General features: G+C 62.5%; 96 protein-coding genes, 2 tRNA genes and 1 riboswitch (2 of these 99 cut by a window edge). Of the genes, 64 read left to right on the top strand and 34 right to left on the bottom strand.

The window, feature by feature from the left end; genetic code table 11:
• Positions 1 to 2443, bottom strand: the 5' portion of a protein-coding gene (locus AC0VX3_RS21370; RefSeq protein ID WP_475522208.1) for a PAS domain-containing hybrid sensor histidine kinase/response regulator. 1079 nt of this gene lie to the left of the window's left edge; the window shows 2443 of its 3522 coding nt (coding positions 1–2443); its start codon is at positions 2441 to 2443; its stop codon lies off the left edge, out of view.
• 212 nt (positions 2444 to 2655) lie between these two features.
• Here AC0VX3_RS21370 and AC0VX3_RS21365 point away from each other — a divergent pair, with 212 nt between their 5' ends.
• The 5 genes from AC0VX3_RS21365 to AC0VX3_RS21345 all read left to right on the top strand — a co-directional run bounded on the left by AC0VX3_RS21365 (position 2656) and on the right by AC0VX3_RS21345 (position 7290).
• Positions 2656 to 3861 (top strand): pyridoxal phosphate-dependent aminotransferase, encoded by a 1206-nt coding sequence (locus AC0VX3_RS21365; protein WP_475522207.1) that lies wholly within the window; start codon positions 2656 to 2658, stop codon positions 3859 to 3861.
• A gap of 75 nt (positions 3862 to 3936) precedes the next feature.
• Positions 3937 to 5142 (top strand): two-component system sensor histidine kinase NtrB, encoded by a 1206-nt coding sequence (locus AC0VX3_RS21360; RefSeq protein ID WP_475522206.1) that lies wholly within the window; start codon positions 3937 to 3939, stop codon positions 5140 to 5142.
• Complete coding sequence (locus tag AC0VX3_RS21355) at positions 5139 to 5750, top strand: response regulator transcription factor (RefSeq protein WP_475522205.1); 612 nt, start codon at positions 5139 to 5141, stop codon at positions 5748 to 5750. Before AC0VX3_RS21360 ends, AC0VX3_RS21355 begins: the two co-directional genes overlap by 4 nt.
• A gap of 141 nt (positions 5751 to 5891) precedes the next feature.
• Positions 5892 to 6233, top strand: a complete 342-nt coding sequence (locus AC0VX3_RS21350; protein ID WP_475522204.1) for a response regulator — start codon at positions 5892 to 5894, stop codon at positions 6231 to 6233.
• A gap of 343 nt (positions 6234 to 6576) precedes the next feature.
• A complete protein-coding gene (locus AC0VX3_RS21345; RefSeq protein WP_348054407.1) occupies positions 6577 to 7290 on the top strand; it encodes a Crp/Fnr family transcriptional regulator in 714 nt (237 codons plus the stop codon).
• A gap of 88 nt (positions 7291 to 7378) precedes the next feature.
• Here AC0VX3_RS21345 and hemN read toward each other — a convergent pair whose 3' ends face one another.
• Positions 7379 to 8743 (bottom strand): oxygen-independent coproporphyrinogen III oxidase, encoded by a 1365-nt coding sequence (gene hemN / locus AC0VX3_RS21340; RefSeq protein WP_475522203.1) that lies wholly within the window; start codon positions 8741 to 8743, stop codon positions 7379 to 7381.
• A gap of 168 nt (positions 8744 to 8911) precedes the next feature.
• On the opposite strand from hemN, the gene AC0VX3_RS21335 reads away from it, so the two are divergent.
• On the top strand, positions 8912 to 9979 hold the full coding sequence (locus AC0VX3_RS21335; protein ID WP_475522202.1) for an AbrB family transcriptional regulator: 1068 nt from the start codon (positions 8912 to 8914) through the stop codon (positions 9977 to 9979).
• Here AC0VX3_RS21335 and AC0VX3_RS21330 read toward each other — a convergent pair.
• Positions 9964 to 11286 carry an aminotransferase class I/II-fold pyridoxal phosphate-dependent enzyme gene (locus AC0VX3_RS21330; RefSeq protein ID WP_475522201.1) on the bottom strand — a complete coding sequence of 441 codons (1323 nt, stop codon included), beginning with the start codon at positions 11284 to 11286 and terminating at the stop codon, positions 9964 to 9966. The two genes, AC0VX3_RS21335 and AC0VX3_RS21330, sit on opposite strands and share 16 nt — an antisense overlap.
• A gap of 112 nt (positions 11287 to 11398) precedes the next feature.
• Between AC0VX3_RS21330 and AC0VX3_RS21325 the strand changes: the two genes are divergently transcribed.
• Both AC0VX3_RS21325 and AC0VX3_RS21320 read left to right on the top strand, forming a co-directional pair.
• Positions 11399 to 12292, top strand: coding sequence for a LysR substrate-binding domain-containing protein (locus AC0VX3_RS21325; RefSeq protein ID WP_475522200.1), 894 nt, complete (start codon positions 11399 to 11401; stop codon positions 12290 to 12292).
• Positions 12293 to 12791: 499 nt separating this feature from the next.
• Entirely contained in the window at positions 12792 to 13931 is a 1140-nt protein-coding gene (locus AC0VX3_RS21320; protein WP_475522199.1) for a serine hydrolase domain-containing protein, read from the top strand.
• A gap of 33 nt (positions 13932 to 13964) precedes the next feature.
• On the opposite strand, the gene AC0VX3_RS21315 is transcribed toward AC0VX3_RS21320, so the two are convergent.
• Positions 13965 to 14867, bottom strand: coding sequence for a DMT family transporter (locus AC0VX3_RS21315; RefSeq protein WP_475522198.1), 903 nt, complete (start codon positions 14865 to 14867; stop codon positions 13965 to 13967).
• Positions 14868 to 15129: 262 nt separating this feature from the next.
• On the opposite strand from AC0VX3_RS21315, the gene ccoN reads away from it, so the two are divergent.
• The 9 genes from ccoN to AC0VX3_RS21270 all read left to right on the top strand — a co-directional run bounded on the left by ccoN (position 15130) and on the right by AC0VX3_RS21270 (position 23904).
• The gene (ccoN, locus tag AC0VX3_RS21310) at positions 15130 to 16785 is read left to right on the top strand and encodes a cytochrome-c oxidase, cbb3-type subunit I (RefSeq protein ID WP_348183795.1); all 1656 of its coding nucleotides are present in this window, start codon (positions 15130 to 15132) and stop codon (positions 16783 to 16785) included.
• Positions 16786 to 16798: 13 nt separating this feature from the next.
• A complete protein-coding gene (gene ccoO / locus AC0VX3_RS21305; protein ID WP_342894531.1) occupies positions 16799 to 17533 on the top strand; it encodes a cytochrome-c oxidase, cbb3-type subunit II in 735 nt (244 codons plus the stop codon).
• 5 nt (positions 17534 to 17538) lie between these two features.
• Positions 17539 to 17694: a cbb3-type cytochrome c oxidase subunit 3 gene (locus AC0VX3_RS21300; protein ID WP_342894532.1), complete on the top strand. Its 156-nt coding sequence runs from the start codon at positions 17539 to 17541 to the stop codon at positions 17692 to 17694.
• A gap of 3 nt (positions 17695 to 17697) precedes the next feature.
• Positions 17698 to 18576, top strand: coding sequence for a cytochrome-c oxidase, cbb3-type subunit III (gene ccoP / locus AC0VX3_RS21295; protein ID WP_475522197.1), 879 nt, complete (start codon positions 17698 to 17700; stop codon positions 18574 to 18576).
• Between the two features lie 171 nt (positions 18577 to 18747).
• Positions 18748 to 20211 carry a cytochrome c oxidase accessory protein CcoG gene (gene ccoG, locus AC0VX3_RS21290; protein ID WP_475522196.1) on the top strand — a complete coding sequence of 488 codons (1464 nt, stop codon included), beginning with the start codon at positions 18748 to 18750 and terminating at the stop codon, positions 20209 to 20211.
• 10 nt (positions 20212 to 20221) lie between these two features.
• A complete protein-coding gene (locus tag AC0VX3_RS21285; RefSeq protein WP_342894535.1) occupies positions 20222 to 20734 on the top strand; it encodes a FixH family protein in 513 nt (170 codons plus the stop codon).
• Positions 20735 to 20744: 10 nt separating this feature from the next.
• Positions 20745 to 22994, top strand: a complete 2250-nt coding sequence (locus tag AC0VX3_RS21280) for a heavy metal translocating P-type ATPase (RefSeq protein WP_475522195.1) — start codon at positions 20745 to 20747, stop codon at positions 22992 to 22994.
• A 7-nt stretch (positions 22995 to 23001) separates the two neighbouring features.
• Positions 23002 to 23151 (top strand): cbb3-type cytochrome oxidase assembly protein CcoS, encoded by a 150-nt coding sequence (gene ccoS, locus AC0VX3_RS21275; protein ID WP_342894537.1) that lies wholly within the window; start codon positions 23002 to 23004, stop codon positions 23149 to 23151.
• Between the two features lie 81 nt (positions 23152 to 23232).
• A complete protein-coding gene (locus tag AC0VX3_RS21270; protein WP_475522194.1) occupies positions 23233 to 23904 on the top strand; it encodes a class I SAM-dependent methyltransferase in 672 nt (223 codons plus the stop codon).
• A gap of 53 nt (positions 23905 to 23957) precedes the next feature.
• On the opposite strand, the gene AC0VX3_RS21265 is transcribed toward AC0VX3_RS21270, so the two are convergent.
• Complete coding sequence (locus tag AC0VX3_RS21265; RefSeq protein ID WP_475522193.1) at positions 23958 to 24125, bottom strand: hypothetical protein; 168 nt, start codon at positions 24123 to 24125, stop codon at positions 23958 to 23960.
• Between the two features lie 333 nt (positions 24126 to 24458).
• On the opposite strand from AC0VX3_RS21265, the gene AC0VX3_RS21260 reads away from it, so the two are divergent.
• Positions 24459 to 24938, top strand: coding sequence for a response regulator (locus tag AC0VX3_RS21260; protein WP_475525224.1), 480 nt, complete (start codon positions 24459 to 24461; stop codon positions 24936 to 24938).
• Between the two features lie 210 nt (positions 24939 to 25148).
• Here the strand turns inward: AC0VX3_RS21260 and AC0VX3_RS21255 are convergent, their stop codons facing one another.
• A complete protein-coding gene (locus AC0VX3_RS21255) occupies positions 25149 to 25511 on the bottom strand; it encodes a hypothetical protein (RefSeq protein WP_475522192.1) in 363 nt (120 codons plus the stop codon).
• Positions 25512 to 25570: 59 nt separating this feature from the next.
• Between AC0VX3_RS21255 and aroQ the strand changes: the two genes are divergently transcribed.
• Complete coding sequence (gene aroQ / locus AC0VX3_RS21250; RefSeq protein WP_475525223.1) at positions 25571 to 26014, top strand: type II 3-dehydroquinate dehydratase; 444 nt, start codon at positions 25571 to 25573, stop codon at positions 26012 to 26014.
• A gap of 100 nt (positions 26015 to 26114) precedes the next feature.
• Here the strand turns inward: aroQ and AC0VX3_RS21245 are convergent, their stop codons facing one another.
• From AC0VX3_RS21245 to urtA (AC0VX3_RS21210), 8 genes are all read right to left on the bottom strand, one after another.
• Positions 26115 to 26858 carry a sugar transferase gene (locus tag AC0VX3_RS21245; protein WP_475522191.1) on the bottom strand — a complete coding sequence of 248 codons (744 nt, stop codon included), beginning with the start codon at positions 26856 to 26858 and terminating at the stop codon, positions 26115 to 26117.
• Positions 26859 to 27135: 277 nt separating this feature from the next.
• Positions 27136 to 28443: a UDP-glucose dehydrogenase family protein gene (locus AC0VX3_RS21240; RefSeq protein WP_475522190.1), complete on the bottom strand. Its 1308-nt coding sequence runs from the start codon at positions 28441 to 28443 to the stop codon at positions 27136 to 27138.
• A gap of 267 nt (positions 28444 to 28710) precedes the next feature.
• Complete coding sequence (locus AC0VX3_RS21235) at positions 28711 to 30000, bottom strand: ArgE/DapE family deacylase (RefSeq protein ID WP_475522189.1); 1290 nt, start codon at positions 29998 to 30000, stop codon at positions 28711 to 28713.
• 119 nt (positions 30001 to 30119) lie between these two features.
• Positions 30120 to 30815: an urea ABC transporter ATP-binding subunit UrtE gene (urtE, locus tag AC0VX3_RS21230; RefSeq protein WP_475522188.1), complete on the bottom strand. Its 696-nt coding sequence runs from the start codon at positions 30813 to 30815 to the stop codon at positions 30120 to 30122.
• Between the two features lie 100 nt (positions 30816 to 30915).
• Positions 30916 to 31662, bottom strand: coding sequence for an urea ABC transporter ATP-binding protein UrtD (urtD, locus tag AC0VX3_RS21225; RefSeq protein WP_342894547.1), 747 nt, complete (start codon positions 31660 to 31662; stop codon positions 30916 to 30918).
• Between the two features lie 4 nt (positions 31663 to 31666).
• A complete protein-coding gene (gene urtC, locus AC0VX3_RS21220; RefSeq protein WP_475522187.1) occupies positions 31667 to 32905 on the bottom strand; it encodes an urea ABC transporter permease subunit UrtC in 1239 nt (412 codons plus the stop codon).
• On the bottom strand, positions 32902 to 34524 hold the full coding sequence (urtB, locus tag AC0VX3_RS21215; protein WP_475525222.1) for an urea ABC transporter permease subunit UrtB: 1623 nt from the start codon (positions 34522 to 34524) through the stop codon (positions 32902 to 32904). Before urtB (AC0VX3_RS21215) ends, urtC (AC0VX3_RS21220) begins: the two co-directional genes overlap by 4 nt.
• 273 nt (positions 34525 to 34797) lie before the next feature.
• Positions 34798 to 36084 (bottom strand): urea ABC transporter substrate-binding protein, encoded by a 1287-nt coding sequence (urtA, locus tag AC0VX3_RS21210; protein ID WP_475522186.1) that lies wholly within the window; start codon positions 36082 to 36084, stop codon positions 34798 to 34800.
• Positions 36085 to 36475: 391 nt separating this feature from the next.
• Between urtA (AC0VX3_RS21210) and AC0VX3_RS21205 the strand changes: the two genes are divergently transcribed.
• The 18 genes from AC0VX3_RS21205 (at position 36476) to AC0VX3_RS21120 (ending at position 62023) form a co-directional block, all read left to right on the top strand.
• Positions 36476 to 37639, top strand: coding sequence for an efflux RND transporter periplasmic adaptor subunit (locus AC0VX3_RS21205; protein WP_475522185.1), 1164 nt, complete (start codon positions 36476 to 36478; stop codon positions 37637 to 37639).
• 2 nt (positions 37640 to 37641) lie between these two features.
• Positions 37642 to 39588, top strand: a complete 1947-nt coding sequence (locus AC0VX3_RS21200) for a MacB family efflux pump subunit (RefSeq protein ID WP_475522184.1) — start codon at positions 37642 to 37644, stop codon at positions 39586 to 39588.
• A 202-nt stretch (positions 39589 to 39790) separates the two neighbouring features.
• The gene (locus AC0VX3_RS21195; RefSeq protein WP_475522183.1) at positions 39791 to 43180 is read left to right on the top strand and encodes a hybrid sensor histidine kinase/response regulator; all 3390 of its coding nucleotides are present in this window, start codon (positions 39791 to 39793) and stop codon (positions 43178 to 43180) included.
• Complete coding sequence (locus AC0VX3_RS21190; RefSeq protein WP_475522182.1) at positions 43170 to 44084, top strand: response regulator; 915 nt, start codon at positions 43170 to 43172, stop codon at positions 44082 to 44084. Before AC0VX3_RS21195 ends, AC0VX3_RS21190 begins: the two co-directional genes overlap by 11 nt.
• A gap of 154 nt (positions 44085 to 44238) precedes the next feature.
• Positions 44239 to 44826: an ANTAR domain-containing response regulator gene (locus AC0VX3_RS21185; protein ID WP_348183800.1), complete on the top strand. Its 588-nt coding sequence runs from the start codon at positions 44239 to 44241 to the stop codon at positions 44824 to 44826.
• Between the two features lie 57 nt (positions 44827 to 44883).
• Positions 44884 to 46002 carry a CmpA/NrtA family ABC transporter substrate-binding protein gene (locus tag AC0VX3_RS21180; protein ID WP_475522181.1) on the top strand — a complete coding sequence of 373 codons (1119 nt, stop codon included), beginning with the start codon at positions 44884 to 44886 and terminating at the stop codon, positions 46000 to 46002.
• 413 nt (positions 46003 to 46415) lie between these two features.
• Positions 46416 to 47768 (top strand): CmpA/NrtA family ABC transporter substrate-binding protein, encoded by a 1353-nt coding sequence (locus AC0VX3_RS21175; RefSeq protein WP_475525221.1) that lies wholly within the window; start codon positions 46416 to 46418, stop codon positions 47766 to 47768.
• A 91-nt stretch (positions 47769 to 47859) separates the two neighbouring features.
• Positions 47860 to 48942: an ABC transporter permease gene (locus AC0VX3_RS21170; protein ID WP_475522180.1), complete on the top strand. Its 1083-nt coding sequence runs from the start codon at positions 47860 to 47862 to the stop codon at positions 48940 to 48942.
• A gap of 11 nt (positions 48943 to 48953) precedes the next feature.
• Positions 48954 to 50714: an ABC transporter ATP-binding protein gene (locus AC0VX3_RS21165; protein WP_475522179.1), complete on the top strand. Its 1761-nt coding sequence runs from the start codon at positions 48954 to 48956 to the stop codon at positions 50712 to 50714.
• Between the two features lie 17 nt (positions 50715 to 50731).
• The gene (locus AC0VX3_RS21160; protein WP_342894557.1) at positions 50732 to 51157 is read left to right on the top strand and encodes a globin family protein; all 426 of its coding nucleotides are present in this window, start codon (positions 50732 to 50734) and stop codon (positions 51155 to 51157) included.
• Positions 51158 to 51161: 4 nt separating this feature from the next.
• Positions 51162 to 53615 carry a nitrite reductase large subunit NirB gene (nirB, locus tag AC0VX3_RS21155; RefSeq protein WP_475522178.1) on the top strand — a complete coding sequence of 818 codons (2454 nt, stop codon included), beginning with the start codon at positions 51162 to 51164 and terminating at the stop codon, positions 53613 to 53615.
• Positions 53612 to 53953: a nitrite reductase small subunit NirD gene (gene nirD, locus AC0VX3_RS21150; RefSeq protein WP_475522177.1), complete on the top strand. Its 342-nt coding sequence runs from the start codon at positions 53612 to 53614 to the stop codon at positions 53951 to 53953. The genes nirB and nirD overlap by 4 nt, the downstream gene beginning before the upstream one ends.
• Before the next feature lie 30 nt (positions 53954 to 53983).
• Positions 53984 to 54829 (top strand): formate/nitrite transporter family protein, encoded by an 846-nt coding sequence (locus AC0VX3_RS21145; RefSeq protein ID WP_475522176.1) that lies wholly within the window; start codon positions 53984 to 53986, stop codon positions 54827 to 54829.
• A gap of 75 nt (positions 54830 to 54904) precedes the next feature.
• Entirely contained in the window at positions 54905 to 56650 is a 1746-nt protein-coding gene (locus AC0VX3_RS21140; RefSeq protein WP_475525220.1) for a bifunctional protein-serine/threonine kinase/phosphatase, read from the top strand.
• Between the two features lie 14 nt (positions 56651 to 56664).
• Positions 56665 to 57114, top strand: a complete 450-nt coding sequence (gene cynS / locus AC0VX3_RS21135) for a cyanase (protein WP_475522175.1) — start codon at positions 56665 to 56667, stop codon at positions 57112 to 57114.
• A gap of 22 nt (positions 57115 to 57136) precedes the next feature.
• On the top strand, positions 57137 to 59818 hold the full coding sequence (locus AC0VX3_RS21130; RefSeq protein ID WP_475522174.1) for a nitrate reductase: 2682 nt from the start codon (positions 57137 to 57139) through the stop codon (positions 59816 to 59818).
• A complete protein-coding gene (gene cysG / locus AC0VX3_RS21125; RefSeq protein ID WP_475522173.1) occupies positions 59793 to 61292 on the top strand; it encodes a siroheme synthase CysG in 1500 nt (499 codons plus the stop codon). Before AC0VX3_RS21130 ends, cysG begins: the two co-directional genes overlap by 26 nt.
• A gap of 39 nt (positions 61293 to 61331) precedes the next feature.
• Positions 61332 to 61487: riboswitch (FMN riboswitch) on the top strand.
• A 65-nt stretch (positions 61488 to 61552) separates the two neighbouring features.
• Complete coding sequence (locus AC0VX3_RS21120) at positions 61553 to 62023, top strand: 6,7-dimethyl-8-ribityllumazine synthase (protein WP_475522172.1); 471 nt, start codon at positions 61553 to 61555, stop codon at positions 62021 to 62023.
• A gap of 64 nt (positions 62024 to 62087) precedes the next feature.
• Here AC0VX3_RS21120 and AC0VX3_RS21115 read toward each other — a convergent pair whose 3' ends face one another.
• Positions 62088 to 62249 (bottom strand): dimethylsulfonioproprionate lyase family protein, encoded by a 162-nt coding sequence (locus AC0VX3_RS21115; RefSeq protein ID WP_475525219.1) that lies wholly within the window; start codon positions 62247 to 62249, stop codon positions 62088 to 62090.
• A 173-nt stretch (positions 62250 to 62422) separates the two neighbouring features.
• Positions 62423 to 63172, bottom strand: a complete 750-nt coding sequence (locus AC0VX3_RS21110) for an SDR family NAD(P)-dependent oxidoreductase (protein WP_475522171.1) — start codon at positions 63170 to 63172, stop codon at positions 62423 to 62425.
• A gap of 188 nt (positions 63173 to 63360) precedes the next feature.
• Between AC0VX3_RS21110 and aptA the strand changes: the two genes are divergently transcribed.
• Positions 63361 to 64677 carry an omega-aminotransferase AptA gene (aptA, locus tag AC0VX3_RS21105; protein WP_475522170.1) on the top strand — a complete coding sequence of 439 codons (1317 nt, stop codon included), beginning with the start codon at positions 63361 to 63363 and terminating at the stop codon, positions 64675 to 64677.
• Positions 64678 to 64808: 131 nt separating this feature from the next.
• Here aptA and AC0VX3_RS21100 read toward each other — a convergent pair whose 3' ends face one another.
• Positions 64809 to 66296 (bottom strand): aminotransferase-like domain-containing protein, encoded by a 1488-nt coding sequence (locus AC0VX3_RS21100; RefSeq protein WP_475522169.1) that lies wholly within the window; start codon positions 66294 to 66296, stop codon positions 64809 to 64811.
• A gap of 277 nt (positions 66297 to 66573) precedes the next feature.
• On the opposite strand from AC0VX3_RS21100, the gene AC0VX3_RS21095 reads away from it, so the two are divergent.
• The 5 genes from AC0VX3_RS21095 to AC0VX3_RS21075 all read left to right on the top strand — a co-directional run bounded on the left by AC0VX3_RS21095 (position 66574) and on the right by AC0VX3_RS21075 (position 72698).
• Positions 66574 to 67710 (top strand): extracellular solute-binding protein, encoded by a 1137-nt coding sequence (locus AC0VX3_RS21095; RefSeq protein WP_475522168.1) that lies wholly within the window; start codon positions 66574 to 66576, stop codon positions 67708 to 67710.
• A 111-nt stretch (positions 67711 to 67821) separates the two neighbouring features.
• On the top strand, positions 67822 to 68910 hold the full coding sequence (locus AC0VX3_RS21090) for an ABC transporter ATP-binding protein (RefSeq protein ID WP_475522167.1): 1089 nt from the start codon (positions 67822 to 67824) through the stop codon (positions 68908 to 68910).
• A 2-nt stretch (positions 68911 to 68912) separates the two neighbouring features.
• Positions 68913 to 69836, top strand: a complete 924-nt coding sequence (locus tag AC0VX3_RS21085; RefSeq protein WP_342894571.1) for an ABC transporter permease — start codon at positions 68913 to 68915, stop codon at positions 69834 to 69836.
• The gene (locus AC0VX3_RS21080; protein ID WP_475522166.1) at positions 69833 to 71068 is read left to right on the top strand and encodes an ABC transporter permease; all 1236 of its coding nucleotides are present in this window, start codon (positions 69833 to 69835) and stop codon (positions 71066 to 71068) included. The genes AC0VX3_RS21085 and AC0VX3_RS21080 overlap by 4 nt, the downstream gene beginning before the upstream one ends.
• Before the next feature lie 256 nt (positions 71069 to 71324).
• Entirely contained in the window at positions 71325 to 72698 is a 1374-nt protein-coding gene (locus tag AC0VX3_RS21075) for a peptidoglycan-binding domain-containing protein (RefSeq protein WP_475522165.1), read from the top strand.
• A gap of 39 nt (positions 72699 to 72737) precedes the next feature.
• On the opposite strand, the gene AC0VX3_RS21070 is transcribed toward AC0VX3_RS21075, so the two are convergent.
• The 7 genes from AC0VX3_RS21070 to urtA (AC0VX3_RS21040) form a co-directional block, all read right to left on the bottom strand.
• Complete coding sequence (locus tag AC0VX3_RS21070) at positions 72738 to 73112, bottom strand: FmdB family zinc ribbon protein (RefSeq protein ID WP_475522164.1); 375 nt, start codon at positions 73110 to 73112, stop codon at positions 72738 to 72740.
• A 9-nt stretch (positions 73113 to 73121) separates the two neighbouring features.
• Positions 73122 to 74351, bottom strand: a complete 1230-nt coding sequence (gene fmdA, locus AC0VX3_RS21065) for a formamidase (RefSeq protein ID WP_475522163.1) — start codon at positions 74349 to 74351, stop codon at positions 73122 to 73124.
• Between the two features lie 63 nt (positions 74352 to 74414).
• The gene (gene urtE / locus AC0VX3_RS21060) at positions 74415 to 75104 is read right to left on the bottom strand and encodes an urea ABC transporter ATP-binding subunit UrtE (RefSeq protein WP_342894576.1); all 690 of its coding nucleotides are present in this window, start codon (positions 75102 to 75104) and stop codon (positions 74415 to 74417) included.
• 9 nt (positions 75105 to 75113) lie between these two features.
• Entirely contained in the window at positions 75114 to 75869 is a 756-nt protein-coding gene (gene urtD / locus AC0VX3_RS21055; protein ID WP_475522162.1) for an urea ABC transporter ATP-binding protein UrtD, read from the bottom strand.
• Between the two features lie 9 nt (positions 75870 to 75878).
• Positions 75879 to 77048 (bottom strand): urea ABC transporter permease subunit UrtC, encoded by a 1170-nt coding sequence (urtC, locus tag AC0VX3_RS21050; RefSeq protein ID WP_475522161.1) that lies wholly within the window; start codon positions 77046 to 77048, stop codon positions 75879 to 75881.
• 10 nt (positions 77049 to 77058) lie between these two features.
• On the bottom strand, positions 77059 to 77985 hold the full coding sequence (urtB, locus tag AC0VX3_RS21045) for an urea ABC transporter permease subunit UrtB (protein ID WP_342894579.1): 927 nt from the start codon (positions 77983 to 77985) through the stop codon (positions 77059 to 77061).
• Positions 77986 to 78172: 187 nt separating this feature from the next.
• Positions 78173 to 79351: an urea ABC transporter substrate-binding protein gene (gene urtA, locus AC0VX3_RS21040; protein WP_475525218.1), complete on the bottom strand. Its 1179-nt coding sequence runs from the start codon at positions 79349 to 79351 to the stop codon at positions 78173 to 78175.
• A 526-nt stretch (positions 79352 to 79877) separates the two neighbouring features.
• Between urtA (AC0VX3_RS21040) and AC0VX3_RS21035 the strand changes: the two genes are divergently transcribed.
• On the top strand, positions 79878 to 83318 hold the full coding sequence (locus AC0VX3_RS21035) for a hybrid sensor histidine kinase/response regulator (RefSeq protein WP_475522160.1): 3441 nt from the start codon (positions 79878 to 79880) through the stop codon (positions 83316 to 83318).
• Positions 83305 to 84228: a response regulator transcription factor gene (locus tag AC0VX3_RS21030; RefSeq protein ID WP_342894581.1), complete on the top strand. Its 924-nt coding sequence runs from the start codon at positions 83305 to 83307 to the stop codon at positions 84226 to 84228. The genes AC0VX3_RS21035 and AC0VX3_RS21030 overlap by 14 nt, the downstream gene beginning before the upstream one ends.
• On the opposite strand, the gene AC0VX3_RS21025 is transcribed toward AC0VX3_RS21030, so the two are convergent.
• A complete protein-coding gene (locus AC0VX3_RS21025; protein ID WP_475522159.1) occupies positions 84202 to 86988 on the bottom strand; it encodes an AAA family ATPase in 2787 nt (928 codons plus the stop codon). The genes AC0VX3_RS21030 and AC0VX3_RS21025 overlap by 27 nt on opposite strands.
• A gap of 453 nt (positions 86989 to 87441) precedes the next feature.
• Here AC0VX3_RS21025 and AC0VX3_RS21020 point away from each other — a divergent pair, with 453 nt between their 5' ends.
• Positions 87442 to 89097: a ShlB/FhaC/HecB family hemolysin secretion/activation protein gene (locus AC0VX3_RS21020; protein ID WP_475522158.1), complete on the top strand. Its 1656-nt coding sequence runs from the start codon at positions 87442 to 87444 to the stop codon at positions 89095 to 89097.
• 313 nt (positions 89098 to 89410) lie between these two features.
• Here the strand turns inward: AC0VX3_RS21020 and AC0VX3_RS21015 are convergent, their stop codons facing one another.
• Complete coding sequence (locus AC0VX3_RS21015) at positions 89411 to 90082, bottom strand: hypothetical protein (protein ID WP_475522157.1); 672 nt, start codon at positions 90080 to 90082, stop codon at positions 89411 to 89413.
• A gap of 457 nt (positions 90083 to 90539) precedes the next feature.
• Positions 90540 to 90614, bottom strand: a tRNA-Thr gene (locus AC0VX3_RS21010).
• Between the two features lie 833 nt (positions 90615 to 91447).
• On the opposite strand from AC0VX3_RS21010, the gene AC0VX3_RS21005 reads away from it, so the two are divergent.
• The 13 genes from AC0VX3_RS21005 to AC0VX3_RS20945 all read left to right on the top strand — a co-directional run bounded on the left by AC0VX3_RS21005 (position 91448) and on the right by AC0VX3_RS20945 (position 100904).
• Positions 91448 to 91645, top strand: coding sequence for a hypothetical protein (locus AC0VX3_RS21005; protein ID WP_475522156.1), 198 nt, complete (start codon positions 91448 to 91450; stop codon positions 91643 to 91645).
• Between the two features lie 180 nt (positions 91646 to 91825).
• Entirely contained in the window at positions 91826 to 93115 is a 1290-nt protein-coding gene (murA, locus tag AC0VX3_RS21000) for a UDP-N-acetylglucosamine 1-carboxyvinyltransferase (RefSeq protein ID WP_475522155.1), read from the top strand.
• A 79-nt stretch (positions 93116 to 93194) separates the two neighbouring features.
• The gene (locus AC0VX3_RS20995; RefSeq protein WP_342894586.1) at positions 93195 to 93440 is read left to right on the top strand and encodes a hypothetical protein; all 246 of its coding nucleotides are present in this window, start codon (positions 93195 to 93197) and stop codon (positions 93438 to 93440) included.
• Positions 93441 to 93580: 140 nt separating this feature from the next.
• Entirely contained in the window at positions 93581 to 94018 is a 438-nt protein-coding gene (locus tag AC0VX3_RS20990; RefSeq protein WP_475522154.1) for a DUF2948 family protein, read from the top strand.
• A 58-nt stretch (positions 94019 to 94076) separates the two neighbouring features.
• Positions 94077 to 95384 carry a histidinol dehydrogenase gene (gene hisD / locus AC0VX3_RS20985; protein ID WP_475522153.1) on the top strand — a complete coding sequence of 436 codons (1308 nt, stop codon included), beginning with the start codon at positions 94077 to 94079 and terminating at the stop codon, positions 95382 to 95384.
• A 27-nt stretch (positions 95385 to 95411) separates the two neighbouring features.
• On the top strand, positions 95412 to 95909 hold the full coding sequence (locus AC0VX3_RS20980) for a UPF0262 family protein (protein ID WP_475522152.1): 498 nt from the start codon (positions 95412 to 95414) through the stop codon (positions 95907 to 95909).
• A complete protein-coding gene (locus tag AC0VX3_RS20975) occupies positions 95909 to 96367 on the top strand; it encodes an arsenate-mycothiol transferase ArsC (protein WP_475522151.1) in 459 nt (152 codons plus the stop codon). The genes AC0VX3_RS20980 and AC0VX3_RS20975 overlap by 1 nt, the downstream gene beginning before the upstream one ends.
• Positions 96368 to 96382: 15 nt before the next feature.
• Entirely contained in the window at positions 96383 to 96952 is a 570-nt protein-coding gene (locus AC0VX3_RS20970) for a GNAT family N-acetyltransferase (RefSeq protein WP_475522150.1), read from the top strand.
• A 163-nt stretch (positions 96953 to 97115) separates the two neighbouring features.
• Positions 97116 to 97334, top strand: coding sequence for a translation initiation factor IF-1 (infA, locus tag AC0VX3_RS20965; protein WP_006939340.1), 219 nt, complete (start codon positions 97116 to 97118; stop codon positions 97332 to 97334).
• Positions 97335 to 97372: 38 nt separating this feature from the next.
• Positions 97373 to 97999, top strand: a complete 627-nt coding sequence (locus tag AC0VX3_RS20960) for a Maf family nucleotide pyrophosphatase (RefSeq protein WP_475522149.1) — start codon at positions 97373 to 97375, stop codon at positions 97997 to 97999.
• Positions 98000 to 98073: 74 nt separating this feature from the next.
• Positions 98074 to 98268: a DNA gyrase inhibitor YacG gene (gene yacG / locus AC0VX3_RS20955; protein WP_475522148.1), complete on the top strand. Its 195-nt coding sequence runs from the start codon at positions 98074 to 98076 to the stop codon at positions 98266 to 98268.
• Between the two features lie 477 nt (positions 98269 to 98745).
• Positions 98746 to 100353, top strand: a complete 1608-nt coding sequence (locus AC0VX3_RS20950) for a bifunctional metallophosphatase/5'-nucleotidase (protein ID WP_475522147.1) — start codon at positions 98746 to 98748, stop codon at positions 100351 to 100353.
• A gap of 475 nt (positions 100354 to 100828) precedes the next feature.
• Positions 100829 to 100904 (top strand) — tRNA-Phe (locus AC0VX3_RS20945).
• 279 nt (positions 100905 to 101183) lie between these two features.
• On the opposite strand, the gene AC0VX3_RS20940 is transcribed toward AC0VX3_RS20945, so the two are convergent.
• The 5 genes from AC0VX3_RS20940 to AC0VX3_RS20920 all read right to left on the bottom strand — a co-directional run bounded on the left by AC0VX3_RS20940 (position 101184) and on the right by AC0VX3_RS20920 (position 106659).
• Positions 101184 to 101960, bottom strand: coding sequence for an ABC transporter ATP-binding protein (locus tag AC0VX3_RS20940; protein WP_475522146.1), 777 nt, complete (start codon positions 101958 to 101960; stop codon positions 101184 to 101186).
• Positions 101957 to 102868: an ABC transporter ATP-binding protein gene (locus AC0VX3_RS20935; RefSeq protein ID WP_475522145.1), complete on the bottom strand. Its 912-nt coding sequence runs from the start codon at positions 102866 to 102868 to the stop codon at positions 101957 to 101959. The genes AC0VX3_RS20940 and AC0VX3_RS20935 overlap by 4 nt, the downstream gene beginning before the upstream one ends.
• A 2-nt stretch (positions 102869 to 102870) precedes the next feature.
• Positions 102871 to 103797 (bottom strand): ABC transporter permease, encoded by a 927-nt coding sequence (locus tag AC0VX3_RS20930; protein WP_475522144.1) that lies wholly within the window; start codon positions 103795 to 103797, stop codon positions 102871 to 102873.
• Entirely contained in the window at positions 103797 to 104858 is a 1062-nt protein-coding gene (locus tag AC0VX3_RS20925) for an ABC transporter permease (RefSeq protein WP_475522143.1), read from the bottom strand. The genes AC0VX3_RS20930 and AC0VX3_RS20925 overlap by 1 nt, the downstream gene beginning before the upstream one ends.
• A gap of 202 nt (positions 104859 to 105060) precedes the next feature.
• Positions 105061 to 106659 carry an ABC transporter substrate-binding protein gene (locus AC0VX3_RS20920; protein WP_342894597.1) on the bottom strand — a complete coding sequence of 533 codons (1599 nt, stop codon included), beginning with the start codon at positions 106657 to 106659 and terminating at the stop codon, positions 105061 to 105063.
• 214 nt (positions 106660 to 106873) lie between these two features.
• Between AC0VX3_RS20920 and AC0VX3_RS20915 the strand changes: the two genes are divergently transcribed.
• Positions 106874 to 107812, top strand: a complete 939-nt coding sequence (locus AC0VX3_RS20915; protein ID WP_475522142.1) for a LysR family transcriptional regulator — start codon at positions 106874 to 106876, stop codon at positions 107810 to 107812.
• Between the two features lie 59 nt (positions 107813 to 107871).
• Here the strand turns inward: AC0VX3_RS20915 and AC0VX3_RS20910 are convergent, their stop codons facing one another.
• A complete protein-coding gene (locus AC0VX3_RS20910; RefSeq protein WP_475522141.1) occupies positions 107872 to 109356 on the bottom strand; it encodes an SLC13 family permease in 1485 nt (494 codons plus the stop codon).
• A gap of 165 nt (positions 109357 to 109521) precedes the next feature.
• Positions 109522 to 110475, bottom strand: a complete 954-nt coding sequence (locus AC0VX3_RS20905) for a LysR substrate-binding domain-containing protein (protein ID WP_475522140.1) — start codon at positions 110473 to 110475, stop codon at positions 109522 to 109524.
• Positions 110476 to 110639: 164 nt separating this feature from the next.
• Between AC0VX3_RS20905 and chvE the strand changes: the two genes are divergently transcribed.
• The 4 genes from chvE to araD1 all read left to right on the top strand — a co-directional run.
• Positions 110640 to 111719, top strand: coding sequence for a multiple monosaccharide ABC transporter substrate-binding protein (gene chvE / locus AC0VX3_RS20900; protein ID WP_475522139.1), 1080 nt, complete (start codon positions 110640 to 110642; stop codon positions 111717 to 111719).
• Between the two features lie 132 nt (positions 111720 to 111851).
• Positions 111852 to 113366: a multiple monosaccharide ABC transporter ATP-binding protein gene (gene mmsA, locus AC0VX3_RS20895; RefSeq protein WP_475522138.1), complete on the top strand. Its 1515-nt coding sequence runs from the start codon at positions 111852 to 111854 to the stop codon at positions 113364 to 113366.
• A gap of 13 nt (positions 113367 to 113379) precedes the next feature.
• Positions 113380 to 114624 (top strand): multiple monosaccharide ABC transporter permease, encoded by a 1245-nt coding sequence (gene mmsB / locus AC0VX3_RS20890; RefSeq protein WP_475522137.1) that lies wholly within the window; start codon positions 113380 to 113382, stop codon positions 114622 to 114624.
• Between the two features lie 4 nt (positions 114625 to 114628).
• Positions 114629 to 115343, top strand: partial view of an AraD1 family protein gene (gene araD1, locus AC0VX3_RS20885; RefSeq protein ID WP_475522136.1) — the 5' portion only. Its footprint extends 296 nt past the window's final position; the window shows 715 of its 1011 coding nt (coding positions 1–715); it begins with the start codon at positions 114629 to 114631; its stop codon lies off the right edge, out of view.

Here is a 115343-nt window from a genome sequence, read left to right as displayed (position 1 = left end):
GGAAACGCGTCTTGCCGATATTGGCATCCTCCGCCTCCCGCGTTGCCACCACCAGTCTTTCATTTACATGGGTGAGCTCTTCCGTTCTCTCCCGCACCCGGCGCTCCAGGGTCTCGTTGGCCCGTGCCAGGGCTTCCTCGGCCAGAACCCGTTCGGTGATGTCGGTATAGGTGGTCACGATACCGCCGTCGGGCATCGGGCTGACCCGGACTTCGAAAACCGTGCCGCTCAGTTCCAGTTTTTCCTGGAAGGTCTCCTGAATGAGCACCAGCTTTTCGATCCGGTTGGCGATGATCGTCTCCACGGGCCCCGGGCCGTGTTCGCCGCGCTCCACATTGTAGCGCAGGATGGTATCGAGGGTGGTGCCGACCTGGCCGAATTCCGCGGGCAGACCCAGCATCTCCCGGAACTGGCGATTCCAGCAGATCAGCCCGAGATCGCGGTCGAAAACGCCGATGCCCTGGCGGACCTGATCGAGGGCGGTCTGCAGCAGGTCGCGATTGTACTGGATGGCGATCGACGCGTCGTCGAGCAGCTTGACCGCCCCCTTGGTGGACGGGTCGTGCCGCTTGAGCATCAGCGTCAGCACCAGGCGGGAGGAGGCCGCACCGATCGCGCTGGCCAGAAGCTGTTCGGAAAACCGGAGCAGGTTGGCGTCCGCCAGCATCTTCGGGTTCAGCTTCTTGCCGCGCTCGCTGGCGAACCTGCGGAAGGACCGCTCGGTGCGTTCTTCTCCAAGATAGCGCGCAACGGTCGCCTGCAGGTCTCCGGCGGTCACCGATGTGCGCCAGTAGCGCAAGCTCGGGGAGGGGGCGAACTCGTTCGGAACGAAGACGTTGGCCTGAAGCGTTTCCGCGGGCAGCGGCTTTCTCAGGAAGGACGCACCGACGAACAGGCAGATATTGACGCCGAGGCTCCAGAGCGTGCCGTGAATGAAGGGGTCGATGTCGATGCCGAGCAGGGCCTGGGGCTTCAGGAAGCCGATGCCGAACGGGCCGGTGTCGAGGAAACCGTCGAAGATCAGTCCCGTCTTGGCGAAGGTCGGCAGCAGCAGCGTATAGGCCCAGAGCACGAAGCCGCCGCTGAGACCCGCAATTGCTCCAGGTGACGTGGCACGACGCCAGAACAGGGCGCCGAAAAAGGAGGGCGCGAACTGTGCGATCGCGGCGAAGGACAGCAGACCGATCGACACCAGCGCGGCGGTGTTGCCGGCTGCCTTGTAATAGGCATAGGCGAGCAGCAGGATGCCGAAAATCGCCAGCCGCCGGATGGTGAGCAGGCGGTTGCTCATGTCCTCGCCGGTCGCGTTGACGATCTCGTCCTCGCTGTGCCGCCGGAGCAGAAGCGGCACCACGATGTCGTTGGAAATCATGATGGCAAGAGCGACCGTGGCCACGATCACCATGGCGGTGGCCGCCGACAGGCCGCCGATGAACGCGAACAGGGCCAGCCAGCCCTGGCCGGCGTCGATGGGCAGGGCCAGGACGAATGTGTCCGGATTGATGTCCTGGCCGAAACGCAGCAGGCCGGCTGCGGCGATCGGGATCACGAAGAGATTGATCAGGATCAGATAGACGGGGAACATCCAGGTGGCCCGCCGCAACTCCGCGTCGGAATTGTTTTCCGTCACCGTGACATGGAACTGGCGCGGCAGCATGAGCACCGCGAACGCGGACAGGCAGGACATGACCAGCCAGTTGCCCATGTCGAGCGGCCTTTCGAAGACCTGTGCCACCTCGGGCGCTTCCGTGATCGCCCGGAAAAGGTCGAACGGGCCGTCGAACAGGAAGTAGGTCACCCAGATGCCGACCGCCAGGAAGGCCAGCAGCTTGACGACCGCCTCCGCGGCGATCGCCAGCATGAGGCCTTCCTGATGCTCTGTCGCGTCGATGTGCCGTGTGCCAAACGCCCAGCTGAAGATGGCCATGCCGAGTGCGATCAGCAGGGTGATGTCGTCGAACACGGGTGTGAAGACATCGCCCGGCAACGTCATCGGACCGATCATCGTGGTGATCGACAGGGACACCGCCTTGAGCTGAAGCGCGATATAGGGCACCACGCCGATGACAGCGATCAGGGTGGCCAGCGCGGCAACGGACTGGCTCTTGCCGTAGCGGGCACCGATGAAGTCGGCGATCGAGGTGATGCTTTCCGTCTTCGAGATACGGATGATCCGCTGCAGCAGCGGATAGCCGAGCGCGAAGACCAGCAGCGGGCCGATGTAGATGGTCAGAAATTCGATGCCGGTCCGGCTGGCGTTGCCGACGGAGCCGAAAAAGGTCCAGGACGTGCAATACACGGACAGCGACAGCGCATAGATGAACGGACGCCCGCCGGATCGCAGCGACTTCCGCCGTGTCATGCGGTCGCCATAGCTTGCGATCGCGAACAAGCACAGGATGTAGGCCGTAGCGGCCAGTATCACGAGCCATCCATGCAGCATGGTCTGGGTTACCGTCCTCCCGTCCGGTTAGGCGGCTTGGCGCGCCTTTGTCCGGCTTGATCGGACCACAGCTAAGTCGTTCTGTCTATTCGTCTTGCGAACGAGACCATTCTGCCGAATGTAGCATGCCGGCGGCCGGGCGGAAATCGATCACAACTGGTGAAGTGAGGTTCAATTCCTTTCATGAAACATTCGCGGACAAACCCGTTAAGATGGCCGAAGCACCGAGGAAAGGGATCCGCACTTTGTCCAGTCTGATCGACCGGTTGAGCCCGCAGGCGCGCAATGCGCCGGAAAGCGGTATCGTGGAAATATTCAATGCGGGGTGGGGCCGGGACGACCTGATTCCTCTCTGGGCGGGAGAAGGAGACCTGCCGACCCCGGACTTCATCGTCGAAGCCGCCAAGGCGTCGCTCGACAGGGGCGAGACTTTCTACACCTACCAGCGCGGCATTCCGCCTCTGCGCGAGGCCCTGGCAGTCTATCATGAAGGTCTCTACGGCAAGCCGTTCTCGCCGGAACGGTTCCTGGTGACGGGGTCCGGCATGCAGGCGATCCAGCTGGCCGTCCAGGCGGTCTGCAGCAGCGGCGGCGAAATGATCGTGCCGACACCGGCCTGGCCCAACATCACCGCCGCCATCGAAATCCACGGCGCTCGTGCCGTGTCCGTGCCCATGCGCGAAACAGAAGACGGATGGCAGCTCGACCTGGAAGACGTGGAAGCGGCGATCACGCCCCGGACCAGGGCGCTCTTTCTGAATTCGCCCTGCAATCCGACGGGATGGGTTGCCGACAAGGCTCTGCTGACGGCGTTTCTCGATCTGGCCCGCAGGCACGGGCTCTGGATCGTGGCCGATGAGATATACGCCTTGTTCCACTATGGTGAAGGCGACCGGGCTCCGTCCTTCTATGACATTGCCGACGAAGACGACCAGATCGTCTTCGTCAATTCCATGTCCAAGAACTGGGCGATGACCGGATGGCGCGTGGGCTGGATTTCCGCGCCCGCCGCGCTCGGCCAGGTGTTTGAAAACCTGATCCAGTACTCGACCTCTGGCGTGCCGTCCTTCTCGCAGTGGGGCGCGGTTGCCGCGCTGACCTCGGGCGAGACATTCCTGAAAGACCAAGTGGCGCGTGCGCGGGGCGGCCGGGACTGCGTGGTCAACGGCTTACGCGCAATCGACCGCGTCAGGGTGCTGCCGCCGCAAGGCGCCTTCTACCTGTTCTTCTCGGTTGACGGGGTGAGTGACACGCGCCGGTTCGCACTGGATCTCGTCAACCAGACCGGCGTCGGCCTGGCGCCCGGAACAGCGTTCGGAGCTGGAGGAGAACAGTATCTGAGGCTTTGTTTCGCTCGGAACCATGCCCATCTCGAAGAAGCCATGCGTCGAATTAACGCTTGGTTACCAGAGATTTAGAGCCGCAATGGGTTGCTGGTGTAAGGGAAAACCCTTAAAACCCTGAATGGACGCAATTTCCATTTGGGCACCGGCATGACACGTGACGGCAGTTTTGATCAGGGCGAAGACACGGCCGCGGTGACGGAAGCACGGCTCGCGAGCGTTTTCGACACGGCCGCCGACGGCATGATCGTCATCAACGACCGGGCTCAGGTTCTGGCATTCAACAAGGCGAGTGAACGTCTTTTCGGATACGAGGCATGGGAACTTCTCGGCCGAAACGTCAGCCGGATCATGCCGCAGAAATACGCCAGTGCGCACGATGAATACCTGCGGAACTATCTCGACACGGGCAAGAAGCAGATCATCGGCATCGGCCGTGAGGTTCAAGCCCGACACAAGGACGGAACCGTGTTTCCGATCGAGCTTTCGGTCGGCGAAGCGGCCACGCCCGGCGGGCGGCAGTTCATCGGCATTCTCAGGGATCTGCGGTCGCGCAAGCAGATCGAGGACCGGCTGGCCAGGACGCAGGCCCAGCTCGTGCACATGACGCGGATCAGCGCCCTTGATGAAATGGGCGCGGCGATTGCCCACGAACTCAATCAGCCCTTGACTGCGGTCCTGCTCTACCTTCAAACGGTCTCGCGCAAGGCGAAGGCGGAAGAGTCGCTGGAACCGCTGATTCTGGAAGTGATCGACAAGGCTGTCCGCGAGGCCGAGCGGGCCGGCGAGATCATTCAGCGCATGCGCCAGCTCGTGGAGAAAAAAGCGCCGGCACGTGAGGCCATCGAAGTTGAGGACCTGGTCCGGACCTGCATTGAAATGGCCGAACTCGGCAGCGTTGAAGGCGGCACCTTCATACATGCGGAAGTCGAGGCCGATCTGCCGCCCCTGAAGGCGGATCCCATTCAGATCCGCCAGATCCTGATCAACCTGCTGCGCAACGCGCGCGAGGCGGTTGCCGGCCGGGCGGACCCTCAGGTCGCCCTGTCTGTCTGCCGCGGTGACAGCGGGATGGAGTTCCGGGTCACGGACAACGGCCCGGGAGTTCCCGAGGAACTGGTCGAAGGCCTGTTCCGTGCCTTTATCGGTGCCAAACACAAGGGCGTCGGTCTGGGATTGGCGATTTCCCGTTCGATAGCGCAGAACCACGGTGGTGATCTGCGGCTTGAGAGAATACCGGAAAAGACGGGGGCTTCCTTCCTCCTCACGCTGCCGCTCGACCTGCCCGAAACCGCTGCGGGCGATGAGCCGGTGAACGCCATGATTGATGACAAGCTGGGGAAACCAAGTAAATGAAAGCTGACGCAGAGGCCATTTACATCGTCGACGATGACCCTGCGGTGCGCGACGCGCTGTCGGTGCTGTTCAGTCTGGAAGGGTACATTGTCGAAACCTTCTCTGACGGAGACGAGTTCGTGAATTCGGCTCTCAAGGCGGTGCCTGCCTGTGTCATGCTGGACGTGCATATGCCGGGCCGGTCCGGAATCGAGATTCTCAAAGCCCTGAACGCGGATGATTATCCCGCGCCGATCTTCATCATATCGGGTCAGGGCGATATCCCCATGGCCGTGGAGGCCATTCGCAACGGGGCGTTCGATTTCATCGAAAAGCCGTTTTCCGCCGAGACGGTTCTGGAACGGGTGAAAGAGAGCATCTCCGTTGTCCGGCAGAGGCATGACAACAGTTCGAAACCGTCTTTCCAGGGCGCGGACCTGTTGACCCGCCGCGAACTGGAGGTCCTGAAGGAAATAACCGACGGGGCCTCCAACAAGGAAGCAGGCAGGACGCTGGGAATCAGCCCGCGAACCGTCGAGGTGCATCGGGCGCGTATCATGGAAAAACTCGGCGCCCGCAACGCCGCCGACCTGGTGCGTATCGTGCTCGGTCATCCAACGGCCGGATAGAGGGCAGGGACCTGAAGGCGGAGGCTTGCAGCGGCGGTGTATTTCACGGCCCTCGTATTTCTGCGTACATCTTTCCATGTAGTTTTCGCGTATGTCTGCCCGAGGTGCGACAATTTAGTCAGGCCTTGAGGATCTGTTCCCGTGATCGTGCATATAGTCGAAGACGATGAAGCGGTTGCCGATGCGCTGGCGATAGCGCTGGAAGATCTTGACCGGCGTGCCGTAACCTACAGGGATGGCGAGACTTTTCTCGCTCAGGCCGCCCCCTTGGCGGATGACTGGGTGATCGTCGATATCGGCCTGCCGGGCAAGAGCGGAGCCGAAATTGTCCAGGAACTGATGACCCTGACCGATCCGCCGAGCGTTGTTGCCATATCGGGCAAATCCAGGGCGGGCCTGATGGCCCAGCTTCAGAAATTTCCGGACCTGACGGTTCTGCGCAAGCCACTTTCGCTTCAGATGCTGACGGCCGCTTTCGCCTGAAACGCGTCACGGCCGCAATGCCGTCCGCGCGCGGAGCAGGGTCGCTGGCCCGCGCATTTCTTCACGGACAAGATGCTCCTCCAGACCGGAGCTTCGAACCGGATGCCGGCAGCTCCCGGGCCGGGAAACCGTGCGGCAGATTACCTCATATGTAGTTCCTCTTACGCAGTCGACCGAATTTTATCGGCTCTTGTCGATGGATAGAGTTCGAACTGCAAGCTGCAGTGCGCCGGACGGGGCGCCTGTGAGCAGGCAAGGTTTCCCGGCCGGGACGAGCGGCGGGGGAACGCGTTGCGGCCCCGCCGCAAGCAAACGCCGTGCAGATCGCACGTAGGAGGGAACTATGGCATATATCGACGCGGGTACCGCGGGACAGGACACGGGTGCAAGGCATCAGGGAGTGCCGATGCGCGCGCCCGAAAAGACGTCCTTCTCGGAATTCGGCGGCAAGGCTGCCCACTACCTCACGCACGCCGTAATCTATTATGAGGGCGATCCGGCCAGGCGGCTCTACGAGTTGGTCAAAGGCTCCGTGATGCTCTACAAGCTCCTGCCGGACGGGCGCCGCCAGGTCGTGGAGGTTCTGCGTCCCGGAGACATTTTCGGTCTTGCGGGTGGCGAGGAGAACGACTGCACGGCTGAAACGCTGACGGATGCCGAGGTGCAGGAAATCGACCTCAGGAAGGTCGAGCGTTCCGACGAATTGCAGCGCAGGCTCACCCGATGCCTGACCAAACAGATGCGCGTCCTGCACGAGCATGCCGTCCTTCTCGGCCGCAAGTCCGCCGTGGAACGGGTTGCCAGTTTTTTCATGTACCTGGTTCCGGACCGGGGCGGTCCCGATTGTATCGGTGCGCGCAATGCGCTGGATGACGGATTTGATCTGAAGCTGAACATGACGCGTCAGGAAATTGCCGATTATCTGGGGCTGACCATCGAGACCGTCAGCCGCGTGGTGTCGGATCTGAAACGCAAGGGTGTCATTCGTGTCGAGAAAGCCGACAGGATCCACCTCAACAAGGTCTGCGGTCTCTGCCAGATGACCGGCATGCATTGACCGGTCGCCGGGACCGCAAACACTCTTTTTGAATTATCCTGAGGCCGCGGATCCCGCGGCCTCTCTTTATTCATGCTTGTAGCGCCGATCATACCGCCGCCGAGTGTCGTGCCTTGCTGCCGGGCAGATAGGCGTCGAAGGCCGCAGCCGCCAGGCGGACGAACGGCCGGCCGGCCTCTGTAACCTCGATCCTCGCATTGTCGTTGGCGCCGATCTCGACTCGGACCAGACCGTCCGCTGCGAGGTCTTTCAGGGTCGCGAGGGCATCGGCGAGATGACCGGTGGACAGGCCGTGGGATGTGCACAGCGGTTTGAGATCGCAGGCGTAACTGGTCATGAGTTCTTCGATGATCCGTGCGCGCAGCCGGTCATCCGTGCTGAGTGCAAGACCCTTGGCGACCGGCAGACAGCCGGCTTCCACGCTGCGGCGCCAATTGCCGACGTCCGGCTGGTTCTGGACGTATCCGGAGGACAATCTTCCGATCGAGGAGACGCCGAGGCCGATCAGCTGATCGCCCTGATCCGTCGTATAGCCCTGGAAATTGCGTTTCAGGGACCCGTCCGCCAATGCGATCGCCATGCTGTCGTCCGGCCGGGCGAAGTGATCGAGCCCGACGGCGACATATCCCGCTCTTGTGAGCTCCGCGCGGGCAAGGTCGGCAAGTTCGAGCCGTTCCGCAGCCGAAGGCAGGGCGCTTTCATCGATCAGACGCTGGTGTTTGCGCATCCATGGAACATGCGCATAACCGAACAGGGCGATTCGGCCGGGGGCCAGGGACAGCGTTTTTTCAATCGTGTCCAGGATGGTCGCCGATGTCTGACCCGGCAGGCCGTACATCAGGTCGAAGTTCAACCGGGTCACGCCGGCCCGTCTCAGAAACTCCGACGCCTGCCGCACGGTCTCATACGGCTGCACCCGTCCGATAGCCTTCTGGACCCCGAGGTCGAAGTCCTGCACGCCGAGGCTTGCCCGGTTGACCCCGATCAGGGCGAGTGTCTCGGCCAGTTCGGCGCTGACCAGGCGCGGGTCAAGCTCGATGGCATGTTCCAGATCCCGGGCCAGGTTGAAACGGACCCGCAGCAGCCCCGCCAGCTCGATCAGGCCCTGCAAGGGCAGAAGGCTTGGCGTGCCGCCGCCCCAGTGAATGTGCCTGACCGGTCCGGAGTGTTTCAGGTGCTCGCCGACGAGGCCGATTTCCTGGCCCAGGGTCGCAGAATACGCCTTGAGCGGTGCTTCCTGGCGCGTGGCCTTGGTGTGGCAGCCGCAATAGTGGCAGAGTTCTCGGCAATAGGGCACATGCAGGTAGAGCGACAACGTTTCGTCGGGAGAAACCCCGTCGAGCCAGCCGGCATAGGTGGCCGCCGTCACTCCGTCATGGAAATGCGGCGCCGTGGGATAGCTGGTGTAGCGCGGCACGGAGCGCATGGCATGGGAGAGTGGATCCTTCATCATCCTGCCATGTAACCGGCCGCCGGCAGCCGCCGCCTTGATTTTGCTCAAGCCGGCACGGGCAAACCGGATCTGTTGATCAATGCAATCAATCTATGGCACCCGGGAACCGCTGCGCTATAGCCCGGACGGTTTGTTGATGATATCCGGTGATCCATGATGCTTTCTCCCATGCAATCAGGCGCGGCCCGCCTGGGCATGACCCTGCTGGTCGCTGCCTGCGGAGGCGGGATCTTTCACCTTCTGGGTCTGCCCGCCGCCCCGCTGTCAGGTGCCATGGTGTTCGTGGCCGTGACGACACTGGCCGGTGCACCGACACTTTTGCCCGACCGGCTGCGCGATGCGCTGTTCATCGCGATCGGCATCTCCATGGGCGCGGGCGTGCAGCCTGACCTGATCGAGCGGGCAGGGGACTGGCCGGTGTCCATGGCGTTGCTGGTGGTGGTGGTGATCTGTGTGACGCTCGCGGGCTACGCCGTGCTTCATCTGGGTGCGAAGTGGTCGAAGGAAACCGCTTATTTCGGCGCAATTCCGGGGGCTCTGTCCTATGTGATCGCGCTGGCGAGCGAACGTGGCGCGGATCTGCCGCGCATCGCTTCGAGCCAGTCGTTGCGCCTGTTCGTGCTGGTCGCGATCCTGCCGTTCGCCGTGATGTCCTGGAGCGAGGTCGGCGCCGGCGCCGCCCAGAGCGTGGCGGCGTCCAGCCCGCTGGAGATCCTCGTCGGCGTGGCGCTCTGTCTTGCCGCAAGCTGGCTTGCGGTCCGGGTGCGGGTGCCGGGCGGCTGGATGACCGGCGCCTTCTTCATGAGCGCGGCCCTCAACGCCACCGGCATACTGACCCTGGCCCTGCCGCAATTTGTGCTGGTGCTCTGTTTCGTCATGTTAGGTGCCATGATCGGCACGCGTTTCGCCAGCATGACCTTTCGCCAGTTCGTCAGCGTGCTCGGCGCGTCTCTGGTGGCCTTTTGCGCGGCATTCCTGACTTCGATTGCCGGGGCGCTGCTGGTGTCGGCCCTGGTGGACATACCCTTCGGCCAGGCCCTGCTGGCCTATGCGCCGGGCGGTCTCGAAGTCATGACGCTGCTGGCCTTCATGCTCGATCTGGACCCGGCCTTTGTCGCCGCGCACCAGATCGCCCGGTTCACCGGCATGGTCCTGCTGCTGCCTTTCGTGACCGGTCTGGTGCTGGGCCGGCCTCCGGAAAGCGGCGCGGGCAAGGGGCCTCAGCCCAGAACGTAGTGAAGCGTGTCGAACGTCTGCCGCCAGGCGGCGACCCGTCCGGCCATGGCATCGGGATCATTGGACCGCAGCGCCTCCGCGATCAGTTTCGCCAGTTCGGGCATGTCCGCCGGTGTCATGCCCCAGCGGACCAGTTCGGGCGTTCCGAACCGGAGACCGTTCATGTCTCCGCCGACCGGTGCGATCGGCAGGCCGATGCCGCAAGCCAGGAAACCCGCCTGGCGCAGCTTCCGCGACGCGGCTTGTCCGCCGCCAAAGGCCGCCGCCTCCAGTGCGAACTGGTGCGAGGCGGTGATGCCCTTCGCAGTGGCAAAGACCGGCAGGCCGTCGGCCGCCAGCGCATCGGCGAGTGCGGCGGCCGTTGCCGCCATCTCGGCCGCATAGGCCTGTCCGTATTCTCTCCAGTCCAGAAGCGTGATTGCGAGCGCCGCGGATTTCGCAACATCGAAATTGGCGGTCAGGCCGGGAAAGGCGATCGCGTCCAGCTTCTTGCAGAGATCCCGGTCGTTGGTGACGACAAGGCCGCCTGCCGGTCCGCCCAGGCTCTTGTAGGTGCTCATGGTCATCATATGCGCGCCTTCGGCAAGCGGGTCGTCGAAGAGGCCGCCGGCGATCATGCCGCACTGATGAGCGGCATCGAACAGCACGAAGGCGCCGACCTCGTCTGCGATCGCCCGGATTTCCCTGACAGGATGCGGAAAGAGGTTGAGGCTCATGCCGATGGTGATCAGTTTCGGGCGAACCTTCAGCGCCAACGTGCGCAAGCCTTCGAGATCGACGGTGTAGCCGTCCGCATCGACAGGCGCCTCGTGAATGTCCAGGCCGTAGAGGCCGGCGCAGCCTGGCGCATGATGGGTCACATGCCCGCCGACGGAGGCGGGCGGGGCGATGATAGCATCGCCGGGCTTCGTGGTTGCCATGAAGGCGTAGAGATTGGCCAGAGCTCCCGAGGCGACCCGGATTTCGGCATGGTCCGAATTGAAGATTTCACAGGCGAGACCGGCGGCGATCACCTCGATTTCCTCGATGGCTTCCAGGCCCATCTCGTATTTGTCGCCCGGGTAACCGAGCGAGGGGCGGGACCCGAGGCCGCTGGCCAGCAAAGCCTCGGCGCGCGGGTTCATCACATTGGTCGCCGGATTGAGATTGAAACAGTCCCGCTCGTGGATCTGCCTGTTTTCAGATGCGAGCGCTTCGAGACGGGCGGCAAGATCCGCGGTCGTCATGGCCTCCGTTCGCCCGGTGATGTCGTCGATGCGGGCAGTGGCCGCCGCAGGCAGCCAGGGACGTGATTTCGTTGCGCTCATGCTCAAATCTCCGGGGAGTTTATATGTGACCTGCCGGCAGTGTCGTATTCCGCTTGCCGGCGCGCAAATCAGATTTTAGAAATTTAAGGGCTAGAAAAAATAAGGCTCAAGAATGCCCGTCTCACCCCCGGTTCCCGGACTGCCCTCCCTGAACGCCTTGCGCGCCTTCGAGGCGTCGGCACGCCTGGGCGGTTTCGCCCAGGCGGCGGAAGAATTGCAGGTGACACCGGGCGCGGTGGCCGCCCAGATCAAGGGGCTTGAGGGCGCGGTCGGCGCGGCGCTTTTCGAACGTCACCCCCGGGGTGTCCGGCTGACACCGCTCGGCCAAAGAGCGTTGCCGGGATTGGTCGCCGCCTTCGACAGCCTGGGGCAGGCGGTCGTGGATCTGAGGCGCGACGCGGCCCCCGGAAAGGTGCATATCGCGGCCCTGCCGGCTTTAGCCGAATTGTGGCTTGCGCCAAGGCTTCCGGCGATCCGGGAAAGACTGCCTGTCGTCGACATATCGATCACGGCAATGGAGGCGCCCCCGAACCTCAAGCGCGTTCCCTTCGATCTCTGCCTGTTTTACGCCGAACCGGACGCGGCGGGCAAAACGCCTGTCTCGGGAGACGAACTGCTCCCGGTCTGCACTCCCCGCATCGCGGCAACTCTGGATACGCCGCAGGACCTGAGAAATGCTGTGTGCCTGACCGACACCTCCTGGGCGGACGACTGGCGGTACTGGGCCGAAGAAGTCCTGCCCGGCGCGGGGTTCGTTCCGAGGGGACCGGTTTTTTCTCTCTATTCCCTGGCGGTTCAGGAAGCACTCAACGGAGCCGGGGTGCTGATGGCGCACAGGTCCCTGGTCGCAGCGCATCTTGCATCCGGAGCGCTGGTCGCACCGTTTCCCAATTCGGTCCCGTACCAGAGGACGATTTCGCTCTGGAGCCTCCCCGGGAGACATCAGAGCGAAACAGTCGAAAGAGTGTCCTCGGAGTTGCGGGCGCTGAGCTGTTCCGGAACCTGAGGCCCGGATTTCGAGACCAGGAACCAGAAGCCCGCAACCAGAAGCCCGGTGCCTGCATGCAGACCGGGCTGCGCGGGTCGGGGTCTCAGGTCAGCCTAAAAATACGTCCTCTGCCACGTCTCCAGCGGTTTTCTCCGCCTTGCGCGGCAGCACTGCGATCCGCCGCTAAGCCGCCAGGCTGAAGGTGCAAGGCAAACTATTGACATTCATCCTTGCAGTCATGACGTGTAGTGCCGACGAGTGTTGACCATGACCCATCTGATGATCGCGCCTGGAAGGCCTTCGGCCTGCGTTGCGCGTGTTCCGGATCGGGAGAATACCGCAGGAATTGATTGTCGCTTGCGGGCGGTCTTGAGGGCGTATCGTCGCGATTTGAGGTCAGTTTGGGATCGGCCGGGCTTCGTCCGAGCGTTTGGAGAGATGGATCATGAAACGCGGAACAGCCGTATGGACGTCAGGCCTTGTCATCACGGTTGCCATCGGACTGACCTATCTGTTCATGACCGGCGAGCGTGGTCTCTCAAGATCATCACAGCCGGTGCGGCCTCTCGACATCATCCGCCTGAATGAAGAAAAAGCCGAAAGTTTGGGCTGGCGTTATGACGAGCTCGATGCCATTTTGAACCATGCCGCGAAGCTGAGCACCGACAGTTTCATCATCGTTACGAACGATGAAGTGGTCGCCGCATTCGGCGATCTTGCAGAACCATACGCCACACACTCGATGCGCAAGTCATTCCTCAGCGCCCTCTTTGGCCGGCACGTTGGCTCGGGCCCGGGGCAGATCAGTCTGGACGCCACGCTGAAAGAGCTTGGTATCGATGATACTCCGGCGCCGCTGACGCCCAAGCAGAGGCGCGTGACGGTTCGGCACCTGCTCAAGAGCGTGTCGGGTGTCAATCATCCCGCCGCGGCCTCGGGCGGGTTGCAAGCCGACATCGATAAAAGGCTGGGCCACGTTGAGAACGAACCCGGCACCATATGGGCCTACAGCAACTGGGACTACAACGCCTTGACGACCATCTTCGAGGAGCGCACCGGCATGGGAATCGCGCAGGCCTTCGAAGACGGCATTGCCGGACCGACAGGGATGGAGGACTTCGACATTGCAGCGGTGTCCTATGTTGTCGATGCCGACGTGTCGATGCACAAGGCCGCGGCGTTTCGCATGTCAGCCCGGGACCTGGTCAGGTTCGGCCAGCTTTACCTCAACAATGGCCGTTCAGTCGATCGGCAGGTTCTGCCGGCAAGCTGGATCGACCGCACGGCAAACGAATTCACGGAAACGGGAATGAACGGCCTGAGATGGGGACACGGGTATCTGTGGTGGGTTCCCGGCCCGGGCACAGGCTTGCCGGAAGGAACGTTCTGGGCGTGGGGTCTTGGAAATCAGGCTCTCTTCGTTGTGCCCGCATGGGATACGGTCATCGTCCACCAGTCCGACACGACCGAGCTTCTGAAACGTTTCCTGCCGCTGATCGAAAACGACGGGATGGAGGGAGAAGCCGCGATTTTGCAGCTTGTTCTTTCATGCCGCGAACCTGAGAACCGCAGCAGCACGTTTTGCGTCGAGCATCGCTTTGTGTCCCGGCCGGAGTTCGACAAGTTGATGTCCCTTGTTGCAAAAGCACGCCTCTAGAGCGCGCTTCCTCCTGATAGAAGAGAGTGTGTTCTAGCTGGGTGCTTTCGCCTTGTTGCCGCGCCAAAGGATGAACAGGCCGGATCCGACGATCACCGCGCAGCCGGCGAGCATCCAGACATCGATCTGTTCCCCGAACCAGACGGCCCCCAGCAACACGCCGAACAGCAGCCGCGAATAGCGGAACGGCGTCACGGTGGCAACGTCACCTGTCCGCATCGCCTTCATCAGTGCCGTGTAGGCGAAGACACCGCAAAAGACGGCGGCGGCGAGAGCCTGGAGAGCGGAGGCAGCGGGCATGACGAACGCCGATCGGTCCCAGAGGCCGAACAGCACACCTGCGACAACGATCGTCAGGAAACCGTAGAACCCTAGAATGCGGGTGCTCAGGGAGGCGGGAGCGGCCCGGCTGGCAAGATCGCGCCCGGAAAAGCCGAGCATGCCGATCAGGGCGAGCAGCGAAAGCAACGAGAAACTGTCGCTGGCGGGACGCAGGACGATCAACACGCCCGCCAGACCCACCAGGATGGCCGTCCACCTGCGCCAGCCGACCTTTTCACCAAAAAAAAGCGCTGCGCCGAGCACGACGAAGATCGGTGCGGCCTGAAGGATCGCCGTCGTCGAGGACAGCGGCGTCAGGGCGAGCGCAAGCACATAAAACAGCCGGCCGACAAGTTCGAACGCGAACCGGATCCGCATGACGGGCGACACCACATCGCGGGTGAACAGCGGCTCGCGGTTTGCCAGTGCCAGAGCGAAAAAGGCCAGGGCACCGCCGGCACCGAACAGAATCAGGATTTCCCAGACCGGCAGGTGAACGGCGGCCCGCTTGACGAAGGCGTCTTCCAGGGCGAAGGCCGCCATGGCGGCGATCATCCAGAGGCTGCCGACGAAGTTGGGCTGCAACAGCATGTTCTTGAGGGATCGGGACGGCAAGGCGGGGATCCTGGATTGTCGTCATCGCGCCGTGAGGCCCGAAGGAAACGAACGGTCTGGAGGGGAAAGTCTGAAGCGGAACGATAGCACCGGTAATGCCGGATCGGGCTCAGGTCAAGGAACCGGCACTTATGAGACAGGCCTGCCGCTCACCGCCTCGCGCGTCCGTCTTGACATGGATCAACGCGGCTTTTCGAGAGTCATGCGCATGGTCGTGCCATCGTTGGCACCTTGTAACGATTTTAAAGACTGGGGCGCTATAATGGCACAAAACAAGGCCAAGATGGTCTCGCTCGAGGAAGGCGGATTCGCCATCTTTCTCGTGCTGCTTGCATTTACCTGCATTATCGTGGCGGGCAAGACCTTTGACCAGGTCATGGCATTTCACGCTGGCATCGGCGCATTGTTCGCCGCCGTCAGTGTATTTCTGATCTTCAAGACCTATTTCGACGACGGCGGGGAACCGATACCGGCGGAGATTGACGGCAAGCCCAACTACAATATCGGGCCGATAAAGTTTGGCGCTATCGCGGCCATGTTCTGGGGCATCGCCGGGTTCACGGTCGGGCTGATCATCGCATCTCAGCTGGCCTGGCCGGCGCTGAACTTCGATCTGCCCTGGACCAATTTCGGCCGGCTGCGCCCCTTGCATACGTCGGCGGTGATCTTCGCCTTTGGCGGCAACGTGCTGCTGGCGACATCCATGTATGTGGTCCAGCGGACCTGCCGCGTGCGCATGCCCGGCAAGATCCTGCCGTGGTTCGTGATCCTGGGCTACAATGCCTTCATCGTGATCGCCGGCACCGGCTACCTGCTGGGCGCGACGCAGAGCAAGGAATACGCGGAACCGGAGTGGTATGCCGATCTCTGGCTGACCATTGTCTGGGTCTGTTACCTGCTTCTGTTCATGGGCACGCTGTGGAAGCGCAAGGAGCCGCATATCTATGTGGCCAACTGGTTCTATCTGGCGTTCATCGTCACGATCGCCATGCTTCACATCATCAACAACCTGACGGTCCCGGTGTCGATCTATTCGACCAAGTCCTACATCGTCTGGGCGGGTGTGCAGGATGCCATGGTGCAATGGTGGTACGGCCACAACGCGGTGGGCTTCTTCCTGACCGCCGGTTTCCTGGCCATCATGTATTATTTCATTCCCAAGCGCGCAGAGCGGCCGGTCTATTCCTACCGCCTGTCGATCGTGCACTTCTGGGCGCTGATCTTCATCTACATCTGGGCTGGGCCGCACCATCTCCATTACACGGCGCTGCCGCAATGGGCCTCGACGCTCGGGGCGACCTTCTCGATCATCCTGTGGATGCCCTCCTGGGGCGGCATGATCAACGGTCTGATGACGTTGTCCGGTGCCTGGGACAAGCTGAGAACCGATCCGGTGCTGCGCATGATGGTGGTCTCGGTGGCATTCTACGGCATGTCGACCTTCGAAGGACCGCTGATGAGCCTGCGTTCGGTCAACTCCCTGTCGCATTATACAGACTGGACCATCGGCCACGTGCATTCCGGTGCGCTCGGCTGGGTGGGGTACATCTCCTTCGGTGCGCTCTACTGCCTCATTCCGTGGCTTTGGAACAAGAAAGGCCTGTATTCCCTGAAGCTGGTCAACTGGCACTTCTGGCTGTCGACGCTCGGCATCGTTCTTTACATCACGTCGATGTGGGTGTCCGGCATCATGCAGGGCCTGATGTGGCGCGCCTACGATCAGCTCGGTTTCCTGGAATATTCGTTCGTGGAAACCGTGGAAGCGATGCATCCCTTCTACATCATCCGTGCTCTAGGCGGTGCGCTGTTCGTGCTCGGTGCCGTGATCATGGCGTACAATCTCTGGATGACCGTTCGTCATGGCGAGGCCGAGGAAGCCGAAGCCACGCCGGCCGGCTCCCTGGCTCCGGCCGAATGAGGGAGGCTTGAAAATGTCTGCATGGAAAAAACACGAAGTCTTTGAAAAGAACTCCTTCATCCTTCTGGTCGGTATCCTGGTCGCGGTCGCCATTGGCGGCCTGGTCGAGATCGCTCCGCTGTTCTACCTGAAGAGCACGATCGAGAAGACCGAGGGCATGCGGCCCTACACGCCGCTGGAACTCACCGGTCGCGACATCTTCATCCGCGAGGGCTGCTATACCTGCCATTCGCAGATGATCCGTCCGATGCGCGATGAACTGGAACGCTATGGCCATTTCTCGCTGGCGGCTGAATCGATGTACGATCATCCGTTCCAGTGGGGGTCCAAGCGCACCGGACCGGACCTTGCACGTGTCGGCGGAAAATACTCCGACGACTGGCATGTCGAGCATCTGAGGGATCCCCGATCCCTGGTTCCGGCCTCGATCATGCCCGGTTATCCGTTCCTTGCCGAAAACCGCCTGAGCGCCCGTGACATTCAGGCCGCCCTGTCCGTGAACACCTTCATCGGGGTGCCTTACACCGATGGGCAGATCGAAAACGCGCGCAGCGACCTGATGGGCCAGGCAAGCCCGGATACCGACGCAGCCTATGAATTCGAGGAACGCTGGCCGACGGCGAAAATCCGGGATTTTGACGGCAACCCGGCTGAAGTCACCGAGATGGACGCGCTGGTGGCGTATCTCCAGGTCCTCGGCACCATGGTGGATTTCTCCATCTATGACGACAAGGCAAACGCGAGGTAACGGCGATGAACGAGACATACAACGCTTTCGCAGGCTTCGCTCAGATCTGGGGCCTACTTTATTTCATGATCATGTTCGGCGTCGTCCTGGCCTACGTCCTGTGGCCCAAGAACCGTAAAAAGTTCGACGAAGCCGCGCAGATCCCGTTCCGGGAGGATTGATCCATGGCTGACACACACAACAAGGACATCGACCGGGTCTCCGGGGTCGAAACCACGGGCCACGAATGGGACGGCCTCAAGGAGTTGAACAATCCTCTTCCCAGATGGTGGCTGTACAGTTTCTACGCCTGCATCGCCTGGGCGGTAGTCTATTGGGTGCTCTACCCCTCCTGGCCGCTGATTTCCAGTTACTCGACCGGCGTGCTGGGCGCCAACCAGCGACTTGAGGCTCTCGCCGCTCTGGACGAGGGCGTTGCCGGCCGGTCGCAATTTGCCGACAAGGTCGTCGCGACCCCGCTGGAGGATATCTCCACGGATCAGGAGCTTCTGCAATTTGCGCTGGCGAACGGCCAGGCCGCCTTCGGCGACAATTGCGCGCCCTGCCATGGCTCGGGCGGAACGGGTGCGGAAGGCTATCCGAACCTCCAGGACGACACCTGGCTGTGGGGCGGCACGCTGGAAGACGTTCACACCACGCTGCTCTACGGTATCCGGTCGGACCATGACGACGCCCGGATCGGCGACATGCCGGCCTTCGGCCGCGATGAGCTGCTGAGCCGCGAGGAAGTCAGCCAGGTCGCGAACTTCGTGGCTTCCAGGGCCGATGTGCCGACCGAAGACGGTGTCGATCTGGCCGCCGGCGAGACGCTCTATGCGGACAATTGCGCGGCCTGCCACGGCGACAATCTGGAAGGCATTCAGGAAACGGGTGCCCCCAGCCTGATGTCGGCGAATTACCTCTATGGCAATTCTCTGGAAGACATCAAGGCGCAGATCCACACACCGCGCAACGGCGTGATGCCTGCCTGGGTCGACCGTCTTGACCCGGCGACGATCAAGTCGCTGACCGTCTATGTGCATTCCTTCGGGGGTGGCCAGTAGGTCCCGCGGGATCCGGTACGGCAAATGCGCCGGATCGCCCGGCAGATTTGATCCGGCGCAAGGTGTGACGCTTTGCGCCGGTTTATCTTGACGCCATGCCGGTCATGATCGCGGCATCGGGTTTTATCTGGATCCTGGTGGGGCAGGATCGCGTTACAAAGGACGGACGGTATGTCCACGGACACCGAAACGCAGGAGGGCGCGCACCCGGAGGAGTGGTTTGCGTCCGCCAAGAAGATCTATCCAATGGCGACCCACGGCCTGTTTCGCAGGATCAAGTGGACGCTGCTTTTCATCACACTGGGGCTCTACTACTTCCTGCCCTTCGTGCGCTTCGACAGAGGGCCGAACGCCCCCGATCAGGCGGTTCTGGTCGATATGGAAGCCCGCAGGGCGTATTTCTTCTTCATCGAGATCTGGCCGCAGGAAGTCTATTATCTCACCGGTCTGCTGATCATTGCGGCGGTCGCGCTGTTTCTGATGAACGCGGTCGCCGGCCGGATCTGGTGCGGCTACCTGTGCCCCCAGACGGTCTGGACCGACCTGTTCCTCTGGGTCGAGCGCAAGATCGAGGGCGACCGTCGGGAACGGATCGTGCTCGACAAGGAACCCTGGACGTTCGGCAAGATCGGCAAGCGCGCCACCAAACACTTCTTCTGGCTGATGATCGCCTGGTGGACCGGCGGCGCATGGGTTCTCTATTTCAACGACGCGCCGACGCTGGTCATGGAGCTGCTGACCTTCCAGGCGCCCCTGGCCGCCTATGTCTGGATCGGCATCCTGACGGCGACGACCTATCTCCTGGCCGGCTTCATGCGCGAACAGGTCTGCATCTACATGTGTCCGTGGCCGCGTATCCAGGCGGCTCTGACGGATGAAAAGGCGCTCAACGTCACCTACCGCTGGGACCGGGGAGAGCCGCGCGGCTCGCTCAAGCAGAACAGGAAACTCGAAGAGAAGGGCCTGCCTGCCGGGGACTGTGTCGACTGTTTCCAGTGTTTTCAGGTGTGCCCGACCGGGGTCGATATCCGCGAGGGCATGCAGCTCGACTGCATCCAGTGCGGCCTGTGCATCGATGCCTGCGACAATGTCATGAAGAAGGTCGGCAAACCGACCGGACTGATCGGCTACGACACCGACGAGAACATCGAGCGTCGCATCGAGGGCAAGGAACCGGTCTACGAGATCGTCCGGGTCCGCACGGTGATCTATGCGGCCGTGATCGTGCTGGTTGGCGCCATCATGACGTTCACGCTGCTGAACCGGGATTTCGCCGATATCAGCGTTCTGCATGACCGCAATCCGGTGTTCGTGGAACAGTCCGACGGCTCGGTGCGCAACGGTTACATGGTGCGGCTGTCCAACAAGCGCCGCCATGACCGCAGTTTCGTGCTGCATGTCGAAGGCATGCCGCCCAACACGCTTGTCGAGGCGGTCGGGGTGGATGCCTCCTTCGCCGGGCGGCCGATTGTCTCGGTCGGTCCGGACACGACCCGCGAAGTTCGTGTCCTGGTGACGTCCCCGCCCGGACTGGAATTGCCGCATTCCACCCCCGTGACCTTCCGGATCACGGAAAGCGTGATGGGCGAGGTGGTGACCGCCAGGGACACGTTCAAAGCCCCCGCCAAGCCTTGAGGAAAGACGCATGACAATGGTTCAGTCGAATATGAAAGACCCCAAGGCGATGACCGGCAGGACCGTGCTGTTCTGGCTGCTCGGTTTCTTCGGCATCATCTTCACCGCGAACGGGATCTTCATCTATCTCGCTCTCGGGTCGTTCCCGGGGGTGGTGGTGGAGAGTTCCTATGAGGCCGGGCAGGCCTACAATCAGGAAATAGCCGCGGCAAAGGCACAGGCGGATCTGAACTGGCAGGTGTCGAGTGAATTCATCCGTGCCGACGGGGACGGCGGCAAGCTGGTCGTCACCGCGGCCGACGCGGACGGCACGCCGCTTTACGGCATCAAGCTGAACGCCATGCTGCGCAATCCCGTGGCCGACAATTCCGATGTGAAAGTGGATTTTCACGCCGATGGCGGTGGCCGCTATGTCGGCGAGGTCACCAGGGTGGCTCCAGGAAACTGGACACTTGTTCTCCTGATCAGTCAGGATGGCGAGCGCAAGTTCAAATCGGAAAACCGGATTTTCCTGAGCGAGTGAGGCAGCGGGCGTGACGGTTCATCAGCGTGACTGGCAGGCATTCGTGACACCGGCAAAGGACGGCGCGGTTCACATGGACCTGGCCGTCGACGGCATCACCTGTGCGGCCTGCATGGGCGAGATCGAACGCGGCCTGAAACGGTTGCCCGGAATTCGTACCGCGCGGGTCAATCTGACCAGCCAGCGGCTGGCCGTCGACTGGGTCCAGGACCAGACCGGTGCCGACGAGATCGTTGCCGAACTGTCCCGGCTCGGCTATACGGCGCATCCCTTCGATCCGGCCAGTCAGAAACAGCGTCAGGACAAAACCGGCAAGCAGTTGCTGCGCTGCCTGGCTGTCGCCGGATTCGCGGGCATGAACATCATGCTGCTGTCCGTGTCGGTCTGGTCCGGCAACGCCACCGACATCACGCCGGAAACGCGCGACTTCTTCCACTGGCTGTCGGCGCTGATCGCCTTGCCGACGGTTGCCTATGCCGGCCGCCCCTTCGTCACCAGCGCGCTCAAGGCCCTGTCCGCCGGCAGGCTCAACATGGACGTGCCGATCGTGATCGGTGTTTTCCTGGCGGTCGGCCTGTCTGTCGTGCAGACCATCCAGCACCAGCATCACGCCTATTTCGAATCCGCCGTCATGCTGTTGTTCTTCCTGCTGGTCGGGCGCTATCTCGATCACAACATGAAGGGCCGCACCCGGTCCTTCGCGGAGAATATCGCGGCTCTCAAGGCCGAGGTCGCCGCCAGGGTCAATGCCGATGGCAGCGTGCGTGAGGTGCCGCTTTCCAGGATCGCCCCAGGGGACCTCGTCCTGGTCGCGGGCGGGGAAAGAGTGCCGGTCGACGGCATCGTCGAGACCGGCATTTCCGAAATCGATCAGAGCCTCGTGACCGGCGAAAGCGCGCTTGCACCTGTCACGGCGGGACAAAGGGTCTATGCGGGAACGGTGAACGGGGCCGGGGCCCTGCAGGTGCGCGTGGAATCTGCCTCTGGTGCGACGCTTCTGGACGAGGTCAACCGGCTTTTGGAGGCCGCGTCCCAGGCGAAGTCGAAATATGTCCGCATTGCCGACCGGGCAGCACGTCTCTATGCGCCCCTGGTGCATGGCGCGGCCGGATTGACTTTCCTCGGCTGGCTTGTGGCCGGGCTGGACTGGCAACCGGCGCTGGTCATCTCCATTTCCGTTCTGATCATAACCTGCCCCTGCGCGCTCGGCCTGGCGGTGCCCGCTGTCCAGGTGGTCGTGTCCGGCCAATTGTTCCGCCGCGGCGTGCTTCTCAATTCCGGCGATGCCATCGAGCGGCTTGCCGCGGTCGACACGATCCTGTTCGACAAGACCGGGACGCTGACGCTCGCGGAGCCGGAATTGTGCGGGCGGGTCGATCCACTGTCCGGGACGATGGCCCTGGCCGGGCGCCTCGCACTTGCCAGCCGCCATCCGTTGTCCGCGGCGCTCGTGAAGGCAACGGGCGCATTGGTGCCCCTGCCGGATGTTACCGAAGTGTCCGGAGCTGGTCTGGAAACCAGCGTCGACGGCGCGCGCCTTCGCCTCGGCAGCCCACACTTCTGCGAAGCGCCCGCAAGCCTCGCCGAAAAGGTGCTGCACGATCATCCGGGAGCGTCCCTGCTTGCGGTCCGGCTTGGTGACGATCCCGTTGAGCTGCTGGCCTTTCGCCAGAAGTTGCGTCCGGACGCAAGACCTGTGCTCGATCTTTTGAGAACACAGGGATACGCCCTGGAGATCCTGTCGGGCGACACCCGTCAGGCGGTCGCTGCCTGCGCAGAGGCTCTTGGCGTGCCCAGGTGGCAAGCGGGCATGAAACCGGCGCAGAAGATGGCCCGGCTGGAGGACCTGCAGAGCCAGGGCCGCAAAGTCCTGATGGTCGGGGACGGTCTCAACGATGCCCCGGCACTCGCCGGAGCCCATGTGTCGCTGTCGCCTGTCTCGGCGGTTCATCTTTCCCAGGCAGCAGCCGATGCCGTCTTCCTGGGTGACCGGTTACTTCCGGTCGCCGATGCGCTGCGCCTGTCGAAGAAGGCGCGTATCGCAATCGCGCAGAACCTCTGGTTGTCCGCACTCTACAACGTCATCGCGGTCCCGGTCGCCGTCGCCGGTTTTGTCACGCCGCTCATGGCGGCGGTTGCCATGTCGGCGTCTTCCCTGGCTGTCACCGCAAATGCCCTCAGGCTCCGCTGGAGCGCAGCGGGCGGGCAACCGCCGGCCGTGGACGAACACTTTGATGCCGCCCGTCCGGTGAAAGGATAACAAGTCCATGGATGTTCTGATTTATCTGATACCGGTCGCCCTTGGTCTGGGTCTTCTGGGCCTTGCCGCGTTTCTGTGGTCGCTGAGAAGCGGACAATACGATGATCTGGAAGGCGCGAAATGGCGCATCCTGGATGACGACGACCTCCCGGACTGACACCGTTCCGGGTCGAAGCCCGCCATGACAGCGCCGCAACGGCCCCCTGGCGAAGGGCCAGTCAATAGTAGGGGGAATGGGGTGGAATTGTTTCCGGCGGCGCACGAGCCGGGCTATGCGGTCTATTCAGGAAAATCGCTTGCCCTTTACGATGCGCTGGTGCTCGGGTTTTCCAATCAGCTCATCTGGCGGTGTCCGAGCCGGCATCTGACCGGCCATTACAGCCGCCATCTGTCATCGGATCATCTCGATATCGGGGTGGGAACGGGTTATTTCCTCGACAGGGCACCGTTCCCGGGGCCGCAGCCGAAGATCACACTGCTCGATCCCAATCTCCAGTGCCTGAAGGCTGCCGCCGCGCGGATCGGCAGGTACCGGCCGCGAACCGTTCAGGCGGATGCGCTGGTGCCCTGGCCGGCGGATCTCGGCCGCTTCGGCTCGATCGGTCTGAATTATGTTCTGCATTGCCTGCCGGGTGACATGACGGGCAAGGCCCGTCTGTTCGATTATCTTCTGCCGCATCTGGCCGAAGGCGGCACCGTCTTTGGCGCAACCATCCTGCAGGGGGATGTGCCGAGATCCCCGGCCGCGCGCGGATTGATGAAACTCTACAACGCCAAGGGGGTTTTCTCCAATCGGAACGACACGCGCCAGGCCCTCGATACGGCCTTGCGGAAACGCTTCGGGCAAGTGCGGATAGACGTGATTGGATGTGTGGTGCTGTTCGGCGCGAGCGGTCCGATGGCAGTCTGAGCGGCCGGTTTGCGTGTCTTCTGGCCGGATGTCTGCTGGATACTTCGCGGGGCTCAGGACAGAATGTTGGACAGCACCATGCCGGTCGCGAGCAAGACGAGGCCGATGCCCGCCAGCAGCAGCAGGTTGTCCTTCAACCCACCATTCGGGCCGGAGGCGGATCTCCTGGACTTGCAGGAAATCTGTTCCTCTTCGCTGAATGATTCAGGTTCCCGGGACATGGTGCTTACTATCGTTGGCAAAGCCGTCTCACACGTGTTGTTTTCTCGACTGCAACATGGCGCCGCAGACTTGAAGGTCCCGTTAACATGGCCGCGCGCAGAAGATTAATTCTCTGCAATATTACCAAGGGATGAAATCGCACCTCCTATTCCTAGCGATCGGTGCAGGCATTTGTTTTCACCGCTATCGGCAAGGGGCTGCGTTCCAGCAGATGATGATCGGCATAACTCATTGTTCAGACTTTCATGCCACAAAAGAAGTCTAACAAGGAGGACTAGGTGAGCCTCGATCTTGCCTCGCTGACATTCTTGCTGGTCGAAGACAGCGCCTACATGCGGACGATCCTGCGCACGATGCTGCAGGGTTTCGGCGCGCGGCGTATTGTCGAGGCGGAAGATGGTGCGTCCGGCCTGGAGGCCATGGACCGCGCGAACCCGGATATCCTCATCCTGGACTGGGTGATGCCGATCCTGGACGGTGCGGACATGGTGCGCATGATCCGCAGTCCGAACAATCCTTTCGCCTACATTCCGATCATCATGGTCACCGCACATACGGAACGCAGCAGGATCGTCGAGGCACGGCGTCTTGGCGTGCACGAATTGCTGTCCAAGCCGATCTCGGCGAAATCGCTTTATCAGCGCGTTTCGAGTGTGATCCTGCACCCGCGCGACTTCATCAAGACCGCGACCTATTTCGGCCCTGCGCCGCGCGAGATCCGCAATCGCCAGAAGATCTGGCAGGGCGGTCCAGGCCAGCCTGCGCCTCCTCAGCAGGAAGACAACGACGGTCAGACCACCGCGATCGGCTAGGGTGTCCTGTAGCTGCCGCATCATTTTATCAGACCGACAAAGCCGGCTGCTGTCCGCTTGACGGAATTCCGCAAGCGAGGAGTGCGGTCGCCGCACGCTGGGAACGAGCCCGCCGAATGCCGCCAAGACGCCCGCCGTCAGAAAATTCGGCCAGCCGGAACAGGTTCCAGACATTTCAATTGAAGAGAATTGGTTTTCGCCGGGCCAGGATCAGGCAGCGGATTGCGCTGCCGTTTCGCTTTCGAAAGCGTTTGCGCCCTGCATGGCAGAGTTGCCTGTTTCAGTGACTTCCGCGAACTGAGCGAGGACATCCAGATCCACGGTATAATGATCCAGCAGAAACTGTGAGAGCACATCAATCGGAAGATGATGATAGCCGTCCACTGCAGCCATCAGTGCTTCGAGTGTATCCAGCCGTTCGCGCAGCTTAATCATGTTGCCCCATTGAGCCGAGTTTTTCTTACTCTGGATATTCATAGTTAATAATACGTAAAGCCCTTGAAAGCAAGCGCGGCGCCCATGCTCTGTACTTTCAGAGGATGCCGTCCACAGAATTTTCAGGAAAAGCGGCAATTTTCTTGATAAAACAGCGATCTGAAGGCATGTTGCCGAAGCATTTCGAGGACTTTTTCATGGCGTCGACGCTCTACATCCTGAACGGACCGAATCTCAATCTCCTTGGTCACCGGGAGCCGGAAATCTACGGTTCGCAGACATTGGACGACGTCCGGCAGATGTGCGAGGCCGCGGCCGGACAGGCTGGCCTTGAAACCGTGTTCCGCCAGAGCAATGCCGAACACGACCTGATCGACTGGGTGCACGAGGCCAGGGAAGCCGCAGCGGGTATCATCATCAATCCGGCCGCCTATACCCACACCTCGATAGCGCTTCTCGATGCCCTCAGCGCCTGCAGCTGTCCGGTGATAGAGGTGCATATATCGAACATCCACAAGCGCGAGAGTTTCCGGCACCATTCCTACGTTTCGGCGCGCGCGGATGCGGTCATTGCCGGATGTGGCGTGGAAGGCTACGTGCTTGCCGTGCAGCATATGGCGCGGCTCTGCGCGAAGGGCTGAGCCGGGTTCAGCGATCAATCTGGTCTGACGGCTCCCGATCCGGCGGCTTACACCGGCGGACCCAGGTCGTCGATTGCACGCGTGCGTTCCAGTGGTAAAGTCAGTAACCGCTGCCCTTGAAGAACTCCCTCACCAGCGTGGCGACGAGGATCCTGAGGTCCAGCAGAAACGATTGCCTGCGGATATAGGCAAGGTCATGTTCCAGCCGCATGTGAGCGGCATAGGCCTTGCGCGTGTCGCCCCTGAACCCGTTTGCCTGCGCCAGGCCGGTGATGCCGGGAAGGACGCTGTGGCGGTCCGGATATCTCGGGTCGAATTCCTCGTAGGGGACGCCGGCAGCGAGCATGCCCGGCACATGCGGCCGCGGGCCGACGAGAGACATCTCGCCCTTGAGGACATTGATCAGTTGCGGCAGCTCGTCGAAATTGCTCTTGCGCAGGAAGGCGCCGATTGGGGTCAGGCGCGGGTCGTTGGCGATGGTCTGAGCCACACCCGACACGTCGCACTGTTCGGTCCGCATCGACCGGAACTTGAGAACGGTGAACAGGGTTCCGTTGAGACCGAGCCGTTGCTGGCGAAAAAACACCGGGCCGCGGCTTGTCAGTTTTATTGCAATTGAAGTTGCAACCATTAAGGGAAAAAGCAGGATCAGCGCTGCCGCAGCACCGGTCAGATCCAGCATCTTCTTCAAGGCGGTGTTGATGATGAAGGCCGGGTAACCCCGTTTCGAGCGCGGCGACCGGGCCGCGTCGGGGCCTGTGCTGTCCCACACGGAGTAGCCAACCAACTTCAACGCCTTGCGGCCCTGTCCGTCAGCGCTATAGGAAACTGTTTCGTTCGCCAAGTTTCGCCAGCCTCAACCCGTTACGCACGCAATACAAAGGTGCAACGGCACTTTATCCGGATGCGATTTCAACCGCTATTAAATCGTTAACGCTTGGTTAATGGAAACCGGAAAATTGTTCTCTATTAAGGATTTGGTTACCATGTCGGCGAAACCGGGGCAACATTGGCGGGCAAAATGTGATGTGAAATTTTGGTAATCTGAAATCAGGAACGCCGGGCCTGTCGGGGCCCGGCGTTCTGATGAAGGTCGATGGATCGGAGCGCTTGCCGTCCTGTCAGTAACTGCGTCCGACGCTGGTATATTCGAAGCCGCGCGCTGTCATGTAGTCGGTCTTGTAAATATTGCGAAGGTCGACAACCTTCGGCGAATTCACCAGAGATTTGACCCGGTCCAGGTCCAGCGCGCGGAACTGGTCCCATTCTGTCACGATTACAACCACATCTGCGTTTTCAATGGCATGATAGGGCCCGTCGCAGAACAGCACGCCGGACATGACCTTTTCGGCCTCTTCCATGCTGGCGGGATCATAGGCCCGTATTTTCGCGCCTGCCGCCTGCAGTTTCGCCACGATGTCGATGCTCGGGGCTTCGCGCATGTCATCGGTGTTGGGTTTGAAGGCCAGGCCCAGCAGGGCAACGGTCTTGCCGTCGACATCGCCGCCCAGGAAGTCGATGACCTTGTCGGCCATTTTTTTCTTGCGGGCGGTATTCACCTCGATGACGCTGTCGACGATCTTCAGGTCGGAGTGCGCATCGGCGGCGATCTTCGACAGGGCCAGCGTGTCTTTGGGAAAGCACGAGCCGCCATAGCCAGGACCCGCATGCAGAAACTTGCCGCCGATCCGGTTGTCCAATCCGATGCCGCGCGAGACTTCCTGAACGTTGGCGCCGACCTTTTCGCACAGATCGGCGATCTCGTTGATAAAGGTGATCTTGACCGCCAGGAACGCGTTGGCCGCGTATTTGATCAGTTCGGAGGTCCGGCGCCGGGTCACGATGATCGGCGTTTCGTTGAGGTAGAGCGGCCGGTAGAGTTCCTTCATCACCTCCACCGCCTTTTCGTCCTCCGTCCCGACAACCACGCGGTCCGGCCGTTTGAAATCGCTGATCGCAGCGCCTTCGCGCAGAAACTCCGGATTTGAAACAACGGCGAAATCGGCCTTCGGATTGGTCTTGCGGATGATCGCCTCGACCTCGTCACCGGTTCCCACCGGAACCGTCGATTTGGTGACGATCACCGTGAAGCCGTTGAGAAGACCGGCGATTTCTTCGGCGGCCGCATAAACATATGTCAGGTCCGCATGACCGTCACCGCGGCGCGTCGGTGTGCCGACGGCGATGAAAACCGCATCGGCTTCCCGGATCGCTTGCGCTGCTTCGGTGGAAAAGAAGAGGCGTTCCTCCTCGACATTCTTGGCAACCAGTTCCTGAAGACCGGGCTCGTAGATCGGAATGTGACCGTCATTCAACGCGTCGATCTTTGTCGCGTCCTTGTCGATGCAGGTCACCACATGGCCGAAATCTGCAAAACATGTTCCCGAAACAAGACCGACGTAGCCGGTTCCAATCATTGCAACGCGCATTCTGACATTCCTGCTTCTGGCCTGGTTCCGGCCTGCTTCTGGGTGGTCTTCCGGCAGTTGCCGACCACCGAAAGCCATTGAGTTTGGCCCGGATTACATGCACACGCGCGAAAAGGCCAGAGCCGAACACCGGCAAGCGGACAATTTGCCGCTTGGCCGGTAGCCGGGACGGGGATCACGGTCTGGGTCCTGATCCCAATTCATCCGGATGGCGAGCCTGATTGACGCGGCAAACCGCGCAAGTGGCGAAACGTTGCGGCGGCCGGATCAGTCCCGCCCGACACCGCACCACTGCGCCGTAAACAGCGCGATCGTCCGGGTAACCCGTTTCAACGAAACAAGGTCGACGCATTCGTCGATGCCATGAATGTTCTTTGTTCGCGGTCCGTAGGTCAGGGCGGGGATGCAGCAATGGTTCACATAGAGTGCCGCATCCAGATAGCAGGCCATGATGGAGCGCGCCAGCGGCTGACCATTGACGGCGCAATGGGCTGACGCCAGCACGGCTTCGGCCTCTGTTCCTTGCTCCAGCCTGTATCCGGCCTGGCAGGTGCCGATCCATTCCAGCCGCGGGTTCGCCTGTTCGAGGCGCGCATCGCTCGATGCGAGGTTGCGCAGGAGGTGCTCGACCTCGGCCATGCGCTCCGACGGGGTGTCGCCGGGATAGAACCCGATGCGGCCCTCGAAGCGGCATTCGAACGGAATGGAGGCCGGCCACTCGCCCCCCTGGATGGTGCCGATGTTCAGACTGGCCGGATTGGCAAGGGTGTCGAACCCGGGATGACCGGATTTTTCCCTGTTCCAGAGGGTCTCCAGTTCCTTCAGTTTTGCGATCACCAGAAAGGCAGTTTCGATGGCGCTCAGGCCGGAGCCGGGATCGCGCGGATGGGCCGGGATGCCCTGTACGGTGATCCGAAACTTGATCACGCCGGAATTGGCGAAGATGAGGTCCTCGTCCGTCGGCTCGGGGATCAGGACCGCGTCGGCGGTCGCACCGCCCGCGATCGCCGCGGCGGTGCCGTTGCCGGTGACCTCCTCGTCAATCACGGACTGAAACTCCAGCGGTGCCTGAAGGCTGTAGCCCGCAGATTCAATGGCATCCACCGCAAAAAGGTTTGCCGCCAGTCCGGCCTTCATGTCGCCGGCGCCGCGTCCGAACAGCCAGTCGCCTTCGCGAACGGCCGCAAAGGGCGGATGGGTCCAGAACTCCGGATTCGCGGTCGGCACCACATCGACATGGCCATTCAGGATCAGCGAGCGGCCGGTCTGCCGCTCAGGAGCCTTGCGGCCCGAGACGTTGAACGTGTCCGCGTAGTCGGTGGTTGCCGGCGAAAAAGCCGGATGGTCTTCCAGGAGCGCGACGTCGATCGGGCAAGTCGCCACGTCATAGCCCCTTGTCTCGAGCGCTTCCGCCACGATCCGCTGGACACCGGCTTCCTGGCCGCGCAGGGACGGCGCCCGGACGATTTCCTGGAGAAGGGCGACCTGATTTTCGAAACCTTCCTCCACGGCCTTGGTGATGGCGGCAATCGTGTCTGCGGGCAGGGAAGGGAGCATGGCAGTCCGTTTCGGAGCTTGGAGGCAGGCTGTTTCGTGCCCGCACCCTAACAATCGGTTCCTCCGCGTCAAATCCTGCGTCAAGGGGACAGGACGCCGGTTGGCCGGGGCGCCCGGGGTCAAACGGTCAGATACTTCCGGACCTCCGTTTCGGACAGATCCGCTCCGGTTCCTGACAGCACGATCTCGCCCCGGTCCATCACGCAATAGTCGTCGGCAAGGTCGCGGGCGAACTCGAAATACTGTTCCACCAGCACGATCGCCATGGTTCCCTGGTCGCGCAGCCAGGAAATCGCCCGGCCGATATCCTTGATGATCGATGGCTGGATGCCTTCGGTCGGTTCGTCCAGCACCAGCAGTTTCGGCCGGGTCACCAGCGCTCTTGCGATGGCGAGCTGCTGCTGCTGTCCGCCGGACAGGTCGCCGCCCCGGCGGCCGAGCATGTCCTTGAGCACCGGAAACAATTCGAAGATCGTCTCGGGAATGAACCGCTCCCGGCGGGCGATCGGCGCATAGCCGGTCTCCAGGTTCTCCTTCACGGACAGCAAGGGAAAAACCTCCCGTCCCTGGGGCACGACGGCAATGCCCCTGCGGGCGCGCGCATGGGCCGGCAGGGAGGAAATGTCCTGGCCGTCCCAGAAGATTTGTCCGGACGAAATGCCGTGCTGGCCGGCGACGGCGCGCAGCGTGGAGGTCTTGCCGACCCCGTTGCGGCCCATCAGACAGGTGACCTTGCCGACTTCGGCGGTCAGCGACACTTTCTTGAGGGCTTGAGCAGCGCCGTAGTGAAGATCGATATTGTCAACTTGCAGCATGGTTTCTGACCTAACGGACTTAAGCCCCTGGAGGGCGTTCCGGACCCTTATCGGCAATTCGGCTTGGAGGCTGGGCAAGGGCCGTGTTCACGCGGCATCGTCATCGTCCCAGATAAACCTCAACGACCCGCTCGTCGGCTGAGACGTGGTCGAGGGAGCCTTCGGCAAGGACGGATCCTTCGTGAAGAACCGTGACCTTGACACCCAGGGAACGCACAAACACCATGTCATGCTCGACCACGACGACCGAATGATCATTGGCTATATCCTTCAGGAGTTCGGCGGTTTCAGCGGTTTCGGCGTCGGTCATGCCGGCGGCGGGTTCGTCCACCAGCAAAAGTTTCGGGTCCTGCGCCAGCAGCATGCCGATTTCCAGCCACTGCTTCTGGCCATGGCTCAGATTGGCTGCCAGCTCATCGCGCTTGCCACCGAGCCGGATCAGATCCAGCAGGCCGTCAATGCGTTTGCGCTCGCCCTGGGCGATCACATGAAACAGCGTTGCGAAGGGGCCGCGCGGGGCTTTCAGGGCAAGTTCCAGATTGTCCCAGACCGTGTGGCTCTCGAACACGGTCGGTTTCTGGAACTTGCGCCCGATCCCCAGTTCGGCGATCGAGGCTTCATCCTCGCCAGTCAGGTCGACGCTGCCGTTAAAAAACACCTCGCCGGAGTCCGGGCGGGTCTTGCCCGTGATCACGTCCATCATCGTGGTCTTGCCCGCGCCGTTCGGGCCGATGATGGCACGCATCTCTCCCGCGGCAATCGTCAGCGACAGTTCGTTCAGGGCCTTGAAGCCGTCGAATGAGACGGACACCCCGTCGAGATACAGCAGGCTGCTTGCTCTTGCCATGGTGCTACTCCGCTGGCTGGGGCTCGGCGGGGCCGGGCGTCCGGTTGGATGGCTTGGGCGGCGTCACATTGGCCGGCGCACCGGGCGATTGTGGCGGCGCGGAGGGCGGTTCGTCCGATCCGGCTCCGTAATCCGCCGAGATCCGGCGCTGGCGCAGGGCGGTCCAGCCCTGGCCGAGCGTGCCGACGATGCCTTTGGGCAGGAACAGCGTGACGACCACGAACAGGCCGCCGAGCGCGAACAGCCAGATATCGGGCAAGGCGGCGGTGAACCAGGTCTTGGCGAAGTTGACCAGCACCGCGCCGAGCACGGCGCCGACCAGCGTGCCGCGTCCGCCGACGGCCACCCAGATCACCACCTCGATGGAATTGGCCGGAGCGAATTCGCCCGGGTTGATGATGCCGACCTGGGGCACGTATAGCGCGCCGGCGATACCGGCCATCATGGCCGACAGGGTCCACACGAACAGCTTGTAGTGCTCCACCCGGTACCCGAGGAACCGCGTCCGGCTTTCCGCATCGCGCACCGCGACCAGAACCTTGCCGAGCTTGGAGCGGGTGATCGACCGGCAGATGAGGAAACAGATCACCAGCGCCAGCCCCGATGCGGCGAACAATCCGGCGCGGGTCGTGTCGGCCTGGATGTCGAAGCCCAGAATATCCTTGAAATCGGTCAGCCCGTTGTTGCCGCCAAATCCCATGTCGTTACGGAAAAAGGCGAGCAGCAGCGCGTAGGTCAGCGCCTGGGTGATGATGGACAGGTAAACCCCGGTGACCCGTGAGCGGAACGCGAACCAGCCGAACACGAAGGCGAGCAGGCCGGGCGCCAGCAGCACCATCAGTGCCGCGAACCAGAACATGTCGAAGCCGTACCAGTACCAGGGCAGGTCCTGCCAGTTCAGGAACACCATGAAATCCGGCAGAAGCGGATCGCCATAGACACCGCGCGTGCCGATCTGGCGCATCAGGTACATGCCCATGGCATAGCCGCCGAGGGCAAAGAACGCCGCGTGGCCGAGCGAGAGGATGCCGCAATAGCCCCAGACCAGGTCGACGGCCAGCGCCAGCAGGGCATAGGTCAGATATTTGCCCATCAGCGTGACCGCGTAATTGGGCACGTGGAAGGTGGAACCTTCCGGGACCAGCAGGTTGGCGGCCGGAACCAGCACGATCACGGCCATCATCAGGGTCAGGAAAATCCCGGCGCGCACATCCATGGCTCGGAAGAGAAACGAGGTCATCATGCTTCGACTGCCCGGCCCTTGAGGGCGAACAGGCCCCTTGGACGCTTCTGGATAAAGAGGATGATGAAGACGAGCACGAAGATCTTGCCGAGCACGGCGCCGGCATAGGGCTCGAGGAACTTGTTGACGACACCGAGTGTCATGGCGCCCACCAGCGTGCCCCACAGATTGCCGACCCCGCCGAACACCACCACCATGAAGCTGTCGATGATGTAGCTCTGGCCGAGATTGGGCGAGACGTTGTCGATCTGGCTGAGGGCGACACCGGCGATGCCGGCGATTCCCGATCCGAGACCGAAGGTGAGGGCGTCGATCCACGGGGTGCGGATGCCCATGGAGGCGGCCATGCGCCGGTTCTGGGTGACCGCGCGGGTGTAGAGCCCGAACGGCGTCTTCTTGAGGAACAGCATCAGTCCCGCGAACACCAGCAGCGCGAAGACGATGATCCACATGCGGTTATAGGTGATCGTCATCTGGCCGAGTTCGAAGGCGCCGGACATCCAGTCGGGATTGCCGACCTCCCGGTTGGTCGGCCCGAAAATCGAGCGCACCGCCTGCTGCAGCATCAGGGAAATGCCCCATGTGGCCAGCAGCGTCTCCAGGGGGCGGCCGTAGAGCCAGCGGATGACGCCGCGCTCGATGGCGACACCGACGAGACCGGAGGCGAGGAACGCCAGTGGCAGGGCGATGAACAGGCTGTATTCGAACAGGCCGGGCGCCGAATTGCGGATCAGCTCCTGCACCACGAAGGTCGTGTAGGCGCCGATCATCACCATTTCGCCATGGGCCATGTTGATCACGCCCATCACACCGAAGGTGATCGCAAGGCCGATCGCGGCCAGCAGCAGCACCGACCCCAGCGACAGGCCGTACCAGATGTTCTGGGCCGCATCCCAGCTGGCAATGGATTTCTGGATCTTCGTGACGGCCTGTGTCGCCGCCGCCTGCACGGCTCCCTCCGTGTCGGCCTGAACGGCGATCAGCAGAGACAGCGCATCCCGGTTGCCCATCTCGGAGAGGGTCTGTACCGCATCCAGTTTCTGGGGCTCGTCCAGGTCGGAATTCAGAACGGCCGCGGCGCGGGCTTCCGCCATCACCTTGCGCACGCCGTCATCGGTTTCCGCCGCGAGCGCCGCGTCAAGCGCCTCGATGCCGTCCGGATCCCGCGCCTTGAAGATCGCTTCCGCGGCCGCCTTGCGAACCTGCGGGTCGGGCGCCATCAGGGTGAGGGAGCCCAGCGCGGAGCGGATGACCCGGCGCAGCTTGTTGTTGACCTTGATCTTGGACACTTCCCGTCGGCCGGCCTCGCCGGCCGCTTCCAGCGTCAGCGGATCGGTGAGCGCGTAGCCCTTGCCTTCCTTGCGGGTGATGAACACCGCGCCGTCGGATTTGCGGAAATAAAGGTCCCCCTCGCCGAGAGCCTCCAGTGCCGGCGCGACCAGCGGGTCGCCCGTGGCGACCAGCGTCCCGATCTGTTGTTCGGTCTGCGCGTATTTCCCCTTGGCCAGATCGTCGATCAGCGGACGCAGCGTGTCCGGGTCGCTCTGGCCGAAGGACGGTCCGCTCGCGGCGCACATGAGAAGGCCGACGAGCAGGAAGAATGACTTCAGAAGGGACATCGTGTCCGCCTTGCGAGGGTTTGTTTTCATGTTGTTCTTGGGTTTCGAAGGAACCCCCACCCCTAACCCCTCCCCACAAGGGGGAGGGGGATTTGGCCTTGCCGGTGGCAACGCTCTACCGTGAGATTTGCTCACGATGAGGCTGCGGCTTGTCGGCGTCTTCAGCCTGGTTCCCCTCCCCCTTGTGGGGAGGGGTTAGGGGTGGGGGTATTCTCGTGCACGAAACCCGGGAAGGGGCGGGCCCGGAAGGCCCGCCCCAACTCCGTTTTTCCGTTAGGAGCCGGAACCGCCGCACTTGCCGGTTGCGGTGTTGAAGTTGCCGCAGGACAGGGGCGCGCGCCAATCGGAGATCAGGTCCTTGGAGCCGTCCAGATAGTCGGACCACGCATCGCCGACGACGAGGCCGGAGGTTTCCCACACGGTTTCGAACTGGCCGTCATCCTGGATTTCTCCGATCAGCACCGGCTTGGTGATGTGGTGGTTCGGCATCATCGCGGAGTAGCCGCCGGTCAGGTTGGGAACGCTGACGCCGACGATGGAGTCGATGACCGCGTCCGGATCGGTGGTGCCGGCTTTCTCGACCGCTTCGACCCACATGTTGAAACCGATGAAATGAGCTTCCATCGGGTCGTTGGTCACCCGGTTGTCGTCGCCGACATAGGCCTGCCAGGTTTCGATGAACTCGGCATTGGCATCGGTGTCGGCGGACTGGAAGTAGTTCCAGGCGGCCAGGTGGCCGACGAGCGGCGCGGTGTCGAGACCGGCGAGTTCTTCTTCACCCACGGAGAAGGCGACGACCGGAATGTCCTCGGCCTTGATGCCGGCGTTGCCCAGTTCCTTGTAGAACGGAACGTTGGCGTCACCATTGATGGTGGAGACAACGGCGGTCTTCTTGCCGGCGGAGCCGAAGGTCTTGATGTCGGACACGATCGTCTGCCAGTCGGAATGACCGAACGGCGTGTAGTTGATCATGATGTCTTCTTCGGCAACGCCCTTGGCCTTCAGGTAGGCTTCGAGGATCTTGTTGGTCGTGCGCGGATAGACATAGTCGGTGCCGGCCAGAACCCAGCGCTCGACGCCTTCTTCGTTCATCAGGTAATCGACGGCCGGAATGGCCTGCTGGTTCGGTGCGGCGCCGGTGTAGAAGACGTTGCGCTGGCTTTCTTCGCCTTCGTACTGGACCGGGTAGAAGAGCAGCGAGTTCAGCTCTTCGAAGACCGGCAGAACGGACTTGCGCGAAACGGATGTCCAGCAGCCGAAGATGGCGTCGACGCCGTTGACTTCGATCAGCTCACGCGCCTTTTCGGCGAACAGCGGCCAGTCGGAAGCAGGATCGACGACAACGGCTTCCAGTTTCTTGCCGAGCAGGCCGCCCTTCTTGTTCTGCTCCTCGATGAGCATCAGCATGGCGTCTTTCAGCGTGGTTTCCGAAATCGCCATCGTGCCGGAGAGCGAGTGCAGGATGCCGACCTTGATCGTGTCTTCCTGCGCGGACGCGCCACCGATCATGGTGGAGGCCATCAGGCCGGCAAGCGCGAGTTTGGTGAATGTCTTTTTCATGAAAGTTCCCCTGTTGATTGACGCCGCCGGTTCCCATGCCGGCGGTTGGCGGCTGGAAGGACTGCCGCTGTCGGGGAAGGATCGTGCGCCGGAAGTGCCGCGCTGCAACATACGTCAATTGACGTAATCGGGGTTCGCGAGCGGGCGCCGGGATAAATTGCCGGCACCCGTGCCGCCCGGCAGCTCGCGCGGCCCTTGCCTGGCCATGCTGAGGTACGCTCGATGCGCGCTGCCGACGTAAAGACAGCATACGTCGGGACACTGCTCTGTTGTGTCGCACCCTCCTTGCCTTTCAGGCTAAAGGCCGACACTACATAGAGGGGATGGTGCGCTGCACTCGACCGAACAACAGTTGTATTCCCGGAGTTTCCTTCCGAAAGGCCTTCTCCTCATGAAAATGTCACACATCCTGATTGCGCTCGTCCTGGTGTCGGCTGCGGTTGGTGGTTGGATCTATTTCGCCCGGATCGAAAACGCGGCTCCACCGACAACGGCTGTTGTCACCCGCAGCACGGTTGAGGAAACGGTGCTGGCCTCCGGCACGATGGAGGCAAAACAGTTGGTCAGTGTTGGCGCCCGGGTGTCGGGGCAGATCGAGACGCTGGCGGTTGCCCTTGGTGAAGAGGTCGAGAAGGGCGACCTGATCGCCCTGATCGACAATCAAGACCAGCAGAATGACGTGCTGACTGCGAAAGCGAGCCTGGCGAACATCGAAGCGCAGATCGCCGCGAAAAACGCCAGCCTGATCAAGGCCGAGCGCGTTCTGGAACGGCATTTGAAGCTGGTTACTTCCGATTACGTCTCCAAGGAGGACGTCGACGCGGCGCAGGCGGATGTCAACGTCTTCAAGGCCGAACTCGCCGCTCTGGAAGCGCAGAAGGCGAGCGCCGAGGTCAGTGTCTCGACTGCGCAGATTGCGTTGGACCGAACCAGGATCACCGCGCCAATCTCGGGGACCGTAGTGGCGATCGTCAATGACGAAGGCCAGACCGTGAACGCCACGCAGAGCGCGCCGACAATAGTCAAGATTGCCGAGTTGGACATGATGGTGGTGAAGGCGGAAATTTCCGAAGCTGACGTGGTCCATGTGAAACCGGGCCAACAGGTGGTCTTCAGTATCCTGGGCGAACCCGATCACCAATTCACCGCCACAGTGCGCGATGTCGAACCCGCGCCCTCGGAAATCGAGGAGAGCGACACGATCTCGACCGACGAAGCGATCTATTACAACGGCTTGCTTGAGGTGGACAATCCCGGCCACCTGCTGCGTATTGGCATGACCGCGGAAGTCTCGATCATTCTCGACAAGGCAGAGGATGTCCTGACCGTGCCATCCTCGGCACTCGAAAGGGGACCGCGGGGCTACACCGTAATGCTTTACGATCCGGCCAATGACGCCACCAGCGAGCAGCGTGTCGAGGTCGGGCTGAACAACAAGGTCGTCGCCGAAATCAAGTCCGGGCTGAGCGAAGGTGACCTTGTGATCACGGGCACCGATGTTGCCGCGAGCAAGACATCGCAAGACAACGTTCGCATGCCTCCGATGAGGCTCTGACGATGGACGAACCCCTGATATCAGCGCGTGGGATTTCACGCAGCTTCCAGGCAGGCGAAGAGACAATCACCGTCCTGCGCGATGTCGACGTTGACCTCTGGCCGGGCGAGATGGTGGCGATCATCGGTGCCTCCGGCTCGGGCAAATCGACGCTGATGAACATCCTCGGTTGCCTCGATCACGCAAGCTCGGGCAGTTACAGCTTCGCGGGCCAGGATGTGAGTAAACTCGACCCGGACCAGCTCGCTCAGCTGAGACGCGAGCATTTCGGCTTCATCTTCCAGCGCTACCAGCTGCTGCCCGATCTCGATGCGGTGGCCAATGTCGAGGTGCCAGCGATCTATGCCGGTGAGAGCCGGGCGGTCCGACGCGAACGCGCCGCTGACCTGCTGGGCCAACTCGGCCTTGCCGAGCGGCTGGACCACCGGCCCGGCGAGCTGTCCGGCGGGCAGCAGCAGCGGGTCTCGGTGGCACGCGCGCTGATGAATGGCGGCGAGGTCATCCTGGCAGACGAGCCAACCGGGGCGCTCGATACGACAAGCTCGAAGGAGCTGATCGAGCTGCTGCTGGAGCTGAACCGCAAAGGCCACACGATCGTCATGGTCACCCATGACCCGGAGGTCGCCCAGCACGCGCATCGCACGATTGAAATCCGTGACGGGCGGATTGTCTCCGATACGAAGACTGCCCGCGAGGATATCGGCAATGCCGGGCGCCTTGAGCGCGCGCCTGCGGAACCACGCGCGGGGGCTGCCGTGTTCCGGATGCGCGAGGCTGTCGACATGTCGCTCAAGGCTCTGCTGGCGCACCGGGTGCGCTCGATGCTGACGATGCTGGGGATCATCATCGGCATCGCCTCGGTCGTGCTCGTGGTGGCGTTGGGAACCGGGACGCAGGAGAAGGTGCTCGACAACATTTCCTCGCTCGGGACCAGCACGATCACGGTGCGCTCCGGCACGGGCTTCGGCGCGCGCAACGTCAACAAGGTGCAGACGCTGATGCCTTCGGATGCCGATGTGCTGGCGCTGCAGCCCTTTGTCGACAGCGCTTCCCCCTCGGTCGCGACGAAAAGCACGGTTGTTTATCGCGGCATATCCTCCGATTCCGCGATCAACGGGGTGGGCGGCGACTATTTCCAGGTCCACAACTACGTCACCGTGACCGGCGCCACATTCGGCCCCGAAGATGTCACGGGTCGCACCCAGGTCGCGGTGATCGATGAGGATACGCGCGACACTTTCTTCGACGCCGATGTCGACCCGGTAGGCAAGGTCCTGCTGCTGGGTGGCGTGCCGGTGCGGGTGATCGGCGTGGTGCGTTCGAGCGGCGCAAGCTTCGGGCCGGAATCGCTCAATGTCTGGGTGCCCTACACCACGGTGATGGCGCGGATTTCGGGGCAGGATTTCCTCGACAGCGTCGCGGTGCGCGTGAGCGACGATCACGACACCACATTTGCCGAGAACGCAATCTCCGATCTGCTGACCAATCGCCACGGTACCAAGGATTTTTTCCTGGTGAATTCCGACACGATCCGCGAGACGATCACCTCGACGACCCAGACGCTGACCCTCCTGGTGGCGCTGATCGCGGTGATTTCGCTGATCGTCGGAGGAATCGGCGTGATGAACATCATGCTGGTATCGGTGACCGAGCGCACGAAGGAAATCGGCGTCCGCATCGCGATCGGGGCGCGGCGCTCCGACATCGTGGCGCAGTTCCTGATCGAGGCGGTGCTGGTTTGCCTGACCGGCGGCGTGCTGGGGATCGCCGGCGCGCTGATCGGCGGGCAGCTGGTGGGGTATTTCTCGGCCGATGTGCGGTTGAGTTTCTCGATGACGGCGATCGTGGTGGCCTTTCTGTCGTCGACCCTGATCGGGATCACCTTCGGCTTCCTGCCTGCACGCTCTGCGGCCAGGCTCGACCCGGTGGTGGCGCTGAACCATGCGTGAGAGTAACGCGGCGATCCTACGGGACCAGGGTCCTCATTTTATCAAAGGGCACCCGTGACCACACTTGCGCAGGTGCGACTGGTACAGAACCTGCATTCATCGCATCCCGATGCCAAACAAACCGGGTTTCACGGAGCGTGCGCCCGGTTGCGGCAATTTTACGACAAAAAAGCAGGCATATGCCTAAAAAACAACCAGTTTCATGACGGCCCGCCAGCGCATTCTGCCGGTGCGGCGGCAGTACAACAAATGGGTCAACAACCAGACCCTGGAAGATTACGCCTTGCGGTTCACGGCCAAAAGCGCCCGCAAGTTCTCCTCCCGCGCGATTTCCCAGACGGCCATCGGCGCGATTTCCTTTCTGGCGCTTGAAGCCATCGGCGGTGCGATCACGCTGTCGCACGGCACCGCCAACGCGTTTCTGGCCATTCTTGTCGGCAGCATTGTCCTGCTCGTCGTCGGCCTGCCGATCAGCCGCTACGCCATGCGGTACGGCGTGGACATCGATCTTCTGACGCGCGGTGCCGGTTTCGGCTATATCGGTTCGACGGTAACCTCGCTGATCTATGCCAGTTTCACCTTCATCCTGTTCGCGATCGAGGCCTCGATCATGTCGAGCGCGCTGGAGTTCGCCTTCGGCGTGCCGCTCTGGCTCGGTTACATCATCAGCGCGGTGGCCGTCATCCCGCTGGTCACCCACGGCATCACCTGGATCAGCCGGTTTCAGCTCGCAACCCAGCCCTTCTGGATCGTCCTCAACATTCTGCCCTTCCTCTTCATTGTCTTTACCGACTGGCAGGCGGTCGGCGCCTGGCTGAGTTTCCCGGGCATCGACCCGGCAACCCAGGCGGCGCGCGTCGACGGGGGCGGCTGGGGCAGCATCAACCTGATCAGTTTCGGCGCGGCGTCGGCGGTCATCCTGGCGCTGATGGCGCAGATCGGCGAGCAGGTCGACTTCCTGCGCTTTCTGCCGGCCCAGGATTTCGCCCGCCGGCGTCACCGGCTGGCGCTGTTCCTGGCAGGCCCCGGCTGGGTCGTGCTCGGCGCGCCGAAGATGGTCGCGGGCTCCTTTCTCGCCGTGCTGGTGCTGTCGCATGGTGTGCCCGTCGAGCACGCCGACGAACCCTCGCGCATGTATACGGTCGCCTTCGGCTACATGATCCCGAACGAGACCGTCGTGCTTCTGCTGATGGCGGCTTTCGTCGTGGTGGCCCAGTTGAAGATCAACGTCATGAACGCTTATGCGGGCTCGCTCGCCTGGTCGAATTTCTTCTCCCGCCTGACGCATTCCCATCCGGGCCGGGTGGTCTGGCTTGTGTTCAATGTCGGCATCGCGCTGCTGCTGATGGAACTCGGCATCTACGGGCTGCTGGAGGAAACGCTGGGCGTCTTCTCGATCATTGCCATGGCCTGGCTGTCGGCGATTTCTGCGGATCTTTTCATCAACAAGCCGCTCGGCCTGTCGCCGCCGGGCATCGAGTTCAAGCGGGCGCATCTCCACGACATCAATCCGGTCGGCACCGGCGCGATGCTGTTGGCGACATGCCTCGCACTGGCCGCGCATTTCGGGCTCTTCGGAGTGACCGCAGCTGCCCTGGCCACATTCCTGGCCATGGTGGTCGCCTTCGTTGCCGCGCCGGCGATTGCCTGGCTGACCGGAGGCAAATTCTATCTGGCGCGCAAACCGCGCCAGAGCTGGCAGGCCCTGGACCAGATATCCTGTTCGATCTGCGAGAACCCGTTCGAGCCCGAGGACATGGCCTATTGCCCGGCCTATCAGGCCCCGATCTGTTCGCTGTGCTGTACGCTGGACGCCCGCTGCCACGATTCCTGCAAGCCGAAGGCCCGCATCGCCTATCAGGTCGGCACGGTTGCGGAGCGGTTTCTGCCGGAAGACGCGCTGATCTTCCTGCAATCGCGCCTCGGCCGCTACGCCCTTGCCTCGCTGATGTCGATTGCCGGGATCGGCGCCGTGCTCTGGTTCATCTATGCCCAGGCCGCCAGCCGGCTCGGCGATCCCACCGGCCTCATCGCACAGACGGTGCTGCTGATTTTCTTCGTTTTCTCGATCGTCGCGGGCATCTCCTGCTGGTTCCTGGTTCTGGCCCATGACACGCGCCGCGTCGCGGAGGAGGAATCCGCCCGCCAGAACGCGCTGCTGCAGAAGGAGATCGACGCCCACAGCGCGACCGACGCCGCCCTTCAGAAGGCGAAGGAGAACGCGGAGGCGGCGAACCTTGCCAAGAGCCGCTATGTCGTCGGTCTCAGCCACGAACTCAGGACGCCGCTCAACGCCGTCATGGGCTATGCCCAGGTGCTGGAGCGCGATGAAAGCCTGCCGCCGGCGCGAAAACCCGCCGTCAGCACGATCCGGCGCAGCGCCGAGCACCTGTCCGGCCTGATCGACGGCCTCCTGGACATATCCCGGATCGAGGCGGGGCGGCTGCAGATCTATTCCAACGAGATCAACATCCACGAGTTTCTGGACCAGATCGTCGACATGTTCCGCATGCAGGCCGCGGCCAAGGGGCTCGGTTTCAGCTATTCGCGGGCCGCCAATCTGCCTGCATTCGTCAGAACCGACGAAAAGCGCCTCCGGCAGATCCTCGTCAATCTCCTGTCCAATGCCATCAAGTTCACCCCGGACGGGTCGGTGTCCCTGACCGTCGCCTATCGGTCCCAGGTGGCTAGCTTCGTCATCTCGGACAGCGGGCCGGGGGTTGCCCTGGACGACCAGGCCAAGATCTTCGAGCCGTTCGGGCGGGGCAAACCGGTCAACGGAGTGCGCACCCCGGGTCTGGGTCTTGGTCTCACGATCACCAAGCTGCTGACGGAGACGATGGGCGGGGCGATCGCCCTTTCCAGCGAGCCGGGCAAGGGCGCGGTTTTCGAGGTCCGCCTGATGCTGGCGGCCGTCGACCGTCCCGTGGACACCGTCCGCCGGGAACGTCAGGTGCGGGGCTACCAGGGCCGGCGGCGGACCGTCGCGGTGATCGACGACAATCCCGATCACCGGGCGCTGGTCCGCGATATCCTGCAGCCGATCGGCTTCAACGTCGTCGAGGCGGACAACGGGCATGCCTGTCTGGACACCGTTCAGCAGCTGGCGCCGGAGCTTTACCTGATCGACATCCTGATGCCCGGCATGAATGGCTGGGAGCTGGCGAAAGCCCTGCGTGAGCGGGGCGACGCGGCACCGATCGTCATGCTGTCGGCGAACATCGGCGACAAGGCCCTGCGTCCGGACGGCCCGGTCCATCATTCGGCGACCCTTGCCAAGCCCTTCGGCATCGGTCAGCTCTACGACCTTCTGCAAAAGCACATGGGCGTGAGCTGGACCGAGCAGGCCAACGGCAATGACGCGCCCGTGGCACCGGAAGCACCCTTGCTGTCGCCGGGCGCGGCGCATGTTGCCGATTTGATATCGCTGGCCGACATCGGATATGTGGAGGGCATAGAGGCGAAACTGAACGAGCTGGCGCAAGCGCCGGAAAACCGGCCCTTGACGGAAGCGTTGCAGGTGCATCTCTCCCGCTTTGATTTCAAGGCCTACAAAGACGTGTTGAGCGGACTGGAGACACATGACGGATGATCGCCGCGATACGGTCCTTGTGGTGGACGACAGCCCGGAGACGCTGGGCTTCGTCACCGAAGCGCTGAGGAAGACAGGCATCACTGTTCTGGTCGCCACCAACGGGGAGGCGGCACTCAAGGTCTGCGACAAGGTCACGCCGGACACGATCCTCATGGATGCGGTGATGCCGGGTCTGGACGGTTTCGACACCTGCCGAAGGATCAAGGACAATCCGGCATTGCGGCACATCCCGGTGATCTTCATGACCGGCCTCTCGGAAACCGAGCACATCGTCCGTGCGCTCGAATCCGGCGGGGTCGATTTCCTGACCAAGCCCATTGATGTCGACGAATTGAAGGCCCGCATCAGGGTTCATCTGAAAAACGCCCGCTCGGTGCAGAGCGCCCATGTGGCGCTGGATGCCGCCGGCCGGCACCTGGTAGCGGTCTCGGGCGACGGGGCGGTGCTCTGGTCGACGCCCCAGATCCAGAACCTGCTGGCCCGTACCGGCGCGGCGGATACCAGCCTGTTCCGGCTGGGCAGGTCCCTGGGAGAGTGGCTCGATGCTTCGGACACGGCGCAGGACCGGCGCAAGAGCTTCATGCTCGGCCTGTCTGAGGACCTTGCCGTGCAGCTCCATCCGCTCGGGCGCGTCGGCCCGGATGAAAACCTGTTCCGGGTCACGGCCGAGGACGAGGCCGGTCAGAAACAGGCGCTCCAGGAACGGTTCGAACTGACCCAGCGCGAAGCCGAGGTTCTGATCTGGATCGCAAAGGGAAAGTCCAACAAGGACATTGGCGAGATTCTGGGCCTGTCACCGCGCACGGTGAACAAGCACCTGGAGCAGATCTTCATCAAGCTCGGCGTCGAGAACAGGGCCTCCGCCGCCGTCCGGGCCGCGGAGGTGATCTTCTCGCTTTGAGGGCGTCTGACGGCGCGCCGGTGCTGAAGACGCGGGCGGGAAAACAGGCAGGAAAACGGGCCGCCCGTCAGGCGTGAAACGTCCTCTGTGAGGAGTTTATCTTGCAGCGCAACATTTTCTTTGCATAAAAAATGGTCCTGCGCATAATGGCGCCATGAGTGAGGGGTTGTCTATTCTCGTCATCGACGACAACAAGATCCGGGCGTCGATCATCGAAGAGGGATTGCGCGATGCAGGGCATGACGAGGTCATGCTCGTTCATCAGCTGGACGGGCTGGTGCGCCAGATCGCCGACCTCAACCCCGACGTGATCGTCATCGACCTTGAAAATCCCAATCGGGACAGGCTGGAACACATGTTTCAGGTATCGCGCGCGGTGCGGCGGCCGATTGCCATGTTCGTGGACAAGGCCGACAGCCAGTCTATCGAAGCTGCCGTCGATGCAGGAGTGTCGGCCTATATCGTCGACGGCCTGAAGCGTGAACGGGTGAAACCCATTCTCGACATGGCCATCAGCCGGTTCCGGGCGTTCTCTAAGCTTGCCACGGAACTGGAGGATGCCCGCAACGAACTGGCCGGGCGCAAGACCATCGATCGTGCCAAGGGCATTCTCATGAAGTCCAAGGGGTTGTCCGAGCAGGAGGCCTACGACCTGCTGCGCCGTTCGGCCATGAATCACGGCCGCAAGATCATCGATGTCGCCCAGAGCCTCGTGATCGCGAGCGGATTGTTGGAAGATTAGCACATGAGCTCTGCCAGATGGCCGGGAGGAAGCAGCTCCACGGCAGACCGGAGGAACATGGACACACATCTGACGCCCGTCATTGCCGGGTTCATACCGCTTCTGGACAGCGCCGTCCTGGTTGCGGCCAGGGAAATGGGCTTTGCCGAACGCGAAGGCATCGCGCTCAAGCTGGTGCGCGAAACGTCCTGGGCGAACATCCGCGACCGCATTGCCGTCGGCCATTTCGATGTGGCGCATATGCTGGCGCCGATGCCGATTGCCGCCAGCCTCAACCTGACAAGTCTCGCCGTCCCGATGCTGGCGCCGATGATCCTCGGGCTCGGCGGCAACGCCATCACGGTGTCGGCGGATCTGTGGCAGAACATGGCGGGCCGGGGCGCCGGTCCGGATGGCGATCCGGTCTCCACGGGCGTGGCTCTGGCCAAGATCGTCCGGGACAGCGGTGCTGGCCCGGAGGCCCGTCTGCGTTTTGGTGTCGTGCACCCGTTCTCCGGACATGCCTATGAGTTGCGCTACTGGCTGGCAGCCGCGGGCATCGATCCGGACACGGATGTCGAAATCTCGGTGATCGCGCCGCAGCTCATGGCGGACGCCCTCGCAGCCGGTCAACTGGACGGGTTTTGCGTCGGTGAACCCTGGAACACGGTGGCTGTGGCCGCCGGCACGGGCCGGATCGCGACCTACAAGCAGGCGATCTGGCCGGACAGTCCCGAGAAGGTCCTGGGCGTGACCCGCAAATGGGCCGAGGCGCATCCGGTGACGTTGTCCGCGCTGATGAGGGCGGTCTCGTCAGCGGCCGACTGGTGCGCGGATCCCGCGAACGCGGAACCGCTGGCCGTCCTGCTCGCGCGCCCGGAAATTCTGGCCTGTCCGGTCGAGGTCTGTCTTCCCGCCTTGAAGGGAGACATGCAGCTTGGACGCAACACGTCCCGGCGAATTCCGGAGTTCCTGACCTTTTCCGGCGGCGCGCGCGCGGCACCCTCACCCGGTCACGGCCAGTGGTTCTATGAACAGATGGTCCGCTGGGGGCAGGCGGAGCCTTCCGCGGAGGCGGAAGCCTCCGTGGCGCGGATCTTTTCGCCGGGGCTTTATCAGAGTGCGCTTGGTCTGGAAAATCTGCCGCGGCAGGCGCCGGCCCGGCTTTTCGACCGGCAGGACGGGGTAGTCGAATGACCCAGCGGCAGCAGGCGCGACATTGGGGCCTTGACCTCGCTGCAATGCACAAAAAAGCAACAGTTGCCTGCCGGACACGCCAACAAATCATGCATTGGCGCAGAAAAGACAAAAAGCCGGTATTGGTTCAGAGGTTTGATTTTTAAGGAAAAAATAGAATTTTTCTAATCTGGCACGCATTGTGCTTTCCATAAATACGTGGCCGACGCTGGCCAATTCATATTGCGCCCATGGCAGGGCGCCCAGGCAAAGCCGCCGTTGTGATCTGCATCTCCTCCTTTGATGCGTGGATCACAACGGCGGTTTTTTTTTAGCCAGCGTCCGGACAGGGCGCGTGGAAGGACAAGAGGGAACAGGACGTGACACAGGCAAGAACACTGAAGATGACCCGCAGGGTTGCATGTGCCGCCTTGATGGCCGCCACCGCGATCGTCCCGGCGTCCGGTGCATTCGCGGAGATGCTGGATGTCGAAAAGGACGAACTGACTTTCGGTTTCATCAAGCTGACCGACATGGCACCGCTCGCGGTCGCCTACGAACTTGGATACTTCGAGGACGAAGGCCTCTTCGTGACCCTGGAGCCGCAGGCCAACTGGAAGGTTCTGCTCGACCGGGTGATCACCGGTGAACTGGACGGAGCGCACATGCTGGCCGGTCAGCCGCTCGCGGCCACCATCGGCTTCGGCACCAAGGCGCATATCGTGACGCCGTTTTCCATGGATCTGAACGGCAACGGCATCACCGTTTCCAATGAGATCTGGGAGATGATGAAGCCGCATCTGGAAATGCAGGATGACGGCAAGCCGGTCCATCCGATCAAGGCGACCGCTCTGAAGCCGGTTGTCGAGGAGTTCAAGGCCGACGGCAAGCCGTTCAACATGGGCATGGTGTTCCCGGTCTCGACCCACAATTACGAGCTGCGCTACTGGCTGGCATCCGGTGACATTCACCCGGGCTTTTATTCCGGTTCCGACATTTCCGGCCAGATCCAGGCGGACGCGCTGCTGTCGGTCACCCCGCCGCCGCAGATGCCGTCAACGCTCGAGGCAGGAACAATCTACGGCTATTGCGTGGGCGAACCCTGGAACCAGCAGGCGGTCTTCAAGGGCATCGGCGTTCCGGTGATCACCGATTACGAGATCTGGAAGAACAATCCGGAGAAGGTCTTCGGCATGACCAGCGAGTTCACCGAGGAATACCCGAACACCACGCTTGCCGTCACCAAGGCACTCATCCGCGCGGCCAAGTGGCTGGACGAGAACGACAATGCCAATCGCATGGAAGCGGTCGAGATCCTGTCGCGCTCCGAATATGTCGGCGCGGATGCGGAAGTCATCGCCAACTCCATGACGGGCACCTTCGAATACGAGAAGGGCGACAAGCGCGACGTGCCTGATTTCAACGTGTTCTACCGCTACTTCGCGACCTATCCCTACTATTCCGACGCGGTCTGGTATCTGACCCAGATGCGCCGCTGGGGCCAGATCGGCGAATACAAGCCGGACAGCTGGTACGACGAGGTGGCAAAATCCGTCTACCGCCCGGACATCTATCTCAAGGCGGCGGAACTGCTTGTCGAGGACGGCCATGTCGCCAAGGAAGACTTCCCCTGGGACACCGACGGCTACCGCGCACCGACCCCGTCCGGGGACATCATCGACGGCATCGCCTATGACGGCAAACTCCCCAACGCCTATATCGACAGCCTTCCGATCGGCCTGAAAGGCAAGCAGGTCGTGACCGGCAACAACGTCGTCGGCGGCTGACAGCAAGGGGCGGAGCGGCGGCATCAGCCATGCCGCTCCGTTCTCTTCCATTGAAACGAACCAACAGAATTTCGAAACAGGGACGCCCATCATGGCCAATGCCGATACCGCAGGCAGTCAGAACCTTGCCCGCGCAGCGCGCCGGGAGAAGCTTTTCACGGGGATCAACAAGGCGTCCGGCTGGCTGGACGCGCTGGGCCTGTCCTGGACCGTGCCTCTCCTGAAGATGGCCGCCGGAGACAATCCGCGGGAACAGCTGGGGGAACTCAAGCGGGTGCTTTTGATCCCGCTGCTGGGCATTGCCGCCTTCCTGATCCTGTGGGGCGTTCTGGCACCCCAGGTTCACACATCTCTCGGAGCCGTGCCTGGTCCGGCTCAGGTCTGGTCGCAGACCGTCAACCTCTGGGAAGATCATGTGCGCGAGCGCGCCAAGGCCGACGCCTTCTTCGAGCGCCAGGAAAAGCGCAATGCCACGCTCGAAGCGGAAGGCAAGTCCGACAAGGTCAAGTGGCGCTCCTATACCGGCAAGCCGACCTATATCGACCAGATCGGCACCTCCCTGAAGACCGTCGGCCTCGGTTTCCTGATCGCGACGATCATCTCCGTTCCGCTCGGGATCGCCTCCGGCCTGTCGCGCTCCTTCAATGGCGCGATCAACCCGCTCATCCAGATCTTCAAGCCGGTGTCGCCCCTCGCATGGCTGCCGATCGTCACCATGATCGTGTCGGCGACCTACGCCAATCCGGTCGACTGGCTGTCGAAATCCCTGCTGATTTCCGCCGTCACCGTGACGCTGTGCTCCATGTGGCCGACCCTGATCAACACGGCGCTGGGCGTTGCCTCCGTCGACAAGGACCTGATGAATGTCGGCCGTGTCCTGCAATTGCCGACCTGGAAGACCATCACCAAGCTTGTTCTGCCGTCCTCCCTGCCGCTGATCTTCACGGGTCTGCGCCTGTCCCTGGGTGTGGGCTGGATGGTGCTGATCGCCGCGGAAATGCTGGCGCAGAACCCGGGTCTTGGAAAATTCGTCTGGGACGAATTCCAGAACGGCTCTTCCCAGTCGCTCGCCAGGATCATGGTCGCGGTGCTGACCATCGGCATCATCGGGTTCCTGCTCGACCGGCTGATGTTCGCCCTGCAGCGCGCCTTCACCTTCTCGGCGAACAGATAAGGAGACCGGACATGGCCTTTCTGGAAATTTCCGGCGTCTCCAAGTCTTATGGCGAAGGTGCCCGTCGCACCGACGTTCTGGACGACATCAATCTGAAAGTGGACGAGGGCGAGTTCATTGCCATTGTCGGGTTCTCCGGAACCGGCAAGACCACGCTGATCTCCCTGCTCGCCGGCCTAATCGAACCGGACACCGGCGGCATCGTCTTCAAGGGCAGGGAAATCGACGGGCCGAGTGCCGACAGGGGCGTGGTTTTCCAGTCCTATTCGCTGATGCCGTGGCTGTCGGTCACGGGCAATGTGGCCCTGGCCGTGGACAGCGTCTTCAAGAAGAAGAGCGCCGCTGAGCGCAGAGCAATCTGCGACAAGTATATCGCGATGGTCGGGCTGGCGCACGCAAGGGACCGCAGCCCGGCGGAACTGTCCGGCGGCATGCGCCAGAGGGTGGCCGTTGCCCGCGCGCTGGCGATGCAACCGGAGCTCCTCCTGCTCGACGAGCCGCTGTCGGCGCTCGATGCACTGACCCGCGCCAAGCTGCAGGACGAGTTCGCCGCGATCTGCGAGGAAGAGAAAAAGACAATCGTCCTCATCACCAACGATGTCGATGAGGCCATCCTGCTGGCAGACCGGATCGTCCCCCTGAAGCCGGGAACGAGCGCAACGCTCGGCCCGGAATTCAAGGTGCCGTTCAAGCGTCCCAGGGACCGGGGTGAACTCAATCACGACGAGGACTTCATCCGCCTGCGCGCGGAGGTGACCGCGTATCTGATGGAAGCCGGCGCCGAGCGCGGCGTGGATCTGGAGCGCGATATCGTTCTGCCGAACATCGTGCCGATCACCCAGCGCCCGAAAAACGGAGACAAGCTGCCGGACGCCTATGAGCGTGCGGCCGAAACCTCCAGGGAAGACCGCTATCTGGAGTTTTCGCAGCTCAAGAAGGTCTACCCGACCCCGAAGGGGCCTCTGACGGTCGTCGACGGGTTCGACATGAAAATGCGGAAGGGCGAGTTCATCACCCTGATCGGACACTCCGGCTGCGGCAAGTCCACGGTTCTGTCCATGGTCGCCGGTCTCAACCCGATCACCGACGGCGCGATCGTTCTCGACGGCACCCATGTGACCCAGGCGGGGCCTGACCGGGCCGTGGTCTTCCAGGCACCGAGCCTGATGCCCTGGCTGACGGCCTATGAAAACGTGGAACTGGGCGTCGACAAGGTCTACCCGGACGCCTCCCGGGCCGAGAAGCGGGATGTCATCGAGTACTACCTGTCCAAGGTCGGACTTGCCCATGCCATGCAGAAGTCGGCGGCCGATCTGTCCAACGGCATGCGGCAGCGGGTCGGCATTGCCCGGGCCTTCGCCCTGTCGCCGAAGCTGCTGCTGCTCGACGAGCCCTTCGGCATGCTGGACAGCCTGACGCGCTGGGAATTGCAGGACGTCCTGATGGATGTGTGGAAGCGCACCCAGGTCACCGCGATCTGCGTCACCCATGATGTCGACGAAGCCATCCTGCTCGCCGACCGCGTGGTGATGATGTCCAACGGCCCGAATGCCCGGATCGGCAACGTCATGGAAGTCGACCTGCCGCGCCCGCGCTCGCGCCGGGAACTGCTGGCCCATCCGGATTACTACGCCTACCGCGAAGAGCTTCTGGACTTCCTGGAAGCCTACGAGGGCGGGGCTGATCCGAGTGAGGAACAGCTCAAATCCATTCAGGAAAAACGCGCCACCAGGATGGCCCGGCAGAAGGCTGCCGTCGAAGCCGCCGAATGACAGGAAGAGAGACTGCCATGACGCCAGACCAAATCCAGCTCGTGCAAACCTCCTTTGCGAAAGTGGTGCCGATCGCAGATGACGCCGCCACCCTTTTCTACAGCCGCCTGTTCGAAATCGCGCCCGAGGTCAGGCCGCTGTTCAGGTCCGATCTCGGCAACCAGGGACGCAAGCTCATGACCACGCTCGGCGTGGTGGTGAACGGGTTGAGCAACCTGGAAACCGTCCTGCCGGCAGCCGAGGCACTGGCCGTCAAGCATGTCGGCTACGGCGTCACGGCCGAGCATTACAAGCCGGTTGGCGAAGCACTTGTGTGGACGCTGGGCAAAGGTCTCGGCGACGCTTTCACCGAAGACACACGGCGTGCGTGGCTGGCCGCCTATTCAGCCCTATCCGGCGTGATGATCACAGCAGCTTATCCCGATGCTGCGGCTGCGGAGTAAATCCATGAACAAACAGAAACTCGTTATCGTCGGCAACGGCATGGCTCCCGGCCGGATGCTGGAAGACCTGTTCGAAAAGAACCCGGACGCCTTTGACGTCACCATTTTCAATGCAGAGCCGCGGGTGAACTACAACCGTCTCATGCTGTCTCCGGTGCTGTCCGGTGAGAAGTCCTACGAGGACATCATCACCCACGGGGACGACTGGTACCGCGAACACGGCGTGAAACTTCACAAGTCGGCCCGCGTGCAAGGCATCGACCGGGAAGCGAAAACCGTCACGTCGGAAACCGGTGTCACGGAGCCCTACGACAAGCTGGTCATTGCCACCGGATCGGATCCCTTCATCATCCCGCTGCCGGGAAAGGATCTCGACGGGGTCCTGACCTACCGGGATCTGGATGACGTCGACAGAATGCTGGAGGCGGCCAGGCGCGGTGGACGCGCGGTGGTCATCGGCGGCGGCCTGCTCGGCCTGGAAGCCGCCGCGGGCCTAAAGATGCAGGGCATGGACGTCACCGTGCTGCATCTGATGCCGACGCTGATGGAGCGCCAGCTCGATCCGGCCGCGGGTTTCCTGCTTGAGGAGGAGTTCCGGCGCCGGGGCATCGATGTGCGCACCAAGGCCAACAGCCATGAGATCGTCGATGACGGATCGGGCAGGGTCAAGGCCATCCGCCTGGACGACGGCTCGGAAATCGAGGCGAGCATCGTCGTGATGGCGGTCGGCATCCGCCCGTCCGCCGAACTGGCGAAATCCACCGGCCTGGACGTCAATCGCGGTGTCCTCGTCGGAGACGACATGCGCACCAGCGATCAGAACATCTTCGCGCTTGGCGAATGCGTCGAGCACCGGGGCATGTGTTACGGACTGGTCGCGCCGCTTTACGAGATGGCGCAGGTCATTGCCGAGAACCTGCTGGAAGGGACGTCGGAATACACCGGTTCCCTGACGGCGACCAAGCTGAAGGTCACCGGGGTCGATCTCTATTCGGCCGGGGACTTCGCCGAAGGTGACGACCGGGAGGAGATCGTCCTCAGGGATGCCGCCGCCGGGGTCTACAAGCGGCTGGTCCTGAAGGACAACAGGATCGTCGGCGCGGTTCTCTACGGCGAGACCACCGACGGACCCTGGTTCTTCGATCTTCTCAAGAAGGGAACCGATGTCTCCGAGATGCGCGAGACACTGATTTTCGGCCAGGCCTACCAGGGGGGAGCCCCCCTGGACCCTACGGCGGCCGTTGCAGCCTTGCCGGATGATGCGGAAATCTGCGGCTGCAACGGCATATGCAAGGGCAAGATCGTCACGGCGATCACCGAGAAGGGGCTGACAAACCTGGACGGCGTGAGGGCGCACACAAAAGCGTCCGCCTCCTGCGGCACCTGTACCGGACTTGTCGAGCAACTCCTGCAGGTCACCCTGGGCGACGCCTACAATCCGGCGGCGGTGACGCCGATGTGCGGTTGCACCCATCTGGGCCACAGCGATGTCCGCCGGCTGATCAAGTCCAAGGAACTCAAGACCATTCCGGCCGTCATGCAGGAACTGGAATGGACCTCTTCGGGGGGCTGCGCCAAATGCCGCCCGGCGCTGAACTACTATCTGGTGTCGGACTGGCCGGACGAATACGCCGACGACTACCAGTCCCGCTACATCAACGAACGCGTTCACGCCAACATCCAGAAGGACGGCACCTATTCCGTCGTGCCGCGCATGTGGGGCGGCATGACCTCGTCCAAGGAACTGCGTGCAATTGCCGATGTCGTCGACAAATACGAGATCCCGGCAGTGAAATGCACCGGTGGCCAGCGCATCGACATGCTCGGGATCAAGAAGGAAGACCTTCCCGGCGTTTGGGCTGACCTTGGCAAGGCGGGGTTCGTCTCCGGGCAGGCCTATGCCAAGGGGCTCAGAACGGTAAAAACCTGCGTCGGAACCGACTGGTGCCGCTTCGGAACCCAGGATTCGACCGGTCTTGGTATCAAGATCGAGAAGTTCATGTGGGGCTCCTGGACACCGGCGAAACTGAAGCTGGCGGTCTCCGGCTGTCCACGAAACTGCTCGGAAGCGACCTGCAAGGACATCGGCATCATCTGTGTCGACAGCGGTTACGAGATCCATTTCGCCGGAGCCGCCGGCCTCGACATCAAGGGTACCGAAGTCCTGGGTCAGGTCGGGACCGAGGAAGACGCGCTGGAGCACGTCGTCGCTCTTGCCCAGATGTACCGCGAGCAGGGTAACTACCTTGAGCGGATCTACAAGTGGGCCAAACGCATCGGCTACGACGAGATCCGCCGCCAGATCATGGACGATGCGGACAAGCGCAAGGCCTATTACGACAGTTTCGTCTTCTCCCAGAAATTCGCCCAGGTCGATCCGTGGTCGGAACGTGTGTCCGGCAAGGACAAACACGAATTCAACCCGATGGCCGTTCTGACCAAGGAGGCAGCCGAATGACCGCCGAAATCCGCAACTGGGTGCATATCGGCTCCCTGGAAGACATTCCCCGGCAAGGTGCGCGCTGCGTGAAGAACGGGGACATGACGGTCGCGATCTTCCGCACCGCCAAGGACAACGTCTTCGCGCTGGAAGACAAGTGCCCGCACAGAAACGGGCCGCTCAGTCAGGGGATCGTGCATGACGGCTGTGTGACCTGTCCGCTGCACAACTGGGCGATTTCTCTGGAAACCGGCGCCGCGCAAGGCGCCGACGAAGGCCGGACCACGGCCTTCCCGGTCCGGCTCGAAGACAGCCGGATCTTCATCGACCTTTCTTACTCCCATGAAGCTGTCTGACCGGACGGGCCATCCGCGAAAGGAACCTCAATGTCATATGTGATGCCGCAGGAATTCGCCTCGAAAATGATCGATGCGGGCGAATCCAAGATATTCATGTCCACCAAGGACACTTTGATCCGCTCCTACATGGCCGGCGCCATTCTGGCCCTCGCGGCCGCCTTCGCCGTCACCATCGCGGTCAACACCGGCAACTTCCTGGTCGCGTCAGTGCTGTTCCCGGTCGGCTTCTGCATGCTGTATCTGCTCGGCTTCGACCTGCTGACCGGCGTGTTCACGCTGGCCCCGCTCGCGGTCATCGCCAAGCGCCCGGGCTGCACCTGGGGCGGCGTCTTCCGCAACTGGGGCCTGGTTTTCTGCGGCAACTTCGCCGGAGCCATGACCACCGCAGTGTTCATGGCCATCATCTTCACCATGGGCTTCAGCCAGGAACCGAATGCGGTCGGGCAGAGGATCGGCCAGATCGGGGAAGCCCGGACCCTCGGTTACGCCTCCGCCGGCTGGGCGGGCCTTCTGACCGTGTTTGTCCGGGCCGTGATGTGCAACTGGATGGTGTCCACCGGCGTCGTGTCCGCGATGATGTCCAGTTCCGTCTCCGGCAAGATCATGGCCATGTGGATGCCGATCCTGGTGTTCTTCTATCTCGGTTTCGAACATTCCATCGTCAACATGTTCCTGTTCCCGTCCGGCATCATGCTCGGTGGTGATTTCACCTGGTTCGACTACTTCGCCTACAACGAAATTCCGGTCGTGGTCGGCAATCTGGTCGGCGGTCTGACCTTCGTGGGCGGAATGATCTACGCCACCCACTACAAGACCTCACCGAAACGCAATGCCGGCCTCGAGACGGCCCCGGCGGCAACTCCCGCCGAATAACAGGCCGATTGGCAGAACGGGACCCCGCCGCGCCGGCGGCGGGATCTCCCCTTCCGAAGGAAGTCCACCGTGCTGATGCAAGCCCCGCATGCAACCTTGAACGTCGAGACCGGCCAGTATTCGGCCGCCGGCGCAAAGCCTGACAATCAGGACTTTCACGGTCTGCTCGTGCCCGCGGGGCAGGCGCTGGTGCACAAGGGGATCGCGGTCGCGATCGCCGACGGTATTTCCTCCAGTCCTCTTGCGCGTGTCGCCGCGGAGACCGCCGTCAAGTCGTTCCTGACGGACTATTACTGCACGTCGGATGCCTGGTCGGTGAAGACCGCCGCAAGCCGCGTGATCCGCGCGACGAACTCCTGGCTGTTCAGCCAGACAAGACAGGCGCTCACCCCGGATCGCGGGCACGTCTGCACGTTCTCCGCGCTTGTCCTGAAGGGGCGCGAGGCGCATCTCTTCAATGCGGGTGACAGCCGGATCTGGCGCCTGTCCGGGCATGGCCTGGAGCAGTTGACGCAGGATCACACGGTTCAGGTTTCCTCGGGCGAGACTGTCCTTGGCCGGGCCCTGGGTCTGGCGGCAATGGTCGAATTCGACTATCGGGCGGAGAACCTGAAGACCGGCGACATCTTTGTGCTGACCACCGACGGCATCCATGAGGTCCTGTCGCCGGGAACCATCGCAGGCGCCATAACCGGCGCCATCACCGGAGCGTCCGCCCTGAACGCGGCGGCGGAGGCGATCGGCCGTCTCGCGCTGGAAGCCGGCAGCACGGACAATCTCACGGTCCAGATCGTACGGGTTGCCGGTCTGCCCGATGCGGACGCCGCCGGAATGCTCGCGGAGGAAGAAAACCTGCCCCCCGCCAGCCTGCCGCACGTGCCGGGATATTTCGAGGGCTTCCGCCTGCTGCGGTCTCTGCATGCGTCCAGCCGCAGCCACATTTACCTGGCGCGGGACGAGGCCCGCGGTGCGCTCGTGGCGCTGAAATTGCCGTCCATGGATCTGCGCGGCGACGAGGACTACCTTCGCCGCTTTGCTCTGGAGGAATGGATCGCCCGCCGGATGTCCTCGCCGCATGTGCTCAAGGCGGCGGAGCTGCCGCAGGACAGACAATCCCTGTTTGTCGCAACCGAGTATGTCGAGGGTCAGACCCTGCGGCAGTGGATGCTGGACAACCCGCATCCCGATCTGGAAACGGTGCGGGGTCTGCTTGAGCAGATCGCCAGGGGCTTGAGGGCCTTCCACCGCCAGGAAATGGTGCATCAGGACCTCAGGCCCGAGAACATCATGATCGACACAGCCGGTACCGTGAAGATCATCGATTTCGGCTCGGTCCGCATCGCCGGTGTCATGGAAGCCGCCCCCGCGCTGGACAGGGCCGAAATTCTCGGAACCCATCAGTACACGGCGCCGGAACTCTTTCTGGGCTATCTCGGCACCAGGCGGAGCGACCTCTTCTCGCTGGGTGTCATCGCTTATGAAATGCTCACCGGCAAGCTGCCCTTTGGCGCCGGCGTCACCCGGGCGAACAGCGAAAAAGCCCAGGCAAGGCTGCGGTATCGCAGCGCGGCCGCGCTCACCGGGAGGGTGCCGGACTGGGTCGACCATGCCTTGTGTCGTGCGGTCAGTCCCGCTCCGGGCAAGCGATACGAGGCAATGAGCGCCTTCCTGGAAGATCTGCGCCGTCCCAATCCCGCCTTCCGGTCGGAGGAATTCGTACCGTTGGCCGAACGCGATCCGGTGCGATTCTGGCAGATCGTGTCTGTCTTCCTCGCAGTATTGTGCGCCGCGCTTTTCATCCAGCTTTTCAGCAATCCATAGGAATAGGAGGTCCCATGTCCGCTCTGACCCGTGAAGACGTCACTGCAATGATCCTGTCGGCGAAACGCCAGGCAGGCCTCACCTGGGAAGGCATCGCAGCGAAAATCGGCATGTCGCCGGTCTGGACCCACTCCGCGGCCATGGGCATGAACGCGATGCCGCAGGACAAGGCCGGGGCGATCACCGAAGTGCTCGGACTGCCCCAGGAAGCAGCGCTTCTGCTCCAGGAAAGTCCGACCAAGATCTGGGAACAGGCCATTCCGACCGATCCATGCATCTACCGTCTTTACGAGATCGTCGGCGTTTACGGCCCGACCATCAAGGCGCTGATCCACGAAAAGTTTGGCGACGGGATCATGTCGGCGATTGATTTCGACATGTCGGTGACACGTGTCGAGAACCCGAAGGGCGACCGGGTGAAGGTCGAGATGTCCGGCAAGTATCTCGCCTACAACGCGTGGTAAGGCAGGCCCGGGGATGGAAGGCATGACAGAAAACAACACGACCACCCGGACCTGCTGTCCCTATTGCGGTGTCGGATGCGGCGTGATCGCCACCCGGCACGGCGACGGATCCGTGAGCGTTGCAGGTGACCCTGAGCATCCGGCCAACTACGGCCGGCTTTGCTCCAAGGGGTCTGCCCTTGGCGAAACGCTTTCTCTGGAAGACCGGCTTCTCCACCCGGAAATCGCAGGCAGGCGTGCGGGCTGGGACGAAGCGCTCGACCTGGTCGCGGACAAGTTCACCACCGCGATCCGGGACCATGGTCCCGACAGCGTCGCGTTCTACGTTTCCGGCCAGATCCTGACCGAGGACTATTACGTCGCCAACAAGCTGATGAAGGGCTTTATCGGCTCGGCCAATATCGACACGAACTCCAGACTGTGCATGGCGTCCTCCGTCGCAGGCCACCGCCGTGCCTTCGGCGCTGACACGGTGCCGGGCACTTACGAGGACCTGGAACTGGCGGATCTGGTGGTTCTGGTCGGGTCCAACCTTGCCTGGTGCCATCCGGTCCTGTTTCAGCGCCTCGAAACTGCCCGTGCGGCCAATCCGGCGATGCACATCGTGGTCATCGACCCGCGCGAAACGGCGACCTGCGCGCTTGCCGATCTCCATCTCGCCCTGGCGCCGGATACGGATGTTGCGCTCTTCAACGGACTGCTGGCCTTTCTGGCGGAAACGGACGCACTCGACCACACATATCTTGCAAACCACACCCGGGGACTGGACCTGGCGCTCGCAGCAGCCGGGCCATGTGACGTCAAGCGCATTGCCGCCGAGACCGGGCTCCCGCCGCAGGATGTCGCGCTTTTCTACACGATGGTCGCCCGGACCCCGAAAACGGTCACGGTCTACAGTCAGGGCGTGAACCAGTCGGTTGTGGGAACGGACAAGGTCAACGCGATCATCAATACCCATCTGGCCACCGGCCGGATCGGCAAACCGGGCATGGGGCCGTTCTCGGTCACGGGGCAACCCAATGCGATGGGCGGGCGCGAGGTCGGCGGGCTGGCCAACATGCTGGCCGCCCACATGGAAATCGACAATCCCGGCCACCGCACCCTTGTCCAGGACTTCTGGAACAGCCCGGACATGGCGGAAACGCCCGGACTGAAGGCCGTGGACCTCTTCAAGGCGGTGAAGGCCGGCCGGATCAAGGCCCTCTGGATCATGGCGACCAGCCCGGTGGACAGCCTTCCGGACGCGGATGATGTGGCCGCTGCGCTGAAAACCTGCCCCTTTGTAGCCGTTTCCGAGGTGACGCGTGCTGCGGACACGGTGCCGTTCGCGGATGTGCTCCTGCCGGCCGCCGCCTGGGGCGAGAAGGACGGCACGGTGACCAATTCCGAGCGGCGGATCTCACGGCAAAGACGGTTCATGGACCTGCCGGGAGACGCCCGCCCGGACTGGTGGCAGCTTGCGGATGTCGCCAGGCGCATGGGCTTCGCGGAGGCTTTTGCCTATCGGGGGCCGGCGCAGATCTTCCGCGAACACGCCGCGTTGTCCGCCGTCGGCAACGATGGCTGTCGTGACTTCGATCTCGGCGGCCTCGCGGACATCTCCGAAGACGACTATGACGCACAGCCGCCGGTTCAGTGGCCGCAGACGCAAAAGGGCGGCAGCGAGGAGACGCGGTTCTTCGCCTCCGGCGGCTTTTTCACGGCCGATCGCAAGGCCAATCTGGTGCCGGTTGAATTCAGGGCTCCCGAAAAGCACGGGCGGACCTATCCCTTCACCCTGAACACCGGCCGGATCCGAGACCAGTGGCACACAATGACCCGCACCGGCATGACCGCGCGGCTGGCCTCCCACATCGCCGAACCCTTTGCCGAAATTCACCCGGAGGATGCCGCGCCGCTGGGCATTTCCGCAGCCGATCTGGTCGAGGTCAAAAGCCCGTTCGGAAAGGTTACGCTCCGCGCGCAACTGACGGAACGGGTGCGGAAAGGCACGGTCTTCGTGCCGATGCACTGGACCGACCAGTTCGCCGCCTCCGCGCGCATCGACACGGTTGTGGCGCCCCGCACCGATCCGGTTTCGGGCCAGCCGGGCTCGAAATTCACACCGGTGTCCGTGAAAAGGTCGGCCATGACCTGGCACGGTTTCGCCATCCTGAGGCAAAGACCCCGGGACATCCCGGCCGACTATTGGGCGATTGCCAGGGTGGAGGGTGGTTACCGTCTGGAACTGGCGGGCAGCGGCGCGCCTGATTTCGAGGACCTGGCCACACGTCTTGCCGGCGATACCGGAGAAGCGCTCCGGTTTCACGATGCGGCGAGCGGCCAACTTCGTGTGGCCGTCTGGCAGGAGAACACACTGCAGGCGCTCATCTATCTCGGCGCGGAACCGGTTGCCGTCTCGCGCGGCTGGGCCTGTGGCCTGCTGGCGGAAGCCGCTGGTCAGCCGGGCCTGCGCCACCGGGTGCTGGCTGGACGCGCACCATCCGACAGGCCCGACCCCGGCGCGATCGTCTGTTCGTGCTTCCAGGTCGGCGCCAACCAGATCGCGGACGCCGTCCAGGCGGGGGCGGACAGTGTCCAGGCGGTCGGGAGCTGTCTGAAGGCCGGCACCAATTGCGGCTCCTGCCGTTCGGAAATCCGCATGCTGATCGATACACTCAACCAGGAGGTGGCCGAAGATGCCGACATCGCGAAAGCCGGTTGAGGTCGGCGCGCGCCGCCGCGCGGCTCCCATCGAGACCCTTGCCAGTCTGCCGCTCTTCTTTCCATTGCAAGGGCGAAGGATCGTCGTCGCGGGAGGAACGGATGCGGCCTGCTGGAAGGCGGAGCTGCTTGCCGCGAGCGGGGCGCAGGTTCATGTCTACGCCGAAAACCCGACCCCTGCCTTCCAGGACCTGATCGCGTCGGCAACGGACGGGCGGCATTACACCCATCATGCCCGACCCTGGAGCGCGGACTGTCTTCAGGGAGCGGCCCTGGCGGTGGCGGACGCGGCAAGCGATGGCGAGGCGAGGGCGTTTCACTGCGCGGCCGGGGCGGCCGGCGTTCCCGTCAACGTCATCGACAATCCGCCCTATTGCCAGTTTCAGTTCGGCTCCATCGTCAACCGGTCGCCCGTGGTGATCGGCATTTCGACAAGCGGTGTCGCGCCCATTCTCGGGCAGGCCATCCGCCGCCGCATCGAAACGCTTCTGCCGGCGAGCCTGCAGGACTGGGCGAAGCTCGCGGGCAGGATCCGTCAACGGGTCATGACCAACCTTTCCGCAGGTCTTGAGCGGCGCCGGTTCTGGGAAAGCTTCACCGACCTGGCCTTTTCCGGCGAAGCGGCGCCGGAGGAAGACCGGGCCAGGGACCTGCTCCCGCGGATCGAGGCCGGTTCCGGCTCGGCGGGGGGACGGGTGACGCTCGTCGGCGCCGGCCCCGGGGATGCGGAATATCTGACATTGAAGGCCGTCAGGGCCTTGCAGGGCGCCGATGTGATCCTGTTCGACGATCTTGTCGACGACGCGGTCCTGGAACTGGCCCGCAGGGAGGCCAAACGCATGCTCGTCGGCAAGCGTGGCGGCCGGGAAAGCTGCCGGCAGGAAGACATCAACGACCTGATGGTTTCGCTTGCGCGCCGGGGCAAGAATGTTGTCAGGCTCAAGTCCGGCGATCCGATGATCTTCGGCCGCGCGGGCGAGGAGCTGGAAAGGCTTCGCCAGGAAGGCATCCCGGCTTCGGTCGTCCCCGGCATCACTGCGGCCTCGGCCATGGCGGCCGCACTCGGCATTTCGCTCACCCACCGGGATCACGCCCAGAGCGTGCGCTTTGTCACGGGCCACTCCAGAAACGGAGATTTGCCGGACACGGTCGACTGGAAGGGCCTGACGGACCCGGCGACGACAACCGTCTTCTACATGGCCGGCCGCATGGCCGCGCGCATCAGTGAGCGGCTGATCCGGGAAGGCCGCCATCCGGACACTCCCGTGCGTGCCATGACCAACATATCGCGATCCGATGCGGCGTCCTGGGCCGGGCCCCTGGCGGGTCTGGGCGAGGGCGTGGACGGACTGCGAACGGCGGGCCCTGTTCTCATCGCCGTTGGGGAGGTGTTGGCGGAACGGTCCATGGCGGCCGCCGAGGGGGCGTGTGATTCGGGAACGTCCGATGACCAGCCGGCCACTGCGTTCGGGTGACGCCGCCGTTGACATTTCGGGACCATGCGACTAGCTGCAATGTGTTCTCAGGGCGGGGTGAAAGTCCCCACCGGCGGTGATAGCCCGCGAGCGCCATTCCTTAAAATGGATCGGAAGATCCGGCTTTTGGATGGGTCAGCAGATCCGGTGAAATTCCGGGGCCGACGGTCATAGTCCGGATGGAAGAGAATTGGACAGTTTGGTTTCGGCCGAGGATTGTTCTGCTCTGGGATCTTGTCAGGTAAAAAGGATCCGGAACTGTGACAAAATCCCCCAGATTTGCATTTATCAAGGCCGGTTGGCATGCGGATATCGTCGATCAGGCTCTTGCCGGTTTCAAGGAGCGTCTCGCGGAACTCGGCGCCGACGCCGATGTGGCCGTGTTCGATGTGCCCGGCGCCTTCGAAATGCCGTTGCTCGCGCAGAAACTTGCCGAGACCGGAACATATGACGCGATCGCGGCGTGTGCTCTCGTGGTCGACGGCGGCATCTACCGGCATGATTTCGTGGCCCAGACGGTGGTCGAGGGGCTGATGAACGCCGGTTTGAAAACCGGTGTGCCGATCCTGTCGGTGTCCCTGACCCCGCATCACTTCCAGCCGTCGGAGGACCATCAGGATTTCTATCACGCGCATTTTCTGAAGAAGGGCCGGGAGGCGGCGGATGCTGCTGTTCAGGTGGCCGGCGTCCATGCGGCCTTGCCGCGGATACCCACACGCGCCGTCGCCTGACCGGCTGCCGTTGCTGTTCCGCGGCGTGCGTCCGACTGCCGTCGCCAGCAAGGGGATCTGACTTTCAGCCGGCGCTCACATCGCGGTCGAGCAGAAACCACAAGGCCAGCAGCGGGTCCGCACGTGATTGCATGGTGTGCCGGATCCGCGGCGGATTGTGAAACGTCCCACCGGCGCCCGGTTCCACCCAGTCGTCCTCGCCGTGACGGAACGCACCGTCCGACAGCGCGAGGTCGATTTCCTCCGGCGGACATCCGGGCAGGATCGCTCAAGGCCCCGCCGAGCACGCCAACGGCAGCGTCCAGAAACGATTGCAGAGCGGGAGGACGGGTCATGTGTCGGGCCTTGTCATGGTTCCCTGCCACTCCACCATTTGCATCCCCGTGCCGCAATGGCGGATCAGCGCTCGCGGGCGATTTGCCAGCCGGCCCAGGACTGGCTGACCGGCATGATTTCCAGGGAGTTGATGTTGAGATGGGAAGGCTGGGTGGCGATCCAGTGGACGGTGTTTGCAATGTCTTCTGGCTGGATCGCGTTGGCGCCTTCGTAAAGCGCATCGTAGCTTTCCGTGTTGCCGCCGGTACGCACCAGCGTGAATTCGCTTTCGCACAAGCCCGGTTCGATCGAGGTCACCCGGACGCCCTTGCCATGAAGGTCCGAGCGCAATCCGAGTGAAAACTGGCGCAGAAAGGCCTTGGTGCCGGCATAGACATTGCCGCCCGGATAGGGCCAGTTGGCGGCGATGGAGGAAATGTTGACGATCATGCCCTTGCGCTCGATGAGCCTGGGCAGCAGCAGATCGGTGATCGTGACCAGGCCGGTGATATTGGTATCGATCATGGTCTTCCAGTCGGACAGCTTCGTGTCCGGAGCCGACGCGGTGCCTAGGGCAAGTCCGGCATTGTTCACCAGAACGTCGATGTCCTGAAACGCTTCCGGCAGGCCGGCAAGAGCATTTCTGGTTGCCGCCTCGTCCATGATGTCGAAAACCACCGGGCAAAAGGCGCCGCCAAGCTCTTCCCCCAGCTTTTCCAGCCGGTCCGCCCGCCGGCCGGTGCCCACGACCTTCCAGCCGTTTTTGGCAAACAGACGGGCCGTTGCCTGGCCGAAACCCGATGTGGTTCCGGTGATGAGGATTGTGCCGGTCATGGGCCTGCCTTTCTGAGTTTGCCTTCAGCGTTCGTAATGACCGGACCATACGAACATGGCGCGCCGGCACAATGGCCAATCGGGACACCGGCGTCCCTGGCCCTTACGAATGCGAGCGCTGGCTCTAAGGACGCGTCACGTCTGGTCCTAGGAGTGATCGGACCGTTTCGATCTTGAGGACCCGCACCATGACCCATATGCCGATCAACATGGACCATCACTGGATGCCGTTCACCAACAACCGGCTGTTCCACGAAGAGCCGCAAATGTTCGAACGGGCGGAGGGCGTGCGCTACTGGACACCGGACGGCCGGGAAGTGCTGGACGGGTCATCGGGCCTGTTCACCTGCGCGGCCGGTCACGGACGCAGGGAAATCGCCGAAGCGGTCTACAAACAGCTTCAGGAACTGGATTACACGCCGCATTTTCAGCGCGCCGCCCCGGTCTCCTTCAAGCTGGCGGAAGCCCTGAGCGAGATCCTGCCCGAAGGGCTTGACCGGATCTTCTTCGCCTCTTCCGGCTCCGAGGCGGTCGACAGCGCCATCAAGATCTGCCTTGCCTACCACAAGGCCAGGGGCGAGCCCCAGCGCACACGTTTCGTCTCGCGGTCCTGGGCCTATCACGGCGTCAACCTCGGCGGCACGTCGCTGGCGGGGATGGTCGGCAACCGGCGCGACTTTTCCGGTGTGACCTGCGACGTGGTTCACATGCGTCACACCTGGAATGAGGACCAGCGGTTCACGAGGGGCCAGCCGGAAGACGGCGCTTATCTGGCCGATGACCTTGAAGAGATCTGCAAGACCTATGGGGGCGAGACCATCGCGGCGGTCTTCGTCGAACCCATCGCCGGGTCCATCGGCACCATCGTGCCGCCCATAGGCTATCTGCAGCGCCTGCGGGAAATTGCCGACAAATACGGCATTCTCCTGGTGTTCGACGAGGTCATCACCGGGTTCGGCCGCACGGGTTCAGCCTTTGCCGCCCAGGAATTCGGCGTGACGCCAGATGTCATGACCATGGCGAAGGCTCTGACCAACGGCGCCATCCCGATGAGCGCCGTTGCCGTGAAAACCGAAATCCAGGAGGCCGTGATCGAGTCCATCACCGCCGACCGGCCGGAACTGATGCACGGCTACACCTATTCCGCCCACCCGGTTGCCTGCGCAGCAGCGCTGGCAACCCTCGGCATCTACAAGTCCGAAGGCCTGTTCGAACGGGCCGCCAGCCTGTCGGCGACCTTTCTCGACAGCGTCTTCAGCCTGCGCAACCTTCCCCACGTCTCCGATCTGCGCGGCTACGGCATGATGGCCGGCATCCAGCTCACGCCGGGCGAAGCGCCCGGGGCCAAGGGATCCATCGTCCAGCGGCGGCTGTTCGACGAGGGCCTGCACGTCAAGGCGACCGGCGACGCCCTGATCTTCGCCCCCGCCCTGACGACGCAGGAAGAGGACCTGTCGAAGATGGTCGACATGCTTCAGAACGTTCTGGGCAGGGCGGAGCTGTAGCCACGCCCGCCGCCGTTGCCACCAATGCCGTCCCGGCCCTGAGCCGGGACCTCTTCGCCCACCGCGTAGGCTGTACCGTGTGATGAGGTCCCGGATCTTCGCTGCGCTGCGTCCGGGACGGCACTGGGATGTTACCGCCGCGTGCAGCTTGCCAGCAGCTCGCCGAGCAGGCGGATGCCCGGTTCCATCTTTTCCTCGGCGATGGCGCCGAAGCCGAGACGGATGCGGTTGCGGGGCTTTTCCGGTGAAAGATAGTGGATGTCGCCGGCTTCGATCAGGATGCCGTGTTCGGCGGCCAATGCCTGCAGGTCCATGGCGCGGGTTTCTTCGGGAAGCCTGATCCAGACGCCGGAGCCGCCTGTGGTGACGGTTGCCTCGCAGGCGGGCAGATGTGTTTCGATCAGCCTGAAGATCTTCTTCCACTTCTGCGACAGGATTTTCCTCTGACGGCGGATGTGGGAATCGTAGTGGCCCTCGGAGAGAAAGATCGCCATCGCGCGCTGGTCGAGCGCGGAGGGGTGCCGGTACATCAGCCGCCGCAAGGCCCTGAGTTCCCTGACAATGCGCCGGTCCGCCGCGATGAAACCCAGACGCAGGCCGGGAAACAGCGCCTTCGAAAGGCTGGCGACATGAATGACCCGGCCGGTCCGGTCGAAACTGCGCAGGGACGGTTTCTGGGCGCCGACGAAATTTAGCTCATGCTCATAGTCGTCTTCCAGGATGATGAAGTCCTGGGTTTCCGCCTGGGCCAGCAACCTCAGACGCCGCTCCATGGACATGGTGACATTGGTCGGCGACTGGTGCCCCGGCGTGACATAGACCAGCCGCGCGCCTGCCAGCTCGTCGCCGACACGCATGCCGTTGGAGTCCACCCGGTGGGACCTGATGCGCGCGCCGAGCGCCTGGAATATGTTGCGGGCATCCACATAGCCAGGTTCCTCGATATCCACCCGGACGCCGGGACGGCAGAACAGATGGGCCGCCATGAACAGCGCGTTCTGCGCTCCGACCGTGATCAGGATCTCGTCGGGATCCGCCCGGAACCCGCGCTGCGGCAGCATCCGCCGGATGATCTGGTCGACCAGCATCGGATCGTCCCGGTCGACCAGGTCGCCGATCCAGGTGGGGGCGTGCTGGGCGGTTCCGGCCAGACGGATGCAATCGCGCCAGCGCGCGACGGAGGTCTTGTCGGGCGCGAGCTGGCCAAAGATGAAGGGATACTCGAAGGACTGCCAGTCGGCCGGTTTGAGAATGTTCTCCTGGTCCGAGTAGCGGCAGACGAAAAGCGCGTCCGGGTCGAAGGGATGCTCGGATCGGGGAAGGATTTCCTTGGCATGATCGTCGACGCGGATGTTCAGTTGTTCGCGCACGTGACGCTCGTTGATGAAGTAACCGCGCCGGCTGACCGACTTCAGATAGCCGTCTTCCACCAGCCGCTCATAGACGATGGCGACCGTATTGCGCGACACGTTGATCTGCCTTGAAAACACGCGCGTTGCCGGCAGTGGCTCATGCAGGGGCCAGATGCCGTCGAGGATCGCCTCGATCAGCCGTTCCTGGATCTGGTGCTGCAGGCGCCGGTTCGGATCGAAAGGTGTGTCGAAATAGCTTGTAAGCATCTGAATTTCCGCAATGCCGAAAGGGGTGCCGCCGGGACCCACCGGAAGTCGCGGCGACAGTTTTGGCCTTGATTGCGCACCTGGCAAACCCCCTGGCATGCCCTGGCACCATAGTTTGCATCCTCTGGCTCTAAGGCGGGATGTTGCACCGCAATAGTCTTCGGGTCAACGCGGCGCAGGATCGTCATGGGCAATGCGACCCATACGAAAAAAGCGGCCTGCTCCGCGCCAGAGCGATGAACAGTTTTGCAAGACCAGCAGGCAAGGGGATGTCACAATGAATTTCAAAAAGGGTCCACGCACCACGCGGCGTGATTTCCTGAAGAGCGCGGCCGCGGCCGGCGCGGGGCTGTCCATGCCCGCGATCGTCAGTTCCAGCGTGCTGGCCTCGTCCGGCGAAATCAACATCATGATGTGGTCGGACTATCTGCCGGAGAGCTTCGTCAGCGGCTTCACCGACAAGACCGGGATCAAGATCAACTTCACCGGCATCGGCTCCAACGAGGAAATCATCAACAAGCTGAAGGCCACAAGCGGCGAAGGCTTCGACATCGTCTCCCCGACCGTGAACCGCAATCTGCTCTGGGCGGAGCTTGGCCTGCTGCAGCCGTTCGACATGTCCAAGGTCGACATCGACAAGGTCAACCCTTCCATGGCACTCGGTGAGACCCACTGGAATTTCGACGGCAAGGGCGTTTTCTGGCTGCCGCATATCTGGGGCACGGAAGGCATCGCGTGGCGCACCGACGCCTTCGTGCCGGCGGGTGAATTCCCGAGCTACTACGACGTCTGGGACGAGGCCAACGCGGGCAAGACCATGGGCCGTGGCCACTCCATGCTGCTGGGCCTGGGCCTCGGTCTGGAAGGACGCGGCGAACTCGATGCCGGGTCCATGTGGGCAGCCTATGAAAGCCCGGAAAAGATGGACGAGGTCTGGACAAAGGTCGTCGACGCCGCCATCGCCAAGAAGCCGAACATCAAGCTGATCTGGAACGATGCCGACACCCAGAAGAACGGTCTTCTGAACGAAGGCGTCGTCGTCGGTCAGACCTGGGACGGTCCGCCGCTGGCGCTCAAGACGGCGGGTGAACCGGTCATGTACCGGGCGCCGAAAGAAGGGGCCATGGCCTGGGTCGACGGTCTGGCCATGCCGACCGGCGCCAAGAACATCGAGCAGATCTACGCCTTCATCGAGGCGGCCTATGACGCCAAGCTGGCTGGCGAGGCGATCGCGACCCACGGCTACAATTCGCCTGTGGTCGGCGCTGCGGAGTTCGGCGGTGAAATCTACGCCAAGAACTTCGCCGATGCCTATCCGGGAGAAGCGCTGGGCAATCTGAACGCCTGGCCCGCCGAGGCGCCCTGGTACTCGGAAAAGCGGACCGAATACACCAACAAGTTCCTGTCCGCCTGACACATCCGGACGAACGGCTACCTGATGCCGGACGCAGTTCCGTCCGGCATCGGGGCGCCCGTTTTGTCCGTTCCGTTCAGCCGTCTTTCCGAGAGCGTCCCCGACAGCGTCATGGCCACAAAAGATATTGTACTGGATCACGTTTCCATACGCTTCGGCGCCTATACGGCGGTCGACAACGCCCATCTCGTGATCAAGGGCGGGGAGTTCTTCTCCTTTCTCGGCCCGTCGGGATGCGGCAAGACAACCTTGCTGCGCTGCATTTCGGGCTTCAGCGATCCGACCGAAGGCCGGGTCCTGATCGGCGGCCAGGACATGAAGGGCATCGGCCCCAACAAGCGCCCGACGGCGCTGATTTTCCAGAACCTGGCGCTGTTTCCGCTGATGAGCGTTGCCGACAACATCGCCTTCCCGCTGGAAGTGCGCGGTATCGGCCGCAAGGACCGCCGCAAGCGGGCCGAAGAGCTTCTGGAGATGATTGCGCTGCCCGGTGTCGGCGACAAGAAAGTCCACGAGTTGTCCGGTGGGCAGCGTCAGCGCGTCGCGATTGCCCGCGCCCTGGCAGTGGAACCCGACATTCTTCTGCTCGACGAACCCCTGTCCGCCCTCGACCTGAAACTGCGGCATCACATGCGTACGGAACTGCGCACCATCCAGCAGCAGGTCGGGCTGACCTTCATCTACATCACACATGACCAGGGCGAAGCCCTGACCATGTCCGACCGGGTCGCGGTGATGAATGCCGGGGTCATCGAACAGGTCGATCCGCCGGAGACGATCTACAACCGCCCCAAGACCGCATTCGTGGCCTCCTTCGTGGGCGAATCCAACGCGATCCAAGGCAAGGTGGCGTCCCAGGCGGACGCGCTTGTATCGGTCGAAACGCCGCTCGGGCGCCTGCAGGGACGCGCCGCCGGCGGGCGCCAGTACAAGGCCGGCGACGACTGCATCCTGTTCATCCGGCCGGAGCAACTGAGCGTCGGCGACGGCCTGTCGAATTCCGTGACCGCCAACTGGGTCAAGGAAGAGTTCGAGGGCAACGCACGGCAGATGTTCCTGGAGGCGAACGGTGTTCCGCTGCGCCTGTCCCGGGTCAATCTCGGCGGCACAGCCGGATCGATTTCGGGAGCGGCGGTGCCGATCGGTTTCGAACCCGACCAGGCCATCGTGCTGCCGCATGGCGATCTGGCGGGGGCATAGGGATGCGGGCCCTGCAGACCGCCATGAAGGAAATCGCCGGCAAGCACGGTCTTGGTGCGGCCGCCTTTGTCGGTGTCGCCGTCCTGATCTGGGTGATCTTCCTGATCGTCCTGCCCCAGATCGCGATGCTCGATTATTCGTTCCGGTTCAACCTGCCCGCCGCGGATGTCGGCGGGCCACAGGATGTCTATACGCTGGAGAACTACGCCTATTTCTTCCAGGGCAATGACGGCACGGTGAACACGCTCGATATCGGCATTCTGGTCAGGACGCTGGTCGCGGCGGTGTTCGTCACCTGCATCGACATCCTCTTGTGCTATCCGATCGCATTCATCCTGGCCCATTCGGCCACCGGTGTCGCGGCACGAATGATGGTGATCGGCCTGATCGTGCCCTTCTGGGTCAACGAGATCCTGCGCGCCTTCGCCTTCCGCGTGCTGTTCGGCGCCACCGGCCTGATCAACGGCGTCGGCATGTCGATGGGCCTTTGGGACCAGCCAGTCGACTTCATCCGGGCGGATGTGGCGCTCTATTCCGGGCTGACCTATGCCTACATCCTGCTGATGGTGTTTCCGATCTTCAACGCCGTGGAAGCGCTGGACCGGAACCAGATCGAAGCGGCGCGTGACATGGGCGCGAGCTGGTGGCGGGTACATTGGCGGGTGGTGCTGCCGGTGGCCAAGCCGGGCATCGCCTCCGGCGCGACCATGGTCTTCATGCTGACGGCGGGCGCTCTGGCCGCACCGCAGATCCTGGGCGGGCCGTCCAGCCTGTGGTTCACCCAGCTCATCTACCAGTGGTTCAACGAGAGCGCCAACTGGCAGCGCGGGTCGGCCTATGCGGTCATCCTGCTCATCGTCTGCATCTCCTTCGTGATGATGCTGATGCGGGTGTTCAAGGTATCCATCGGGGAGATCGGCCGATGAACCGGGGTGCGGGCGGCGGCGGCGTCGCGGCAGGGTTCTCCCTGCTTTTCTTCTCTTTCCTGTTCGGTCCGCTGATCATCATGGTGATCACGGCGTTCAACTCCTCGTCTTTCCCGAGGATCACCCCGTGGGAGTGTTTCACCACGGAATGGTTCGGTGTCCTGTTCGCCAACGACCGGCTCATGAGCGGGCTGCTGAACAGCCTGGTGATCGCCGTCAGCGTCGTGGCCATTGCGGTGCCGATCGGTCTTGCCGGCGCGCTGGCCCTGTCGGAGCTCAGCTCCCGGCTGCGGGCGGTGCTCTATACGGTGCTGATCACGCCGATCCTGATACCCGGCGTGGTTCTGGGAATTTCGACCATCGTCTTCTGGGGCGCGCTCGGGCGCAGTGTCGGGGCGGAATACGGGTCGTTCTTTTTCAGCGGCATGTTCCTGACCCTGGCCGGACAGGTCACCTTCGTATCCGCCTATGCCATGCTGGTGTTCCTGGCACGGCTGCAGAGGTTCGATCCGATCCTGACCGAGGCCGCGCTCGATCTCGGCGCCACGCCCGGCCAGGCCTTCCGCAAGATCCTCCTGCCGTTCCTCGGCCCGGCCATCGGCTCGGCGGCCTTTCTGACGTTCCTGGCATCGTTCGAGAACTACAACACCACCGTGTTCACGATCCTGTCCGGCAACACGTTCACCACGGCGCTGGCCTCCAAGGTCCGGCACGGCACCGATCCTTCGCTGTCGGCGCTGGCGGTGATCATCATCGGGATCACGCTCATCGGCGCCATCGTCCATGAGGCCCACACGCGCCGCAAGGAAATGCTGCGTTCCGGGGTCGCCACACGCTCGCGCATCTATGGCAATCCGGTTCTGAAGACCCTGGTCCATCCGTTGACGGTCTTTCTGATCCTTGCAGGCCTTGCGGGCCTGGCCACCTGGCAGGGCACCCGGCAGGACGCGTCCGTCTGCAAGCAGCAGATCCTTGATGACAAGCGCGCGCGCCAGCACGAGCTTCTGGAACAGCAGCGCCTGAAAATGCAGGAACGGCAAAAGACCTCCGCACCGGTATCCGCGCCCGCCGACGCGCCGGCCAGGTCCAGCCCGTCTCCGTTCGGCGGCGCCTTCAGCCCCAATGGCCTGAAACCGGGACAGGACGCGCCGGCTGCCGCCGATACACCGGCAAAGGCCAATCCCTCCCCGTTCGGTGGAGCGTTCAACCCGAACGGTCTGAAGCCGGACTAGCGCCTGCGGGGTTCGGACCGGTTTCTGCCAGATCGGTGCGGGCAGTCCCGCGCCGCTGAGCACATTTGCAAAAAAAACAGCCATCGCGACCGGCCAAGAGGAAAGCTGTGTCGTGGATCACGGTACGCGGGTTCATCCGGTGCTAGTTCGATGGACATCCGGGGGGACATGTTCGGGATTGAGGAGGATGGCACGTTTCGGCGTGACGCAAATTCAGCCTCCACGGTCCCGTGAGCCAGCGAACCGAGGCGGGATGATGTCGAATTTACCCAGAGTCAGTATAGCCCGGTCGGTCGGCTATCGCGGCCAGAACAATATTGCAGACGTCCGAACCGTTCAGGAACGGCTCAATCTTCTGTTGGATCCGTCCCGCACGCCCCTGGTGGAGGACGGCTTTCACGGTCCCCTGACCAAGGGACTTATAGGCGATTTCCAGAGCAAGGTTCTGGGTTTCATGAGCCCCGATCAGCGCGTCGACCCGGTTGGCCCGACCCTGTCGGCGCTCAACGATGCGGCCTCGGCGGCAAAATGGAAGGGTGCGCCTGTCACTCCAAAACCGGTGCAGCCGAAGGACAATCCGAAACCGGACAAACCCATTGATCCGAGTGGCATGCCAAAGATCCCCGTCTTCGGCCCGACAGACGGAAACCTGGGTTTCGACAGTTTTCCCGCGCCGTCGCAGGTGCTGGGTCCGTTACAGGTGAAATTCCCTCCGGAACGTGACGGCGCCTGGATCATGGTGCCGGAAGGGAGTGAACGCTCGCTCCGGATCGGAATCGATCCCGACAGTCCGGTCCGGATAGCGGGAAAGGGCGTCGACGAGGATGGCTATGCACGCGCTTTCAGCAACGAACGGCTGATCCGTGCGGTCATCAAGGGCCAGTGTCTGGTGATCAAGGGACTGAACTCCTGCAAGGACTGCATGCTTGATCTGTTTCAGAACGGCAAACACCTGAGGGTCTATGTGTCCGTGAAACCGCGCAGGATCGTTCCTATCTTTGCCTTTTACGTACAGCACGGACCAGGCCTGAAATCACGCGTCTCGAGCGGTGAACTGCGGACCGTGTTGAAAATCGCGAACAGCGAAATCCTGATCCCTCAGTGCAACGTGGAACTTCGGCTGCTCGGCGACGAATTGCTGTCGCACAAGGAGATCGGCCGCCATCTCGGTTTTGTCGTCCGGGAGGATGTGTTCAAGGAGAAAAAGGACGAATTCAAATACCTCAAGCCCTTTGCGAAGGATCGTATGTTTCCGCAACCTGCAGGGGCGGAGCATGTCATGACCGTGAACGTGTTCATCGTGCGGGAAATTGTCAGTGCCCAGAAAAAGGGCGAACGGCCGATGAAGGTGAACGGCCTGATGAGTTACACCACCGGAATGTGCCTGCTCGATGACCGGTCCTACGGCAAGACGACCCACATCAAGTCGATTGCACGCACGCTTTCCCACGAAATCGGCCATCTTCTGATACAGCAGCTTTACATCCACAACGCCGACATGGTGCAGCCTAACGCGCATAATCCCTACGACGATGCGCTGATGTTTTCGGGAGGCCTGGGAAACAAGTTGTACCGGGTCGAGGTGGAAGCCATGAACCCGACGTCCTTCCGGCCGCCGTCCTGGTATTAGTAACCCTGAAATTTGCAGGACAGGCGGCTGGAAGCTGTTTCAGTGGCTGATCATCCACGGCCGTTTCGACGGGAAGGTCTTGCTGCCGTCGGCCTTGTAGACCGCACTGGAACGGAAATTTCCCTTGCTGCCGGAGCAGCAGGAACATCCGGACGGATGGCGCTTGCGGGCTTCCTTCGCCCGGTCCTCCCGTCCGGATTTCGTCGAGAACGCCGGGTTGTGGCGGGCGGTCTCGTTGCGCTCGTGTGCCGAGCGCTGCTCCGTTGACAGGCCCGGCATGTTCGGCGCCCGCAGGAGGGCCCTTGGGGCCTCCTGCCTGCACGCCGGACAGGCGATCGGATCGGCATGCGCGGACATCGGTCGCTGGGCGGTGATGGGTCCGCAGGATGCGCAAAGATAGTCGTAGACCGGCATGGGCGCTCCTTAAAGATCCGGTGCCAGCGGCACGTCGATGGATCCGTCGAGATGTTTCATCGGCCCGTCCGATCCCGGCATCATGTCGAATTCGAAGATGTCGGTCGGCAGCCAGAGGGTCGCGCAGGCATTGGGGATATCGACCACGCCGGAGATATGTCCCTGCACCGGGGCGGTGCCGAGAATGGCGTAGGCCTGGGCGCCGGTATAGCCGAATTTCTTCATGTACTCGATGGCGTTGAGACAGGCCATGCGGTAGGCGATATGGACATCCAGGTAATGCTGGGTGCCGGCCTCGTCGACCGAAATGCCCTCGAAGATCAGGTAGTCGTCGTATTTCGGCGTGATCGGCGAGGGTTTGAAGATCGGGTTCTTGACACCGTATTTGGCGATCCCGTCCTTGATCAGGGTCACGCGGATGTGCAGCCATCCGGCCATCTCGATTGCGCCGCAGAAAGTGATCTCGCCATCGCCCTGGCTGAAGTGGAGATCGCCCATGGAAAGGCCGGCGCCGTCGACATAGACCGGGAAATAGATCTTCGAGCCGCGGGACAGATCCTTGATGTCGCAATTGCCGCCGTGTTCGCGCGGCGGCACGGTGCGGGCGCCTTCCGCGGCCGCCTTGTCCCTGGCCTCGCCCTTCAACTGGCCCATATGTGCCGACTGGGTGTTGGGCAGGGCGGCCAGCGCCGGCACCCGGTCCGGGTCCATGTCGAAAAGGGACGTCTCGCGCTCGTTCCAGGTGTCGAGCATCTTGCGGTCCGGCAGGCAGCCGATCAGGCCCGGATGGATCAGCCCGGCATAGTTGACGCCCGGCACGTGGCGCGAGCGGGTGAACATGCCCTCGAAGTCCCAGATCGACTTCTGCGCCTGCGGGAAATGCTCGGTCAGGAAGCCGCCGCCATTCTGTTTGGAGAAGAAGCCGTTGAAACCCCACAGCATTTCTTCCTTGGCACCGATGTCGAGAATGTCGACCACCAGAAGATCGCCCGGCTCGGCGCCCTTGACGCCGATCGGGCCGGACAGGTAGTGCACCTGTTCCAGTTCCACGTCTCGCACGTCGGCGGCGTCGTCGTCATTCTTGATCTGGCCGCCGGTCCAGTCGTAGGTCTCGACCTTGAAATCGTCGCCCGGCTCCACCCAGACCGCCATCGGAATGTCGGGATGCCAGCGATTGTGGATCTTCTCGTTGGTATGCGGAGACTCGCTCAAGTCTACCGAGATCAGCGTATCAGCCATTGGGTTTCTCCTCTTGAAAATGCGCCGTTTTCCCGGGCGCGGTTGAGCTTTGAAAGATCCGGATCAGACAGACAGGAAAGCGGAGACCTTCGCCTCGTCGACATTGGCGCGGGGTTCATCGTGAACGAGCCGCCCGTTTTCCAGGACGAGCACCCGGTCGGCAACGTCGAGAGCGAAGGACAGCACCTGTTCCGAGACGATGATGGAAAGCCCGCGTTCATCGCGGATGCGTTTCAGGACACGCGCCATCTCGCGGATGATCGAGGGCTGGATGCCCTCCGTCGGTTCGTCCAGAAGCAGCACCTTGGGATTGGTCGCAAGGGCGCGGGCGATGGCGAGCTGCTGCTGCTGCCCGCCGGACAGATTGCCGCCGCGCCGGCCTTTCATGTCGAGCAGCACAGGGAACAATTCGTAGATGTCGCCTGGAACCTTGCTCTTGCCGCCGATGATCAGGCCCGTCTCGATGTTCTCCTGCACCGTCATGGTCGGAAAGATCATCCGCCCCTGGGGCACATAGGCGATGCCCTTGGCAACCCGCTCGAAGCTCTTCATGTCGGTGATGTCGATGCCGTCGACGGCCGCCGCGCCGTCCTTTGTCGGTACGATCCCCATGAGGGATTTCATGAGCGTGGTCTTGCCCATGCCGTTGCGGCCCATGATGGCGATGATCTCGCCCGGTGCGACCGTGAAATCCAGCCCGTGAAGGACTTCGCTCTGGCCGTAGGCCACGTGGTAGTGCGCTACATTCAGCATGTTTGCCCCCTAATGTCCCAGATAGACGTCGATGACCCCGGGATCGGCCTGAACCTTTGCCATGGAGCCCTCGGACAGGATCTTGCCCTGGTGCAGGACGGTGACGCGGTGGGCGATGTCCTCGACGAACTTCATGTCGTGCTCGACCACCATCACCGAGCGGCCCTTGGTGATCTCGTTGAGGAGTTTCGCCGTCTGCTTGCGTTCAGAAACGCTCATGCCGGCAACCGGTTCGTCCAGCATCAGGAGTTCCGGGTCCTGGATCAGCAGCATGCCGATCTCCAGCCATTGTTTCTGGCCGTGGCTGAGCAGGGCCGCCTGCATGCCCAGCAGCGTGTCGAGAAACACCATTTCGGCGATCTCGCGCACCCGCCCGATCACTTCCGTGTCGCGCTGGAAGGTGAGGGCACCCCAGACATTGCGTCCGCGCGGGAAGGACAGTTCCAGGTTTTCGAAGACCGTCAGGTCCTCGTAGATGGACGGGTTCTGGAACTTGCGGCCGACCCCCTCGCGCACGATCTCGTGCTCGCGCATGTCGGTCAGTTCCTTGTTGCGGAACTTGATCGAGCCGTCGGTCGCCTTTGTCCTGCCGCAGATGAGATCGAGCACGGTGGTCTTGCCGGCGCCGTTGGGGCCGATGATGACGTGGATCTCGTTCTCGTCGACATAGAGGTTCAGGTCGTTGACCGCCTTGAAGCCGTCGAAGGACACCGTCAGGTTCTCGATGGCGAGCAGGAAGTCCGTGTTGTTGTTGATCGTGTTCATGTCGGTCTCCTATTCGGCGGGTTTGGCGGCCGGTTCCGGCTCGAACGCGGCTGGCTCGAGAGGAGCCGCTCCGCTGGAACCTCCCTCCGGTGGCTTGCGGAAGATCCAGCGGTCTACATGCGGCGCCAGGTAGCTGCGATAGAGACCGGACAGACCGTTGGGGAACACCAGCACCACGGCGATGAACAGCGCGCCGAGGCCGAACAGCCACAGTTCCGGGAAGGTTTCGGAGAAGGTCGTCTTGGCCCAGTTGACCAGCAGGGTTCCGTAGACGGCCCCGAAGATCGACAGGCGTCCGCCGACCGCGCAGAAGATCACCATTTCGATGGACGGCACGATGCCGACGAAGGAGGGCGACATGAAGCCGACCTGCAGCGTGAACATCGCCCCGCCGATGGCCGACAGCACGGCGGCGAAGCAGAAGACGAAGATCTTGAAGTTGGCCACGTCGTAGCCGGAGAAGCGGACCCGGTCCTCCTTGTCGCGCAGGGCGACCAACAGCCGGCCGAGCTTGCTCTTCAGCACGAACTGGCACAGCACCAGGACACCGAGCAGCAGCGCGCCGTTGAGAAAGTAGAGGATGTACTTGGCTTCGTCGGTGCGGATGTCCCAGCCTTTCAGGGTCCTCAGGTCCGTGATGCCGTTGACGCCGCCGGTGTAGCCCTGCTGGCCGATGATCAGGATCGTCAGGATGGCGGCAATCGCCTGGGTGATGATGGCGAAATAGACGCCGCCCACCCGGCGCTTGAACATCGCGGCGCCGATGATGAAGGCGAACAGCGCCGGGACCACCAGGATCGCGGCCAATGTGAACGTCAGGCTGTTGAAGGGGACCCAGAACCAGGGCAGCTCGGTGATCTGGTTCCAGTCCATGAAGTCGGGAATGCCGGGTGTCGACTGGATGGCGGTTGCCTCCGGCGTGGAGGATTCCAGCTTCAGGTACATGGCCATGCAATAGCCGCCGAGCCCGAAGAAGACCCCCTGGCCGAGGCTGAGGATACCGCCCTTGCCCCAGCACAGCACCAGGCCGATGGCGACGAAGGCATAGGTCAGGTATTTGCCGAACAGGTTGAGCCGGAAAATGTCCATGGACAACGGCATGACGACGAACAGCACCGCGGCCAGGAGGGCAAGGGCGAGGATGTCCTGCCGCGCCATGAAGGATTTCAGGTTGGTCATGGGAACCTCCTCAACGACGGATCTTGGCGGAGAAAAGACCTTCCGGGCGCAGCATCAGGATGCCGACCACGGTCAGGAGCGTGAGGACCTTGGCCATCGAGCCGGACAGGAAGAACTCCATGGTCGACTGGGCCTGGCTGATGGCGAAGGAAGAGGCGATGGTGCCGAGCAGGCTTGCCGCGCCGCCGAAGACGACGATCAGGAAGGTGTCGACGATATAGAGCTGGCCTGCGGTCGGTCCGGTGGAGCCGATCATGGTGAAGGCACTGCCGGCCACGCCGGCGATGCCGCAGCCGAGCGCGAAGGTCATGCGGTCGACCTTCTCGGTGTTGATGCCGACGGCGCCGGCCATCACACGGTTCTGGACCACGGCCCGGGTCTGCATGCCCATGCGCGAGCGGAACATCACGAAGTAGACGGCGATCGCGATCACCAGCGTCAGCACCATGACGAAGATGCCGTTGATCGGAATTTCGATGATGTCGGTGAGCGGCACGGAGCCGAGCAGCCAGTCGGGCAGGGTGACACCGACCTCGCGTGCGCCGAAGATCGACCGGTAGGCCTGCTGAAGGATGAGGCTGAGGCCCCAGGTGGCCAGCAGCGTGTCGAGCGGCCTTCGGTAGAGGTGCCTGATCAGCGACCATTCCACCAGCGCTCCGAGCGCTCCTGCGGCAAAGAAGGCCAGGATCATGGCAAAGAAGAAATAGACGCCGAACAGGGCGGGAATGAAGGTCTCGACGAAGTTGGAGCACAGGTAGGTGACATAGGCACCGAGGATCATGAATTCGCCGTGCGCCATGTTGATGACGCCCATCTGGCCGAAAATGATTGCCAGTCCCAGGGCCATCAGGACGAACACGGAAAACAGGATCAGCCCGGCAAAGCCCTGCATGGCGAAAATGGACCCGAGTTCTGTCCATGTGTAGTCGGCGAACATTGCGCGCGTCTCCATGCTGCGGGGCCGGCCTTCAGAACCATGCGCCCCTCTATCGGGAAGAATTTGTGGAACGGTGTCGGAGGGGGGGCGCCGCGCAGGCTGCGCGCGCGGCGCCCCGGGTGTAACCCGCGCCGCTAGGGAGCGGGATGGTCCTCCCCCGGGCGATGCGGGGGAGGTCAACCCGGGTTTACTGGTACCCTTCCGGGAACGGATCCGGCTCCATCAGGTCCGCGGTTTCATAGACCAGCTCGTACTGACCGTCGGGCTTGGCGAGACCGATGCGGGTCTTGGACCACAGGTGGTGGTTTTCGTGCACGCGCACATAGCCTTCCGGTGCGGACTTCAGTTCGATGCCCGGAGAGGCCAGCCGCACCTTGTCGATGTCGAAGCTGCCGGCCTTTTCGACCGCGGCCTTCCAGAGCCAGGGGCCGAGGTAGGCGGCCTGGGTCACGTCGCCGATGACGATGTCGTCACCCCACATTTCCTTGAAGGCCGTGACGAAACCCTTGTTGTTCTCGTTGTCGAGGGACTGGAAGTATTTCATCGCGGCATAGGCGCCCTCGATGTTTTCCCCGCCAATGCCGCGGATTTCGTCTTCCGTCACCGAGATGGTGAGCAGAACCGGCTTTTCCTTGGTCATGTCGATGCCGGCCGCCTTGAGCTGCTTGTAGAAGGCAACGTTGGACCCGCCCACGACGATCGCGTAGATCACGTCAGGCTTTTTCAGCTTGATCTTGTTGATGACCGAGTTGAACTGGGTGTGGCCGAGCGGATAATAGTCCTCGCCGACAACCTTCATGCCCAGCTTCTCGATGTGCTTGCGGGCGATCTTGTTGGAGGTGCGCGGCCAGATGTAGTCGGAGCCGAGCAGGTAGAAGCTCTTGGCGCCCTTTTCCTTGGCGACCCAGTCGATGCCGGCGAGGATCTGCTGGGTGGCTTCCTGGCCGGTGTAGATCACGTTCGGCGACTGCTCCAGGCCTTCATAGAAGGTCGGGTAGTAGAGCATGCCGTTGTACTGTTCGAAGACCGGCAGGACGGCCTTGCGCGAGGCGGAAGTCCAGCAGCCGAAGACCGCGGCCACCTTGTCGCTCACCAGAAGCTTCTTGGCTTTTTCAGCGAAGGTCGGCCAGTCCGAACCGCCGTCTTCCTGGATGTATTCGATCTTGCGGCCAAGGACACCGCCCATGGCATTGATCTGCTCGATCGCGAGCTTTTCGGCCTGCACCGATCCGGTCTCGGAAATCGCCATGGTGCCGGTGACGGAATGCAGGATGCCCACCTTCACCGTGTCTTCGGTGACCGCGAGACCGGTCGTGTTCACGTCATCGGCGTTGACAGGCGCAATGGCGCCGGCGGTGACCAGCATCGCCGCTGCGGCTGTCCCCGACAGGACAGACCGGCGCGAGAGCCGGTTTTCAATCAGGTCTTTCAAACGTCGCATTCTTGGACCCCTCCATGTTTGAGGTTGAGGCGAAGTGCCGGACGGCGTCTCCGCATGTCTCAAGGCTCGTCTGAATTAGTGCACTGCCGCAATGCGTCGATTGCTGTGGGTTAATTGACTTATTTCCAGCCGGTCCGGCATGTGAAATAATCCAAAGTTTGCATATTGCAGATATGGAAAAACAGTCCGGGAATACTTGCAACTTGAAGTTTATCCGTGATTTCTTATTTGCAACAACGAGGGGAATTCCTTTTGGTGGCGGAAAATTATCGAAATCTTCTGATTGAAACCATCAAAGAGGCACGGATATTGCAACAATTCACAGGGGCGCGCAGGAGCTGTTTTGTTTTGCCGGGAATGCCGGGAGAATAAGCGGATTGCGCATGAATGATGGTTGCGGTGCACAATTGATAGGCTGCGCATCGGGTGACCTGAAGGTCAGGTGGGGTGAATGCCAAGTCATCAGCGAGTGGTCCGCTTGCGCCGGACCTACAATCAATGGGTTGCCAACCAGACCCTGGAAGACTTCGCCCTGCGTTTCACCGCGAAAAGCGCCCGCCGCTGGTCCCCGGTCTGGGTCGCCAACACGGCGCTCGGGGCCATTTCCTTTCTCGCGCTGGAGGCGATCGGCGCCTCCATCACCTACAACTACGGCTTCACCAATGCGGTTTCGTCGATCCTTGTTGTCGGGCTGATCATTTTCATCACCGGCCTGCCGATTGCGTTCTACGCGGTCAAATACGGCGTCGACATCGATCTCCTGACCCGCGGCGCCGGCTTCGGCTACATCGGCTCGACGGTGACCTCGCTGATCTATGCCAGCTTCACCTTCATCTTCTTCGCCCTGGAAGCGGCGATCATGGCGACCGCGCTGGAACTGTTCTTCGGTGTGCCTCTCAACATCGGCTATCTGGTCTGCACGCTGGTGATCATCCCGCTGGTGGTCTACGGCATCACGCTGATCAGCCGCCTGCAGATATACACCCAGCCGGTCTGGATCGTGCTGCAGCTCCTGCCCTTCGCGTTTCTGGCCTGGCAGGGTCTGGCGCCGCTGGAGGACTGGCAGAATTTCTCCGGAAGGTTCGGCGACGAAGGGGGGCGCTTCGATCTGCTGCTGTTCGGAGCCGCCAGCGCCGTGCTGTTTTCCCTGATCGCCCAGATCGGCGAACAGGTCGATTTTCTCCGGTTCCTGCCGCGCAAGCGGCAGGGGCGCAAGCTCAAATGGTGGCTGGCGATGCTGGCGGCGGGACCGGGCTGGATCGTGATCGGCACCATCAAGCTGCTGTTCGGGTCCTTTCTCGTGGTGGTCGCCTTGCAGAGCGGCCTCAGCCCCGACAAGGCCGTCGAGCCGACCCACATGTATCTGGTCGCCTTCACCCGGGCCACGTCTCCCGAAGTCGCGGTCGCCCTGACCGGGGTGTTCGTGATCGTCTGCCAGATCAAGATCAATGTCACCAATTCCTATGCCGGCTCGATTGCCTGGTCGAATTTCTTCTCCCGCCTGACGCACAGCCATCCGGGCCGGGTGGTCTGGCTGGTCTTCAACGTGGCGATCGCGCTCGCCTTGATGGAACTCGGCGTCTACAAGGCGCTCGAGCGCACGCTGGGGCTCTATTCGGTGGTGGCGGTCGCCTGGATTGGAGCGCTGTTCGCGGATCTGGTGATCAACAAGCCGCTCGGGCTGAGTCCGCCCCATATCGAATTCAAGCGCGCCCACCTTTACGACATCAATCCGGTCGGGCTCGGCTCGATGACCATCGCCAGCCTGACCGCGCTGGTCGCCTACTCAGGCGTTTTCGGCCAGACCGCTCACGCGCTTGCCAGCTATATCGCCCTGGTCGTCGCCATCCTTCTGGCGCCCCTGATCGCCTGGGCCACCAAGGGGCGCTACTACATCGCCCGCCAGCCCGAACCCATGGAACGGTGCGGGCAGGCAATACCAGATGCGGAAACCATGGAAGCGCAGCGCCTGTCCCTGCGCTGCTGCATCTGCGAACATTCCTTCGAGCGCGAGGACATGGCCCATTGCCCGGTCTACTCCGGCCCGATCTGCTCGCTGTGCTGCTCGCTGGACGCACGCTGCGAGGACGACTGCAAGGAAAACGCGCGCATCGGCGATCAGGTCAAGGCGCTGCTCAACGCGGTCCTGCCGAGCGATGTGGCCGGCTGGGTCAGTTCGCGTCTGGGCATCTATCTGTCGGTGATGACGATCGTCACCGTCTCGCTGGGCGCGATCCTGTCGCTGGTCTATGTCGAGGCCAGCACGCTTGGTCCGGACAGTAGCGGCGAGGGTATCGGCCGGGCGCTGACCCAGGTGTTCTTCATCCTGCTGGTGGTGTCGGGCGTGATGACCTGGCTGTTCGTGCTGGTGCATGAAAGCCGCAAGTTCGCCAATGAGGAAACCCGCCGCCAGACCAGCCTGCTGATGCGCGAGATCAGGGCGCACAAGCGCACCGACGCCAAGCTGGAGAAAGCCAAGGAGGCGGCGGAATCCGCCAACCAGGCCAAGAGCCGCTACGTGGTCGGCATCAGTCACGAACTGCGCTCGCCGCTCAATGCGATCGCCGGGTACGCGCAACTGATGCGCAAGGACCCGGCGATCCCGGCGCACCGGCGCGATGCGGTCAAGGTGATCCAGCATTCGGCCGACCATCTCGCCGGCCTCATCGAGGGGCTGCTGGACATTTCCAAGATCGAGGCCGGACATCTGACGATCTACCGCGAGCGCTTCAACCTGCACGAATTCCTTGCCCAGATCGTCGACATGTTCCGCCTGCAGACCGACGCCAAGGCACTGCGGTTCACGTTCGAGCCGGCAAGTCACCTGCCGGTCTACGTGTTCGGCGATGAAAAACGCCTGCGCCAGGTCCTGATCAACCTTTTGTCCAACGCGATCAAATGGACGGAAAGCGGCAGTGTCACCCTCAAGGTAACCTATCACAGCCAGGTGGCCGAATTTGCGGTGATCGACACCGGGATCGGGATCGCCCCGGAGAACCTGGAGCGGATCTTCAACCCGTTTGAGCGGATCGTGGAAGAGGGCCGGATGTCCGTGCCCGGCACCGGGCTCGGGCTGACCATTACCAAACTGCTCAGCGAGGTCATGGGCGGGGACATCCAGGTGGACAGCCGGCCGGGCAGGGGCAGCCGCTTCAAGGTTCGCTTGCTGTTGAGTGCCGCCGAGGCTCCGGTCAGGACCGTGCGTACCGAGAAGCGGATTGTCGGTTACCAGGGACCGGTCCAGACGGTCATGGTTGTCGATGACGATCCCACCCAGCGGACATTGATCCGGGATGTGCTGACGCCGCTCGGCTTCAAGGTCCTGACGGCCCCGGGCGGCCAGGCCTGCCTGGAAATCGCCGGGACGGAGCAGCCGGACGCCTTCCTGCTGGACATCAGCATGCCGGGAATGAGTGGCTGGCGCCTGGCGCGCAAGCTGCGCGAAAACGGCCACGGCGACGCGGTCATCATCATGATTTCGGCCAATGCGGACGACAGCGGCCGTGACCCGGCACACCGGATCTATCACGACGATTACCTGGTCAAGCCGGTGCGGCTGAGCGACCTGCTGGAAAAGCTGCATCTGGCGCTGAAACTGGTCTGGCGCACGGACGAGACCCGTGCTCGCCCGGAACTGCTGGACAACGCGCCGCCCGGGGTGCCCGATTTCGAAAGCACCGCACTGCCGTCGGAGGAAAGCCTCGGCATGCTGAAACAGCTCAGCAGCATCGGCTATGTGCGCGGCATCCGGGCCAAGCTGGACGACATCGAGGCCCATGAGCCGCACGCGGCCGCCTTCGTCGCCCACATGCGCGCCCTGATCGGAGAATTCGACCTGACCCGATATGACAAGCTCCTGGAAAGGCTCGGACATGATCATGAATGCTCCTAGCGAAACCGTTCTGGTTGTCGACGACACGCCGTCCTCCCTGGGCATGCTGACGGACGCGCTGGAGGAAGCCGGATATACGGTTCTGGTGGCGCGGGACGGAAAGAAGGCCCTCGACATCGTCGCGCAGATCACGCCGGGAGCGATCCTGATGGATGCGGTCATGCCGGACATGGACGGTTTCGAGACGAGCAAACGGCTCAAGGCCTTCGAGGCGCTGCGTGACGTGCCGGTGCTGTTCATGACGGGCCTGAGCGAGACCGAGCATATCGTGCGCGGCCTTGAAGCCGGCGGTGTCGACTACATCACCAAGCCGGTCGACCCGGACGAGCTGATCGCCCGCCTGCGGGTCCATATCGCCAATGCCCGCAACTCCCACAGTGCCCATGTGGCGCTGGATGCCTCCGGCCGGTTCCTGCTGTCGGTCGATCTCGCCGGCAACATCCGTTGGGCGACGCCCCAGGCCCTGGAACTGGTCGACGGCGATCCGGACGAAGACGCACAGACACGTGGCCGGCTTCCGACAGCCACGGTGGAATGGCTGCGCCAGCTTCTGCTCGATTCCGGCAAGGCGCCGCAGATGGGCCAGGACACGATCGCCAGCATGCGCGGCCGCGAGCTCAAGTTCAGCTATGCCGGCGTAATCAGCACCACCGAGCACCTCCTGAGGGTCGTCGAGGTGGCCGGCGGCGCGCCCTCGGACGTGCTGAGGGCGGCGTTCAACCTGACCGAACGCGAGGCGGAAGTGCTCAGCTGGATCGCCAACGGCAAGTCCAACAAGGAGATCGCGGCGATTCTCGACATGAGCCCGCGCACCGTCAACAAGCACCTCGACCGCATCTTCGGCAAACTCGGCGTGGAGAACCGGACGTCGGCGGCGGTGGTGTCACTGAAGAGGTTGCTGGACGGCTAGGCAATCATGCCGGTCCAGAAACTCCCGAGCGCGCCGCTCGCAAGCACCGGCGTTTTGGCTGCGGGCCAGTGCGATCGCGCGCCTGAGCGCCAGTGAAACGTTTCTTGTTCGTCCGGCCTGGAGCGACAGGGCGGCCCACAAGCGGTAAAGCTCCGGTTCACGCCAGCGCTCCCCTGTTGTGCGCATGAGCTGCAGGGCCTCTGCGAGCGCCGTCAAACCTTCGGACGGATTGCCGCAACGCCCGGCGGCTTCCGCGTAGAGTTCCAGTCCGAAGGGGCGCGTCAGTTTCACGCCCATCGCAGTCAGCTCCTTCAGGCCTTCGCCGAGCTGCTGCATCCCCGAGTGATCGCCAAGCGCGGTCAGGGCCCAGCCGGCCAGCATGCTGCCATGAGGGCGCCAGAACGGGATTGCCGCGTTGTCGCAGGTTTCGATCAGGGACAGCGCGCGTTCCAGAACACGTTCCGGCGCCTCCTGATCGCGGGCGATCAGCGCACCGGCCCAAAGCATCTGAGCCCGGCCGAACGGCTGGTCGAGCGTATGCGCCAGCCTCATGCCTTCGGCAAAATGCCGATCGGCGTCTTCGGTCCGGCCAAGCATCTGATGAACGCAGGCGGCGTATTGCCGGCACACGATTCCGGGGTCTTCACCGAACAGGACCGTGGCTTCCGCACAGAACCGGGTGTCATAGGCCTGACAAACGGCCTCGATGTGCGGCAGGCAGTCGGCAAGAGCGCCGCCAAAGAAGCGCGTCTGCCCCGCCACGTTGTGCGCCACCATCGCGTGGAGCGCGGGCGCGCCTTCGGCAAGGTCGCCAAGGCTTCTTGCCAGATCATCGGCTGTGGCAAGGTCCGCTTTGGAGATGTGGTGGTTCCACAGACCCGCGAGCGCGGGCACGATCGTTGTCGGTTCATTGGTCTGCTCCGCCAACCTTGCGGCCCGCTCGCACACCGTTCTCAGCTCGCTCTCGGTGAAGCTTGCCCCGACGCTCAGCGCCGCGCCAAGTCCCAGGAGCGTCCGGCATTCCGCCGTGCGCAATTCAGGATCCGGGGCACAGGCGGCGAAGAAATCCAGAGCTTGCCGGAACTGATCCGAAGCATCTGCGACCGCGCCGCGTTTCAGGGCGGTAAGGCCCGACATCCCGCGATAGATCGCTGCGCGTCTCCTGTCGGCTGCACGCTCGAAATGATCCGCGAGCGTGGCGGCAACATCGGCGGGCCGTGTTTCGAACGCAGCTTCCAGACGGCATCCGATTCGCTCGTGAAGACCCTGCCGGTTGGCCGCGGGAATGGCGTCGTAAAGGGCCTCCTGGTAGAGCGCGTGGCGGAACACATACTGTGTGGCCACCGTGCCGTCGGGCCAGGCCATGCTCCCGGCGCGCTCGATGAACCGCCGGACACCTGCAAGACCGTCCAGTATCTTTTCGCTCTCTTCCACCTCGTGCCGGAAATCGTGCAGCAAGGCCGCGGAAAAGCGTATGCCCGCGATACTTGCAACCTCCAGGACCTGCCGTTCGCGCGGGGCCAGCCTGGTTGTCTCCCCCGCGATGAAACTCCGGGTGCCCTCGGAAATCGTGGCCAGCAGGTCTTTGGCCTCCCGGTCGAGGACCCAGTGGTTCTCCACCGGCTTCAGCATGCCGTCCCGGCACCACAGGTCGGCCACCGCATCGACCAGAATGGCATGCCCTTCCGTTCGGCGTGTCAGCTCCCCGGCAAGGGCCTGCGGCAGCTTGCTGCCGGGAAACCGCCGGTCGAGAAGTTCGGCCACGGCGGCCTGGCCGAGACCCTCCAGCACAACCCTGGAAAAGGCCGGCGTGCGTTGGAGGAAATGCAGGGTGGTCGGCAGGTCTCCGGCCCTGTCCAGTTCGTCGGACCGGTAGGTACCGAGAACCAGGGTCCTGGCGGCGGTACGGCGTTGGGCGAAGGACAGCAGCCACGCGAGCGTGCTTTGGTCGGCCCAGTGCAGATCCTCGACAATGAGCGCAAGGGGCTGGTGCCGAGAGAGGCTCTCCAGGAGCGCAGACAGCTCCCTCAGCATCGAATCGGGATGCGGATCGACAACAGGCTCCGGCCGGTCAGCCGGGCTGCGGCCGGCACGCAGTTCCGGGATCAGGTCCCGCCACGACGGCGCGACTTCCTCCAGCAGACGCAACACCGGTCCTTGGGCCGATCCTTGCGCCGGTCCCTGGACGAGTTGCGTCACGATTTCGATCAACGGCCCGAAGGGCTCTCTGGCCCCGGGATGGGGTATGCACTGTCCCCGGGCGGTCCAGAAGGGCGAAGCACCCGGCAGCGTGGCGGCAAAAGCCTCGACCAGCCTTGATTTGCCGGCTCCCGCTTCCCCGCAAACAAGCGTCACGCCGCGCGTGCCACGGCGTGCGGCGGCCGAGCAATCGGCAAGCATTGCCAGTTCGGTCCCCCGGCCGACGCACAGCCGGGCCGGGCCGGCTGCGGCAGGGCTCGCTGTCACAAGGGCGATCTCGCCGACAAGGCGGTAGCCCTTCCTGCCGACCGTTTCGATGAAACCGGGTGTTCGGGCGCTGTCGCCGAGCAGGCGCCTCAGTTCCCGGATGCATTGTTTCGGCCCGGTCTCGCGGCCGTGCTGGCGCCCCCATACGGTGTTGCGGAGCTCATCCTGGCTGACGACCTCGCCCTCCCGTGCCCGAAGCTCCGCCAGCACGGCGAGTGTCTTGGGACGCAATCGGTTCGCCACCCCGTCGCGCAACAGTTCACCACGAGAAATATCAAGTTCGATCTTTGACACTGAGACGCGGAGTCCGATGGTTCGGCAAGGCACCAGGGAGCGTGCCTTGCCGAGTTTTGAATGACAAACTAGTTATTTATACCATTTTTGCACCGATGCCGACTTTGTTTCCCGGCCGTGTTTTCCTAAGACTGGTCTTCCGGGCGTGTGCCCCTGCCGCGAGTCGGGGTCACAAACGCTGTCCGCATTGGAACCTGAACAAGAGGACAACCCAGGTTGGCAACATCTGTCCCGAGGCGCCGGTCTCCCGCCATCCGTCATTCGAGAGCTTTCCACGCTTGCGGGCGAAAGAGGGCGTCGGAAGACAGTCCGACAGGAACGGACACGACCATGAACAGACATGCGATTCCGCCCGTCGGCAGGACACGGGCTAGCAGCCTTTTGGCATTTTTTCCGTTTGCCGCAGGCCGGATGCGGACGGCACTGGGTCTCGCCCCCAGGATGGCACGTGTGATGGCACCTGTTTTGGGTCCCCTGGTGGCGTTTGCGCTGGCCGCAGGGTTGGCTTCTGCTCCTGCCGGCGCGCAGACCGTCCGCACCTTCGATCGGGCCGCCGCCGGACAGACGGTCATCATCGAGCGATTCACACCGCCCTCTGTACCCGGCACGGTCGACGTGAGGGTCGAGGACCAGCGCAAGCGCATTCCCGACGCCCAAGCCGAAGCGGTTCGCTTCAGGCTGCGTTCGATCGTGGTCGAGGGCGCCGTGACCGTCCCGCAAGCGACGCTCGCGGCGATCTGGCAGGGGCAAATTGGCGAGACCATCACCCTGGCGGACCTCTACCGGATCGCCGAGGCGGTCGATGCGGCCTATCTGAGGGCCGGATATTTCTCGATGACCGTCGTTCCGGTTCAGGACATTGCGACGGGCAATGTCACGCTCAGGGTGTACGAAGGCTATGTGGAAACGGTCGAGATCACCAGTTCCATCCCGCGTATCAGGGAACGCCTGGCACCCTACATCAGGCGGCTGACCGCAATGCGGCCGATCCGGGTCAAGGACGCGGAGCGGATCCTTCTGTTGATGAGTGACCTGGGCGGTTTGCAGATCGAGGGGATCCTGGTGCGTCCGCAGACCCCGTCGGGGGGCGGCAAGCTCAAGCTCGAGGTCGGCTTCAACCGCTATGATGCCGGCATCGGTCTGGACAATCTCGGCACACAGGAAGTCGGCCCGTTCGAGCTTGCCGGCAACGCCACAATCAACGACATCTTCGGCCTGTTCGAGACCACCAGCCTGGTCGGCGTGACCGTTCCGGACTCTCCGGAGGAAATGGTGCTGCTTCAGGTTTCCCAGGACATGCCGATCGGCTTTCACGGCTTTTCCGCGGGCTACGAGCTGACCTATGTGACCCAGCGGCCAGGCGGGGATCTGAAGGATCAGGACGTTCATATCGAGACCGTGATCGGCTCTGCACATCTCCAGTATCCGCTGATCCGCACCATCGACCAGAGCCTTTACGGCAAGGCGGAGGTGAACCTGCGCAACGACCGGATCGACGTGATGGGCAACCGCGCCACCCGTGCCCAGACACGCTGGGCGAGCCTGTCCCTGCAATATGACCGCGATGCCGGCCCGACAAGCTTTTCCGCCGGTGCCGAATTCGGCCAGAGCCTCAGCCATGATGTGGAGCAGCGCAACGTGCCGGACGACTATCGCTACGGCCGTTTCAACGTCGATATCTCGCGCGGTCTGGGATCCCTGGCGCGGCTGCACCTGCGGGCAACCGGCCAGTATTCACAGACGCCGCTTCCCGGTGCGGTCAAGTTCGCTCTCGGCGGCGATCCCTACGGCTGGGCGTTCGACGGCGGCAGCCTGTCCGGCGACAGCGGACTGGCGTCTTCTCTCGAAGTCAGCCACACCATCGAAACCGGCTGGTCCGAACTTCCCGGCCTGATGCTGACGGCATTTGCGGACTATGGCGTCGTCTGGAACCAGGGCGCGGCGGCCGACTATTCCCGCGACGCCCTCGGATCAGCGGGCGTCGGCGTCCGGGGCAGGGTGTCGGAGCGCGTCAAGTTTCAGGTGCTCTCGGCCACCCCCTGGCAAAAGCCGGACAACGCGGAAGACCCCGGCACACGGGTCTTCTTCAGACTGGGCCTGGATCTCTGACGGGGCCGCAGGAACATCGGGCCGATACACCCGACAGGCTTTCGCGAGCGGTGTCTTCGGGGTGGCGGGTTTTTCTTCAAAGGTCTTTGGCTGTGTTGCTTCAGTGCCTTGTCGTCAGGGCTTACATTGCAACGCGGCTATTGGGATTTTGATGGTGCTGCCGGAGAGATTTGAATTTCCTATTCTGCGGCAGAAATCTCAATGAAAACAAGGGCTTATATGGCATATGCTCCTGTCTTATGTAACACTTAAATGTAACAATTGGAAGATCTGAGGAAGCGGCTCGCCGAACGAACTTGTCAATCATTTCTTCCTAAAAACCTTTGAACACATCGCCGTGCTTCTCATACATGTCATTCAGGGATTCTGATGTCAGATTTGAATGCCATGAGTCGATACTGGAGACGCATGGGACAATTATTTTATTTGCATTAGCTCCTACGAAGAAAGGTGAGAACATTTTAACATCTTTTGATCGTTTGCGAGGTGAAACGTAACAAACTACGCCATCCAGAAAAAATCTGAAAAAAGGAAGGTTGGGGAGTTTTCCTGGTGCGATCTTTGGAAATTCTTCGAAGTCGCAAAACACAACAAAATAGGTTGGATATTCGTCCGAAGGCCCTGCGTTTCCACTCAATAGCCTTTGCCGTATTTCGTTTAGAGTTCGTGAATTAACATTAATATGTGTGAATGCGTCTAGCTCTGAGACTGCGCTCCTCCAAAGCAAAGATAGACCGAACAAATGCAATTTAGCTGTATCAACGTTATCAATTGATAGGAAGTTTCCATGATATAAGCCAGTATAGGTCAATTCTAGTGTCAGAGGGTCTCTACGTTTTCTGTATGTGAGACTATTTTCAATAAAAACCTTGGCGGCGTGATCGTCCAAGTCGGCTAGTATTGCTTCTCCAGTAGTTCCGACGATGTTTTTGTCATACCAACCGGTGAATGCTTTCTTAGGCTTGCCTTGACCATCCCATTCCATGAACGGTGATTTACTTGCTCGCCGCATAAATGCGTTTGGTATGATATGTGCCTTAACTCTAGGCTCAACCTTTCCAGTCAATAGGCACGGTTTGGACCCTATCATTGTATTATCCAATAAAAACAAAGCTTTTTTTGGTCTGGTCAGTGTTTCGCATCGTGCCTAGATTGACCTTAAACGTTATCATCAATGCGGTCGTAAGGCACTGAGCACAGATCTCCGGGACGGAAAGTGGCTAAAGCACCCTCGGGAAATGGGAGTTTGTCCTGATCATTGACTACGAAGGCCACGACTTCAAACGCCTCACGAAACTTAGCGTAGTAAAGCCGGATCTCTTCGTTGTTCTGATAGAAACCAGCACCATACTGGAATAAACCTCCCGAGTTTATCCTGCCTTGTGTCATTGTCTTGGGGGCATACACCGCATCAGTTCATACCGTTTTTATTGGTGAACGTATGGTGCTGCCGGAGAGATTCGAACTCTCGACCTCTCCCTTACCAAGGGAGTGCTCTACCCCTGAGCTACGGCAGCATCCGGCGCGTCTCCTGGGAGAGCGCTGCGTCGAGCCATTTGCCGGTGAGGCGCAGGTTTTCGGGACGCGGGTACTGGTGCCGATCAGCGATGCCGACCGGAATAAAGGGGCTTTTGCCATAATGGGTCCCCCGACGCAAGCGGTGATTTGATTTTTTTGCGGGCCGCCCGGACCGGTGCCGGGCGCTGCGGGGGCGACAGGTTCATGGGGGCCGGAAAAGCGCGCGGCAACGCCGTTTTTCCTCCTGTGGATACAGGGTGTTGCGGGCGCGGCGAACAGCCCGGCCGGGGGGATTGATCCGCGCGCGCGACCTGGCGGTCCGGTCCTGTGCACCGGTCCTGTGCATCAGGGCTTTTGCCCCGTATCCAGTGCCCCGTGTCCGCTGTGCCGTGTCCCCGTCCAACGCGGGCTGCTGCCCTTCGAGCCTCCTTGAACGGGCACTCGCGACCGGCACTCTGAACAACCGCTCCGGACTGCCTTCCAATACCGGCTCCGGAACGGGTCCCTGAAGTGGCTCCCGATCGAGCCCCTGATCCGGCACCATTGGTCTGGACAGGCAGGCTCCCGGCTCCCGGCCCCGGGCGCCGGGACTGGCCGCGGACATCAGGACCGGCGCCCGGCGCGGCGGTCGGCCTGGACGGTGCGGCGGTCGGCCTTGAAGGGCAGGAGGGAGCCTGTACGGTGCTGGTGCGGTGCTAGGGCGATTGCCTTGACGGGGCGAAGGCTTTGCAAGCCGGGGCGGGCTTGGTATGGATGGCCAAGGATGATCAGGGCTGGTCATCTGTCCCGGTCGGGCGCCCCGGTGGCGACACGATCATCATTCGGGTGCGTCATGAGCGAAAACGACCGGAAAGACCGGAAAAATCTAAAAAGCCAGAGCGGTGCGGCGGATGCCAGCGCCCCTGACGAGGCTGCGGACAAACACGGCGGCGCGCCGGCGAAGACAACGCGCGAAGACCGGCTGGCGGAAGCCCTCCGGGCCAATCTGCGGCGGCGCAAGAGCGCGGCCAAATCCCGCAAGGACGGCTGAGCGGCGGACCGGCGCCAACAAAGCGCACCGGATGCCGCGCGCTTTTGGCCGGAACAATGCCCGTTGTCCGCCATTACCCTGCCTTGCATGGGCCATAAGTTGCGTGTAGACCGCTGCGTTGATGTGAGCTTTCATTAAAGGGATGGCCGCGCGGCCGCGTGGTCCGGTTCGGGGACAATCATGGACAGTATCAAGGTCATTGGCGGTGGAGAACTGAACGGGACCATTCCGATTTCGGGGGCCAAGAACGCCACCCTGCCGTTGATGATCGCCTCGCTCCTGACCGACGAGACGCTGACGCTCACCAACGTGCCGCGTCTGCGCGACGTGGCCCAGCTGACGCAGATCCTGTCCAATCACGGCGTCGACTATTCGGTCAACGGCAAGCGCAACGGCCAGGACGAGCTGGCCGGCCAGACGCTGAACCTGACCGCGCGCGAGATCGTCGACACCACGGCGCCCTATGAGCTTGTCTCCAAGATGCGCGCCAGTTTCTGGGTTGTCGGGCCGCTGGTGGCCCGCTGCCATGAGGCCCGGGTCTCGCTGCCCGGAGGCTGCGCCATCGGCACCCGCCCGGTGGATTTCTTCATCGACGGCCTGTCCGCGCTCGGCGCGCAGATCGAGATCGAGGCCGGCTATGTGGTCGTCCGGGCGCCGGGCGGCCTCAAGGGCGCGCGCGTTGAGTTTCCCAAGGTCTCCGTCGGCGCCACCCACACCATCATGATGGCGGCAACGCTTGCCAGCGGCGAGACGGAAATCGTCAACGCCGCGCGCGAGCCCGAAGTGGTCGATCTTGCCAAATGCCTGAAGGCCATGGGCGCCAGGATCGAGGGCGAGGGCACCTCGACCATCCGCATCCAGGGCGTGCCGCGCCTTCATGGCGCCCGCCATGCGGTGGTGCCGGACCGGATCGAGACGGGGACCTATGCCATGGCGGTCGCCATGACCGGTGGCGATGTGCTCCTGCAGGGCGCCCGCAGCGACCTTCTGGAAGCGGCGCTCGACACCCTGCGCCAGACCGGTGCGGACATCACCCAGACGCCCGACGGCCTCAAGGTCTATCGCAACGGCAACGGCATTCAGCCGGTGGATGTCACCACCGAGCCGTTCCCGGGGTTCCCGACGGATCTGCAGGCCCAGTTCATGGCGCTGATGACGAAGGCCGGCGGCACCAGCCGGATCACCGAGACCATATTCGAAAACCGCTTCATGCACGTTCAGGAGCTGGCCCGTCTCGGGGCCCAGATCAACGTGGACGGGCGCACGGCCACTGTCGACGGCGTCGCCACCCTGCGCGGCGCACCGGTGATGGCAACCGACTTGCGCGCCTCCGTGTCGCTGGTGATCGCGGGGCTTGCCGCGGAAGGCGAGACCACGGTCAACCGGGTCTATCACCTCGACCGCGGCTTCGAGCGCCTGGAAGACAAGCTGACCCGCTGCGGCGCGCAGATCGAGCGGATTTCAAGCTAGCCCGCCTCGCACAGGCATCTCGAACAGGCCGTTCCGGTCCGGCAAGGGCTGTGCCGGGGGGCGTGGGAGGACAGGCACCATGAACGCGCAGACACTCCGTCTTGTGATCCAGCTGGGCTTCGGCCTTGCCGGACTTGGCGCGGTGGCGGTGATTGCGCCGCCCTACGGGCCGACCCTCGGCCTGTTCCTGGTGGTGGTCGGCCTGTGGCTCGGCAGGCGCGTCTTCAGGCGCACCGCGCGGCTGGAAGAGAGCAAGGCGGATCTGCGGCAGCGGCTCGAGAAGGGCAAGGCGGACCTTCGCAGGCGGCTGGATGAGGGTCCGTGACCCGCGGCGCGGCCTGTTTGCGGTATTCGGCGTTGCCAAAGTCCGGTTTCCGCATTAGGTGAACAGCCTTGGGACTGGCGCGCACCATGCTTATATGCGTTCCTCCCGCAACGTGTGACCGGATCGGAATTCAGTTCAAAATGGATCAGCTGAAACTTGCCGCCCTCGACCAGGAGGACCTTCAGGTTCTCTCCGCCCATCTGCAGGACGCCGTCCTGACGGTGGCGGATATCCGCTATCTGCCCAAGGAGAAGAAAGTGGTGTTCGTGGTGAACCGCTTTGTCTGGGACAAGGAAGCCGACAAGAGATCTAAGGAACATGAGCGCCGCCGTTCGGCGCTGGCCTTCGCCCAGGTCACGGCCATGAAGGCGCAGGGCATCAACCAGAAAGCCAGGGGCGCCGTCCACGAATTGCTGGCCGTCACCTTCGAGCCCGGCGAGGACCCGTCCGGGAAAATCCTGCTCGCCTTCGCCGGCGGGGCCAGCCTTGAGCTGGAAGTCGAATGCATCGAGGCGCAACTGGCCGATCTCGGCGCCGCCTGGTCCACACCGAACCTGCCGCGGCACGATCTCGACTGACAGGTCTGACGTCACCAGCAGACCTGACCTGAAGAGACGGTGCCGCGCACCGCACAAGATGGAGAAACGCGTGGTTTTACGTCTGACTGGCACAGATGCCAGCTTCGAGGAGCAGTTCAGGGCGCTTCTCGCGGGCAAGCGGGAAGTGTCCGAGGATGTCGACCAGATCGTCCGGGACATTCTGGAGCGCGTGCGCGAAGACGGCGACCGCGCCGTTCTGGATTATACTAGGCAATTCGACCGGCTCGACGCCGCCGCGATGACCGATCTCAAGGTCTCCGGCGCGGAGATCGAGGCGGCGCTGAAGCAGGTGCCGCGCGACACGCTGGACGCGCTGCAGCTTGCCCATGACCGCATTCACGCCCATCACGCCAGGCAACTGCCAAAGGATGACCGCTACACCGACGCGATCGGTGTCGAGCTGGGCTCGCTGTGGACGGCGGTCGAGGCGGTCGGCGTCTATGTTCCCGGCGGTCTGGCCAGCTATCCGAGCTCGGTCCTGATGAATGTGGTTCCGGCCAGGGTTGCCGGTGTCGAGCGCATCGTCATGGTGGTGCCAAGCCCGGACGGTGTGCTCAACCCGCTCGTTCTGGCAGCGGCGAAGGTCGCGGGCGTGTCGGAGATCTACCGGATCGGCGGCGCCCAGGCGGTGGCCGCCCTTGCTTACGGCACTGAAACCATCGCCCCTGTCGCCAAGATCGTCGGACCCGGCAATGCCTTCGTGGCGGCGGCCAAACGGCGGGTCTTCGGCACGGTCGGCATCGACATGATCGCCGGTCCGTCCGAAGTGCTGATCCTGGCCGACGGCGGCAACAATGCCGACTGGCTGGCCGCCGACCTGCTTGCCCAGGCCGAGCACGATCCCGCGGCGCAGTCGATCCTGATCACCGACAGCGCCGAGCTGGCGGACCAGGTCGAGACCGCCGTCGAGGCCCAGCTCAAAACGCTGCCGCGTGCGGATGTCGCCAGGGCAAGCTGGCAGGATTATGGCGCCATCATCCTGGTGGACGATCTGGAAGCGGCCATGCCGCTGGCCAACCGGATCGCGCCGGAGCATCTGGAGCTGGCGGTGGATGATCCCGAAGCCCTGTTGAAGAAGGTGCGCAACGCCGGCGCGGTCTTCCTGGGTCATTACACGCCCGAGGCGATCGGCGACTATGTCGGCGGCTCCAACCATGTCCTGCCGACGGCCCGCTCCGCCCGGTTTTCCTCCGGCCTGTCCGTGCTGGAATTCGTCAAACGCACGTCGGTTCTGAAATGCACCGCGGACAATCTGCGTCTGCTCGGACCGGCGGCCATCGCTCTTGGCGAATCGGAGGGGTTGTCGGCGCACGCCCGCTCTGTTTCCATCAGGCTGAACTTGTAGACGGATCTTGAAAGGGGCTTCTTTCAGATGAACGAACCGGACACGGAAGTGCGCAAGAGCGGCGGCGGACTGGTGGACGTGATCCTGGACGAGGCCTCCATCGCCCGCTCGACGCCGGAAGTCGAGCACGACCGGGCAGTCGCGATCTACGACCTGATCGAGGAAAACGCGTTCCAGCCGGTCGGCCAGCCGGTCGCAAACTATGTGCTCAACCTGTCGGTGATCGAAAAGAGGCTGGTCTTCGCGGTCCGCACCGAGGACGACAGGGATGTGGTCACCCATGTCCTGTCGCTGTCGCCTTTGCGCAAGATCATCAAGGATTACGACCTGATCTGCGACAGCTACTATGAGGCCATCCGCCATGCGACGCCCAGCCAGATCGAGGCGATCGACATGGGCCGGCGCGGCGTCCACAACGAAGGCTCGACCATCCTGATGGAGCGGCTGGCCGGGAAGATCGACGTGGACATGGCGACCGCGCGGCGCCTGTTCACCCTCGTCTACGCCCTGCACTGGAAGGGCTGATGGAAGGGGCCGGCCCGCGTCTGCGGCCGACCGCGGTCCTTTATGCCTGCGGCATGAACTCCGTGCGCTCGCCCATGGCCGAGGCCCTGACCGGACAACTGTTTCCGGGCCAGATCTATGTGCGCTCGGCGGGCGTACGCTCCGGCAAGGTAGATCCGTTTGTCGATTCGGTCATGGCCGAGATCGGCATCGACATGTCCCGGCACCAGCCCAAGACCTTCGAGGAGCTGGACGAATCCGGGTTCGATCTGGTGATCACCCTGGCACCTGAAGCTCACCACAAGGCGCTCGACATGACCCGTACGGAGGCCGTCGACGTGGAATACTGGCCGACCCTGGACCCGACGCTGGCCACGGGCAGCCGGGAGCAGATCCTGAGCGAATACCGGGCCGTGCGCGACCAGCTGGCAATGCGCATCAGGAAACGGCTGGACTGGGTGCCGCCGCCGAGCGGCTGAAGGAAACGGACCAGAATGCTCTACAAAATCTCTTCCCCGGTCGAAACCGAGCGGCTCTTGCTGCGCCCCATGGAAGAAAGCGATGCGGAGGCCCTGCACGCCTACCAGGCCTTGCCGGAGATCGCCCGTTACCAGTACTGGGAGCCGCGCAGCCTGGCGGACATCCGGCTGAAACTTTTGGAATGGATGCCGATGCGCCGTCTGGACGGTGAGGGGACACTCGCCTTTGCTGTCGAAACCCGGGCGGAGCGCAAACTGATCGGCGACGTTTCCCTGCGGCTGACGTCAGTCGAAGCCAGGCAGGGCACCTTCGGTTTCACCCTGCATCCGGCCCATCAGGGCAGAGGCTATGCGACCGAGGCCTGCCGGGCGCTGCTGAAGATCGGTTTCGATGGCCTCCGCCTGCACCGGATCTTTGCCTGCTGCGATGCCCGCAACACCGCCTCCTGGCAGGTCATGGAACGGCTCGGCATGCGCCGCGAGGCGCATTTCCGGGAACATGCGCTGTTCAAGGGCGGCTGGGACGAGGAGTTCCACTATGCGATCCTGGAAGACGAGTGGCGGCAGCAGTCCGTCGAATCCTGAAAACCACAGTGCCAAATGGGTCGTTCACCAGCTCCGCGAACGTGGCCCTGGAGGGCCTGGCAGTTTCTTTGGGAGGCGGTGGAAAGAAAGGTTCACTTTTTCCCCCAAATCCATTAGGTTCCGCGGCACCCGCGGGCAGGGCCCGCTTTATTCAGGATATCCAATGGCCAAAGAAGAAGCTCTGGAGTTTCCGGGCGTCGTGACAGAACTGTTGCCGAATGCGACGTTTCGCGTAAAACTTGAAAACGACCATGAAATCATTGCCCACACCGCTGGGCGCATGCGCAAGAACCGTATCCGCGTCCTGGCGGGCGACAAGGTTCTCGTCGAAATGACCCCTTACGACCTCACCAAGGGGCGGATCACCTACCGCTTCAAGTAAGCGGACACAGGGTGAACCCGGCTGCAAGGCGCGCAGAAATGACCAATGCCCCTCAGTTGATCCTGGCTTCCGCCTCGCCGCGGCGTTTGGCGCTGCTGCAGCAGATCGGTCTGGAACCGGACCATCTCCTGCCTGCGGACATTGACGAATCCGCGAAGAAGCACGAAACGCCGCGCAGTCTTGCGCTCCGCCTGGCGCGGGCCAAGGCCGAGGCCGTCCGCCAGACCGCGGATGCCTCGGAAGCCATGCGCGACAGCATCGTTCTGGCGGCCGACACGGTGGTCGCCGTCGGCCGCAGGGCCCTGCCCAAGGCAGAGCTGACCGACCAGGCGCTGCTGTGCCTGTCGCTGCTGTCCGGCCGGGGCCACAGGGTGTTCACGGGTGTCGCGGTCGCCGAGTCCAGCGGCAAGGTCCGCTCCAGGCTGGTCGAGACGCGGGTCCGCTTCAAGCGCCTGTCGCGCAAGGACATGGACGACTACATCGCTTCGGGCGAGTGGCGCGGCAAGGCCGGTGGCTACGCGATCCAGGGACTTGCGGGAAGTTTTGTCGTCAAGCTGGTCGGATCCTATCCGGCCGTCGTCGGCCTTCCACTGGCGGAAACGGCGGCCCTGTTGACTTCCGCCGGATATCCGGTCCACGAGGGCTGGGCGGCCGCCGCCGCCTGATACCTGATCGACCGGCCCGCAAGGGCACCCGCCGCCAAAACACGCACTGCCAAGACATGCAAGGGGAGGCCGCCATGGCCAGCACTCAAAAACCTGACCGGCCCATGCGCCCTTGTCCGATCTGCTCGAAACTGTCGACGCAGGACAGCTATCCGTTCTGTTCGGACCGCTGCGCCAAGGTCGACCTGAACCGCTGGTTCTCCGAGGGCTACACCATTCCGGTGGTCGAAACCGACGACATCGACGAGAACAACCTGCCTGACGACTGAGACCAGGTGCGATTGCCGGGACGGACCGCGCGAGGCCTGGAGCATCTGCCGGCCGTCCGCTGCGAAAAGCCGCCGCAAGCCGGCCGCCGGCCTCAATTCCAATTCTGTTTTGCCGCTCGAGCCAATGCGCCCGACGTTGCGCGGGCGCCCTTGCGCCGCGCCGATGACGCCTGAGCGGGCGGCGATATTTCCCAAAGGAGAGGTTTGGCGGGATTGTCCGAAATTTAGGCAGGTTTGCAAAAATATTTATCCGGCAAAATTTTTTTCAGCTTTGCGTGTCCGGGCTCTTGCAGGTGTCACGAAACTGCACCAAGATCGGCTTATACCGGCGATCCTGACGTCAGCCATCAAGGGTGCAACCGGCATTTCGGCGCATCCTTGTGGTGGCGAAGCAGGGTCTGGAACAACACCGGGAGCCGGTGTCGGGTGGAGGTTCCTGGCGCGGCATCAGCAACCTATCCAAAGGGCGAGGGTCCGATGAACAAACGTATTCTGAGCGCCGCAGTGCTGTCTGTGAGCACGGCACTGTCGACGGCAGCCTATGCCGATTATTCCCTGACGATCCTGCATCTGAACGATCTTCATTCGCGCATCGAATCGATCAGCAAATACGATTCCACCTGTGACGCCGAGTCCGAAGCGGAGGGCAAGTGCTTCGGCGGGATCGCCCGGATCAAGTCCAAGCTCGACGAGCGCAGGGCTGCACTGGATGGTGAGGGGCGGAATGTTCTGGTCGTCGATGCGGGTGACCAGTTCCAGGGCTCGCTTTTCTACACGACATACAAGGGCGATGCCGCCGTCGAGTTTCTCAACGCCATGGACATCGACGTCATGGCCGTCGGCAACCATGAATTCGACGACGGGCCTGCGGGTCTCGCCGGTTTCATCGACAAGGCCGAATTTCCGGTCATTTCCGGCAACATCGACGTCGACGCTGAGGCAACGCTCAAGGGCAAGGTCCCCGGTGTCCTGATCCTGGAGAAGGGTGGTGAGAAGATCGGCATCGTCTCAGTGCTTGCAGAGGACACCGTTGACACGTCTTCGCCGGGCGATGACGTGCGCTTCATACGGGCCGAAGACTATCTCAAGGGCGCCGTCGAAGGCCTTGAGGCCGCCGGTGTCAACAAGATCGTCGCCCTGACCCACATGGGTCTGCCGCGCGACAAGGAAATTGCGGCGGCCGTTTCGGGCATTGACATGATTGTCGGTGGCCACTCCCACACGCTCCTGTCGAATACGCAGGAACGGGCGGAAGGTCCTTATCCGGTCATCGTCACCAACCCGGATGGCCAGGATGTGCCCATCGTGCAGGCCTATGCCTACGGCAAGTTCCTCGGCGAAGTCGACGTGACCTGGGACGATGACGGCAACCTGCTAGAGGCCAAGGGCGAGCCGATCCTGCTCGATGTCTCGGTCACGCCCGACGAGACCTTTCTGGCGCGTGTCAAGGAACTGGCGGCGCCGATCGAGGATCTGAAGGTCAAGGTTATCGGTTCTTCGGAGACCGCTATCGACGGTGACCGCGGCTCCTGCCGCGCAGGCGAATGCCAGATGGGCAATCTGGTGGCCGATGCGATGCTGGACCGTGTGAAAGCTCAAGGTGTTCAGATAGCGATCCAGAATGGCGGCGGCCTCAGAGCTTCGATTGATGCCGGTGAAGTTACGATGGGCGAGGTTCTCACTGTCCTGCCGTTCCAGAACACCCTGTCCACCTTTGAACTCAAGGGCGCGGACATTCTCACAGCTCTGGAAAACGGTGCCAGCCAGGTGGAAGAGGGCGCCGGCCGATTCTCGCAGGTTGCCGGGCTGAAATACAGCTTCGACGTGGCGAAACCTGCCGGCGAGCGCATCTCTGACGTGATGGTCCAGGAAGACGGCGGATTTGTGCCTCTGGATTCCGAGAAGGTCTACGGTGTCGTTTCCAACAACTACATGCGCGGTGGTGGCGACGGCTACGAGATCTTCGAGACAGCCGGCATGAACGCCTACGACTTCGGTCCCGATCTCGCCGAGGTGGTCTCCGAATACCTGGCGGTTAAGAACGGCTACACGCCCTATACCGACGACCGCATCACCGCGAAGTAACGGCGGGCGGACCGCCGCGATATCTGCAGGGCGCGCCGCATGCCGGCGCGCCTTTCTTTTTGACCAGAGGCTGGCAGCAACGGCGAGAGCCGCGGAACGTGTCGCAAGTGCATCCGCGCATTTCCGGAACGAGGCACTTGGGGCAATTCGGCACTTCTCCGGTGTCCCGGCATCGGTTCCTGTTTGTCGAGGGTTTATCAGGTCGTCATCGGCGGTTTTCACACTGTCCGGCGCCCCTGGCCGGTCCGGAGCATCATCGCCGGAGACCGCCCGGTTCCGCGGCATGCCCGGTCTGGCGTCGCCTTCAAAAAGCGTCGCTTTTTCAGTCACTTGCGGCGTCTCCGGGTTTTCAACAGATACGGAGGCGCCGAAAGGCAAAAAACTTTGCCGGGATGCTGGACAAGGCCGGAGCCAGCCTCTATAAGGACCGGGCTTTCAGCGAACGGGGCCTTGCTCCGGACTTTCCGCAAAGCGCGCCCAGATAGCTCAGTTGGTAGAGCAGCGGATTGAAAATCCGCGTGTCCGTGGTTCGAATCCGCGTCTGGGCACCACTTTTCCCTTTGCTGCATCGTTGTCCTTCAAAATGTTGAAGGGCATTTTTGTTTTCGGTGTTCTATCCCCTCGTGCCGGCGCGCGTCTCCCACGTCCGGGCAGGGTATGCATTGCGGTGGGTCATCCTGTCCGCGCTGCGCTCGAGAGCGCAGGCATCGCAGAGCTGGTCGACGTCCAGTGCCATCAGGCGGTCAGCGACGAAATCCAACATCCCGGCCAATGATTGCGCGTCCGGGGTCTCTGACAAAAGCGCGCAGGCTGCTGACACTTTGTGTCGCTTACGCAAATTCCTTGAACCCTTCCAGCGCCTTGCGATCATAGCCGTGCGAGGCTGTCCAGAGCTGGCGCGTGTAGTCATGGGCGACGTTGCCGGTGCGCAGTTGATCCTCGGTCATTTCCTCGACGACTTCGCCCCGGTTCATCACCGCAATCCGGCTGCACAGATGACCGACCACGGCCAGGTCGTGGCTGACCATGATGTAGGTAAGGCCGTGGGTCTTTCTGAGCGCGGAGAGAAGGTTGAGGATTTCCGCCTGAACCGAAACGTCCAGTGCGCTGGTCGGCTCGTCCAGCAGGATCACCCGGGGTTCCAGAATGAGGGCGCGGGCAATGGCCACGCGCTGGCGCTGGCCGCCGGAGAGCTGGTGCGGATATCGGAAACGGTATTCTGGTCCGAGCCCGACCTCGGAGAGGATCTTCAGGACCCGCTCCTCGCGCTTGTCCAGTCCGTGAATGGCCAGCGGCTCGCTCAAGGTGGCGTCGACCGTCCGGCGCGGGTGGAGGGAGCCGTAGGGGTCCTGGAACACCATCTGCATGTGCTTGCGCGATGCCGGCGTGCGCTTTTTCGCAAGTGGTTTGCCGTCGATACTTATGGTGCCGCTCCAGTGGGAATAGATGCCGACCATCGCCCTGAGGACGGTCGACTTTCCGGAGCCGGACTCGCCGACCAGGCCGTAGCTTTCGCCTTCTGCCACAGACAGCGTGAAGTTGCGGACGGCCCGAATCTGCTTTTGTCCGGTGCCGAACGTGATGCCGAAATTCTCGATCTCGATCATTGCTCAAAAACCCCGCCAACGTCACTCGGCTCGGTGAGCCAGGCCGGGTCCCGTTTGAGGACAGGCAAATCGTCATGCCTGCCGTCGAGGCGCGGCAGGCAGTTCAAGAGACCTTTTGTATAGGGATGACACGCTTCGTCCAGGCGCTTGGCATCGAGCGTTTCCATGATGCGCCCGCCATACATGACCAGCACCCGGTCGCAGAAGCTGGAGACGAGGTGCAGATCGTGGCTGATCAGCACGAGGCCCATGCCGCGTTCGCGCACCATGTCGTCGAGCAGCGACAGCACCTGCATCTGCACTGTCACATCCAGCGCGGAGGTCGGTTCGTCGGCGATCATCACTTCCGGATTGGTGATCAGCATCATGGCGATCATGATACGCTGGCCCATGCCGCCGGAGACCTGGTGCGGGTAGAGCGCATAGACCTTTTCCGGTTCGCGGATGCGGACCGTGTCGAGCATGGCAAGGGCACGTTTCTTCGCCTCGGCACGGGAGACCTTTTCGTGCTTCCGGCAGGACTCGGCGATCTGCGCGCCGACGGTCAGAACCGGGTTCAGCGAATATTTGGGATCCTGCATGATCATGGAGATGCGCGAGCCGCGGATGCTGCGCATGGTCCGGGCGTTTGCCTGCATCAGGTTCATGCCGCCGAACATCATCCTGTCGGCGTCGATGCGTCCGTTTCCTGCCGTCAATCGCAACAGGGCCCGCCCGGTCTGGGATTTGCCGGAGCCGGATTCGCCCACGATCCCGAGCCGCTCCCGGCCGAGATCGAAGCTCACACCACGCACCGCATGGACCGGTCCCTTGGGCGTGGAGAACCTGACGTGCAGGTCGCGGACCGAGATCAGCGGTTGCTCCTGTTTCGGGTTCGCATCAAAACCTGCCATCTTCATCTCGTTCATGGTCAGTGACCTCCCGAGCTGCGGGGGTCGAGCACATCGCGCAGGCCATCTCCCAGAAGGTTGAACCCGAGCGAGACAACGAGGATGGCGATGCCGGGAATGGTTGGAACCCACCACTGGTCCAGCAGGTAATCGCGACCGGAAGCGATCATTGCGCCCCACTCGGCGAGCGGCGGTTGCGCGCCGAGGCCCAGAAAGCCGAGGCCGGCAGCTGTCAGGATGATCCCGGCCATGTCCAGCGTCAACCGCACGATGGTCGAAGACAGACACATCGGCATGATATGGGCGAGCAGAATGCGAAGTTTCGAAGCGCCCATGATCTGCGCCGCCAGGATGTATTCGCTGTTGCGAAGGGTCAGCGTTTCCGCGCGGGCAAGGCGGGCATAGGGTGACCAGGTAGTCAATGCAATTGCCAGCACGGCGTTTTCAAGGCCCGGACCGAGCACGGCGACAAAGGCAAGCGCGAGTATCAGGCGCGGAAAGGCCAGGAAGATGTCGGTGATGCGCATCAGCGTGGCATCGACGGCGCCGCCCAGAAGGCCGGCCGTCATTCCGATGACCAGGCCGATGGGCATGACGATGATCGACACCAGAAAGATGATGTAGAGGGTCACACGCGAGCCCCAGACAATCCGGTCGTAGATGTCGCGGCCGAGTTCATCCGTCCCGAACCAGTGCTCCGCGCTCGGCGGGGCCAACCGGTTGGCGAGTTCCTGTGCCGTGCCGTCGCCGGACGTCAGAAGCGGCGCGAACAGAGCGACGAGACAGAGAAAAACCACGATGATCAGGCCGACCATCGCGATCGGGTTCGCCTTGAAGGACAGCCAGCTGATATAGGCGCGCTGGCAGCGGGCCTGAAGCGCGTTTTGAGGCGAATCCGCCAGCAGCCAGGACGATGTTGTCTTTTCGTTGAGTGCTTGTTGCGACATCATTTCGCCCTCGGATCGACGATGCGGTAGAGCATGTCGGACAACATGTTGATGAAGACGAAGGAAATGCCGACCACCAGCGTGCCGCCGATGACCGCGTTCATGTCTGCGTTGAAGAGCGAATTGGTTATGTACTGGCCGATGCCGGGCCAGGCGAACACGGTCTCGGTCAGGACGGAGCCTTCGAGCAGGCTCGCATAGGTCAGGCCGATGATGGTGATCAGCTGCACCATCACGTTGCGAAACGCGTGATACCAGATCACCGTGCCTTCGCCGAGGCCTTTCCCCCGCGCGGTCAGAACGTATTCCTGGTTGAGCTGGTCCAGCATGAAAGACCGCGTCATGCGGGAAATGTAGGCCAGCGAATAGATCGCCAGCATGGATGCGGGCAGGATGGCATGGGAGAGGGCGTTCTGAAACACGTCCCATTCTCCGGCCATCAACGCGTCGATCATGATGACGCCCGTCACCGGATCGACGATCCCGTCGTAGAAAAAATCGACCCTGCCGGGGCCGGCCACCCAGTCCAGCTTGGCATAGAAGATCAGCAGCGCGACCATGCCGAGCCAGAAGATCGGGATGGAGTGTCCGAGCAGGCCGATGACCCTGACTATATGGTCAATCAGCGTGCCCTGGCGCACGGCGGCGAGGACCCCGGCAGGGATGCCGATGATCATGCCGGCAATCGTGGCGATGGTGGCCAGTTCCAGGGTTGCCGGAAAGAAGCGCTTGATGTCTTCCAGGACCGGCTGTCCTGTCATCACCGAACTGCCGAAATCGCCGCGCAGGATATCTCCCAGAAAAATCAGGTACTGCTGCCAGATCGGCTTGTTGAGGCCGAGCTGGAGATACATGGCGTCGTAGACTTCCTTCGAGGCCCGGTCACCGACGATTGCCACCACCGGATCGTTCGGCATGATGCGTCCGATGATGAAGGTGATGGCCGTCAGACCGATGAAGGTGAGGCCCAGCATCACGATGCCGCCACCGATCGTTCGGGCAACGTCCAGATAGGGCTTGAAGTCCACCGCAGTTCGCGGGGGGACGGCGCTGTCGGTCATTTTGAGGTGCCTCTTGAGGGCTTGATTTGAAACGGCGCCAGTCCCGAATGACGTTGCAAGAATGATGAGGCGTTCCGCAAATCGGCAGATCCTGAAACACGCAAACCGCGCTCCCGCATTTGGTTTATGAAGGAGCGCGTTCTGCAAACCGTCGGCTGCCTGCGCTTTGTCGTCAGAACAACACAGGCAACCGGATCGGATCTTACTTGGTCACCGTACGGTAGTACGCCTGATCGGAGGTTACGCCGTTGACGAAACCCTCGACATTGGCCCGTTGCCCGAAGGTGCCGATCGCCTGGAACATGATGGTAAAGGCAGAGTCTTCCTGAACCATCTTCTGCAGCTTGGCATAAATTTCCTCGCGGACTTCCGGATCGGATTCAGCGGCTGCCTGGTCGGTGAGCTCGGTGAGACCCTCGGCCGGCCAGGCGTTGCGCCAGGTCAGCTTGCCGGTCAGTTTGGCTTCGAAAGCGTTGTCCGGATTGTGCGCGAAGGCATCGGCGTTGGAGTGCGGATCGGAGTAATCCGGACCCCAACGGGCAACGATCAGATCGTGCTTGCGGGCACGATATTTCGGCCAAAGTGTCGCTCCGTCAGACAGAATGATCTCGGAGTCGATACCGAGTTCCTTGAGGCTTGCCTGAACGCTCTGGGCGACTTCGGAGAAGGGCGACTTGTTCAGGGTGTCGATGGTGATCTTCGTGCCCGGCTCAAGGCCGGCATCGGCGATCAGCGCTTTCGCCTTTTCCATGTTTTGGCTGTAGGGCGTGTCGGTTGCGGCAGCCCACATGCCGGACGGCCAGAAGTTCTGGTGGATCTTGTACTGGCCGTCGAGGAAGGACCCGACCATGCCGTCGTAATCGACCATGTATTTCAGCGCTTCACGGACTTCCGGCTTCGACAGGACCGGGTGCTCCATGTTGGTCGCCAGGTACATCAGGTATCCCTTGGGATAGCTTTCCGCCGAGACGTCCGTGTTGTCGGAGATCGCTTTGAGCTGATCTGCCGTGAGTTCCATGGCGGCGTCAACATCGCCCTTTTCCAGCAGCAGACGCTGTGCGGACGGTTCGGCCACATGCCGGATCACGACACGCTCCATTGCCGGCTTGCCCTGCCGGTAATCGTCAAAAGCCTCGAGCATGACAACTTCGTTGGCTTTCCAGGTCTTCAGCTTGTAGGGGCCGGAACCGGCGGAATGATCCTTCAGCCAGGCATAACCCATGTCACCGTCAACTTCGTGTGCCTGGACTTCCTTCATGTCGACGATGTTGGCGACACCGGCGGACAAGAGGTTCAGAACGAGCGCGGGCGACAGGTCGGACAGGATGTTGATTTCAACGGTGGTGTCATCGATGGCAACGATGGCTTCGTCGACATTTTCAGGTGTCCAGCCGATCTGCTTGATGATGAAGGCCGGCGTCTTGTCCAGTTTGATGGCGCGGCCGAGGGAATAAACCACGTCCGCGGATGTCAACGGGTTGCCGGAGTGGAATGTCTGGCCCGGACGCAGCTTGACGGTGATCTTCTTGCCGTCCTCGGAAAACGTGTAGGACTCGGCAATGCCGCCGACCAGCTTGGTCAGATTGTCCGGCTCGAACTGGAACAGCCGTTCGTACAGGTTGGCAACAATACGTCCACCGGTGAATTCGAAGGTTTCCGCCGGATCGAGCGTGATGGCGTCTGCGGTATTGCGCGCGATCACGAATGTGTCGGCGGGTGTCTCGGCTGCCACTGGAAACGCTACGGAAGTAGCAAGAAGCGCAGCGAGTGAAGCGCTTTTCAACGTAGGTGTGAGTTTCACGATCATTCCCCCTTTGGAATAAATCAGGTGATCAAAACGCCAGTGTGAACCGGCTGCAACGTGTGCGGCCTGCTTCGTTCACCGAGCAAGAGGTCCGCACCTGACGGAAAAGCTTATATCGACTGATTGAATTCGACCAACAGCCTTGTTATGCATAATTTGCATATAATTTGACGCTGCTTAGTTTTTTTGCAAATGCCTTGAGGGAATCCACTTGGACACGAACTGGCTGACGGACTTTCTGGTTCTGAGCAAAAAGGGAAATTTCTCCCAGGCCGCGAACGAGCGCAACATCACTCAGTCCGCGTTCAGCAGGCGCATCAAGGCGCTTGAGATATGGTTGGGCACGGAGCTGTTCGACCGCAGCAGCTATCCCGTCACACTTACCGCTGAGGGTGAGACCTTTCTTGGAACCGCTCAAAACATTCTAAGGGAGCTGGATCTTAACCGGGCTGAGTTCCAGCGGCGCAGCGCGGCGTCCACTCCTGACCTGCGCCTGGCGGCGTCCACGTCCCTTGCGCTCAGTTTCGTGACTGACTGGCTGGGGCAGATCCGGGAGGCCTGCGGCGTGTTTTCGGTATCGATCGATACCTACGATTTCTTCGAAATGATCGAATTGCTGGACGAGCGCAAGATGGACCTCGTCGTCCTGTACTACAAGCCGGAAGCTTCGACATTTTTTGAGCATCAGGCGTTCGATGCGCTCAAATTGGGCGAAGACGCTATGCATCTTTGTACTGCGCTCGATGCCGAAGGCCGCCCCGCCTATGATGTCGACAACCCGCCGCGCGGTGGGCTGGAGTATATCGGTTATGGCCAGACAGGCTATTTTTCCAAGATCGAGGACCTGATCTTTGCCGGCATGACGCCGCAGGATCCGACGTTCGTATGCACCTCGCAAAGCGGGACCTGCGAGTTCATGAAACGCCTGGCCGTCATGGAGCAGAAGATGCTCTGGTTGCCGGCCTGCAGCGCACACGAGGCGGTAAAGTCCGGGCAACTTGCCCTGGCCGGCGACGGCAGATACGACACCAGCCTGGAGATCTGGGTCTACAAGAAACGCGACGCGCCGTCCCCGTTGGTTCAGAAGATCTGGACGCATCTGAAATCCAACCCGGAAACCGGGCATCTGGAGAAGTACCGGCTGCGATGAAGCCAAGCGCGCGGCTTTTCCATTTTGCACCTGTCATGAAGTGATACCGCCCCGAGGCCTCAATTCCCGGTCACCAGTGTCATGAGTGCGATCACCGCGACGGCTGCAAGGTTCACCAGAAAGCCGGCTCGCATCATCTGGGGGATGCTGACCTGTCCGGTGCCGAAAACGATGGCGTTCGGGGGTGTCGCCACGGGCAGCATGAAGGCGCAGGAGGCGGCGAGAGCGGCGGGCGCGGCCAGGAACATTGGATCGAGTCCGGCGGTTACGGCGACCGCGCCGACCACGGGAAGGAACGCCGCCGTTGTCGCCGTGTTGCTGGTGAGTTCGGTCAGAAAGATGACCAGCACCGACACGGCAATGACCAGCGCGAACACCGGCCAGGTGGCGAAAAAGGCGAGGCCGTTGCCGATCCAGATGGCAAGACCCGTGTTGTCCACCGCCTGGGCGAGGCTGAGGCCGCCGCCGAACAGGATGAGGATCTCCCAGGGGGCCCGCTTCGCCCAGTTCCAGTCGAGCAGAAAAACACGCGCCCGATTTCCCGACGGGATCACGAAAAGAAGCAGTGCCCCGGAAATCGCGATGCCGGCATCGTGCAGACTGACCGGGCCGAGCCAGCCGGCAATCAGGGGGTTGAAGATCCACAGGGCGGCAACGAGCGCGAACACAGCCGCGACCCGTATTTCGGGAACGCTCACCGGCCCCATCTTGTCCAGTTCCTGCCGGATGACCTGCCGGCCCGCGTGCGTCGACGTGCCGTCGAGGTGAAACACGACCCTGGTGAGCAGGAGCCAGGTCAGCGGCAGCAACACCAGTGCGACCGGGAGCCCGACCGCCATCCACTCGGCGAAGCCGATGTGAACGCCGTGCCGCTGTTCCATGTAGGCAGCCAGAAGCGCATTCGGTGGTGAGCCGACCAGGGTCGCCAGACCGCCGATCGACGCCGAGTAGGCGACCGCGAGCAGGAGCGCGGTGGAGATGCCGGATTTCCGGGGCTGCCCGACCTCGCTTGCGGCGCCGCTGCTGCCTTCGGCCGGTTCCTGGGTGACGACCGATATCAGGGAGACGGCCAGCGGCATCATCATCATGGCCGTCGCCGTGTTGCTGATCCACATGCTCAGGAAGGCGGTTGCCGCCATCACGCCGCCGACGAGCGCGGACGGGCTGTCGCCGACGGCCGACAGGATATGCAGTGCGATGCGCCGGTGCAGGTTCCAGCGTTGCAGCGCCAAGGAGAGCAGGAAACCGCCGAGAAACAGGAAGATCAGCGGATTGGCGAAGGGGGCAGCGGTGCGGCCGAAATCGAAGATGCCGAACAGCGGAAAGAACACCAGCGGCAACAGGGCCGTCGCGGCAACGGGCAAGGCTTCGGTTGCCCACCAGATCGCCATCCAGACGGCGATCGCGGCGGTTGCCCAGCCGTGAAAGCTCAGGCCGGCCGGAACGGGCAGTATCAGCATCGCCAGCGCCGCGGCCGGACCGGCCGCCATGCCCACCAGACTGTAGCCCTTCAACACAGTCTGCCCCTGGCCGTGTTCATTCATGTCCTTGTCTGTTTCCTTTGTCGCGGCGACACAGCCCATTTTCGCCGATGTCTGCCCACAGGATCGACCGTGTCCTCATGGGATACGGTATACGCACCGCCCCTGCACAGCCATGCGCAACATCAAACCCGGCAGGAGCGCCACCGGCCGGCTGGTCTTGCAGCCTCACGCGCCATCCTGTCCGCCGACCGCGCGCAGCACTTCCCGGGCGACCGTCTGGGCCACTGGTGTCAGTATCTGGCCCTGGCGCGTGAGGAAGGAATAGGTTTCGACCGACAGGTGCAGATCGCTCTGAATCTCGATGAGCGAGCCGGGAGCGCCGTCCGGACTCTCGGCGAAACTTCTTGCAACGGACTGGGCCACAGGGGCAATGGCATTGGTGCGCTGGACGGTTGCCAGGGTGAACAGGAAGGACGAGGTGGTCAACACCCGGCTTGGTTGGTTCAATCCCTTTTCTCGCAGCGCCTGCTCCGCCGACAACCGGATCGGCGCGCCGACCGGCGGCAGAACCCAGTCGAATCCGAGCAGAGCCTCGGCAGGGATTGGTGTTCCGGCCCGCGTCAGCGGATGGCCGATGCGGGCGACGATGCTGGCGGGCTCGCGCAGCAGCGGCCGTTCCTGAAAAAGGCCCGGATCCGCCTCCACCGGCACCCGGCTCAGGGAAAAATCCAGCCGTCCGTCCTCCAGTTTGGGCGCGAGATCCCGGCTGGGGGCGACATCGACGGAAATCGAAATGTCCGGGTAGCTGAGACGGATATGGCGCAATGCGGGCAGGATGTATTCGATGGCCGGTCCGGTCACCGAACCGATGCTGACATGCCCGCTCTGGCCCGACTTGTGCTGCTCGATATCGCGGCCGGCATCGCCGAATTCCTGCAGGATGCGGACACAGCGGTCGGCCAGCTTCCGGCCCACGTCTGTCAGCTCGATGCCTCGGCCGCTGCGCACGTAGAGGTTGGCCTCGGTGATGCGTTCGATCTCTGAAATCAGCCGGGAGGCCGCCGGCTGGGTCATGCCGAGTGACCGCGCGGCGTCGGTCAGCCGGCTTTGCACGGCCAGTTCGCCAAGCAGCCGCAGATGGGAGATTTTCAGGCCGCGCCGCAGCAGGTCCAGGCTCATGTCAGGTCCCTCGAGCAGACTTGTTCATATCAATTCAGGTATGAAATGATAATGAATAATAATTTGACGGTCATGTAATATTTCTCCCATTTGTGGGCCGGCATCGTTGAAATCATGCCTGAAACTGACATGAGGCCGGTGGGGAACCGGCCCGGGAGGAAAAAATGAAGATTGTTTCCAAGACGCTGGTCGCGGTCGCGGCTGCAGCAACGCTTGTGTCGGGTGTTGCCCTGTCCGGTGCGGCTCTGGCCCAGGACAAGGGCACCATCGGCATCGCCATGCCGACCAAATCCTCGGCACGCTGGATTTCCGACGGCAATTCCATGGTCGAGCAGTTCACCGAAGCCGGTTACACCACCGATCTTCAATACGCCGAAGACGATATTCCGAACCAGCTTGCGCAGATCGAGAACATGATCACCAAGGGCGCCGATGTGCTGGTGATCGCGGCGATCGACGGCACCACGCTGTCGAATGCGCTTGAGAACGCGGCTGCGGCCGGCATCAAGGTCATTGCCTATGATCGCCTGATCCGCGACAGCGGCGATGTCGACTACTATGCGACCTTCGACAACTTCAAGGTCGGCGTGCAGCAGGCAACGTCTCTCGTGGGCGGCCTGAAGGCACGTTTCGGCGACGGACCGTATAACGTCGAACTCTTCGGCGGCTCGCCGGACGACAACAATGCCTATTTCTTCTATGACGGCGCGATGTCCGTCCTGCAGCCCCTGATCGACGATGGCAGCATCGTCATCCAGTCCGGTCAGACCGGCATGGACACGGTCGGCACCCTGCGCTGGGATGGCGCGGTCGCCCAGTCCCGCATGGACAACCTCCTTTCGGCCCACTACACCGACAAGACCCTGCACGGCGCGCTCAGCCCCTATGACGGCCTGTCCATCGGCATCCTGTCGTCCCTGAAGGGCGTCGGTTACGGCTCCGGCGACCAGAAGATGCCGATCGTCACCGGTCAGGACGCGGAAGTCCCGTCCGTGAAATCCATTCTGGCGGGCGAGCAGTATTCCACCGTCTTCAAGGACACCCGCGAGCTGGCCCGCGTGACCGTTGGCATGGTCGATGCGCTGCTGGAAGGCGGAGAGCCGGAAATCAACGACACCAAGACCTACAACAACGGCGTCAAGGTGGTGCCTTCCTACCTGCTGGAGCCGGTCGCGGTCGATGCCGGAAACTGGGAAGAGATCCTGATCGGCAGCGGTTACTACACGGCTGACCAGGTCAAATAAACACCCTCCCGAGGGGCGCCTCCCGCCCGCATATTGTCCCTTTCCCACCCGTGCAGACCCGGGAAGGAAAGGGGCACGTCCGGCCCGCCGGACCTGCGGGCGGATCTTTTTTCGGAATTCGGAGATCTGGCCATGGCCCTCCTGTCCATGCAGAACATCAGCAAGACCTTTCCGGGCGTGAAGGCGCTCGACCGGGTCAGCCTGGATGTCCAAAAAGGCGAGATCCACGCCGTCGTCGGCGAGAACGGCGCGGGAAAATCCACGCTCATGAAGGTCCTGTCGGGCGTCTATCCCCACGGCGACTATGACGGGGAGATCCTGTTCGACGGCAAACCTGCCCGGTTTTCCGGCATCTCGGACAGCGAAAAACAGGGCATCATCATCATTCATCAGGAACTGGCGCTGGTGCCGCAGCTGTCGATCGCCGAAAACATCTTTCTCGGCAACGAATGCGCGAAACAAGGCGTCATCGACTGGCGCGAGACCAACCGGCGCACCGGCGAACTTCTCGCCAAGGTCGGCCTCGCCGAAGCACCGACCACCAGGGTCGACAGCATCGGCGTCGGCAAGCAGCAACTGGTTGAAATCGCAAAGGCCCTGTCCAAGGACGTCAAGCTGCTGATCCTGGACGAGCCGACCGCGGCGCTTCAGGAAAACGACAGCCGCAAGCTGCTGGACCTGATGCTCGAACTCAAGGAGCAGGGCGTCACCAGCATCATCATTTCGCACAAGCTGAACGAGGTCCGCTACGTGGCCGACAGCGTGACGGTCATCCGCGACGGAACGGCCGTGTCGAAACTGGACGCCAGGGCCGGTCTCAGCGAGGACATCATTGTTCGCGACATGGTCGGCCGGGACATGACCCACCGGTTTCCCGATCACAGGCGCACGCCCGGCAACATGCTTCTGGAGGTCGAGGGCTGGAATGTCTGGCATCCCGAACACGCCGAGCGCCAGGTCATCCGTGATGCGTGCTTCAATGTGCGCGCCGGAGAAGTCGTCGGCATTGCGGGACTGATGGGCTCCGGCCGGACAGAACTGGCGATGTCCATTTTCGGCCGTTCCTACGGCCGCAACATTTCCGGCAGCGTCAGACTGCACGGCAAGCCGGTCGATGTGAGCACCGTCGACAGAGCGATTGCGGCCGGGATTTCCTACGTCACCGAGGACCGCAAGGCTCTCGGGCTGGTGCTCGACGAAACCATCCGGTTCAACACCACGCTTGCCAATCTGGACGGCGTCTCCTCCGGCTCCGTGCTGAAGCGCAACGAGGAAACGAAAGTCGCCGAACGATACCGCGAGGCGCTGGCCATCCGGACGCCGTCGGTGTTCCAGAAGACGGTCAATCTCTCCGGGGGCAACCAGCAAAAGGTGGTCCTGGCGAAATGGCTGTTCACCGCGCCGGAAGTGCTGATCCTGGACGAGCCGACACGGGGCATCGATGTCGGCGCCAAATATGAAATCTACACCATCATCAACGACCTCGCCGACCAGGGCAAGGCCGTGCTGATGATCTCGTCGGAAATGCCGGAACTGCTCGGCATGTGCGACCGGATCTACGTCATGAACGAAGGGGCCCTTGTCGGCGAACTGTCGGCCGGCGACGCGAGCCAGGAGCGCATCATGTCGCTCATCGTCAACGAGTGAAAGAGTGAAGCCCATGGAACTGGCTGACAACGACACCAAAGCGGCTCCGGCCGCAAGGACCAAGGGCATCGGTGCCTATATCTCCACGCATCTTCGCCAATACGGCCTGCTGTTCGCACTGATTGCGGTGATGCTCTTCTTCCAGATCGTCACCGACGGCACCTTGCTGCGCGCGGTGAACGTCACCAATCTGCTGCTGCAGAATTCCTACATTATCATCATGGCGCTCGGCATGCTTGTGGTGATCGTCTCCGGCAATATCGACCTCTCCGTCGGCTCGGTGATGGGCTTCATCGGCGCCCTGGCCGCCGTCATGATCGTGCAGTTCGATCTGCCGGTGCTTGTCACGATCCTCACCTGCCTTGTTGCCGGGGGGATCATCGGGGCCGCCCAGGGCTACTGGGTTGCCTACTGGAAGATCCCGTCCTTCATCGTCACGCTCGCCGGCATGCTGCTGTTTCGCGGCCTGTCGCTGTGGCTGCTGGAAGGCCAGTCGGTCGGCCCGTTCCCGAAGGAGTTCCAGGTTCTGGCCACCGGTTTCGTGCCGGACATCTTTCCGGCCGCGCTGGGCCAATGGCTGGCGGAGATCTTCGGCGCCCGCAAGGTCAATGTCCTGGCACTGGCGACCGGATTTGCCGCAGCCGCCCTCGTGGTCTGGATCGGCCTTCGCCAGCGGGCAGAGAACAAGTCCTACGGCATCGAGGACGAGCCGAAGAGCTTCTTCGTCGCCCGCACCGTCATCATCGCCGCAGCGCTGATCTTCGTCATGTACAAGCTGTCCCTGTTCCGGGGCCTGCCGAACGTGCTGATCACGATGGGTGTCCTGACGGTGATCTACGCCTTCATCACGGAGACCACTACCGTGGGGCGGCGCATCTACGCGCTGGGCGGCAATCAGAAGGCTGCCAAGCTGTCCGGCATCAAGACCGAGCGTCTGACCTTCCTGGCCTTCACCAACATGGGTGTGCTCGCGGCAGCGGCCGGTCTGGTGTTCGCGGCCCGTCTCAACACGGCGACGCCGAAGGCGGGATTTGCGCTCGAACTCGACGTGATCGCGGCGGTGTTCATCGGTGGGGCGTCCATGTCCGGCGGGGTTGGTACCATCATCGGTGCCGTGGTCGGAGCCTTCCTGATGGGCGTGCTCAACAACGGCATGTCGATCATGGGCATCGGCATCGATTTTCAGCAGATGATCAAGGGCCTGGTTCTGCTCGCCGCCGTGATATTCAACGTCTACAACAAGACCAAGCAGGGGTAAGAGGATGCTGATTTCCCAGATACTGGATGACGCCGGCAAGCTGGCTGTCGTCGTCCGCGATGGCAGTGAAGCCTGTATTTTGAAAGGCGTTGCCTCAAGCTACGACCTGGTGCAGGAAGCAATAAGCAGGGGCGCGAGCCTGACGGAGTGCATTCGTGGCCACGATCTGGGGGCGGCGGTCGATCTGGAAAAGCTGGCCGCCGAGGGCCGCCTGCTGTTGCCGGTCGCTCATCCCGATGCCGCGCATCTGCATCTGACCGGCACCGGCCTGACCCATCTGGGCTCCGCGGCTACCCGCGATGCCATGCACGCCAAGGCCGAGACCGGAGCCGCCGCCGCGGAAGAGCCACAGGTCACGGACAGCATGAAGATGTTCCGCATGGGGCTTGAGGGCGGGCGGCCTGAAAGTGGCAAACCCGGCGTGCAGCCGGAGTGGTTCTACAAGGGCAACGGCACTTGCGCGGTCGCGCCCGGTGGCGATCTGGTCAGTCCCGGCTTTTGCGAGGACGGCGGCGAGGAGCCGGAAATCGCCGGGATCTATGTGATTGCCGGGGACGGCACGCCGGTCCGCGTCGGCTTTGCGCTCGCCAACGAATTTTCCGATCACGTGATGGAGCGCCAGAATTATCTCTTTCTGGCGCATTCCAAGCTGCGCCCGGCATCCTTCGGTCCGGAACTGCTGGTCGGCGACCTGCCTGCGGACATCCACGGGACCAGCC

The sequence above is a fragment of the Roseibium sp. QJM3NY_11 genome (assembly GCF_056173175.1).
Note: the sequence above shows the minus strand (reverse complement) of the source record. Positions and strands in the feature narration are given on the sequence as shown.

Excerpts from the sequence above, each read along its gene's own strand:
- AC0VX3_RS21365 (WP_475522207.1), top strand. The coding sequence starts at position 2,656 with ATGGCCGAAGCACCGAGGAAAGGGATCCGCACTTTGTCCAGTCTGATC.
- AC0VX3_RS21360 (WP_475522206.1), top strand. The coding sequence starts at position 3,937 with ATGACACGTGACGGCAGTTTTGATCAGGGCGAAGACACGGCCGCGGTG.
- AC0VX3_RS21355 (WP_475522205.1), top strand. The coding sequence starts at position 5,139 with ATGAAAGCTGACGCAGAGGCCATTTACATCGTCGACGATGACCCTGCG.
- AC0VX3_RS21345 (WP_348054407.1), top strand. The coding sequence starts at position 6,577 with ATGGCATATATCGACGCGGGTACCGCGGGACAGGACACGGGTGCAAGG.
- hemN (WP_475522203.1), bottom strand. The coding sequence starts at position 8,743 with ATGATGAAGGATCCACTCTCCCATGCCATGCGCTCCGTGCCGCGCTAC.
- AC0VX3_RS21335 (WP_475522202.1), top strand. The coding sequence starts at position 8,912 with ATGCAATCAGGCGCGGCCCGCCTGGGCATGACCCTGCTGGTCGCTGCC.
- AC0VX3_RS21330 (WP_475522201.1), bottom strand. The coding sequence starts at position 11,286 with ATGAGCGCAACGAAATCACGTCCCTGGCTGCCTGCGGCGGCCACTGCC.
- AC0VX3_RS21325 (WP_475522200.1), top strand. The coding sequence starts at position 11,399 with ATGCCCGTCTCACCCCCGGTTCCCGGACTGCCCTCCCTGAACGCCTTG.
- AC0VX3_RS21320 (WP_475522199.1), top strand. The coding sequence starts at position 12,792 with ATGACCGGCGAGCGTGGTCTCTCAAGATCATCACAGCCGGTGCGGCCT.
- ccoN (WP_348183795.1), top strand. The coding sequence starts at position 15,130 with ATGGCACAAAACAAGGCCAAGATGGTCTCGCTCGAGGAAGGCGGATTC.
- ccoO (WP_342894531.1), top strand. The coding sequence starts at position 16,799 with ATGTCTGCATGGAAAAAACACGAAGTCTTTGAAAAGAACTCCTTCATC.
- AC0VX3_RS21300 (WP_342894532.1), top strand. The coding sequence starts at position 17,539 with ATGAACGAGACATACAACGCTTTCGCAGGCTTCGCTCAGATCTGGGGC.
- ccoP (WP_475522197.1), top strand. The coding sequence starts at position 17,698 with ATGGCTGACACACACAACAAGGACATCGACCGGGTCTCCGGGGTCGAA.
- ccoG (WP_475522196.1), top strand. The coding sequence starts at position 18,748 with ATGTCCACGGACACCGAAACGCAGGAGGGCGCGCACCCGGAGGAGTGG.
- AC0VX3_RS21285 (WP_342894535.1), top strand. The coding sequence starts at position 20,222 with ATGACAATGGTTCAGTCGAATATGAAAGACCCCAAGGCGATGACCGGC.
- ccoS (WP_342894537.1), top strand. The coding sequence starts at position 23,002 with ATGGATGTTCTGATTTATCTGATACCGGTCGCCCTTGGTCTGGGTCTT.
- AC0VX3_RS21265 (WP_475522193.1), bottom strand. The coding sequence starts at position 24,125 with ATGTCCCGGGAACCTGAATCATTCAGCGAAGAGGAACAGATTTCCTGC.
- AC0VX3_RS21260 (WP_475525224.1), top strand. The coding sequence starts at position 24,459 with ATGCGGACGATCCTGCGCACGATGCTGCAGGGTTTCGGCGCGCGGCGT.
- aroQ (WP_475525223.1), top strand. The coding sequence starts at position 25,571 with ATGGCGTCGACGCTCTACATCCTGAACGGACCGAATCTCAATCTCCTT.
- AC0VX3_RS21240 (WP_475522190.1), bottom strand. The coding sequence starts at position 28,443 with ATGCGCGTTGCAATGATTGGAACCGGCTACGTCGGTCTTGTTTCGGGA.
- AC0VX3_RS21235 (WP_475522189.1), bottom strand. The coding sequence starts at position 30,000 with ATGCTCCCTTCCCTGCCCGCAGACACGATTGCCGCCATCACCAAGGCC.
- urtE (WP_475522188.1), bottom strand. The coding sequence starts at position 30,815 with ATGCTGCAAGTTGACAATATCGATCTTCACTACGGCGCTGCTCAAGCC.
- urtD (WP_342894547.1), bottom strand. The coding sequence starts at position 31,662 with ATGGCAAGAGCAAGCAGCCTGCTGTATCTCGACGGGGTGTCCGTCTCA.
- urtC (WP_475522187.1), bottom strand. The coding sequence starts at position 32,905 with ATGATGACCTCGTTTCTCTTCCGAGCCATGGATGTGCGCGCCGGGATT.
- urtB (WP_475525222.1), bottom strand. The coding sequence starts at position 34,524 with ATGTCCCTTCTGAAGTCATTCTTCCTGCTCGTCGGCCTTCTCATGTGC.
- urtA (WP_475522186.1), bottom strand. The coding sequence starts at position 36,084 with ATGAAAAAGACATTCACCAAACTCGCGCTTGCCGGCCTGATGGCCTCC.
- AC0VX3_RS21205 (WP_475522185.1), top strand. The coding sequence starts at position 36,476 with ATGAAAATGTCACACATCCTGATTGCGCTCGTCCTGGTGTCGGCTGCG.
- AC0VX3_RS21200 (WP_475522184.1), top strand. The coding sequence starts at position 37,642 with ATGGACGAACCCCTGATATCAGCGCGTGGGATTTCACGCAGCTTCCAG.
- AC0VX3_RS21195 (WP_475522183.1), top strand. The coding sequence starts at position 39,791 with ATGACGGCCCGCCAGCGCATTCTGCCGGTGCGGCGGCAGTACAACAAA.
- AC0VX3_RS21190 (WP_475522182.1), top strand. The coding sequence starts at position 43,170 with ATGACGGATGATCGCCGCGATACGGTCCTTGTGGTGGACGACAGCCCG.
- AC0VX3_RS21185 (WP_348183800.1), top strand. The coding sequence starts at position 44,239 with ATGAGTGAGGGGTTGTCTATTCTCGTCATCGACGACAACAAGATCCGG.
- AC0VX3_RS21180 (WP_475522181.1), top strand. The coding sequence starts at position 44,884 with ATGGACACACATCTGACGCCCGTCATTGCCGGGTTCATACCGCTTCTG.
- AC0VX3_RS21175 (WP_475525221.1), top strand. The coding sequence starts at position 46,416 with ATGGCCGCCACCGCGATCGTCCCGGCGTCCGGTGCATTCGCGGAGATG.
- AC0VX3_RS21170 (WP_475522180.1), top strand. The coding sequence starts at position 47,860 with ATGGCCAATGCCGATACCGCAGGCAGTCAGAACCTTGCCCGCGCAGCG.
- AC0VX3_RS21165 (WP_475522179.1), top strand. The coding sequence starts at position 48,954 with ATGGCCTTTCTGGAAATTTCCGGCGTCTCCAAGTCTTATGGCGAAGGT.
- AC0VX3_RS21160 (WP_342894557.1), top strand. The coding sequence starts at position 50,732 with ATGACGCCAGACCAAATCCAGCTCGTGCAAACCTCCTTTGCGAAAGTG.
- nirB (WP_475522178.1), top strand. The coding sequence starts at position 51,162 with ATGAACAAACAGAAACTCGTTATCGTCGGCAACGGCATGGCTCCCGGC.
- nirD (WP_475522177.1), top strand. The coding sequence starts at position 53,612 with ATGACCGCCGAAATCCGCAACTGGGTGCATATCGGCTCCCTGGAAGAC.
- AC0VX3_RS21145 (WP_475522176.1), top strand. The coding sequence starts at position 53,984 with ATGTCATATGTGATGCCGCAGGAATTCGCCTCGAAAATGATCGATGCG.
- AC0VX3_RS21140 (WP_475525220.1), top strand. The coding sequence starts at position 54,905 with ATGCAAGCCCCGCATGCAACCTTGAACGTCGAGACCGGCCAGTATTCG.
- cynS (WP_475522175.1), top strand. The coding sequence starts at position 56,665 with ATGTCCGCTCTGACCCGTGAAGACGTCACTGCAATGATCCTGTCGGCG.
- AC0VX3_RS21130 (WP_475522174.1), top strand. The coding sequence starts at position 57,137 with ATGACAGAAAACAACACGACCACCCGGACCTGCTGTCCCTATTGCGGT.
- cysG (WP_475522173.1), top strand. The coding sequence starts at position 59,793 with ATGCCGACATCGCGAAAGCCGGTTGAGGTCGGCGCGCGCCGCCGCGCG.
- AC0VX3_RS21110 (WP_475522171.1), bottom strand. The coding sequence starts at position 63,172 with ATGACCGGCACAATCCTCATCACCGGAACCACATCGGGTTTCGGCCAG.
- aptA (WP_475522170.1), top strand. The coding sequence starts at position 63,361 with ATGACCCATATGCCGATCAACATGGACCATCACTGGATGCCGTTCACC.
- AC0VX3_RS21100 (WP_475522169.1), bottom strand. The coding sequence starts at position 66,296 with ATGCTTACAAGCTATTTCGACACACCTTTCGATCCGAACCGGCGCCTG.
- AC0VX3_RS21095 (WP_475522168.1), top strand. The coding sequence starts at position 66,574 with ATGAATTTCAAAAAGGGTCCACGCACCACGCGGCGTGATTTCCTGAAG.
- AC0VX3_RS21090 (WP_475522167.1), top strand. The coding sequence starts at position 67,822 with ATGGCCACAAAAGATATTGTACTGGATCACGTTTCCATACGCTTCGGC.
- AC0VX3_RS21085 (WP_342894571.1), top strand. The coding sequence starts at position 68,913 with ATGCGGGCCCTGCAGACCGCCATGAAGGAAATCGCCGGCAAGCACGGT.
- AC0VX3_RS21080 (WP_475522166.1), top strand. The coding sequence starts at position 69,833 with ATGAACCGGGGTGCGGGCGGCGGCGGCGTCGCGGCAGGGTTCTCCCTG.
- AC0VX3_RS21075 (WP_475522165.1), top strand. The coding sequence starts at position 71,325 with ATGTCGAATTTACCCAGAGTCAGTATAGCCCGGTCGGTCGGCTATCGC.
- AC0VX3_RS21070 (WP_475522164.1), bottom strand. The coding sequence starts at position 73,112 with ATGCCGGTCTACGACTATCTTTGCGCATCCTGCGGACCCATCACCGCC.
- fmdA (WP_475522163.1), bottom strand. The coding sequence starts at position 74,351 with ATGGCTGATACGCTGATCTCGGTAGACTTGAGCGAGTCTCCGCATACC.
- urtE (WP_342894576.1), bottom strand. The coding sequence starts at position 75,104 with ATGCTGAATGTAGCGCACTACCACGTGGCCTACGGCCAGAGCGAAGTC.
- urtD (WP_475522162.1), bottom strand. The coding sequence starts at position 75,869 with ATGAACACGATCAACAACAACACGGACTTCCTGCTCGCCATCGAGAAC.
- urtC (WP_475522161.1), bottom strand. The coding sequence starts at position 77,048 with ATGACCAACCTGAAATCCTTCATGGCGCGGCAGGACATCCTCGCCCTT.
- urtB (WP_342894579.1), bottom strand. The coding sequence starts at position 77,985 with ATGTTCGCCGACTACACATGGACAGAACTCGGGTCCATTTTCGCCATG.
- urtA (WP_475525218.1), bottom strand. The coding sequence starts at position 79,351 with ATGCTGGTCACCGCCGGCGCCATTGCGCCTGTCAACGCCGATGACGTG.
- AC0VX3_RS21035 (WP_475522160.1), top strand. The coding sequence starts at position 79,878 with ATGCCAAGTCATCAGCGAGTGGTCCGCTTGCGCCGGACCTACAATCAA.
- AC0VX3_RS21030 (WP_342894581.1), top strand. The coding sequence starts at position 83,305 with ATGAATGCTCCTAGCGAAACCGTTCTGGTTGTCGACGACACGCCGTCC.
- AC0VX3_RS21020 (WP_475522158.1), top strand. The coding sequence starts at position 87,442 with ATGGCACCTGTTTTGGGTCCCCTGGTGGCGTTTGCGCTGGCCGCAGGG.
- AC0VX3_RS21015 (WP_475522157.1), bottom strand. The coding sequence starts at position 90,082 with ATGGAATGGGATGGTCAAGGCAAGCCTAAGAAAGCATTCACCGGTTGG.
- AC0VX3_RS21005 (WP_475522156.1), top strand. The coding sequence starts at position 91,448 with ATGAGCGAAAACGACCGGAAAGACCGGAAAAATCTAAAAAGCCAGAGC.
- murA (WP_475522155.1), top strand. The coding sequence starts at position 91,826 with ATGGACAGTATCAAGGTCATTGGCGGTGGAGAACTGAACGGGACCATT.
- AC0VX3_RS20995 (WP_342894586.1), top strand. The coding sequence starts at position 93,195 with ATGAACGCGCAGACACTCCGTCTTGTGATCCAGCTGGGCTTCGGCCTT.
- AC0VX3_RS20990 (WP_475522154.1), top strand. The coding sequence starts at position 93,581 with ATGGATCAGCTGAAACTTGCCGCCCTCGACCAGGAGGACCTTCAGGTT.
- hisD (WP_475522153.1), top strand. The coding sequence starts at position 94,077 with ATGGAGAAACGCGTGGTTTTACGTCTGACTGGCACAGATGCCAGCTTC.
- AC0VX3_RS20980 (WP_475522152.1), top strand. The coding sequence starts at position 95,412 with ATGAACGAACCGGACACGGAAGTGCGCAAGAGCGGCGGCGGACTGGTG.
- AC0VX3_RS20975 (WP_475522151.1), top strand. The coding sequence starts at position 95,909 with ATGGAAGGGGCCGGCCCGCGTCTGCGGCCGACCGCGGTCCTTTATGCC.
- AC0VX3_RS20970 (WP_475522150.1), top strand. The coding sequence starts at position 96,383 with ATGCTCTACAAAATCTCTTCCCCGGTCGAAACCGAGCGGCTCTTGCTG.
- infA (WP_006939340.1), top strand. The coding sequence starts at position 97,116 with ATGGCCAAAGAAGAAGCTCTGGAGTTTCCGGGCGTCGTGACAGAACTG.
- AC0VX3_RS20960 (WP_475522149.1), top strand. The coding sequence starts at position 97,373 with ATGACCAATGCCCCTCAGTTGATCCTGGCTTCCGCCTCGCCGCGGCGT.
- yacG (WP_475522148.1), top strand. The coding sequence starts at position 98,074 with ATGGCCAGCACTCAAAAACCTGACCGGCCCATGCGCCCTTGTCCGATC.
- AC0VX3_RS20950 (WP_475522147.1), top strand. The coding sequence starts at position 98,746 with ATGAACAAACGTATTCTGAGCGCCGCAGTGCTGTCTGTGAGCACGGCA.
- AC0VX3_RS20940 (WP_475522146.1), bottom strand. The coding sequence starts at position 101,960 with ATGATCGAGATCGAGAATTTCGGCATCACGTTCGGCACCGGACAAAAG.
- AC0VX3_RS20935 (WP_475522145.1), bottom strand. The coding sequence starts at position 102,868 with ATGAACGAGATGAAGATGGCAGGTTTTGATGCGAACCCGAAACAGGAG.
- AC0VX3_RS20930 (WP_475522144.1), bottom strand. The coding sequence starts at position 103,797 with ATGTCGCAACAAGCACTCAACGAAAAGACAACATCGTCCTGGCTGCTG.
- AC0VX3_RS20925 (WP_475522143.1), bottom strand. The coding sequence starts at position 104,858 with ATGACCGACAGCGCCGTCCCCCCGCGAACTGCGGTGGACTTCAAGCCC.
- AC0VX3_RS20910 (WP_475522141.1), bottom strand. The coding sequence starts at position 109,356 with ATGAATGAACACGGCCAGGGGCAGACTGTGTTGAAGGGCTACAGTCTG.
- AC0VX3_RS20905 (WP_475522140.1), bottom strand. The coding sequence starts at position 110,475 with ATGAGCCTGGACCTGCTGCGGCGCGGCCTGAAAATCTCCCATCTGCGG.
- chvE (WP_475522139.1), top strand. The coding sequence starts at position 110,640 with ATGAAGATTGTTTCCAAGACGCTGGTCGCGGTCGCGGCTGCAGCAACG.
- mmsA (WP_475522138.1), top strand. The coding sequence starts at position 111,852 with ATGGCCCTCCTGTCCATGCAGAACATCAGCAAGACCTTTCCGGGCGTG.
- mmsB (WP_475522137.1), top strand. The coding sequence starts at position 113,380 with ATGGAACTGGCTGACAACGACACCAAAGCGGCTCCGGCCGCAAGGACC.